We start from the raw sequence: 114,909 nt of genomic DNA, 5'->3' as shown, positions 1-114,909 counted from the left end.
CTCCCTCGCCGGCATGGCGGTCATGGCGATCGTCCCGCTGATCACCAAGGTGATCATCGACGACGTGATCGGCGACGGCAGCCGCGGCATGGGCGTCTGGGCGGGGCTGCTGATTGCCGCCGCGCTCGCCGTCTACGTCCTCACCTACATCCGCCGCTACTACGGCGGCCGTCTCGCCCTCGACGTCCAGCACGACCTGCGGACCGAGATGTTCGGGACGATCACCCGGCTCGACGGCCGGCGCCAGGACGAGCTGTCCACCGGGCAGGTCGTCGGCCGGGCCACCAGCGACCTCCAGCTCATCCAGGGCCTGCTCTTCATGCTCCCGATGACCATCGGGAACTTCGCCCTGTTCCTGATCTCCCTGGTCGTCATGGCCTGGCTGTCGCTGCCCCTGACGCTGATCGGCCTCGCGGTGGCCCCCGCCCTGTGGTGGATCGCACGGCGCAGCCGGGCCAAGCTGCACCCCTCCACCTGGTACGCCCAGGCCCAGGCCGCCGCCGTCGCGGGCGTGGTCGACGGGGCCGTCAGCGGCGTCCGCGTGGTGAAGGGCTTCGGGCAGGAGGACCAGGAGACCGGCAAGCTGCGCGAGGTCGGCCGGCGGCTCTTCGCGGGGCGGCTGCGCACCATCCGGTTCAACTCCAGGTACACCCCGGCGCTCCAGGCCGTCCCGGCCCTCGGCCAGGTCGCGATGCTCGCGCTCGGCGGCTGGCTGGCGGTGCGCGGGCACATCACCCTCGGCACGTTCGTCGCCTTCTCCACCTACCTCGCCCAGCTCGTCGGCCCGGTCCGGATGCTCGCCATGGTCCTCACGGTCGCCCAGCAGGCCCGCGCGGGCACCGAGCGGGTGCTCGAGCTGATCGACACCGAGCCGTCGATCAAGGACGGCACCAAGGCGCTGCCCGCCGACGCGCCGGCGACCGTCGAGTTCGACGACGTCTCGTTCGGTTACGAGGACGGCCGTCCCGTCCTCGACGGACTCAGCTTCGAGATCCGCCCCGGTGAGACCCTCGCGGTCGTGGGCTCCTCCGGCTCCGGCAAGTCCACGGTCTCCCTGCTGCTGCCGCGCTTCTACGACGTCACGCGCGGCGCGGTCCTCGTCGGCGGCCACGACGTGCGCGAGCTGACCACCGACTCGCTGCGGGCCGCGATCGGACTGGTGCCGGAGGACTCCTTCCTCTTCTCGGACACCGTCCGCAGCAACATCGCCTACGGCCGCCCCGACGCCACCGACGAGGAGATCGAGGCCGCCGCGCGTGCCGCCCAGGCGGACCGGTTCATCGCCGAGCTGCCCGAGGGCTACGACACCAAGGTCGGCGAGCACGGCCTGACCCTCTCCGGCGGCCAGCGCCAGCGCGTCGCGCTCGCCCGCGCGATCCTCACCGACCCCCGCCTCCTCGTCCTCGACGACGCGACCTCGGCGGTGGACGCCCGCGTGGAGCACGAGATCCATGAGGCGCTCAAGCACGTGATGGAGGGCCGCACGACCCTCCTCATCGCCCACCGTCGCTCCACCCTCGGCCTCGCCGACCGCATCGCGGTCCTGGACGCCGGCCGCCTCGCCGACATCGGCACCCACAGCGAACTCCAGGAGCGCTCCGCCCTCTACCGGCGGCTGCTCACGGACCCCGACGAGCTCGGCGGCGTCTCGCCCGGCCACGCCCAGCCCGCCTGCCCGCGCGAGGACACCTCCGTACGCGACGAACTGGACGCCGAGTTCGACGCCGAACGCGGGGTCACCCCGCGCCTGTGGACCGGGGACCGCGAGCCCAAGGACCTGGCCCTCACGGAGTCGCCGGCCTCGCCCGAGCTCCTCGCCCAGGTCGAGGCGCTGCCCCCGGCCACCGACATCCCCGACATCGACGAGGCGCGCGCGGTGCGCCCGGAGGAGTCCTACGGCCTCAAGCGGCTGCTGCGCGGCTTCGGGCGCCCCCTGCTGATCAGCCTCGGCCTGGTCGCCGTGGACGCCGGTATGGGGCTGCTGCTGCCCGTGCTGATCCGGCACGGCATCGACGACGGTGTCACGGCGGCGGCGCTCGGCGCGGTCTGGGCGGCGTCCCTGCTCGGCCTGCTCGCGGTGGCCGCGCAGTGGGCGGCACAGGTGGGCGAGACCCGGATGACCGGGCGCACCGGCGAACGGGTCCTGTACTCGCTGCGTCTGAAGATCTTCGCCCAGCTCCAGCGGCTCGGCCTCGACTACTACGAGCGCGAGCTGACCGGCCGGATCATGACCCGGATGACGACGGACGTCGACGCGCTGTCGACCTTCCTCCAGACGGGCCTGGTCACCGCGTTCGTCTCGGTCGTCACCTTCTTCGGCATCATGGGCGCCCTGCTGGTGATCGACCTCCAGCTCGCGCTCGTCGTCTTCGCGACGCTGCCGCCGCTGATCATCGCCACGTACTACTTCCGCCGGGCGAGCGTGAAGGCGTACGAACTCGCCCGTGAGCGGGTGTCGGTGGTCAACGCCGAACTCCAGGAGTCGGTGTCCGGGCTGCGGATCGTGCAGGCGTTCCGGCGCGAGAGGGACGGCGGCGCGCGGTTCGCCGAGCGCAGTGACAGCTACCGCCAGGCCCGTATCCGGGGCCAGTGGCTGATCTCGATCTACTTCCCCTTCGTGCAGTTCCTGTCGTCGGCCGCCGCGGCGGCGGTGCTGATCGTGGGCGGCGGGCGGATCGACGCCGCGACGCTGACGACCGGCGCGCTGGTGGCGTACCTGCTCTACATCGACCTGTTCTTCGCCCCCGTCCAGCAGCTCTCCCAGGTCTTCGACGGCTACCAGCAGGCCACGGTCTCGCTCGGCCGCATCCAGGAACTGCTGCGGGAACCGACGTCGACGAAGGCCGCCGCCGAGCCGCTGGAGGTGCTGTCGCTGCGCGGCGAGGTCGCCTTCGAGGACGTGCACTTCCGCTACGGCGACGAGGAGGAGGCGCTCAGCGGGATCGACATCCGCATCCCCGCCGGGCAGACGGTCGCCTTCGTCGGCGAGACCGGCGCGGGCAAGTCGACGCTGGTCAAGCTGGTGGCACGGTTCTACGACCCGACCGGCGGCCGGGTCACCGTCGACGGCACGGACCTGCGCTCCCTGGACATCACGTCCTACCGGCACCGTCTCGGGGTCGTCCCGCAGGAGGCGTACCTCTTCCAGGGCACCGTCCGCGACGCCATCGCCTACGGCCGCCCCGACGCCACCGACGCCGAGGTCGAGGCCGCGGCACGGGCGGTCGGCGCCCACGAGATGATCGCGACCCTGGAGGGCGGCTACCTCCACGAGGTCGCCGAGCGCGGCCGCAACCTCTCCGCCGGGCAGCGCCAGCTCATCGCGCTGGCCCGCGCCGAGCTGGTCGACCCGGACGTCCTGCTCCTCGACGAGGCGACGGCCGCGCTGGACCTCGCCACGGAGGCCCAGGTCAACCAGGCCACGGACCGACTCGCGGGCCGCCGTACGACCCTCGTGGTGGCCCACCGCCTGACCACGGCCGCACGGGCGGACCGGGTGGTCCTCATGGCCCACGGCCAGGTCGCCGAGGACGGCACCCACGAGGAGCTGCTGGCGCTGGGCGGGCGGTATGCCGAGCTGTGGCGGACCTTCCTCGGCCAGGCCGAGCCGGAGGAGCCGGTCGGGGTGGCCCGGTAAGGGTCGGCCGCGTGTCGTCGTGACGGTCGTGCAACCATCCGGCATACGTCGTGCGTCCGTACATCAGTACGCTCATCGCCGGTGTACGGGGAGGACAAGACGGTGGACAAAGGTGCGATACGCCGACGGCTGGCGGTCGGCCTGGCGTTGCTGACGGCGTCCGGCGTGCTCGCGGTCGCGGTCCCGGCGCAGGCCCATGCCGCGGCGCCCACGCGTTGTGAGGGACGCAAGGTGAAGACGTACCCGTTCTCGACCGGCACCCTCTACGTCTACAAGCGCGGCGGTCACGTCTGTGTCATCACGCTGCCCAAGGACCCCGGCCGCCAGCAGTGGATGAAGGCCAGCGTCCAGGCGTACCGGGCGAACCCGGTCGCCGACGAGGGCCGGCGCTCCCGCCGGGCCGGTCCCGTCACGGTCTACGCCGGCCAGCGCTGTGTGTGGGTGAAGGGCCGGGTGGGACGGGGCTCGGTCAGCAAGGGCTGGATCCTCTGCTGAGCGTCTTCCGGCGTCCCGGTTCGGCCATCTCCGCCGCGAATTCCTCATCTCCCCTGGTGCGGTTGGCAGTTGCTCGCTAGCTTGCGCTGCACATTTGCTTCCCAGGGGAGGGTGCATGCTGCGCAAGACCCTCAGATGGCTGCTGGCGCTCGCGCTGCTGACCGGCGCGCTCGGCACGGCCACGGCACAGGCGGCGACCGCCGCCGAGCCGGACATCGAGGAACGGCTGCTGTCCATACCGGGCATGAGCCTCATCGAGGAGAAGCCGTACCCCGGCTACCGCTTCTTCGTCCTGTCGTACACCCAGCCGGTCGACCACCGGAACCCGTCCGCGGGCACCTTCCAGCAGCGCCTGACCGTGCTGCACAGGGACGTCTCCCGCCCGACCGTCTTCTACACCAGCGGCTACGAGGTCTCCACGACGCCCAGCCGCCGTGAGCCGACGCGGATCGTCGACGGCAACCAGATCTCCATGGAGTACCGCTTCTTCACGCCGTCCAGGCCGCAGCCGGCCGACTGGACCAAGCTGGACATCTGGCAGGCGGCCAGCGACCAGCACCGCATCTTCAAGGCGCTGGAGCCGATCTACGACCGCAAGTGGCTGTCCACCGGCGTCTCCAAGGGCGGCATGACCGCCACGTACTACGAGCGCTTCTACCCCCGTGACATGGACGGCGTCGTCGCCTACGTGGCCCCCAACGACGTGGTCGACGACGAGGATTCGGCCTACGACCGCTTCTTCGCCCGCGTCGGCACCAAGGAGTGCCGGGACCGGGTGAACGCCGTGCAGCGGGAGGCGCTGGTGCGCCGGGAGCCGATGAAGGAACGGTTCGCGGCGCACGCGGCCGAGCACGGCTACACCTTCGGCACGATCGGCAGCCTGGACAAGGCGTACGAGGCGGTCGTCCTGGACTACGTCTGGGGCTTTTGGCAGTACAGCCTCCTCAAGGACTGCGACACGGTCCCGGCGGACGCCCCGCACGCCACCGACCAGGCGATCTGGGACGCCATCGACGCGAGCGGCGGCTTCGACTTCTACACGGACCAGGGCCTGGAGCCGTACACGCCGTACTACTACCAGGCGGCCACGCAGCTCGGCGCACCGATGATCGGGTTCCCGCACATCGAGCGCGGGCTCATCCGCTACGGCTACCTCCCGCCACGCGACTTCGTCCCGCGCGAGATCCCGACGAGGTTCCAGCCACGGGCCATGCGCGACGTGGATTCCTGGGTCCGCCACAACGCCCGGCACATGATCTTCGTCTACGGCCAGAACGACCCGTGGGGCGCGGAACGCTTCCGCGTCGGCAAGGGCGCACGCGACGCCTACGTCTTCGCCGCGCCGGGAGCCAACCACGGCGCCCTCGTCGCGGGCCTCGTGGACCGGGAGCGCACACTGGCCACGGCCCGCATCCTGGACTGGGCGGACGTCGCGTCCACCACGGCCGAACCGAGGCCGTTGGCGAAGTTCGACGCGAAGCTCGACGCGCGGGGTCCGGAACGGGAGTTCACGCTGCGGCCGTGAGGTCTCACACCGGCCGCGCGCAGCCCACCGGCTTCTCGCCGCCCAACTGGACGTAAAGGGCCGTCGACAGCGGACATTGGGTCCGCCGGTCGGCGGCCTTCGTCACCTTGTACTCCGGCTTCTGCTCGGCCTTGCCGTCGCAGGACGTCTCGCGGACCTGGCCGTCGCCGGAGTCGTAGACGCAGTCGCCGACGATCGTTCGGGGGCCGCCTCCGCCGCCGGGGTCGCCGGGATGGGGCGAGGCGAGATTGCGCATACAGGCGTAGCCCTGGGGGATCGCGCCGTCGCCGTCCTCGTCGGAGGTGCGGTTCTGTTGGCTGATGTGCAGCACGAAGTCCGTGGTCGCGGGGCACGGCGGGCCGTCGCCCACCCTGCCGTCGTGCCGGGCCACGACCCGCGCGGAGGCCCGCTCACTGGTGCAGGACACCTCGGTGAAGCTCGTCGTACCGAAGGAACTGCACTCGTCGACGCCGAGGAACACCTCGCCGTACCCGGCGGGCCGGGTCGGCGTCACCTGTCGCCCGCTCGCGCTCGTACCCCCGCTCTCCGCGAGCCGCCCGTCCTCCTCGGCCGCCCTCGACGGACTCTGGCACCCCGTCAGCAAGGCGACAAGCAGCACCGCGAACGCACAGGCCACTCCGACAGCACTTCTCCCAGCCATCGCACTCCCCCCGGTACCCCCGGTCCAGCGTGGCCCGTCGCGGCGGGCGCACGCCAGACGTGTGGGGGCCTTTGCGCCGGTTGGGGGTGAGAGTGCCCGTTGTGCGGCGTACGGGGTCTACGCCCAAAGTGCTACGGGTCGCTACCGATGCTCGTACGAGAGGCCGTGGCCGACCGGGTACAGGACCTTTCCCGGATCGTCCGCCCGCTGCACCGGCACCGGCAGCCGTCCGCGCGGTGCCACCCGGCCGGCGATCACCCGCGCCGCCGCCCGCAGTTCGACGTCGGTCCAGGAGTAGGACGCGAGGACGGCCCGGACGCCGGGCAACTGCGCCACGTCGTACGGGTTGCGGATCGCCACCGCCACCACCGGCCGCCCCGTCGCGAGGAGCTGCTCGACCAGCACCTTCTGCGCACTGGCCGCCGTGACGTTGTACGTCCCGACCACCACCGCGTCCGCCTCCCGCGCCGCCGCGACGGCCCGGGCGATGGTCGCGGCGGAGGGTGCCGTTCCGGTCGACAGGGCGGTCGCCGTGAACCCCAGTTCGGTGAGGGCGGTGGCGAGCACGCCGGTCGGGGGGCCCGTCGTACCGGACGGGGAGGCCGGATCGGCGCCCACCACCAGGACCCTGGGGTGGGTGCGGCGGGACAGCGGCAGCAGCGGCCCCTCGTTGACCAGCAGCGTCGTCGTGCGCTCGGCGATGCGGTCGGCGGCCTTGAGGTGCGAGGGGGTGCCGACGTTCCGGTCGACGCCGCCCTGGCTGACGTACGGCGCGTCGAACAGCCGCAGCTTCGCCTTCAGCCGCAGCACCCGCAGGATCGACTCGTCCAGCCGCGCCTCGGTCAGCTCGCCGTCCTGGACGGCCCTGAGGACCGCGTTCCACGCGATGTCGAGGGACGGCGGGTTGAGGAGCTGGTCCACGCCCGCCTTGAGCGCGAGGACGGGGACGCGGTCGTCGCCGTACTTCGTCCGTACGCCCTCCATGCCGAGGGAGTCCGTCACCACCAGCCCGTCGTAGCCCAGTTCCTCGCGCAGGATGCCGGTGAGGATCGGGCGGGAGAGGGTCGCCGGGTCGCCGGAGTCGTCGAGTGCCGGGACCATGATGTGCGCGGTCATGATCGAGTCGATGCCGGCGCGGACGGCGGCCCGGAAGGGCGCCGCGTCCAGGGTCTCCCACTGCTCACGGGTGTGGGTGATGACGGGGAAGCCGTAGTGGCTGTCGACGGCGGTGTCGCCGTGTCCCGGGAAGTGCTTGGCGGTCGAGGCGACCTGCCGGCCGTGCTGGTATCCGGCCACCTCGGCGGCGACCAGGCCGGCCACCGCGGCCGGGTCGGCGCCGAAGGAGCGCACGCCGATCACCGGGTTCGCCGGGTTGACGTTCACGTCGGCCACGGGGGAGTAGTTCTGCCGGATGCCGAGCGCCCTGAGCTCCTGTCCGGCGATCCGGCCGAGAGTGCGGGCGTCGGTGCGCGAGCCTCCCGCGCCGATGGCCATGGCTCCCGGGAACAGGGTGGCCGGCTCGCCGACGCGGCAGACGATGCCGTGCTCCTGGTCGGTGGAGATGAGCACGGGCAGGCCGCGGGGCTGGGTGAGGGACGCCCGCTGGATGCCGTTCGACAGGTCGGCCATCTGATGCGGGTCACGGGTGTTGTGCGCCCAGGTGAAGTAGATGATGCCGCCCACGCGGTATTTGGCGACCAGCTCGGCGGCCGTGCGGACGCCGATCTCCTTCAGGTTGGCGTCGATGTCGGCCTGGTCGGGGGTGGTCGCGGAGTGGCCGTAGACCCGCATCACGAAGAGCTGGCCGACCTTCTCCGGCAGGGTCATCCGGGCGATGAGGGCGCGCAGTTTCCGGTCGTCGGGGGCGGCGGCGTGGGCGGTGCCGCCCAGGGCCAGCGCGGTGGTGACGCCCGCGGTGGCCGCGAGGACCGTACGTCTCGATGGTGGTGCGGTGTTTCCCTTGCTTCCCGTGCTGGTGTCGGGCACGTGCGCTCCTTCCGGAGGTGGTGCGCTGAAGGAAACTTCCGAGAAGTCACCAATAACCGGGAAGTTTCTGCCAGTCAAGGGAATCGGCCGTAACCGGAAGGCGGGCGGCAGCCGGAAAGGGGCCGCCATCGGCGCAGTTGGAGGGGGGCGCGCCGATGACGGCGTGCTGCCGGCCGCGGCACGGCGGAGAGGGTTGGTCAGCGATCGCAGCCAGCAGCGAGGGCCGACACCGCACCACGGTGACTCTCCGGCAGCATGCGGGTTGGACGAGCGGGGGAGGGGCTGGGTTCCCCGCGATGGCCGGAATCGACGAAGTTGGTGAACGCGGGGCCGGCGTGACGGATGGGCAGACGGGAGGGCGACTGCCGGCGACCGGCGAGGGACGGGCACGGGTCCATCCCGTGGACGTCCGGGCACGCCGACAGGCGCCGGGGCGATCATGAGCGCATGCCCGAAGTCGCCATTCCCGGATCCAAGTCCATCACCGCCCGCGCCCTCTTCCTGGCGGCCGCGGCCGACGGTGTCACCACCCTGCTGCGGCCGCTGCGCTCGGACGACACCGAGGGCTTCGCCGAGGGGCTGACCCGGCTCGGCTACCGGGTCGGCCGGACCCCGGACGCCTGGCAGGTCGACGGCCGACCGCAGGGCCCCGCGGCCGCGGAGGGGGACGTCTACTGCCGCGACGGCGCGACCACGGCCCGGTTCCTGCCGACGCTCGCCGCCGCCGGCCACGGCACCTACCGCTTCGACGCCTCGCCCCAGATGCGCCGCCGCCCGCTGCTGCCGCTCACCCGTGCCCTGCGCGACCTGGGCGTGGACCTGCGGCACGAGGAGCAGGAGGGCCACCACCCGCTGACCGTACGGGCGGCCGGCGTCGAGGGCGGCGAGGTGACGCTGGACGCGGGGCAGTCGTCGCAGTACCTGACGGCGCTGCTGCTGCTCGGCCCGCTGACCCGCGAGGGCCTCAGGATCACCGTCACCGACCTGGTCTCGGTGCCGTACGTCGAGATCACGATCGCGATGATGCGTGCCTTCGGCGTGGAGGTGCGCCGGGAGGGCGACGCCTTCGTGGTCCCGCCAGGCGGCTACCGCGCCACGACCTACGCGGTCGAGCCGGACGCGTCGACCGCGAGCTACTTCTTCGCGGCGGCGGCCGTCACGGGCGGCGAGGTGACGGTGCCGGGCCTGGGCGAGGGCGCGCTCCAGGGCGACCTGGGCTTCGTCGAGGTGCTGCGGCGGATGGGCGCGCGGGTGACGGTCGGCCGGGACGCGACGACCGTCCGCGGCACCGGCGAACTGCGCGGCGTCACGGCAAACATGCGCGACATCTCCGACACCATGCCGACCCTCGCGGCCATCGCGCCCTTCGCGTCCGGCCCGGTGCGCATTGAGGACGTGGCGAACACCCGGGTCAAGGAGTGCGACCGCCTGGAGGCGTGTGCGGAGAACCTGCGCAGGCTGGGGGTGGAGACGACGACGGGCCCGGACTGGATCGAGATCCGGCCGGCCGCGCCGGTCACGGGCGGCACCGAGATCAAGTCGTACGGGGATCACCGCATGGTGATGTCCTTCGCGGTGACCGGCCTTCGGGTGCCGGGTGTCTCGTTCGACGACCCGGGGTGTGTACGGAAGACCTTCCCGGGCTTTCATGAGGAGTTCGCGGCGTTGCGGGCGCGGCTGTGAGGCGGGTGGGCGTGTCACCATCGGCGCCATGACCGCCTACCTCATCCTCCACGGCTGGCAGAACCACCGCCCCGAGGACCACTGGCAGCACTGGCTCGCCGACCGGCTCACCGAACTCGGCCATCAGGTCGTCTACCCGCCGCTTCCGGACGCCGACGATCCCGAACTGGAGGTCTGGCTGGCGGAGTTGGGGCGGCATCTGGCCGGGCTCGACGCGGGGGCGGAGCGGGTGGTGGTCGCGCACAGTCTCTCCGCCGTGCTGTGGCTGCACGCCGCCGCGCGCGGGATGCCGGGGCTCGACACCGTGGACCGGGTCCTGCTCGTCGCCCCGCCGTCCGGCAGTGTGCTGGCCGGGCACCCGGAGGTCGCCCGGTTCGCCCCGCAGTCCCTGGAGTTCACGCTCCCCGGCCCCACCCGCCTGGTCGCCGGCGACGACGACCCGTACTGCCCCGAAGGCGCCGACACCCTCTACGGCACGCCGCTCGCCATCCCCACGGACATCCTCCCGGGCGCCGCCCACCTGGATCTGGACGCGGGGTACGGGTCGTGGCCCGCGGTACTGGGCTGGTGTCTGGACCCGACGGTGCCGCTCGTGGTGCGTCCGGTGTGAATCGCCGGGTGCGGCGGCTTCGGGGGCGCCGTTCAGGTGGTTCTTGAGGGCGGATGTGGATCTCGTGGTGCGGGGTGCCGGGCCGGTGTCTCGAACGGGCGGGGCCGCTTGTGGTGCGTCGGGTGTGATCGTCCGGCCTCGTGGCTTCGGGGTGGCTCGCTCGTCCGGATGCCGGTGCGGGGTGTGGTCCGGTGTGCCGGCGCCGGTGTCTCGATCCGCCGGGGCCGGTCATGGCGCGTCCGGTGTGGCCGTCCCCTCCCGTAGCTCCGGCGTTGCCGTCCCGTCCCGCAGTTCCGGCGTTGCCGTCCCGTCCCGTAGCTCCGGCGTTGCCGTCCCGTCCCGCAGTTCCGGCGTTGCCGTCCCGTCCCGCAGTTCCGGCGTACCCGCACCCACGTAGGCCACCGCCAGCACGCACAGCAGCCCGCCCGTGACCAGGGCCGTCGCGCCCGAGGACCAGCCGGCGACCAGGCCGCCGCGCAGGTTGCCGAGATGCGGGCCCGCCTGGCCGACGATCTGTTCGGCGGCCGTGACCCGGCCGAGCAGGGCGTCCGGGGTGCGGGTCTGGACGATCGTGCTGCGCGACACGACCGACAGGGCGTCCGCGGCACCGGCCACCACCAGCAGCCCGAGCCCCACCCAGGGGTCGGTCATCAGGCCGAACAGGGCCAGCGCCGCGCCCCAGGTCCCCGCCCCGCACAGCATGACCAGGCCGGGCCGGCCCAGCCGTGTCACCGAGCCCGACAGGGCCGTCGCCGTGACGCCGCCGACCGCCACGGCGGACAGGAACAGGCCGAGGGTGCGCGGGTCGCCGCCGAAGCGTTCGGCGTTGACCAGCGGGAAGAGGCTGACCGGCATGGCGAGGACGGTGGCGGCGAGGTCGGTGACCAGCGCGCCGCGCACCACCCGGTGGCCGGCCAGGAAGCGCAGTCCGTCCAGGACGCCGTGCAGCCCGGCCCGTGAGGGCTCGCCCTCGGGCTGCAGCGCGGGCAGGCCGAAGGCGCCGTAGAAGGCGAGACCGAAGCTGAGGGCGTCCAGCACATAGCAGACGCCGATGCCGAACCAGCCGAGGAACAGCCCGCCCAGCGCCGGGCCGAGCAGCATCATCGCCTGGCCGGTGACCTGGTTGAGGGCCAACCCCGCCGCCACCTGCTCCTTCGGCAGCAGCCGCGGCACGAACACGCCCGCCGCCGGGCCACCGACCGCGCCGAAGCAGGCCCCGGCGGCCACCAGCGCGAGGATCCCGCCCACCGGTACGCCGCCGGTGAAGCCCTGCACCGCGAGCAGCAGCGCGCAGACCGCCTGCCCGACGGTCGCGATCAGGAAGATCCGCCGCCGGTCCCCGCGGTCCACCCACGCCCCGGCGAACAGGCCCACGCACACCATGGGCAGGGCCTGCGCCAGCCCGACCGCACCGCTCCAGACCGTGCTGTGCGTCAGGTCCCAGACCTGGTACATGACCGTCACCATGGTCATGAAGCTGCCGAGCACGGACACCGTCCGCCCGATCAGCAGCCGCCGGAAGACGGGCGAGGTCCGCAACGGCGCCACGTCGATCAACGTACGCGCGAGGCTCATGACGGCATGACGGGGCGGGGGGCGGTTTCGGGCACGAGGGGGGACGCTATACGCCCGCCGTCGCGGCGGGCCAGTGAATTACAGGGTGGGGCGGGGCAGGGGCCGCCGGCCTACGCCGACTCGTTCAGCAGCCGCGACAGGTGCTGCCGCCCCGCGCCGAGCAGCTCCGGCAGCGGAGCCGCCTCCTCGTACCAGCGCTTCTCGTACTCCCAGCACAGCCAGCCGTCCCAGTTGTGGCGGGAGAGGACCTCCACGCACTCGGCGAGCGGCAGCACACCCGCGCCGAGCGGCAGCGGCGTCGTGTCGTCGGCGGAGGCGATGTCCTTGACCTGGACGTAGCCGAGATACGGCGACAGGGCCGCGTAGCTCTCCGTGGGCTGCTCGCCGGCCAGCCAGGTGTGCATGACGTCCCACAGCGAGCCGACGTGCCGGTGGCCGACCAGACCGAGGACCCGCATCGAGTCGGCGGCGGCGCCGTGCGAGTCGTGGGTCTCAAGCAGGATCCGTACGCCCATGTCGGCGGCGTACTCCGCGGCCGTGCCCAGCCGCCGCGCGGCGATCGCGTCCGCCGACTGCCGGCTCTGCTCGGGATCGGCGCCCGGGAAGACACGGACGTAGGGCGCGCCGAGGTCGTGGGCGAGGTCGACGAGCCTGCGGACCTCCTCGATCACCGGCCCGTCGTCCCCCGGCGCGGCGACCCGGGCGTACCCGGCGAGGCCCACCGGCTCGACGCCGGCCGCCTTGAACTCGGCCGCCACATCGGCCCGTTCCCCGGGCCCGAGCCCCAGATGCACCGGCTCCTCCGGATGCGTACGCAACTCGACCCCGTGATATCCGTGCGCATTCGCGAGCCGCAGCACGTCGGGGATGGGGAGACCGGGGACGCCGAGGGTGGAGAACGCCAGTTTCATGCATCCACCTTGCCAGGGAAACGCAGTGACGCCCATCCGGCCGGGCGGTCGGAGGCCGGCGACGTCACTCCGCAGTGCCTTGCAGATCCAGACGCCAGTCCTGGCCGTTCAGGTCCTTGCCGAAGGAGCGGTGGGGCTTCTCGGCGGCCAGGACGAAGCCGTGGCGCTGGTAGATGTGGCGGGCGGCGGACAGGACGTCGTTGGTCCACAGCACCAGGTCGCGGTAGCCGACGCCGCGGGCGAAGTCGACGACGGCCGTGACGAGGCGGTCGCCGATGCCGAGGCCGCGGGCGTCGGGCTCGACCAGCAGCAGCCGCAGCCGGGCCGTGGCGGGGGCCTCGTCCCGGACGCACATCACGCAGCCCACCGGCCGGCCGTCCAGCTCGGCGATCCACACCCGCTCCAGGTGCGGGTCGTGGTCCTCGGCGAAGTCGGCGACGATCCTCGCCACCAGCCCCTCGTAGTCGGCGTTCCAGCCGTACTCGGCGGCGTACAGAGCGGCGTTGCGCTGCACGATCCAGCCGAGGTCGCCGGGGCCGGGTTCGCGCAGCAGAACGTCCTCGCGGCGCGGCGGGCGACCGTGGGACAGGATGGTGCGGACGGCCGTCATCGCGTCGGCGAGGCGGGGCCGTTCGGCGGACGGCACGGTGGACAGCAGCGAGCCGACCGATTCGTTCGCCCGTTCTTCCAGCAGCTTGCCGGTCGCCCGGCCGCGCGCGGTGAGCGTGACACGGCGGCGCCTCGGGTCCTGCTGCGAGGCGGTGCGCTCGATGAGGCCGTCCTGCTCGAACTTGTTCAGGATCCGGCTCAGATATCCCGCGTCCAGCGAGAGCTCGGTGCGCAGATCGGCCGCGTCGGTACGCGGGGAGTGCGCGAGTTCGTACAGGACGCGGGACTCGGTGAGGGTGTACGGCGCGTAGAGGTGGCGGCTGTAGTCGAGGGCGCCGATGACGTTCGTGTAGAAGCGGTTGAAGGCGCGGATGTCGTGGACGGTCATGATCGTCGACCCCGGTGGACTCTGCGGCGGTTCAGCCTGTCGATCTCTGACTCAGTCAGAGGTTCCGTCGGTTCGAGCGTAGGACGTCCGCGCCTTCGCGGCTACCCCTCGGCGGTCATTCCTGCGCGGCCGGCCGGTAGACGCACACCTGGGCGCCCGTCTTGGCGGTGGTGGTGGAGACGAGTTCCAGGGGGCGCTTGCCGCCGTCGGCCGGGAAGACCGACTTTCCGCCGCCGAGCAGCACCGGCATCACGATGAGCTGGAGCTCGTCGACCAGACCCTCCTGGATGAGGGTGCGTACGAGGGTGGGGCTGCCCATCATCGCCAGGTCGCCGCCCTCGGCCGCGCGCAGCTCCCGCACCCGGGCGACGGCGTCGGCGCCGGGGATGAGGGTGGTGTTGTTCCAGGTCAGGTCGGCGTCGGTGAGGGTGCTGGAGACGACGTACTTCTTGATCGAGTTCATCCGGTCGGCGAAGGGATCCCCGGCCCGCTCCGGCCACGCCCCCGCCATGGTCTGCCAGGTGCGCCGCCCGAAGAGCAGCGCCTCGGCCTTCTGCATCCCCGCGTCGAAGGCCTCGCCGAGGACCTCGGCGTCGAAGTACGGGTGCGACCAGCCGCCGTGCGCGAACCCGCCGTCGGTGTCCTCCTGCGGGCCGCCGGGTGCCTGTACGACGCCGTCGAGGCTGATGAACTCGGTGATCGCGATGCGCATGGGTCTCACTCCTGGGTATCGGGCGTGCGGTGTACCGCCGAGGTGGTTACGCCAGACAAGACCGGGGTGGGGCCCGGAAGTCATCGGCGGGTCGAGACATAATCCCGGAACGGCGGATTCGGCAGAGGGCGGACGCCCCGAACCACCACCCACGCACACACGCCCGGCGCCCGGCCGGAGCTGATCGGCGGACAGGTCGCCCGTCTCTTCGAGCGGGCCGACCCGGCGACGCCCTCACCCGCGCCGACATCGCAGGCGACCACCAACTGGCCGAGTCCGCCTGCCGGATGGTGTCGATCGCGTACTGACCGAACCCAGTCCGACCGAACCCAGTCCGACCGAACCCAGAAGACCCCTGCACCCGTGCCCCCCAAGCACCCCCTACTTCCGAGGCCCCCCAGAAGACCCCCGAACCATCAACTCCCCCCGAATCGTCGCGATCCCCCCGGGCGGCGGCTCCTCCCGGCCCATCGCGATCCGGCCGGCCCGTGCCCCCGCCTCCGACAGCGGCAGCCGCACAGTCGTGAGAGACGGCACCGCGTCGATGCTGAACGGCAGGTCGTCGAAGCCGGCCACCGAGACGTCCTCGGGGATGCGCAGACCGGAGTCCCGCAGGGCCGCGCACGCGCCCAGGGCGACCGAGTCGTTGGCGGCGACCACCGCGGTCAAGGACGGGTCCCGGCGCAGCAGTTCCAGCGTCGCCTCGTAGCCGGACTGGCGGTCGTAGCGACCGTGGACCGTCCAGCCCGCGTCCTCCTCGATGCCGTGTGCCGCCAGTGCGGCCCGGTGGCCCTCCAGGCGGTGCCGGGTCGTCGTGCGCTCTTCCGGGCCCGCGATGTAGCCCAGCCGCCGGTGGCCCAGGCCGATCAGGTGCTCGGTCAGCTCGCGCCCGCCGCCGCGGTTGTCGAAGGTCAGCGCGATGGCGCCGGTGTCCGGCGACGGCGGCCGCCCGCACAGCACCACCCGCGTACCGGCGTCCGCCAGCTTGCGCAGCTTCGCCGCGACCGCCGCCGCGTGCGGGGCGTTCTCCATGGCGCCGCCGGTCAGGACCACCGCCGCCGCCCGCTGGCGCTGAAGCAGGGTCAGGTAGGTCAGTTCGCGTTCCGGTGAACCCCCGGTGTTGCAGACGACCGCCAGCCGCTCGCCGCCCGCCCGGCCGCCCGGGCCCCCGATCTCCGACTGGATCGCGCTCGCCATGATCCCGAAGAAGGGGTCGGCGATGTCGTTGACCAGGATGCCGACCAGGTCGGAGGTGGCGGCGGCGAGCGCGCTCGCGGGACCGTTCAGCACGTAGTCCAGCTCGTCCACCGCGCGCAGCACTCGCTCGCGGGTGGTGGCCGCCACGGGGTAGTTCCCGTTCAGTACGCGCGACACCGTCGCGGGCGAGACCTGGGCGCGGGCCGCCACGTCCGCAAGGGTCACCGTCATCTCGTCGTCCTCCGGTCGCGCATCTTGTCGTACCACCTGTCGTACGTGCGTGCTCACCACGTGTTCACGGACAGGACCTGCCCCCTCGTAGACAGGCCATCCGCGGTCGCGGTTCCGTGTATGTCGAGCAGACCTTAAGGCCAAGAACCCCGGTTGTTCGTCCCCTCGAACAACTCAACCCCGTCACGGTCTTGTCTACACCGCTGCTCAGAGGCTAGCTTCTCATCAGATAGAAAGCGCTTGCTGTACCGCTTGGCAGGGTAAGGCGTACGCGGCGCGCACAACCGCGTACGAGACGCGCACGAACGTTGCGCACGACGCCTAGAAGGGAACGACGTGACACGCAAGACGGTGCGTATCGCCATGAACGGTGTGACCGGACGCATGGGCTACCGACAGCACCTGGTCCGCTCCATCCTGGCCATCCGCGAGCAGGGCGGCCTCGACCTGGGCGACGGCACCGTGCTGTGGCCGGAGCCGGTCCTGGTCGGCCGCCGCGAGTACGCCCTGAAGGCGCTCGCCGAGCAGCACGGCCTGGATCCGCAGAACATCTCCACCGACGTCGACGCGGTCCTCGCCGACCCCACCGTCGAGATCTACTTCGACGCCCAGGTCACCTCCGCCCGCGAGGAGGCCATCAAGAAGGCGATCGCCGCCGGCAAGCACATCTACACCGAGAAGCCCACGGCCACCGGTCTGGCGGGCGCCCTGGAGCTGGCCAGGCTCGCCGCCGGCGCCGGCATCAAGCACGGCGTCGTCCAGGACAAGCTGTTCCTGCCGGGCCTGCTCAAGCTCAAGCGCCTCATCGACGGCGGCTTCTTCGGCCGGATCCTGTCCGTGCGCGGCGAGTTCGGCTACTGGGTCTTCGAGGGCGACTGGCAGACCGCGCAGCGCCCGTCCTGGAACTACCGCGCCGAGGACGGCGGCGGCATCGTCGTCGACATGTTCCCGCACTGGGAGTACGTCCTCCACGAGCTCTTCGGGCGCGTGAAGTCCGTCCAGGCCATCGCCACCACCCACATCCCGCAGCGCTGGGACGAGAACGGCAAGCCCTACGACGCCACCGCCGACGACGCCGCCTACGGCATCTTCGAGCTCGACGGCGGCGCCATCGCGCAGATCAACTCGTCCTGGGCCGTGCGCGTCAACCGCGACGAACTCGTCGAGTTCCAGGTCGACGGCACCGAGGGCTCGGCCGTCGCGGGCCTGCGCAACTGCCGTGTCCAGCACCGCAGCATGACGCCCAAGCCCGTGTGGAACCCGGACATCCCGGCCACCTACTCCTTCCGCGACCAGTGGCAGGAGATCCCGGACAACGACGACTTCGACAACGGCTTCAAGGCGCAGTGGGAGCTCTTCCTGCGGCACGTCTACGCCGACGCCCCCTACCACTGGGACCTCCTCGCCGGAGCCCGCGGCGTCCAGCTCGCCGAGCTGGGCCTGAAGTCCTCGGCCGAGGGCCGCCGTATCGACGTACCGGAGATCCAGCCGTGACCATCCGACTGCCGGACTTCAAGGGCGGTCTGCGGGCGTACGAGCCGCGCGCCGAGCCCCTCGCGCTCACCCCGGGCGCGCCCCTCACCTCCCGTACGGTCTTCTCGGCGGCGCACGTCGTCGCCGACCCGTACGCGGACGTGTCGCCCGACGCGCCCGCCGCCGTCGACTGGGACGCCACACTCGCCTTCCGCCGCCATCTGTGGTCCCACGGGCTCGGCGTCGCCGAGGCCATGGACACCGCGCAGCGCGGGATGGGCCTGGACTGGGCGGGTGCGGCCGAGCTGATCCGGCGCAGTGCCGCCGAGGCGAAGGCGGTCGGCGGGCGGATCGCCTGCGGGGTGGGCACCGACCAGATCGCCGCCGGGTCTCTCGTGGAGGTCCGTGCGGCCTACGAGGAGCAGCTCGCCGTCGTCGAGGAGAGCGGGGCGCAGGCGATCCTGATGGCCTCGCGGGCGCTCACCGCCGCGGCGAAGGGCCCCGAGGACTACCTGGAGGTCTACGGCCATCTGCTGCGCCAGGCGGCCGAGCCGGTCATCCTGCACTGGCTGGGCCCGATGTTCGACCCGGCACTGGAAGGCTACTGGGGCTCGTCCGACCTGGACGCGGCCACGGACACCTTCCTGGAGGTCATCGCCGCCCACCCCGACAAGGTGGACGGCATCAAGGTGTCGCTGCTGGACGCCGGGCGGGAGATCGACATCCGCCGCCGGCTCCCGCAGGGCGTGCGCTGCTACACCGGCGACGACTTCAACTACCCGGAGCTGATCGCGGGCGACGACAAGGGCTTCAGCCACGCCCTGCTCGGCATCTTCGACCCGCTGGGCCCGCTCGCGGCCGAGGCCGTCCGGGTGCTCGACACGGGGGACGTCGCCGGGTTCCGGGGCCTGCTGGACCCGACGGTCGAGCTGTCCCGCCACCTCTTCCAGACGCCGACCCGCTTCTACAAGACGGGCGTGGTCTTCCTGGCCTGGCTGGCCGGCCACCAGAGCCACTTCACCATGGTCGGCGGCCTCCAGTCGGCCCGTTCCCTCCCGCACTTCGCCCGCGCCTACGAACTCGCCGACCATCTGGGCCTGTTCCCGGACCCGAAGCTGGCCGAGGAGCGGATGAAGAACCTGCTCGCCCTGTACGGAGTGGCCCAGTGAGCACCGGCGATCTCTCCCGCTTCTCCATCAACCAGATGACCGTCAAGCAGCTCTCGATGCCCGAACTGGCCGACGAGTGCGGGCGGCTGGGCATCGGCAGCGTCGGCCTGTGGCGCGAGCCCGTCCAGTCGTACGGCCTGGAGGCGACGGCCAAGCTGGTCCGGGACGCGGGCCTGGCGGTCACCACCCTGTGCCGCGGCGGCTTCTTCACGGCGATCGAACCGGACGAGCGGGCGAAGGCACTGGACGACAACCGCCGGGCCGTCGACGAGGCGGCCACGCTGGGCACGGACGTCCTGGTGCTGGTCTCCGGCGGCCTGCCCGCCGGGTCCAGGGACCTGCACGGCGCCCGGGAGCGGATCGCCGACGCGCTCGGCGAGCTGGGCCCGTACGCCGAGGAGCGGGGCGTGAAGCTGGCCATCGAGCCACTGCACCCGATGTACGCCGCCGACCGCTGCGTGGTGTCGACCCTGGCCCAGGCCCTCGACCTCGCGGAACGCTTCCCGGCCCACCAGGTCGGCGTCACCGTGGACACGTACCACATCTGGTGGGACGACACGGCCCCGGCGCAGATCGCCCGGGCGGGCGCGGGCGGCCGTATCCACACCTTCCAGCTCGCCGACTGGACGACCCCGCTGCCGCAGGGCGTGCTCACCGGGCGCGGGCAGATCGGGGACGGAGCGATCGACATGCGGGAGTGGAAGGGGTACGTGGAGGCGGCCGGGTACGACGGGGCCATCGAGGTCGAGCTCTTCAACGACGGGCTGTGGGCACGCGACGGCCGGGAGGTGCTGGCGGAGACGGCCCGGCGTTTCGTGGAGCACGTGATCCGCTGAAAAAAATCTGAGGCACCCGTACAACCCTCCCCCGACCTCGCGGGTCGTACTTGGCATCAGGACTCTTGGAGGGGGATCTGGGGGGATCGCGGGGGTTCTGATCGGAGGGGAAAACCCGAGGGGCTCGGTCGGCTGACCGGGCCCCTCGAAACGTTTCCGGCCCGCCGGGGACCGCGATGTCAGAAGAACACGCCGCAGCGCAGCAGCACATTCGCGTACGGCCGTGCCTCGCCGGTCCGTACGACCAGCCGCGCCCCGGCCGACAGCTCCTTGAGCCGCTCGTGCGTGACCAGCCGCAGCTCGGGGAACTCCCCGTCCAGCAGGGCGGACGCCGCGGGGTTCGCCTCGCGGATCTCCTGCGCCGCCGTCGCGCCCTCCACCACCAGCTCGGCCAGCAGACCGTCCAGCACTTCGGCGAACGACGGCACCCCGGCCCGGAACGCCAGGTCCACGACCCGGGGGCCGTCGGGTATCGGCATGCCCGCGTCGCACACCAGGACGCCGTCGCCGTGGCCGAGCTCGGCGAGGGCACCGGAGAGGTGGCGGTTCAGGATTCCGGCGCGCTTCACAGCACCTCATCTCGCGACGACGTACCGGCGGCGCTGTCCGACCCTCTGCCGGGGGTCCGGGGGGCGCCCCCCGGATCGGCACAGCACAGGGCGTCGGCCTCCGCCGCCGTCGGGAAGGACACCTGCGCGCCCTGCCGGGTCACGGCCACCGCGCCGACCCGGGCCGCGTACGCCGCCGCCTCGGCGAGGGACGCGCCCGCGCCGAGCCGCCAGGCCAGTGCGGCCGTGAACGCGTCGCCCGCGCCCGTCGTGTCCACCGCGTCCACCTTGACGGCCGCAATCCGGGCCGTGCCCTGTGCGGAAGCCACCAGCGCGCCCTCTGCGCCCAGGGTCACGACCACCGAACGGGGGCCCTTGGCCAGCAGGATCCGCGCCCAGTCCTCGGGGGTGTCGCCCACCGCGGCGTCGCCGAGGATCACCTTCGCCTCGTGCTCGTTCACGATCAGCGGGTCGCAGGCGGTCAGCACCTCGGTGGGCAGCGGGCGCGGCGGGGACGGGTTCAGCACGAACCGGCTGCCCTCCGCCAGGCTCCTGACCACCTCGACGACCGTCTCCAGCGGGATCTCCAACTGGGCCGACACCACCCGCGACGCCTGGAAGAGGCTCGCGGCGGCGCGGACGTCGCCCGGGGTGAGCCGGCCGTTCGCGCCCGGCGAGACCACGATGCTGTTGTCGCCGGACGGGTCGACCGTGATCAGCGCGACGCCGGTCGGCGTGCCGCCGACGAGGACGCCCACCGTGTCGACGCCGGACTCGCGCTGCGAGTCGAGCAGCAGCCGGCCGTGCGCGTCGTCGCCGACGCGGGCCAGCAGGGCAGTGCGGGCCCCGAGCCGGGCGGCCGCGACCGCCTGGTTGGCGCCTTTGCCGCCCGGGTGGACGGCCAGATCGGAGCCGAGCACGGTCTCGCCGGCACCCGGCCGACGCTCGACACCGATCACCAGGTCGGCGTTGGCCGACCCTACGACCAGAAGGTCGTAGTCGTACATGAGATCGCTCCCCTGATAGGTCCCCGTGGTGACGTGCGGCGGGCGGCCGCCAGGTCCATGCTCCTGCAACGACCGCCCACCCGTTCGCCGTTCGCCGATGCCGGCCCGACAAGGGCCGGCGTCGGCGGATGTCAGCCGCTGAAGCCCGCCACGTTCTCCTTCGTGACGACCTTCACCGGCACCTTCACCGTCTGCTGGACCTTCTCGCCCTTGAGCGCCTTCAGGGCGTTGTCCACGGCGATCCGGCCGAGCTGGGTCGGCTGCTGGGCGACGGACGCGTACAGCGAGCCGCCCTCGACCGCCTTCAGGCCGTCCGGCGTGCCGTCGAAGCCGACCACCGAGACCGACTTGCCGGCCTTGGAGCCCAGCGCCTTGATCGCGCCGAGCGCCATCTCGTCGTTCGCGGCGATGACGCCCTGCACGTCCGGGTGCGCCTGGAGCAGGTTCGACATCACGTCGAGGCCCTTGGTGCGGTCGAAGTCGGCGGGCTGCTGGGCGACGACCTGGATGCCGGGGAAGGCCTTGAGGCCGTTCGCGAAGCCCTGGGCGCGCTCACGGGCGGCGGAGGTGCCGGCCTGGCCCTGGAGGATCACGATCTTGCCCTTGCCGCCGAGCTTCTCGGCGATCGACTTGGCGGCGAGCTCTCCGCCGGCGACGTTGTCGGAGGCGACCAGGGCGGCCGTCGTGGCGTTGTTGACGCCTCGGTCGACGGCGATCACCGGGATGTCCGCCTTGCCGGCGGCCTTCACGGAGTTGCCGGCCGCGTCCGAGTCGACCGGGTTGACGATGATCGCGCCGACGCCGGAACTGGTGAAGTTCTGGAGCTGGTTGGCCTGCTGCGAGGCGTCGTTCTGAGCGTCCGTGACCGTCAGGTCCACGCCCAGCTTCTTCGCCTCGGCCTGGGCACCCGCCCGGATCTGCACGAAGAAGGGGTTGTTGAGGGTCGACAGCGACAGGCCCATCTTCCGGTCGGCCGACGAGGAGGAGCCGTTGTGCAGGAAGGAGGTCGCGCCGACGATCGCCACGGTGACGACCGCCGCGAGCGCGTACGTCCCCGCCTGCTTGCCCTTGCCGCCGCCCACCCCCGTGCCCGCGGCCACCGGGGTGGCGCCGGCCTTGCGGCGCAGCGTGTCGAAGAGCACCGCCAGCGCGATCACGACGCCGATGACGACCTGCTGCCAGAAGGCGGACACGTTCAGCAGGTTCAGGCCGTTGCGCAGTACCGCGAGGATCAGCGCGCCGATCAGCGTGCCGGACGCCTTGCCGGTGCCGCCCGCGAGCGAGGCGCCGCCGATGACGACCGCGGCGATCGCGTCGAGCTCGTAGCCGTCGGCGGCCTGGGGCTGCGCGGAGGACAGCCGCGAGGCCAGCACGATGCCGGCGACGGCGGCGAACACGCCGGACAGGGCGTAGATGGCGAGCTTCTGCTTCTTCACCCGCAGCCCGGAAAGGCGCGCGGCCTCCTCGTTGCCGCCGATCGCGTACATCGAGCGGCCGATGTAGGTCCGGCCGAGCACGAAGGCGGCGATCAGGCCCATCACGATCATCACGAGGACCGGCACCGGCAGCCAGCCGCCGAGTGTGTCGCCGAGGTGCGAGACGGAGTCGGGGAAGGGGATCGGGGAGCCCTCGGAGATCACCAGCGACAGGCCGCGGGCCACCGAGAGCATCGCGAGCGTCGCGATGAACGGCGGGAGCTTGCCGTACGCGATGAGGAAGCCGTTGACGAGTCCGGCCCCGATGCCGGTCGCGACGGCCAGCAGCACCGCTATGAAGACCGGTACGCCGTGCGAGGTCGCGGTCCAGGCCAGGACGGTGGCCGACAGGGCCGCCACCGAGCCGACGGACAGGTCGATGCCCGCCGAGACGATGACGAAGGTGACGCCGAAGGCGAGGACGGCGGTCACGGCCGCCTGGACGCCGACGTTGAGCAGGTTGTCGGTGGTCAGGAAGTCGCCGGACAGCGCCGACATGGCGATGACGAGGACGATCAGCGCGGTGAGCGCGCCGTTCTCCAGGAGCAGGCGGCGCAGTCCGCTGGTGGCGCCACCGGCGCCCGACGTGCTCTTGAGCGTGTCAGTGGCCACGAGCGGCCTCCTTGTCGGTCGTGGGTTCGGTCGTGGGGTTGCTGACGGCGAGTGCCATCACGGAGTCCTGGGTGGCCTCGCCGGCGGCGAGCTCGCCGGCGATCCGGCCCTGGGCCATCACCAGGACGCGGTCGCTCATACCGAGCACCTCCGGCAGATCGCTGGAGATCATCAGTACGGCCGCGCCGGCGGCGGTGAGTTCATTGATCAGTTCGTAGATCTCGACCTTGGCGCCGACGTCGATGCCGCGCGTCGGCTCGTCGAGGATGAGCACCTTGGTGTTCGCGAGCAGCCACTTGCCGATGACGACCTTCTGCTGGTTGCCGCCGGACAGGGTGCGCACATGCTGGCCGAGCCCGGCCATCCGCACGCCGAGGCGGTCCGCGATCCTCGCGGCGGCATCCCGCTGGCCCTTGAGGTCGACGAGCCCCGCGCGCGTGGCGGCCCGCATGGTCACCAGGCCGAGGTTCTCCTCGACCGACTGGTCGAGCACCAGGCCCTGGCCCTTGCGGTCCTCCGGGATCAGTCCGATGCCGGCCGCCATGGCGGCGCCCACGTCATGTCCCTTCAGGGCCGTACCGGCGACCTTCACGGCGCCCTTGTCGTACGGGTCCGCCCCGAACACCGCCCGCGCGACCTCGGTGCGTCCGGCGCCGACGAGCCCGGCGATGCCGACGACCTCACCGGCGTGCACCTCGAAGCCGACGTCGTGGAAGACACCGCCCCGGGTCAGCCCCTCGACCGTGAGCAACGCGGCGCCCTTGTCGGCCCGTTCGCGCGGATACTGCTGGTCGATGGAGCGGCCCACCATCAGCCGGACGAGCTCGTCCTCCGGCGTGGAGGCAGGGACCTGCCCGACGCTCTTTCCGTCCCGGAGGACCGTGACCCGGTCGCCCAGGGCGGCGATCTCCTCCAGGTGATGGGTGATGAAGACGATCCCCACGCCGTCCTCGCGCAGCTTGCGCACGATCGCGAAGAGCTTCTCCACCTCCTCGGAGGTGAGCACGGCCGTCGGCTCGTCCATGATCAGCACGCGCGCGTCCAGGCTGAGCGCCTTGGCGATCTCGACCATCTGCAGCCGTGCGATGCCGAGTTCACGCACACGCGCGCGTGGCGACACATGGACGCCGACCCGCTTCAGCAGGACCTCGGCGTCGGCCTCCATCCGCCCCCGGTCGATCATCCCGAAGCGGCGCGGCTGGCGGCCCAGGAAGATGTTCTCGGCGACCGTGAGCTCGGGTACGAGATTGAACTCCTGGTAGATGGTGGCGATCCCGAGGCGCTCGGAGTCCTGCGCATCGTGGATGCGCCGCTCCTCGCCGCCGACCAGGATCCGCCCGGCGTCGGGCGTATAGGCACCGGAGAGCATCTTGATGAGGGTGCTCTTGCCGGCGCCGTTCTCACCGAGGAGGACGTGCACCTCCCCGCGGCGCAGATCGAAGTCGACGCCGTCCAGCGCGACCACGCCGGGGAAGGTCTTCCGGATGCCCTCGATGCGCAGCAACTCGTCCGGGTTGCTCACGACGTGCTCCTTTGCACAGGTGTGGGGTTCTCGCCGCACGAGCGGCGTACGACGAGGCGGGCGGGGAGGGTGACGGACTCGCCGGGGCGTCCCTCGATGCGGTCCACCAGGGCCCGTACGGCGGCCCGGCCCAGCTCGCCCGTCGGCTGGGCGATGGCGGTGATCGGCGGATCGGTGTGCACGAACCAGCGGATGTCGTCGAACGCGGCCAGCGCGAGGTCGTCCGGCACGCGCAGCCCACGCGCGCGTACGGCGTCCAGCGCGCCGAGCGCCATCAGGTTGTCGGCCGCGAAGACCACCTCGGGCGGCTCGGGCAGGTCGAGGAAGCGCTCGGTGACCCGCCGGCCGCTCTCGGCCTGGAAGTCGCCCTGCCCTATGTAGACGTCGGGGAGTTCGAGCCCGTACGCGGCGAGCGCCTCCCGGAACGCCTCGACACGCTCCCGTCCGGTCGTGGTCGCCGCCGGTCCCGCGATGATCGCGAGCCGGCGGTGCCCGAGCCCGTGCAGATGCGCCACGAGGTCCCGTACGGCGGCCCGCCCGTCCGACCGCACGACCGGCACGTCCACGCCCGGGATCCACCGGTCCACGAACACCATCGGCGTCCCTGCGCGGGCCGCGTCCAGCATCAGCGGGGAGCCGCCGTCGGTGGGGGAGACGAGGAGGCCGTCGATACGGCGGTCCAGCAGGTTGCGCACATGGTGGTCCTGGAGGTCCGGCCGCTCGTCGGCGTTGCCGATGATGACGCTGTAGCCGAGCGCGCGGGCCTCCTCCTCGACGGAGCGGGCCAGTTCGGTGAAGTAGGGGTTCATCACGTCGCTGATGACCAGGCCGAGGGTGTGGGTCTGGTCGGTGCGCAGAGAGCGGGCGACGGCGTTCGGGCGGTAGCCCAGGCTCTGGACGGCGGCCAGCACGCGTGCGCGTGCCTCGGCGCTGACCGACGGATGGTCGTTCAGGACCCGCGACACCGTGGCGACGGAAACCCCCGCCTCGGCAGCGACGTCCTTGATGCTCGCCATCGCCGCTCCACCTCCTTGTGGATGCTCGTGGAATCGATTACATCGACGTGTACGAAGAGGATTGGAATCGATTACACGGAGGTTAATCAAGCCCTCAACCACATCCCGAGACCGGATCGTGATGTCGCGGCGCACCGCGGGGCGGTTCAGCCTGGAGGAGTGGGGGCGTCCCCGAGGGCCCTTCGTGGGCCGGAGCGGAGGAGCCATGACGGCAGCGACTCACGACGACGTACCCGTCACCCTTGGCGGCGACGGTGTGGAGGTGCGCACCAAGTCCATCGGCGGCGGCATGTCCGTCGGCTACATCAGCCTGCCCGAGGGCACGGACATGGGCCCCGCCCTCAAGGGCCTGGCGGACGACGCCTGTCCCTGCCCGCACTGGGGATACCTGCTGAAGGGCAGGCTGCGGATGCTCACGCCCGAGGGCGAGGAGTACTACGAGGCGGGCCAGGCGTACTACTGGGGCCCCGGCCATGTCCCCGTGGCCCTGGAGGACTGCGAGTTCGTGGAGTTCTCGCCCACCGCGGAGTTCCAGGCGGTCCTCGACCACGTGAAGTCGCAGCCGGCGTGAGGGCCGGTGGCCGCTTCGCCCGCGGGCTCCCCGCGTTGTCGGACCCGACCGGTAGCGTCGGACCATGTCCAATCAGGCGGGGGCCACCACAGGCGAGCGGCGCATGGCCGTGCTCGAAGGCGTCCTGGAGCGGATCACGTACGCCAACGAGGAGAACGGCTACACGGTCGCACGGGTGGACACCGGAAGAGGCGGCGGTGATCTGCTCACGGTCGTCGGTGCGCTGCTCGGCGCGCAGGTCGGCGAGTCCCTGCGGATGGAGGGACGTTGGGGGTCCCACCCGCAGTACGGCAAGCAGTTCACCGTCGAGAACTACACGACCGTCCTGCCGGCCACCGTCCAGGGCATCCGCCGCTACCTCGGCTCCGGGCTGGTCAAGGGCATCGGACCGGTCTTCGCCGACCGGATCACCCAGCACTTCGGGCTGGACACGCTGAAGATCATCGAGGAGGAGCCCAAGCGGCTCATCGAGGTCCCCGGCCTCGGCCCCAAGCGCACCAAGAAGATCGCCGACGCCTGGGAGGAGCAGAAGGCGATCAAGGAGGTCATGCTCTTCCTCCAGACCGTCGAGGTGTCCACCTCCATCGCCGTGCGGATCTACAAGAAGTACGGCGACGCCTCCATCTCCGTCGTGAAGAACCAGCCCTACCGGCTCGCCGCCGACGTCTGGGGCATCGGCTTCCTCACCGCCGACAAGATCGCCCAGTCCGTCGGCATCCCGCACGACAGCCCGGAGCGCGTCAAGGCGGGCCTCCAGTACGCCCTGTCGCAGGCCACCGACCAGGGCAACTGCTACCTCCCCGAGGAACAGCTCATCGCCGACGCGGTCAAGCTCCTCCAGGTCGACACCGGGCTCGTCATCGAATGCCTCGCCGAGCTCGCGCGGATCCCTGAGGACGGCTCCGACCCCGGGGTCGTACGGGAGAAGGTGCCCGGTCCCGACGGCCGCGCGGAGCCCGTGACGGCCGTCTATCTCGTCCCCTTCCACCGGGCCGAACTCTCCCTCTCCGCCCAGCTCTTGCGGCTGCTGCGCACCGAAGAGGACCGGATGCCGGGGTTCCATGATGTCGCCTGGGACAAGGCCCTGGGCTGGCTGAAGGGCCGTACGGGCGCGGACCTCGCCCCCGAGCAGGAGGCCGCCGTGAAGCTGGCCCTGACCGAGAAGGTCGCCGTGCTGACCGGGGGCCCCGGCTGCGGCAAGTCCTTCACCGTGCGCTCGATCGTGGAGCTGGCCCGCGCAAAGAAGGCGCGTGTCGTCCTCGCCGCCCCCACCGGCCGCGCCGCCAAGCGTCTGGCCGAGCTGACCGGCGCCGAGGCGTCCACCGTCCACCGCCTGCTGGAGCTCAGGCCCGGCGGCGACGCGGCCTACGACAAGGACCGCCCGCTCCAGGCCGACCTGGTGGTGGTCGACGAGGCGTCCATGCTGGACCTGCTGCTCGCCAACAAGCTGGTGAAGGCGGTGCCACCGGGTGCGCACCTGCTCTTCGTCGGGGACGTCGACCAGTTGCCGAGCGTCGGCGCGGGCGAGGTGCTCAGAGACCTCCTCGCGGACGGCGGCCCCATCCCCGCCGTACGCCTCACTCGGGTGTTCCGGCAGGCCCAGCAGTCCGGCGTGGTGACCAACGCGCACCGGATCAACGCCGGACAGCACCCCGTCACCGACGGCATCAAGGACTTCTTCCTCTTCGTCGAGGACGACACGGAGGAGGCCGGACGTCTCACCGTGGACGTGGCGGCCCGCCGGATTCCGGCAAAGTTCGGGCTCGACCCGCGCCGGGACATCCAGGTGCTGGCCCCCATGCACCGCGGCCCGGCCGGCGCGGGCACCCTGAACGGCCTGCTCCAGCAGGCCATCACGCCCGGACGCCCCGATCTGGCGGAGAAGCGGTTCGGCGGCCGGGTCTTCCGTGTCGGCGACAAGGTCACCCAGATTCGCAACAATTACGAGAAGGGGGAGAACGGTGTCTTCAACGGCACCGTGGGCGTGGTCACCTCACTCGACCCGGTCGACCAGCGCCTCACGGTGCTGACGGACGAGGACGAGGAGGTGCCGTACGAATTCGACGAACTGGACGAACTGGCGCACGCGTACGCGGTGACGATCCACCGTTCACAGGGAAGTGAATATCCCGCAGTGGTGATCCCCGTCACCACGGGAGCATGGATGATGCTCCAGCGGAATCTGCTGTACACGGCGGTCACCCGGGCCAAGCAGTTGGTCGTCCTCGTGGGGTCGCGCAAGGCCATCGGCCAGGCGGTGCGCACGGTGTCGGCCGGGCGCCGCTGCACGGCGCTCGACTTCCGGCTCGCGGGCTCCTGAATCCTGCTTTCCGGCTCCCCGCCGGACACGCTTCTGACCTGCCGATTCGTGAGGCATCGAAAAAAATGATCGATCAAACGAGTCGTGAAGGTCACAGACCACTTCCAGATGGGGAAAGCAGGGGGCAGGATGGCAGGTTGGCGGCACTCAGTGCCGCCAATAGGCCCAATGGTCGACCCCGAGTGCACTCTCCTGAGCCGAATGGGGGAGGGTAGAGACAGTCAGGGCAACCTCGAAGATGAGGCACAACGTCGGTGAGGGAAGACGTGAGCGACAACTCTGTAGTACTGCGGTACGGCGACGGCGAGTACACCTACCCGGTGATTGACAGCACCGTCGGCGACAAGGGCTTCGACATCGGCAAACTCCGCGCCCAGACCGGTCTGGTGACCCTGGACAGCGGCTACGGCAACACCGCCGCCTATAAATCCGCCATCACCTACCTCGACGGCGAGGCGGGCATCCTGCGGTACCGCGGCTACCCGATCGAGCAGTTGGCCGAACGCTCCACCTTCCTGGAGGTGGCCTACCTGCTGATCAACGGTGAGCTGCCGACCGTCGACGAGCTCTCGACCTTCAAGAACGACATCACGCAGCACACCCTGCTGCACGAGGACGTCAAGAACTTCTACAAGGGCTTCCCCCGCGACGCCCACCCGATGGCCATGCTGTCGTCGGTCGTCTCGGCGCTGTCCACCTTCTACCAGGACAGCCACAACCCGTTCGACGAGACGCAGCGCAACCTCTCGACGACCCGCCTGCTCGCGAAGCTCCCGACGATCGCGGCGTACGCGTACAAGAAGTCGATCGGCCACCCGTTCGTCTACCCGCGCAACGACCTCGGCTACGTCGAGAACTTCCTGCGGATGACGTTCTCCGTGCCGGCGCAGGAGTTCGAGCTCGACCCGGTCGTCGTCGCCGCGCTCGACAAGCTGCTGATCCTGCACGCGGACCACGAGCAGAACTGCTCGACGTCGACGGTCCGTCTGGTCGGCTCGTCGCAGGCGAACATGTTCGCGTCGATCTCGGCCGGCATCTCCGCGCTCTGGGGCCCGCTGCACGGCGGCGCCAACCAGTCCGTCCTGGAGATGCTCGAGGGCATCCAGGCCAACGGCGGCGATGTCGACTCCTTCATCCGCAAGGTGAAGAACAAGGAGGACGGCGTCCGCCTGATGGGCTTCGGCCACCGGGTGTACAAGTCCTTCGACCCGCGCGCGAAGATCATCAAGGCGGCGGCGCACGACGTCCTCTCCGCCCTCGGCAAGTCCGACGAGCTGCTGGACATCGCCCTGAAGCTGGAGGAGCACGCGCTCTCCGACGAGTACTTCGTCTCGCGCAACCTCTACCCGAACGTCGACTTCTACACGGGCCTGATCTACCGGGCCATGGGCTTCCCGACCGAGATGTTCACGGTCCTGTTCGCCCTCGGCCGCCTTCCGGGCTGGATCGCCCAGTGGCACGAGATGATCAAGGAGCCGGGTTCCCGCATCGGCCGCCCGCGCCAGATCTACACGGGCGTCGTCGAGCGCGACTTCGTGCCGGTCGAAGAGCGCTAGGCGCTCCGCTGGGGGGCGCGTGAGGGAGTTGTCGGCCGGCTGCGGGTTCGTCGTGGCCGGTCGCGCAGTTCCCCGCGCCCCTATAGGGGCCTGCGGCCCTATAGGGCTTGGTGTAGTGCAGCCAAAATTGGCGCAGTGCAGCCAAAATTGGCGCAGTGCAGGCAAAAAGAAGAAGGCGCCCTGGCGGCGGTCCCCCCACGGGCCGACGTCCAGGGCGCCTTCCCATGTCCCGGTGCGGATTCCCCCCACGGGATCCGGCCGGGCGTCTGAGAGAGCAGCGCCTGAATCGCTGTCTTTCGGTATTGCCGTTTGAGTAGAACGAGCAAAACTCGTCGTACTCATGGTTGTGCGGTCTGCCGGGACAGCGCACGGTCGGGAGGGCCGCTCAAAGCTTCCCGACGTACGTGCCCCGGCAACGCAACTCTGAGGAAGTCCCCCAAGACATCCTCAGATGCCAGTAAGCGCCCCCCAAGACGCTGCCTGACATCGTCAACTTAGACCTTCGAACCCCTTCGATGGTTACGTTCACATCACTGTGATCTGCGTCTCTTGCATATGTCCGTTAGATACGCAAGAGCCCCGATATGGCGATCGAGACCCAAGCGTAAGGATGATGCGCGAGCCTTGTGAAGAGCTTATGTGAGCCGGGCGTCGGACTCCAGAGGGTCCTGCTGGGGTTCTTACTACGAATTCACCGGAACGTCCGCAGCCGGAGGCTGTTCGACACCACGAACACCGACGAGAACGCCATCGCGGCGCCCGCGATCATCGGGTTCAGCAACCCCGCCGCGGCCAGCGGCAACGCGGCCACGTTGTAGCCGAAGGCCCACACGAGGTTGCCCTTGATCGTCGCCAGCGTCCGCCGGGACAGCCGGATGGCGTCCGCCGCCACCCGCAGATCACCGCGCACCAGCGTCAGATCGCTCGCCTCGATCGCCGCGTCCGTCCCCGTGCCCATCGCCAGACCCAGATCGGCGGTGGCGAGCGCGGCCGCGTCGTTGACGCCGTCGCCCACCATGGCCACACAGCGCCCCTCGCGCTGCAGCCGCCGGACGGCCTCGACCTTCTCCTCGGGCAGCACCTCCGCGATCACCTGATCGATGCCGACCGCGTCCGCCACCGCTTCGGCGACCGCCCGGTTGTCCCCGGTCAGCAGCACCGGCGTCAGCCCCAGCGCGCGCAGCTCGCGCACCGCCTCGGCGCTGGTCTCCTTCACCGCGTCCGCGACGGCGATCACGCCGCGCGCCGCTCCGTCCCACCCGACGACGACGGCCGTACGACCGTCCCTCTCGGCCTCTTCCCGGGCGCGGACCAGCTCGGTGGGCAGCGCGTCGAAAAGGCGCCCCACGGCCACGTCATGGCCCTCCACGCGGCCGCGCACGCCTCGCCCGGGGATGTTCTCGAACCCCTCGACCTCCGGAAGCCGTCCGCCCATTGCGGCGCCGGCGGCGACCGCGCGGGCCACGGGATGCTCAGAGGCGTGCTCCACGGCGCCCGCGAGCCGCAGCACCTGCTCCTCGTCGGCGCCGTCGGCGACGTACACCTTCTGGAGGGTCATGCGGCCGGTGGTGACCGTGCCGGTCTTGTCCAGGACGACCGTGTCGACCCGGCGCGTGGACTCCAGCACCTCCGGGCCCTTGATGAGGATGCCGAGCTGCGCCCCGCGTCCGGTGCCGACCATGAGGGCCGTGGGAGTGGCCAGGCCCAGGGCGCACGGGCAGGCGATGATCAGTACCGCGACCGCCGCGGTGAAGGCGGCGACGGAGTCGTCGGTGAGGCCGAGCCAGGCCCCGAAGGTGGCGACCGCGAGGACGATGACCGCAGGCACGAAGACCGCGGAGATCCGGTCGGCGAGCCGCTGCACCTCGGCCTTGCCGTTCTGCGCGTCCTCCACGAGCCGCGCCATCCGCGCGAGCTGGGTGTCCGCGCCGACCCGGGTCGCCTCGACGACCAGCCGCCCGCCCGCGTTGACCGTGGCGCCGGTGACCGCGTCCCCGACCGTGACGTCCACCGGCACCGACTCGCCGGTCAGCAGGGCGGCGTCCACCGCGCCGGCGCCCGCCACGACGGTGCCGTCGGTGGCGATCTTCTCGCCGGGCCGTACGACGAACCGGTCGCCGACCGCCAGCTTCTCGACCGGCACCCGCACCTCGCGCCCGTCGCGCAGTACGGCGACGTCCTTCGCGCCTAGCTGCATCAGGGCCCGCAGCGCCGCACCCGCGCGGCGCTTGGAGCGGGCCTCCAGATAGCGGCCGAGAAGGATGAAGGTGACGACGCCGGAGGCCACTTCGAGGTAGATCTGCGAGGCGCCGTCCACGCGCGCTGTGACATCAGCCGCTACCGCGGCGGGGGTGAACTCGAAGGTGTCGCGCATGCCGGGCATGCCCGCGTCGCCGAGGAACAGCGCCCACAGCGACCAGCCGAACGCCGCCAGCGTGCCCATCGAGATCAGCGTGTCCATGGTCGCCGCGCCGTGCCGGGCGCCTGTGACCGCGGCCCGGTGGAAGGGCAGCCCGCCCCAGACCACGACCGGCGAGGCGAGGGTGAGCGCGAGCCACTGCCAGTTGTCGAACTGGAGGGCCGGGATCATCGACAGGGCGATGACCGGGACGGCGAGCAGGGCGGAGACGGTGAGGCGCCGGCGGTAGGAGGCCAGCTCCGGGTCCTCCGGGGCCTGGGTCTGCTCCGGCGCGGGTTGCGGGGGAGCAGGCTCCTCGGCGGTGTACCCCGTCTTCTCCACTACGGCGATCAGGTCGGCGACCTCGATGCCCGCGGGATAGCTGACCTTGGCCTTCTCGGTCGCGTAGTTCACCGTGGCGGTCACGCCGTCCATGCGGTTGAGCTTCTTCTCGACGCGCGCCGCACAGGAGGCGCAGGTCATCCCACCGATGAGCAGCTCGACGTCCGAGGCCGCGGCGCGGTCGGCCGGGCCGGGCGCAGGCGTCGCCCCGGCCGTGTCGGTCGCGCCGGCCGGCCCGGCTATCGGCGGTTCGTCGGTGGTGCGGGTCATGGCCGGACTCAGACCCTGCCGGTCAGTTCAAAGCCGGCCTCGTCGACGGCCGCGCGCACGGCCTCCTCGTCCAGTGCTGCGGTCGAGACGACGGTGACCTCGCCGGTGGAGGCGACGGCCTTCACCGAGCTGACGCCGGGGAGTTCGGAGATCTCGCCGGAGACGGCCCCCTCGCAGTGTCCGCAGCTCATGCCGCTCACCTTGTAGACGGCGGTGACGGAGCCGGGGCTGTCGGTCTGGGCGGTCATGTGGTTCTCCTCGTCGAGGCATGTGGGGCTGAGGGGACCCGCGGGGTCCCTTCCCCTCAACGGTATACCCCTACGGGGTACTGCTCAAAGAGGGGTGCCCCCTGTCGGCACAGCACGGGCGTTCGGTGTGTACCGCGTCCTCGCTCCGGGATGCGGGTGCGCCCGGGGCGGGAGACAGTGGGTCGCGGGGTCCCCCCCGATCCGGGAGCTGATCCATGCACACCTATCGGTACCGGCCCGTCACGTCCCGGTGCGTGCCGCCTCGGCCTGGCCGAGCCTGTCGCCCACCAGCGGGTCGAGGTAGCGGGTCAGGGCGTTCTTCAGCTCCTGGACGTAGGCGTCGCGTTCGGCGCCCTCGTGGGCGAGCACCAACTCCAGCCCGGCCTTGTACAGGCCCAGGCACATGTGGGAGGTCCGGGCGAGTTCGGCCGGGGCGGCGTCGGGCAGGAACGAGAAGAGCAGGCCCTCGATCCGGGACAGCAGGGTCGCGTGCAGGGCGTCGTGCTCCTCGGCCATGCGGCCGGGGATGTCGGGGCCGTGCATCAGCGCGAAGAACGCCGGATGGGCGCAGTTGAAGGCGATGAACCGGTCGACGGCCGCGCCGACGGCCTCCTCCAGCGGAGTGGCGGGATCGACCGGGGCGAGCGCCTCGCCGTACATCTCGCGCAACTCGTGCATCAGCCGGTCGCCGAGCTCTATGGCGATCGCTTCCTTGTTCGGGAAGAACTGGTACAGCGTGCCGGGTGAGACGCCGGCCTCGCGGGCGATGGCGTTGGTGCTGGCGGCCGTGTAACCGGTGGTGGTGAAGACGGTGGCCGCGGCCTCCAGCAGTTGGGCGATACGGCGCTCGCCGCGGGCCTGACGGCGGCGCGGCTGCTCCTTCTCCTGGTGGACCTGATCGTCCTTGTCCCGGTTGGCGGACACGAGTTATCCCCAGCTCTCCGAACGCGATTGACAAACGCGAGTGGTCGCTCGCATTCTGGAGAAACGCGAGCGATCTCTCGTGTTTGCCAGTCTATGGCAGTGACAGCTCCACGCTGCCTGCCGTGCACAGCATGGATCTGGGTGAAGGGGACACCGCACCATGACCGAAGTCAACAGGCCACCCCGAGTCGGAGGCTGGACCCGCTTCGTGACGGCACGCCCCCGGTTGTCGCTGCTCGTAGCCCTGGTGATCACCGCGCTCGCCGTACTGGCCGGCAGCGGTGTCGCGGACCGGCTGGGCAGCGGCGGCTGGGAGGATCCGGACGCCGAGTCGACCTACGCGACCAAGGCGCTGGAGCGTGAGTTCCCCGCCTCCCAGCCCAACCTCCTGCTCCTCGTGGACGCGGGCGACGCCTCCGTGGACGACCCCGCGGTCGCCGCGGAGGCACAGCGCCTCGTGTCCCGTCTGAGCGGCGAGAAGGGCGTCGTGGGCGTCGGCTCCTACTGGCAGACCAAGGCCCCCGCCCTGCGCGCCGAGGACGGCCACGAGGCGCTGATCGCCGCCCGGATCACCGGCGAAGAGAAGCAGATGGGGGAGACCCTGGACCGCATCGCACCCGAGTTCCGGGGCGCGCACGGCCCGCTGGAGGTGAGCGTCGGCGGCCCGGTCGCGGTGCGGCACGAGATGCAGACGACCATCCAGGAGGACCTGCTGCGCGCCGAGGTGATCGCCCTGCCGATCACCCTGGTGCTCCTCGTGATGGTCTTCGGCAGCGCGGTCGCCGCCCTGCTGCCGCTCGGCATCGGCATCGTCGCCATCCTCGGCACGAACGCGGTGCTGCGCGGCCTGACCGAGTTCACCGATGTGTCGGTGTTCGCGATGAACCTCACCACGGCCCTCGGCCTCGGCCTAGCCGTCGACTACGCCCTGTTCATCGTCCGCCGCTTCCGCGAGGAACTCGCCACCGGCGCCGAACCACTGGCGGCGGTCGGCACCACCCTGCGCACCGCCGGACGCACGGTCCTCTTCTCGGCCCTCACGGTCGCGGTGTCCCTGGCGGCGATGCTTCTCTTCCCGCAGTACTTCCTGCGGTCCTTCGCCTACGCCGGCATCGCGGTGGTGCTGCTCGCCGCCGCGGCCGCCCTGATCCTGCTCCCGGCGGCACTGGTCCTGCTCGGCCACCGGGTCAACGCCCTGGACCTGCGCAAGCTGCTGCGGCGCGGCCGGGCGAAGGAATCCGATGAGGCAGCCGGTGCGACGGAGGGCAAGGGCTGGGCCCGTACGGCGAACCTCGTCATGCGCCGCGCCCCCTTCTTCGCCCTCGGTACCACTGCCGTCCTGGTCCTGCTCGGACTGCCCTTCCTGGGTGTGAAGTTCGGCACCGCGGACGACCGCCAGTTGCCGTCGAGCGCCGAGTCCCATGTCGTGCAGCAGCACATCCGCGACGGCTTCCCGGGCAGCCCCGGCGGCGGCCTGGAGGTGCTCGCCGAGGGCCGGGCCACCCAGGCGCAGTACGCCGACTACAAGGAGCGCATCGCCGCGCTCCCGGAGGTGCTGCGGGTCGACGGACCGCTCGTGAAGGGCGAGTCGGCGTACTTCACGGTGCTACCGAAGGGCGAGGCGGTGGACGGCCCGGCCCAGCGCCTGGTCGACGACCTGCGCGCCACCGAGGCGCCGTTCGACACCAAGGTGACCGGCGCGGCGGCGGTCCTGGTCGACTCCAAGGACGCGATAGCTGAACGCCTGCCGCTCGCGGCCGCCTTCATCGCGATCGTCACCCTGCTGCTGGTGTTCCTGCTGACCGGCAGCGTGCTGATCCCGATCCAGGCGGTGGTGCTCAACGCGCTCAGCCTGACGGCGATGTTCGGCGCGGTGGTCTGGGTCTTCCAGGACGGCCATCTGTCCGGCCTGCTCGGCTTCACCAGCCCCGGCTCGATCGAGACGACCCTCCCGGTGCTGATGTTCTGCGTCGCCTTCGGACTGTCGATGGACTACGGCGTGTTCCTGCTCTCCCGCATCAAGGAGGAGTACGACACGACGGGCGACCACGAACAGGCGGTGCGGCACGGCCTTCAGCGCACGGGCGGCCTGATCACCGCGGCGGCCGTGATCCTCGCGGTGGTGATGGTCGCGATCGGCACCTCCCGGGTGACCAACACCAAGATGCTCGGCCTCGGCATCGCGCTGGCCGTGCTCATGGACGCGATGATCGTCCGCAGCCTGCTGGTCCCGGCGGTCATGCGTCTGACGGGGCGGGCCACCTGGTGGGCGCCGGGACCGCTCAGGCGGCTCCATGACCGGTTCGGGCTGAGCGAGTCGGGCGGGGAGCCCGAGCGGGCCGGCACCGAGGAGCGGGACAAGGTGGCGGTGCCCGGCTAGCGTTCCGCCGGACGGGGTGATCTCCGTGCCGGGCCGTTCGAGGAGTTGCTCCCAGGCGGTGCGGGGATCACCGGGCAGGGACGGAAGGCGAGGTGGGGCGGATGCGTGCCGTCGTGTTCGAGCGGTTCGGGGAGCCGGCCGAGGTGCGGGAAGTGGCCGATCCGGAGCCGAAGGACCACGGGGTCGTGGTCCGGGTCGAGGCGACGGGGCTGTGCCGCAGCGACTGGCACGGCTGGCAGGGGCACGACCCGGACATCACGCCGCCGCATGTGCCCGGCCATGAACTCGCCGGTGTCGTCGAGGCGGTGGGCGCCCGGGTGACCGGCTGGCGGCCCGGCGACCGGGTCACCGTGCCCTTCGTCTGCGCCTGCGGGAGCTGCGCGGCGTGTGCGGCGGGCGATCAGCAGGTGTGCGAGCGCCAGACCCAGCCCGGCTTCACCCACTGGGGATCCTTCGCCCAGTACGTCGCGCTGGACCACGCCGACGTCAATCTCGTCGCCGTGCCGGAGGGAATGTCCTTCACGACGGCGGCCTCGCTGGGCTGCCGGTTCGCCACCGCGTTCCGGGCGGTCGTGCAGCAGGGCCGGGTGGCCGCGGGGGAGTGGGTCGCGGTGCACGGCTGCGGCGGGGTGGGGCTGTCGGCGGTGATGATCGCGGCGGCCTCGGGCGCACGGGTCGTAGCCGTGGACGTCTCGCCGCGGGCCCTGGAGCTGGCGCTCAAGTTCGGGGCGGCCGAGTGCGTGGACGCGTCGAAGGTGCCCGACACGGCGGCGGCGATCCACGCCGTGACCGGGGGCGGCGCCCATCTCTCCCTGGACGCCCTCGGCTCGCCCGCCACCTGCGCCGCCTCCGTCAACGGCCTGCGCCGCCGGGGCCGGCACATCCAGGTCGGCCTGCTGCCCTCGGAGTCCGGCACGACCCCGGTCCCCATGGCCCGCGCCATCGCCCTGGAGCTCGAACTCCTCGGCAGCCACGGCATGGCGGCGCACACCTACCCGCCGATGCTGGAGCTCGTCAGGGCGGGGGTACTGCGGCCGGATCTGCTGGTGACGTCGACGATCTCGCTGGACGCGGTGCCGGCGGCGCTGGAGGCGATGGGGTCGGCGCCCGGGTCGGGGGTGACGGTCATCGAGCCTTGGAGCTGAGGGTGCTGACGCCGGTGAGGTCGGGGTGGCCGCGGTGGGACGCCCACTCGTGCTCGAGGACGCCCATCATCACCCAGTCGACCCACCGGCCGTCCCTGAGGTCGGCCTCCCGCCGCACCCCCTCCACCACGAAACCGGCCTTCTCATAGACCCGCAGGGCACGGTGGTTGTGGCCGTAGGCCTCCAACTGGATCCGGTGCAGCCCGAGTTGCTCGAAACCATGCCCGACGATCAGCCGAGTGGCCTCGGTGCCGAACCCTCGACCGCGGCCCCGGGGGCCGATGAGCGTGCGGAAGACGCAGCTACGGGCCTTGGGGTCCCACTCGAACAGGACGACCTCACCGACGAGTTCGCCGGTGGACCGGTCGGTGACGGCGAGGTCGAGGCGGTCGGGCTGCGCGGAGCGGGAGCCGTACCAGGAGCGCAGCCGCTCCAGCGGGAACTCCTCGGAGGTCTCGTCGGTGAAGCGGATGACCTCGGGGTCCTCGATGATCTCTGACATGACAGCGGCGTCGGCCTCGGTGAAGGGCCGCAGCACGGTCAGGTCGCCGGTGAGCACGGGCTTGACGGAGAAGTCGCTCATGGCGGGACTGTGCCCCACGCATCGGGTGGGGCACAGCTCATTTTCCGGGAGGTCAGTCCGCTCTTCGGCCGCGGTTGCCGGGCCGGGAGGCCACCCAGAGCCGCACGGTGTCCGCGTACCAGAAGGGCTTGCCGCCCTCCACATGGTCCGGCGGCGGCAGCAGCCCGTGCTTGCGGTAGGACCGCACGGTGTCCGGCTGCACCTTGATGTGCGCGGCGATCTCCTTGTAGGACCAGAGCCTTCGGTCGGTCATCAGTTGCACCTCCCCGCGCGCGCCGCGGCGGCGACCGGGGGCTGGTCGTCGGGGGTACCGTGCGCTGCGCTGGCGATCACAAAGCCTGTGTCCGGTCAACGACGTTGAGTGAGGAGCGGACAGGGTCTGTGCGCCGGGTGTGACGCAGGGTTCGCGTACACGGGACATGTGTGACAGGAAAGGGGCCTTTGTGACACAGGTGACGCAAAGGCGCACGTGGGCGCAGGGGCGCGGCGCGTTGACAACCGTCGCCTCGGCAGTGGCCGCAGAGCCGCGAAAGCGGCGGTGGGCCGGACCCTTCTGCGAGGGGACACCCCTGCGGCCGGGTCCGGCCCACCGGCTCCCCCGCCTCCCGGTGGCTCGGTCGCCGAGGATCACAGCCTGCATTCAGCCAAGCTCACGGGTCTTGGAAAAAAGCGCACTGCGGCCGGACGCGATGACGAGACTCGTCGCCTCCCCGGCCAGCCGGTCCGCGGCCGGCGTGCCGTGCGGCGCCGCGAGAGCGTGCCGCCGTGCCGCCGTGAACTCGCGGGGTGTGCATCCCGTCATCGCCCTGAACTCGCCGCTCAGATGCGCCTGGTCGTAGAACCCGCAGGCCGCGGCCGTCTCGGCCTGCCCGCGCCCGGCCGCGAGGAGCCGGCGTGCGCGTTGCAGCCGCAGCACCCGGGCCGCCGCCTTCGGCCCCAGCCCGATCTGCTCCCTAAAGCGGTTCTCCAGGTGCCGGACGCTCCACCCCACCTCCTCGGCGAGCCGCCGCACCGGCACCGAGCCGCCCGTGCGCACCAGCTCCGCCCAGGCCCGCACCACCCGGTCCGAGCAGGGCGTACCGGCGTCCGACCAGCGCGCCAGCACATCGTCGAGCAGCCCGAACCGCTCCTGCCAGGTCGGCAACGCGGCCAGCGCGGCGGCGAGTTCACCGACGCCGGAGCGCCGGTCGCCGGCCCGGCGCGAGCGCAGAGCGTGCGGGAGCTCGTCGGGGTCGACGGTGCGGTCGGCCAGCTCGTACTGCGGCGTCCCGAACAGTGTGAACGCCGCCCACGGCATCAACAGCACCTCGATGCCCGACATCCGCCCGCCGTGCTCGCCCACGGCAGGGGTTGTCGTGGGTCCGCAGTACACCGAGACGAGCGTGTCCGCCTCCCGCCCCGCCCGGGAGATCCGCACCGGCTCCGCGAACCCCAGCATCAGGGTCGCGGCCCCGATCGGCGCCTCCAGCCTCCGCCGGGGCCGCTCCAGCGCCAGCCGTATCCCGCGGTAGCTGATCACCCCGGGTCGCAGTTGGGGATGGGGCGGCGCGAGGGCGACTTCCCAGGACCCACCGGGCCCGTGTCCGGACCGGGTCGCCACGCCAGTCGCCATCGACCCCTCCTCACACCCGCAACGCCCCGAGCCTGTCAGCGATGGGGCCGTGGCAACACCCTCAGGGGCGCGGGGAACCGCGCGGTCGGCCCCCACGAGCCGCACCCGCCCTCGACCGGAACCCGGCAGACGTCAGGGCGCCCGGACCGCCCCGTAAGGGTATGGTTCGAATGTCTGGACAAAACATTGACAGGCCTCCCCGACCAGGGCTACAAAACCGGAGAGACCCGACGCGCCGCGAGCACCCGCGTCGGCGTCGGCACGAGTGCCGCGACACAGGGAGACCGAGGGAAGCCGATGGCGTACGACCTGATCACCATGGGGCGGATCGGGGTGGACCTCTACCCCCTGCAGACCGGCGTCCCGCTGTCGCAGGTCACCTCCTTCGGCAAGTTCCTCGGCGGCTCGGCGACGAACGTCGCGGTCGCCGCCGCCCGTCTGGGACGGCGGACCGCGGTGATCACCCGCACCGGCGACGACCCCTTCGGCACCTACCTCCACGAGGCCCTGAAGGGCTTCGGCGTCGACGACCGCTGGGTCACCCCGGTCCCCGGCCTGCCCACCCCGGTCACCTTCTGCGAGGTCTTCCCGCCGGACGACTTCCCGCTGTACTTCTACCGCCGCCCCAAGGCCCCCGACCTGGAGATCGACGCCCACGAGCTCGACCTCGACGCCATCCGCGACGCCCGGATCTTCTGGGTCACCGGCACCGGCCTGAGCGAGGAGCCCAGCCGTACGGCGACGCTCGCGGCCCTCGCCCACCGCGCCAAGGGCGGCATCACGGTCTTCGACCTCGACTGGCGCCCCATGTTCTGGAACGACCCGGACGCGGCCCGCCCCTTCTACAAGGAGGCCCTGCGTCACACCACCGTCGCGGTCGGCAACCTCGACGAGGTGGAGGTCGCCACGGGAGTGCGCGAACCGCAGGCCGCCGCCCAGGCGTTGCTGGACGCGGGTGTGGAGCTCGCGGTCGTGAAGCAGGGCCCCAAGGGCGTCCTCGCCGTCAACAGCAAGGGCGAGTCCGCCGAGGTCCCGCCCCTCCCGGTGACCGTCCTCAACGGCCTCGGCGCCGGCGACGCCTTCGGCGGCTCCCTCTGCCACGGCCTGCTGGAGGGCCGGGACCTGGAGACGATCATGCGGCACGCCAACGCGGCGGGCGCGATCGTCGCCTCCCGACTGGAGTGCTCCTCCGCCATGCCGACGACCGATGAGATCGAAGCGGCGATCGAGGCCGGAGCGGTCCTGTGAGCACGCGCAAGCGCCGCAAGGGCACGGACGAGACGGATGACACCGGCTGCTTCGGCATGACGACGGTCCCGAGGGCCGAAGCCCAGCCGGCGCCCGAGGCCCCGTCCGCGCCGGTCACGCCCGTCACGCCCGTCACGCCCGTCACGCCCCCGAGCGTCGACGTCTGCGAACTCGTTCGCCTGCGCGCCCACCACCCCGAGGCCGTGGCGGAGGCCGCCGCCCGCCGCACCCGCAGACCGCTGCTCGGCGACTCGGGCCGGCTGATGATCGTCGCCGCCGACCACCCGGCCCGCGGCGCCCTCGGCGTCGGCAACCGCAAGCTCGCCATGGCCAACCGCGCCGACCTGCTCGAACGCCTCTGCCTGGCGCTCAGCCGCCCCGGCGTGGACGGCGTCCTCGCGACCGCCGACATCCTCGACGACCTGCTGCTGCTCGGCGCCCTCGACGGCAAGGTCGTCATGGGCTCGATGAACCGCGGCGGCCTCCAGGGCGCGAGCTTCGAGCTCGACGACCGCTTCACCGGCCACCGAGCCGAGGACATCGAGCGCCTGCGCTTCGACGCGGGCAAGCTGCTGCTGCGTGTCGACTACGACGACCCGGGCTCCCTCACCACGCTGGAGTCCACCGCCCGCGCCATCGACGCGATGGCCGCCCGCAGGCTGCCGGTGTTCGTCGAGCCGTTCCTCAGCCGCCGCACCCCCGAGGGCAGGGTCGTCAACGACCTGTCCGCCGAGGCCGTCACCAAGTCCATCGCCATCGCCTCCGGACTCGGCGGCACCTCGGCCTACACCTGGCTGAAGCTCCCGGTCACCGAGAACCCCGACGACATGGCCGAGGTCATGCAGACCTCGACCCTGCCGGCCGTCCTCCTCGGCGGGGAGGTCGGCGACGACCAGGACGGGGCATACGAGAAGTGGCGGGGCGCTCTGCAACTGCCCACCGTGCGGGGCCTGGTGGTGGGACGGTCGTTGCTCTACCCAGCGGACGGGGATGTGGCCGCCGCCGTCGACACCGCCGTAGGACTCCTGTGAGGGCCTGATGACGAACCGCGAGCCGCGCACCGGGACGGGCAACGCACTGCACGTCCCGAAGGGCACCACCGCCGATGTCAACTATGTGCTCGACATCGACCCCAAGCGGGCCGGGTGGACCCACAGCAGCCTGCGGATCGTGGAACTGAAGCCCGGTGGCACGCACATGTTCACCACCGGCGACAGTGAATGGATCGTGCTTCCGCTGAACGGCGGATGCACCGTGGACATCGAGAACGAGAAGTACCAACTCCTGGGCAGGGACAGCGTATTCAGTGGAGTCACCGACTTCGCCTACGCGCCCCGTGACGCCCGGGCACAGATCGCCTCCGGCGCGGGAGGCCGCTTTGCTTTGGCAGGAGCGAAGTGCGAGCGAAGACTCCCCGCCCGCTACGGCCCCGCGCCGGAGGTCCCCGTCGAGGAACGCGGCAGCGGCACCTGCCTGCGACAGGTCCGCAACTTCGCCTCCGCCGACGCCTTCGACTGCGACCGGCTGATCGCCGTGGAGGTGATCACTCCTGGCGGCAACCGGTCGGCCACCTGTCCTTCGGACCCGCAGCACCAGCACGACGAGGCGCGGCCCGGCGACGGGTCCGGGCTGGAGCAGATCTACTACTTCGAGATCGACGGCCCGAACGGTTTCGGCCATCAGCGCGTATTCCCCTCGCGTGAGGGCGGATCCGACGTCCTCGCGGAGGTCCGCTCCGGCGATGCCGTACTCGTTCCCGACGGATGGCACGGCCCGCCCATCGCCCAGCCCGGCCACGACATGTACCACCTCGATGTCATGGCCGGTCCGGGCGAGACGCGGGAGCGGCGGATCTGCTTCCATCCCGCCTACACGGAGGGTTACCGATGACCTCAACGACGAGGCTCACGGTCGCACAGGCGCTCGTCCGCTTCCTGTCCGCCCAGTGCACCGAGCGTGACGGTGTACGGCAGCGCCTGATCGGCGCCACCTGGGGCATCTTCGGCCACGGCAACGTCGCCGGGATCGGCCAGGCGCTCATCGAGTACGGCGACGAGATGCCGTACCACCAGGGCCGCAACGAACAGGCGATGGTGCACGCGGCGGTCGGCTACGCCCGTCAGTCGAACCGCCTGTCCACCCACGCCGTCACCACCTCCATCGGCCCCGGCGCGACCAACCTCGTCACCGGCGCCGCGCTCGCGACCATCAACCACCTCCCGGTCCTGCTCCTGCCCGGCGACGTCTTCGCCGCCCGCCCCGCAGACCCGGTCCTCCAGCAGCTCGAAGTGCCGTACGCGGGCGATGTGTCGGTCAACGACTGTCTGCGCCCGGTGTCGAAGTACTTCGACCGGATCACCCGCCCCGAGGCCCTGATCCCGTCCGCGCTGAACGCGATGCGCGTGCTGACCGACCCCGTGGAGACCGGCGCCGTGACGCTGGCGCTCCCGCAGGACGTGCAGGCCGAGGCGTACGACTGGCCCGACGAGTTCTTCGCCGAGCGCACCTGGGTGGTGCGCCGGCCGGGCGCCGACCCGACCGAACTCGCCGAGGCCGTGCGGGCGATCCGCGCCGCGCGCAGGCCCCTGGTGGTGGCGGGCGGCGGTGTCCACCACAGCCGCGCCGAGGGGGCCCTCGCCGAGTTCGCGGAAGTCACCCGCATCCCGGTCGCCTCCACCCAGGCCGGCAAGGGCTCCCTGCGCTTCGACCACCCCCAGGACGTCGGCGGCGTCGGCCACACCGGCACCGCCACCGCCGACGAACTCGCCCGCACCGCCGACCTGGTGATCGGGGTGGGCACGAGGTACACCGACTTCACCACCGCCTCCGGCACCCTCTTCAACGGCGAGGGCGTGCGCTTCCTCAACCTCAACATCGCGTCCTACGACGGCCACAAGCTCGCCGGCATGCCGCTGATCGCGGACGCCCGCACCGGGCTGGAGGAGCTGACCGAGCGGCTGGAGATGCACGACCACCGGGTCGCCGACTCCTACGTCACCGAGTACACCGAGGACAAAGAACGCTGGGAGCAGCGCGTCGACGCCTGCTACGAGGCCGACGAGCCCGACGTACGGCCGACGCAGCCGCAGGTGCTCGGCGCCCTGGACGCGATCGTCGACGAGTCGGACGTGATCATCAACGCGGCCGGCTCCCTCCCCGGCGACCTGCACAAGCTGTGGCGGGCGCGCTCGCGGGACCAGTACCACCTGGAGTACGGCTACTCCTGCATGGGCTACGAGATCCCGGCCGCGATCGGCGTGAAGCTGGCCGCGCCCGAGCGCAACGTCTGGGCGCTGGTCGGCGACGGCACCTATCTGATGATGCCGACGGAGATCGTGACCGCCGTGCAGGAGGGCGTCGCGATCAAGGTGTTGCTCCTGCAGAACCATGGGTACGCGTCCATCGGCGGGCTGTCGGAGGAGACGGGCGCCGAGCGCTTCGGCACCGCGTACCGGTATCGCGCGGAGGGCGGCGCGTTCACGGGTCCCCCGCTCCCCGTCGACCTGGCCGCCAACGCGGCGAGCCTGGGCATGCGGGTGCTGCGGGCGAAGACCGTCAGCGATCTTCGTGAGGCGCTCGCCGAGGCCCGCGGCGCCGACACTCCCACATGTGTCTACGTCGAGACCCAAACGGCAGACACAGTGTCGGGCCCGCCGCCCGCACAGGCCTGGTGGGATGTTCCCGTGGCCGAGACCGCGACCAGGCCGTCGGCGGTCAAGGCACGCGAGCTGTACGAACGGCACGTCTCGACCCGACGCCGCCATCTGTGAAGGAGTTACCGGTCATGACGAAGATCGTCAACCACTGGATCGGCGGCAAGCCCGCCGAAGGCGCGTCGGGCACGTACGGGCCGGTCACCGACCCGGCCACCGGCGCGGTCACCACGAAGGTCGCCTTCGCCTCGGTCGACGAGGTGGACACGGCGGTCGCCGCCGCCAAGGAGGCGTACCTGACCTGGGGCCAGTCCTCGCTGGCCCAGCGCACCTCGATCCTGTTCAAGTTCCGCGCCCTGCTGGACGCCCACCGCGACGAGATCGCCGAGCTGATCACCGCCGAGCACGGCAAGGTGCACTCCGACGCCCTCGGCGAGGTCGCGCGCGGCCTGGAGATCGTGGACCTCGCGTGCGGCATCAGCGTGCAGCTCAAGGGCGAGCTGTCGACGCAGGTCGCGAGCCGTGTCGACGTGTCGTCGATCCGGCAGCCGCTGGGTGTCGTCGCGGGCATCACGCCGTTCAACTTCCCGGCGATGGTGCCGATGTGGATGTTCCCGATCGCCATCGCGTGCGGCAACACCTTCGTGCTCAAGCCGAGCGAGAAGGACCCCTCGGCGTCGATCAGGATCGCCGAGCTGCTCGCCGAGGCCGGCCTGCCGGACGGCGTCTTCAACGTCGTGCACGGCGACAAGGTGGCCGTCGACCGCCTCCTGGAGCACCCCGACGTCAAGGCGGTGTCGTTCGTCGGCTCGACGCCGATCGCCCGCTACATCCACACCACCGCCTCCGCCAACCACAAGCGCGTACAGGCGCTCGGCGGCGCCAAGAACCACATGCTGGTCCTCCCGGACGCCGACCTGGACGCGGCCGCCGACGCCGCCGTGTCCGCCGCCTACGGCTCCGCGGGCGAGCGCTGCATGGCCATCTCCGCGGTCGTCGCGGTCGGCTCCATCGGCGACGAGCTCGTGGAGAAGATCCGCGAGCGCGCCGAGAAGATCAAGATCGGTCCCGGCAACGACCCGACCTCCGAGATGGGCCCGCTGATCACGGCCGTGCACCGCGACAAGGTGGCGTCCTACGTCGCGGGCGCCGCGGCCGAGGGCTGCGAGGTCGTCCTCGACGGCACCGGCTACACGGTCGACGGCTTCGAGGACGGCCACTGGATCGGCATCTCGCTGCTCGACAAGGTGCCGACCAGCGCGAAGGCGTACCAGGACGAGATCTTCGGCCCGGTCCTGTGCGTGCTGCGCGCCGAGACGTACGAGGACGGCGTCGCCCTCATCAACGCCTCGCCGTTCGGCAACGGCACCGCGATCTTCACCCGGGACGGCGGCGCCGCCCGTCGCTTCCAGTTGGAGATCGAGGCCGGCATGGTCGGCGTCAACGTCCCGATCCCGGTCCCCGTCGGCTACCACAGCTTCGGCGGCTGGAAGGACTCCCTCTTCGGCGACCACCACATCTACGGCAACGACGGCACGCACTTCTACACCCGCGGCAAGGTCGTCACCACCCGCTGGCCCGACCCGGCCGACGCCCCCACCGGCGTCGACCTGGGCTTCCCGCGCAACCACTGACACCCGGTGTCTGGGGCCGTCCGCATCGCGGACGGCCCCATTTTTTTGTGCGCCCGCGCTGCGGTTCCCGCACCCGTGAAAGCCGCCCTGTATGCGGCCTTGACGCGACGTTAACGCGCGAAACAGGGCTCCCAGGCCACGGATTCCGTAGGTGAACACCCATTGACGCGATGGTTTCCGTCGATGTTGCATCCCCCTCGTGACCGACACCCTCACCCCCGTCGAGGGCGCCGCAGTCGAGGCGTCGGACGGCCCCCAGAAGCTCAAGCGCTCCATCGGCGTGGTCGGCGGCACCCTGCTCACGCTCTCCTGCGTGACCCCCGCCTCCACCCTCTTCGTGGTCGTCCCCGACCTGTTCGGCTCGCTCGGTACCGCCACCGCCCTCACCATCGCCATCGGCTCGCTGCTGTGCGTCGCCGTGGCGTTCTGCTACTCGGAGCTGGGCACCCTCATCCCCAGCGCGGGCGGCGAGTACGCGATGGTCTCCACGCTGGCCGGACGGCTCGCGGGCTGGCTCGTGTTCGTGCTCTCGCTGCTGGTCGTCATGGTCGTCCCGCCGGTGATCGCGATGGGCACCGCCGACTACCTCGCCCCGGTCGTCCACCTCGACCCCGCCATGACCGGCGCCGCCGTCATGCTGCTGGCCACCCTCGCCGGCCTGCTGGACCTGCGCGCGAACGCCTGGATCACCGGCGTCTTCCTGGTCCTGGAGGTCATCGCCGCGGCCGTCGTGGCGGTGCTGGGCTTCGCCCACGCCGAGCGCGGCCCCGCGAGCCTGGTCTCGATGGAGGTGGCCGGCGCCGACGGCCGTGCCGACACCGTGACGGGCCTGCTGGTCGTCTCCGGGCTCGCCATCGCCCTCTTCGTCACCCAGGGCTTCTCCACCGCCGTCTACCTCTCCGAGGAGCTGGAGAACCCGCGCCGCAACGTCGCCCGCACGGTGCTGGCCACCCTCGGCATCTCCGCCGTGATCATCCTGGTCCCGGTCGTCGCCATCACCCTCGGCGCCTCCGACCTCCAGGAGCTGACCGGCGGCGACCTCTCCGCCATGGTCACCGCCTGGTCCAACTCGGCGGTCGGCACCTTCGTCAGCCTCTGCGTGGCCCTCGCGATCATCAACGCGGGCATCGTCATGGTCATCCAGAACTCGCGCGTGCTGTTCGCCTCGGCCCGCGACAAGGCCTGGCCCGAGCCGGTGAACAACGTCCTCGCCAAGCTCGGCCGCTTCGGCTCCCCGTGGGTCGCCACCCTCGCGGTCGGCGTGCCCGGCGCGGCCCTGTGCTTCGTCGACCTCGACACCCTGTACGGCGTGACGGGCGTCTCGGTGACCGGCATGTACCTGCTCGTCGCGGTCGCCGCCCTGCTCGCCCGGCGCGGCTCGCACCGGCACACCCGCGCCTGGCGGATGCCGCTGTGGCCCGCGATGCCGGTCCTGCTGATCGCGGTCCTCGGCTACATCCTCACCCAGCAGGAGACCGCGCATCTGCTGTGGACCGGCGGCATCACGGCCGTCGCCACCCTCTACTGGGCCCTGTACCTGCGCCCGCGCCGCCAGACCCGCTGGCTGGTGACCCTCCCGGAGGACGCCCGCGACTGACCGCCGGCGGACCTCAGCCGAAGTCCCACGTCACCACCGAGCACGACCCGTCGTCCTTGCCACCCGCACTGCGGTACGTGGCGAGGGCGACGTCGTTGTCGGAGTCGACCAGCACCCACATCCCGTAGCACCCGAGCCCCCGGCCCAGCGCGTCGAGCCGCAGCACCAGCGCCCGCCCGATGCCCCGCCGCCGGTAGGGCCCGGCCACCCCCAGCTCGTACAGGAACATCTCGGCGCCCTTGTCGGGGTGCACGGTCTCGACCCCGCTGACGAAACCCACCGGCTCGCCGTCGACGTAGGCCACGAGGAGGTGGTGACCGCCGGTCCCGAGGAAGCGCTCGGCCCACTCGGGGCGCACCGGATGATCGAAAAGGTGCTCTGCGGCGGCGACTTCGGCAGGGGTCGTGGCCCGGCGGATGTCCATGTGCCTTCGTACCACGGCTGGTGTACGCGGGAGGGGCCTCGTACTTCCGTGGGAGGGGCCGCGGTTCGGCCTTCGGTAGATAACTTGCCGACAGGTTCGCCCCGTACCGTTGAACCATGGATCTTCGATTGCCCGGGCTCCGCGCACTACGGGGGCCGCGGCGGCTGCTGGCCGCCGCGGCCGCTGTCGTCGTCATAGCCGGCGCCGGTACGTGGACCGTCGCGTCCGCCGACGACGACGCGCCCGCGGTGCGCCGCGCCGACCGGGTCATGGACATGGGCGACGGGGTGCGCATCGACACCTCGTACTTCACCGGCGCCGAAAGCGGCCGGCGCCCCGCCGTCCTCCTCGCGCACGGCTTCGGCGGCAGCAAGGACGACGTACGGCAGCAGGCCGAGGACCTCGCCCGCGACGGGTACGCGGTGCTGACCTGGTCGGCCCGCGGCTTCGGGAAGTCCACCGGCAAGGTCGGGCTGAACGACCCCGAGGGCGAGGTCGCCGACGTCTCCGGGCTGCTCGACTGGCTGGCGAAGCAGCCCCAGGTCGAACTCGACAAGAAGGGCGACCCGCGCGTCGGCATGGCGGGTGGGTCCTACGGCGGCGCGATCTCCCTGCTGGCCGCCGGCCACGACGACCGCGTGGACGCCATCGCCCCGGCGATCACCTACTGGAACCTCGCGGACGCCCTGTTCCCGAACGGTGTCTTCAAGAAGCTCTGGGCGGGCATCTTCGTCAACTCGGCGGGTGGCTGCGAGAAGTTCGAGAAGCAGATCTGCGAGATGTACGACCGGGTCGCCGAGTCCGGCATCCCGGACGCGCAGGCCCGCAGCATGCTGGAAGAGCGCTCGCCGTCGGCCGTCGGCGACCGCATCAAGGTGCCGACCCTGCTGATGCAGGGCCAGTCCGACTCCCTGTTCACGCTCGGCCAGGCCGACCGGGCGGCGAAGGCGATCAAGGCCAACGGCGCCCCCGTCGACGTCGACTGGATCTCCGGTGGCCACGACGGCGGGGACATGGAGACGGGCCGCATCCAGGCCCGCGTCCGGTCCTGGTTCGACCACTACCTCAAGGACGACAAGAACGCCGACACCGGTCCGGCATTCCGCGTCACCCGCACCGGAGGCGTCGACTCCACCGACGGCCAGGCCCTGCTGCGGGGCGCGAGCTCCGACACCTACCCCGGCCTGGAGAGCGGCACCGAGCCCTTGCGCCTCACCGGCGGCGAGCAGAGCTTCGCCAACCCGGCCGGCGCCAGCCCGCCCGCCGTCTCCGCCCTGCCCGGCCTCGGCGGCTCCGGCGGACTCGCCCAGCTCTCCTCACTCGGCGTCGGGGTGTCCCTGGACTTCCCGGGCCAGTTCGCCGCCTTCGAGTCGGCGCCGGTCACCGGCGACCTGCGCATCACCGGCTCCCCGAAGGCGACCGTGCACGTGAAGTCGACCAGCGAGGACGCGGTCGTCTTCGCCAAGGTCTACGACGTCGGCCCGGACGGCAGGCAGCAGGTGCTGCCGTCCCAGCTCGTCACGCCCCTGCGCGTCGAGGGCGCCAAGGCCGGCAAGGACGTGACGATCACGCTCCCGGCCGTCGACCACGGCATCGAGAGCGGCCACCGGCTGCGCCTGGTCGTCTCCTCCACGGACCTCGGCTACGCCTCGCCCCTCGCCCCGGCGACGTACACCGTCTCCCTGAAGAGCGTTCTGACGGTCCCGACGGCGCCCGGCGTCGGCACCGCCGCCGCCCCGCTCCCGTCCTGGGTGTGGTGGCTGCCGCTCGCGGGCGCGGGCGTCGCCCTGGCCCTGCTGCTGACGGCCCGCCGCCGCACCGCCACGCCGCCGCCCGCCCCCGAGCTGGCCGAGGTCCCGCTCCAGATCACCGACCTGAGCAAGCGGTACGCGGGTTCGCAGGACCGGTACGCGGTACGGGACCTGTCCTTCCGCGTGGAGAAGGGCCAGGTTCTCGGACTGCTCGGCCCGAACGGCGCGGGCAAGACGACGACCCTGCGCATGCTGATGGGCCTGATCAAGCCGGACGCCGGCGAGGTCCGGGTCTTCGGCCACGCGATCCGCCCCGGCGCACCCGTCCTCTCCCGCGTCGGCGCCTTCGTCGAGGGCGCGGGCTTCCTGCCGCACCTGTCGGGCCGGGAGAACCTGGAGCTGTACTGGCAGGCCACCGGCCGCCCGGCCGAGGACGCCCACCTGGACGAGGCCCTGGAGATCGCCGGCCTCGGCGACGCGCTGGCCCGCGCGGTGCGCACGTACTCCCAGGGCATGCGCCAGCGCCTGGCCATCGCCCAGGCCATGCTGGGCCTGCCGGACCTGCTGATCCTGGACGAGCCGACCAACGGCCTCGACCCGCCACAGATCCGCGAGATGCGCCAGGTGATGATCCGCTACGCGGCGGCCGGCCGTACGGTCATCGTCTCCAGCCATCTCCTGGCGGAGGTCGAGCAGTCCTGCACCCACCTCGTGGTGATGGACCGCGGCCGCCTCGTGCAGGCCGGCCCGGTCGGCGAGATCATCGGCTCCGGCGACACGCTGCTCGTCGGCACGCCCGCGGCCGTGGAGGAGCCGATCGTCGAGAAGGTCGCCGCCCTGCCGGGCGTGGCCTCGGCCGTGCGCACCGACGACGGACTCCTCGTCCGCCTCGACGCCGACGGCAGCGCGACGCGCCTGGTCGCCGAACTCGTCCGCCTCGAAGTGCCCGTCCAGTCGGTCGGCCCGCACCGCCGCCTGGAAGACGCCTTCCTCACCCTGATCGGAGGCTCCGCATGAGCACGCTCACCGAGCGCACCGAGGTCGCCTCCGGCTACCGGGCGGGCCGCACGCTGCCGCTGCGGGTCGAGCTGATCCGCCAGTTGAAGCGACGCCGCACGCTGGTCATGTTCGGCATCCTGGCCGTGCTGCCGTTCGTGCTGGTCGCCGCGTTCGCGATCGGTGGCGAACCGGACGGCGGCGGCAACCGGATCACCCTGATGGACACGGCCACCGCGTCCGGCACAAACTTCGCCGCCGTGAACCTGTTCGTCTCCGCGGGCTTCCTGCTGGTCATCCCCGTCGCGCTGTTCTGCGGGGACACGGTGGCCTCGGAGGCGAGCTGGTCCTCCCTGCGCTATCTGCTCGCGGCGCCCGTGCCCCGGGCCCGGCTGCTGTGGTCCAAGCTCGTGGTGGGCCTCGGGCTCAGCCTTGCGGCGATGATCCTGCTGCCCGTGGTCGCGCTGGCGGTCGGCACGGCTGCCTATGGCTGGGGTCCCCTCCAGATCCCCACCGGCGGCTCGATCGACACGGGCACGGCCGCGCAGCGCCTGGTGGTGATCGTGGCGTTCATCTTCGTGTCGCAACTGGTCACCGCGGGGCTGGCGTTCTGGCTGTCCACCAAGACGGACGCCCCGCTCGGCGCGGTCGGCGGCGCGGTCGGCCTGACCATCGTGGGCAACGTCCTGGACGCGGTGACCGCGCTCGGCGACTGGCGGCACTTCCTGCCCGCGCACTGGCAGTTCGCCTGGGCCGACGCGGTACAGCCCACTCCCGAGTGGTCCGGCATGATCCAGGGCACCGCGATTTCCATAACGTACGCCCTGGTCCTGTTCGCGCTGGCCTTCCGCGGTTTCGCCCGCAAGGACGTCGTGTCCTAGGTCAACGGAAGATCACCCACCGGTCTCGACGACCGGCCTCCGTGGCCTCTTCGAGACTCATCCGCAACGCTCCGTAGCGCACGTTCCGGCCCCCTGGCCCGTCACAGTCACAGAAAGTCGACGTCAACGGACCCAGGGGGCACGGAAGATGGAGCGACACCGGATACGAAGCCTGCGGGGCACCCTCCTCGCGCTGACCGCGGCGGCCGGTCTGCTGCTCACCGGCTGCGGCGCGGGCGAGGGCGACAACTCCTCCGCGGACAACAGCACCTACCCCACCGGCCGCCCGGCCCCCGCCCCCGGCTACGCCGACGGCGGCACCGGCGAGCAGAAGAACGGCGACGACTCCGAGTCCCGGGAGTTCGCGCCGGCCCCCGACTACCTCTCCACGTTCGCCCTGGACGTGGACACCGCCTCCTACGGCTACGCCCGCCGCACCCTCGCCGACGGCCGCCTGCCCGACCCCTCGACGGTGCGCCCCGAGGAGTTCGTCAACAGCTTCCGCCAGGACTACGACCGTCCCGACGGCAACGGCTTCTCGGTCACCGTCGACGGCGCCCGCACCGAACGCGAGGACTGGTCCCTGGTCCGCGTGGGGCTCGCCACCCGGCCCGCCGCCGACACCGGCGAACGCCCGCCCGCCGCCCTGACCTTCGTCATCGACATCTCCGGCTCCATGGCCGAGCCCGGCCGCCTCGACCTCGCCAAGGAGTCCCTCGGCGTCATGACGGACCGGCTGCGCGACGACGACTCGGTCGCGATCGTCACCTTCAGCGACGAGGCCGAGCGGGTGCTGCCGATGACCCGTCTGGGCAGTGGCCGGGGCGAGGTCCACGACGCGATCGACAGCCTGGAGCCCACCGACTCGACCAACCTTGGCGCGGGCGTGAAGACCGGTTACGAGACGGCCGTGGAAGGGCTGCGGCAGGGCGCCACGAACCGCGTGGTCCTGGTCTCCGACGCCCTGGCCAACACCGGCGACACCGACCCGGACACCATCCTCGAACGCATCGGCTCCGAACGCCGCGAGCACGGCATCACCCTGTTCGGCGTGGGCGTCGGCAGCGACTACGGCGACGCCCTGATGGAGCGCCTCGCCGACAAGGGCGACGGGCACACGGCATACGTCTCCTCCTCCGACGACGCCCGCGAGGTCTTCTGCGAGGACCTCCCGCGCAACATCGACCTGACCGCCCGTGACGCCAAGGCCCAGATCGCCTTCGACCCGGCGACGGTCTCCGAGTTCCGCCTCATCGGCTACGACAACCGGCAGGTCGCCGACGAGGACTTCCGCGACGACAGTGTCGACGGCGGCGAGATCGGTCCCGGTCACACGGTGACGGCGCTGTACGCCGTGCGCACCAAGCCCGGGACCGAGGGGCACCTCGCCACGGCGAGCGTCCGCTGGCTCGACCCGGGGACGCGCGCTCCGCACGAGGAGTCCGGGCGGCTGGAGAGCGGGTCCCTGGGGGACTCCGTCTGGAGCGCGAGCCCCCGCTTCCAGGTCACGGCGACGGCCGCGTACTTCGCCGACGCGCTGCGGCTCGGGGACGAGCGCTGGAGCGCGCTGCCCGGCTCCGCACACCTCGGCGAACTGGCCGAGCGAGCGGACGGGTTGGCGAACAGGACGGAGGACAAGGACGTACGCAGCCTGGCCGACGCCATCCACCGGGCAAGCAACCTCACGGGTCAGGACTGAGTCCCGGGCCGGTGCCGAGCGGTGTCGTAGGCATTGACCTTCGGCTACGCGTGAGTAAGTTGACCCCCCGGTAAGTCCGACTGGCACCGGGAGCCGACATGGGCGTACGCAAGGATCTGAAGCGGGCCAAGCGGCGGAGTGACCTGATGGCGCGGGCCGCGGTCGAGGTCGTCAAGGACGAGCAGGGGGTCGTCCGCGAGGCGCGTACGCCGCCGCTCGCCCCGCCGTCGGCCTCCGGTACCACCGCCGATCTCCCGTATGTCAATGCCGCCGAGGAGCCCGACGCCGTCGTCCTGCGGCGCAGGCAGGGCGGTGACCCGACCTGGCATCCGGTCACCGCCGCGGCCTTCGCCCGTGAAGTCACCGCTGTGGCCAAGGGGTTGATCGCCGCAGGGCTCGAACCCGGCGGCCGGGTGGCCGTGATGTCGCGCACCCGCTATGAGTGGACGGTCCTGGACTTCGCCATCTGGGCCGCCGGCGGCCAGACCGTCCCCATCTACGCCACCTCCTCCGCCGACCAGGTCGAGTGGATCGTCCGCGACTCGGGCGTACGCCATGTCGTCACGGAGACGACGGAGAACACCGAGACGGTCGCGGCGGGCACGGCGGGGCATGAACAGCGGGCCAGGGTATGGCAGTTGGATGGCGACGACGCCCTCGGCGCGCTCACCGCCCTCGGCCGGCACCTGCCCGACGAGGAGGTCACCAAGCGCCGTACCGCCCTCACCCCGGACACCATCGCGACCGTCTGCTACACCTCCGGCACCACCGGCAGGCCCAAGGGCTGCGTCCTCACCCACGCCAACCTCCACGCCGAGGCCGCCAACACGGTCGAGCTGCTGCACCCGATCTTCAAGGAGGTCACCCGCCAGACCGCCTCGACGCTCCTCTTCCTCCCCCTCGCCCACATCCTCGGCCGCAGCCTCCAGATCGCCTGCCTGATGGCCCGCATCGAGATCGGCCACTGCCCGAGCATCAAGCCCGACGAACTCCGCCCGGCGCTCAGGGAGTTCCGCCCCACCTTCCTCGTCGGTGTGCCGTACCTCTTCGAGAAGATCCACGACACCGGCCGCGCGACCGCCGAGAAGATGGGACGCGCCGCCTCCTTCGACCGCGCCGACCGCATCGCCGTCCGCTTCGGCGAGGCCTACCTGCACAAGTTCCTCGGCACGGGCAAGGGCCCCGGCCCCGGCCTCTACGCCGCCTGGGCCCTGTACGACCTGCTGGTCTACCGCCGCGTCCGCAAGGAGCTCGGCGGCCGCATGAGCTACGCCATCAGCGGCGGCTCCCCGCTGGACCGCGACCTCAACCTGTTCTTCTACGCCGCCGGCATCCTCGTCTACGAGGGCTACGGACTGACCGAGACGACGGCCGCCGCCACCATCGTCCCGCCGCTGAAGCCCCGCCCCGGCACCGTCGGCCGGCCCGTCCCCGGCACGGCGGTCCGCATCGCCGACGACGGCGAGGTCCTCATCAAGGGCGGCATCGTCTTCGGCTCGTACTGGAACAACCCGGCCGCCACCGACGCCGTGCTCCGGGACGACTGGTTCGCCACCGGCGACCTCGGCTCCCTCGACGAGGACGGCTACCTCACCATCACCGGCCGCAAGAAGGACATCCTCGTCACCTCCGGCGGCAAGAACGTCTCCCCGGCCGTCCTGGAGGACCGCCTGCGCAGCCGCTCGCCGATCGGGCAGTGCCTCGTCGTCGGCGACAACCGGCCCTTCATCGGCGCCCTGATCACCCTCGACCCGGACGCGGTGGCCCACTGGCTCGCCGTACGCAAGATGCCCGCCGACACCCCGCTGTCCGAGGTGATCCAGGACCCGCGGATGCGCGCCGACGTCCAAAGGGCCGTCGACTACGCCAACGAGGCCGTCTCGCGGGCCGAGTCCATCCGCGCGTTCGTCCTGGTCGAGGGCGAGTTCAGCGAGGACAACGGCATGCTCACCCCGTCCCTGAAGGTCAAACGGCACGCGGTGACGAAGACGTACGCCGACGAGATCGAGACGCTGTACGGCGGCTGACGGCCCGTTCGGCCGCACTCGGATGGTGCGACCGACCTGGATATGACTACCTATCACTAAGTGAGAGGAGCGCACCGGAGCGCACCGAAGCGCCCGAGGAGGACGCATGGCCCCTGACCGTCGCAGGTCCGCCCCCAGAGGGCTGGCGTTCCTCACCGCCTCCGTGGTCGCCTCGGCGGCCCTCGCGCCCGGCACGGCCCTCGCGGCCGACACCGCGTCCCGGCCCGACCCGCGACGACCCGCGCCCACCGCGTCCCCGACACCCCCCGGCGGTGCGCACTCACCCCAGGGCGTGCCCGCGCGCGGCCCCGCGTTCGGCGCGTACCTGCACTACGGCCCCACCGGGGTGAAGCGCATGCAGGAGCTCAGCCGCTGGCTGGGCGGCCAGGAGCCGCGCGTGGGGCACACGTATCTGCCGGGGGACGTCTGGGACAACATCGAGGGCGCGCACGGCTTCCTCGACAGTTGGGCCGAGTGGCGGCGCGCCAAGGCCGACCGGATGCTCGTGCTGAACGTGCCGATGATGGAACGCAACGAGCAGAACCTCCCGGACAGGGCCGTGCGCAGGCTGCTGCGGCGCGCCGCGGCCGGCGCCTTCGACGAGCACTTCGAGGTGCTGGCGGAGCGGCTGGTCGACCTGGGTGTGCCGGACACGGTCATCGTGCTCGGCTGGGAGATGAACGGCATCACCTACACCCACCGATGCGGCCCCGACCCGGAGAGCTGGAAGCGGTACTGGCGGCGCATCGTCAAGGTCATGCGCTCGGTCGAGGGACAGAAGTTCCGCTTCGACTTCGCCCCGAGCCGCGGCATGGACGCGATTCCCTGGCCCGAGTGCTACCCCGGCGACGACGCCGTAGACATCATCGGCATGGACGCCTACGACCAGCCGCACGGGCTCGGCTTCGACGAGCAGGTCTCCGAGCCCTACGGCCTGCGCCACCACGTGGACTTCGCGCGCAGGCACGGCAAGCCGATCTCGTATCCCGAGTGGGGCCTGTTCCGCAACGGCGACAACATCACGTACATGCTGCGCATGCTCGCCTGGATGGACGAGCACAAGCCGCTGTACAACACCATCACCGACTACTGCCCGCACGGCGTGTGGCTGTGCGCCGACAACCCGCGTGCCGCCGCCCTGTACCGCGTCCTGCTGTCCACCCCCTATCTGCCGCGGCCCAAGCCGGGCCCGTCGGTCCCCGCGCCGACCGCCCCGACCGCGCCCTCCGCTCCCGCCGGGCGGGACACGGACCCGAAGCCGGCACCGGCCCGGAAACCGGACGCTGCGAGGCCGGGGACCCCGACCGCCATGCCCTCCAAGCTGCCGCAGTGCACGCCGGTGGACCTGCAGAAGTGGCTGGAGCACCGCAGCGGCGGCAATCTCACCGTGTGTCTTCAGTGGGCGAAGCGCCATCGGTGACCGCTGCGGCCGGGTCCCCGCGCAGCAGCTTCTTGGCCCGGCGCCGGGCGGCGTCCTCGGCGGCGGCCGCCGCCAGCAGCGGCAGGGTGCGGCGCCGGGCCAGCAGGAAGCGCTGGTTGACGACCGTCTCGGGGCACCAGCGGTACTTGTAGGGCTCGTCGCCGCGCAGCAGACTCAGCGACCGGCGCCCGCCGGTGGCCGCGTGGTCGGCGGACGCGTGCAGCAGCATCGTCGCCACGTCCACCCTGCGCTCCCGAAGCTGCGGATGGAAGCCGTACATGTACATGCCCGCCAACGCCCCGGACAGCAGGGTGATGTTGACCGCCACCACCGAGCCGTCGAGCCGGTACTCCGTCGTCGCGGCCTCGCCGGTCCGCGTCAACGGAGCCGCCGCCCGCATCAGATGCTCCAGGAACCGCGGCCGCAGATGCTCGGCCGACACCTGCCGGCCCTCCCACTGGAGCCGGTGCAGTTCGAGGAGCCGGCTCACCGCGGCCCCGGTCTCGTCGTGCTCCACGAAACGCCACTCGACGCCGATCCGGCCGAGCTGGTTGATCTTGCTGCGGATCCGCCGGGCCCGCCCCGTCGGCAACCGCCCGACCAGCTCGGCCATGGGCACCGCGGGCAAATCCAGGCACACGGAGTCACGCACCCGGTGCCGCGGGCCGCGCCAGCACAGGTAGACCCGTTCCATGGCGCCGCCCGGCCGCACCTCACGGAAGTCGACCAGGGCCGAACGGGCCAGCTCGCCCAGCGCGTCCGCGAGCGCCCCGGCGGCCGGCGCGGCCACCGCCTCGTCGATGAGCACGTCGCACAGGTCGGTGATGGCGCCGCCGATCGGCACCAGCGCCGGCAGCGGATGGTGCACCCGCATCATCGGGGCCGCCGCCACCAACTCCTCGCCCCTGCGCACCAGGACCAGCCGCAGTCGGCCCGGTGTGCCGTACGACAGCCACCACGAGTGCAGCCAGGCGTGGCTCTGGAACGGTGTCGCCGACGGGCACGCCCGGTACAGGCGCTCCCACTGTCCGGCCAGCTCCGCGAACGCGCGCTCCTCGGTGCACACCTCCACCGAGAGCGCGCGTACGGGGGCCGTCACCCGAGCGTTCCGTGGGCGTCGGCGGCGTTGGCCGGGCCCGGGACCGACGCCCGGCCCGTGTCGTCGTCGTCCTCCGTCCGCCGCGGCCGGGCCAGCAGGGACAGGCCGCCCAACAGACCGCCGGCGCTCGCGCCGACGAGCGCGGTCAGCGCCGGGGACGCGGACGACGGCTCGGTGGGCCGCGCGGCACGGGACAGGCGCTCCAGCTTGATGCCGGTGTCGTCCTTGGTGTTGTCCGCGTGCGTCAGCAGGGCGCGGGACACGGCGTTGGCCATGTCCACCGCCTGACCGGGGTCCGTCGAGGTCGCCGAGACCGCGACCATCGGCGCGTCCGGGGAGGTCGCGACGTCGACGCTCTCGCGCATCGTGGAGGCCGGCACACCCGCCCACACCTGGGCGTCGCCGAGCACCGCGAGCTGCTTGGCCACCCGGCCGTACGCCTGCGCGAAACCCAGCGCGTCGGTGCAGTCGGCGTCGGTCCTGCCGTTGGGCACCGCGACGACGGAACTCGTCGCCGTGTACTGCGGCGGGCGCAACTGGCCGTAGGCACCACCGGCCACCACTCCGATCAGCGCGCCGGCCGGCAGCCACCACCATGACGGCAGCCGCCTCATCCGAGCGTTGTCGAAAAGCTGGTCACGCCCAGCGGGGTTGTCCGTCATGAGGAACTCACTTCCAGGTTCGAGCCGGACAGAGCGGCCGTGTACAGATCCATGAGCTGCCGTGCGGTGGCCGCGATGTCGTAGCGGCGTACGGCGTCCGGGGCGCTGCGCTCACCCGGACCCGCCGCCCGCAGCCGCAGCAGCTCGCGCGCGTACGCTCCGGCGCCGCCCGTGACCCGCCGGGCCCCGGGTGCCGCGCCCGGCGGCAGGTCGTCGACGGCCGGGCAGCTCGCGTACAGCACGGGGAGCCCGGCCGCCAGCGCCTCCACCACGGCCAGCCCGAAGGACTCCTCCGGCGAGGGCGAGGCGAGCACGTCCATCGCGGACAGCAGGTCGACCAGGCCGGGCGCGTCGTCCCCGGGGTCGGGCAGGCAGGGCCGCTCGCCCGTCATCAGCACCCGGTTCGAGACGCCCAGGTCCCGCGCGGTGCGCCGCAGGACGTCCTCCTCGGGCCCGCCGCCGACCAGCAGCAGCCATACGTCGCCGGGCAGCAGCGCCAGTGCCCGCAACAGCAGGTCGAAGCGCTTGCCGGGCGCCATACGCCCCACCCCGCCGACGACGAACGCGCTCTCGGGCAGCCCGAGGAACGTCCGGGCCTCGTCGCGGCGCGCCGCGTCGTAGCGGAAGCGGGGCGCTTCGATGCCGTTCGGGATGACGCGGATGCGCTGCTCGGGCACGCCCCAGCGCCGCAGTCGTTCGGCCACCGTCGGGGAGACGGCCACCGTGGCATGGCCGAGGCGCTCGCCGGCCAGATACAGCCCGCGCACGCCCGCGGTGCGCGACCGGCCCTCCAGTTGGGTCGCGCCGATGGAGTGCTCGGTGGCGACGACGGCCGGGACCTTCGCGAGCCGCGCCGCGAGCCGGCCGTAGAGGCAGGCCCGGTACAGATGGGTGTGCACCAGGTCGTAGCCGCCGTCGCGGATCAGCCGGGTCAGGCGGGGGAGGGCGGCCACGTCGCGGTTGCCGCTCATGCCGAGGTGGGTGACGCGCACCCCGTCGGCGGTCAGGCCCGCGGCGACCGGGCCGGGGTTGGTCAGCGTCACCACGTCGCACTGCGCGGGCAGATGCCGCAGCAACAGGCGCAGTTGCTGCTCGGCGCCGCCCACGCCGAGGCCGGTGATGACATGGAGGGCCTTCACACGGCCTCCAGTGCGCGGCCGAAGACCCGGGCCAGACGGCGCTTCAGCTCCAGCCGCACCGAGGAGTCCGCCTCGCCGATGTGGATGCGCGGCAGCGCGAAGTCGCCGGAGCCGGCCGGGCCGCGGGAGATCGCGCAGCCGTAGCGGTACCCGGCGCGGCGCACGGCGTCCGTGGCCCGCTCGTCGAGATAGCCGTACGGGTAGCAGAAGCCCTCGACGTCCTCGCCGGTGATCCGGGTGAGCAGGTACCGGCTCTCGGCGACCTCGGCGTGCAGTTCCTCGTCGTCGGCCTTGGTCAGGTCGATGTGGGTCAGCCCGTGCGAGGCGATCTCCATGCCCGCGTCCGCGGCGAAGCGGATGCCCTCCTCGTCCAGCAGGGCCTTGCGCGGGCCAGTCAGCTCCCAGGAGTTCTCGCCGCCGAGCAGCCGGGGCAGCACGAACACGGTCGCCGTGAAGCCCCAGCGGTGCAGCACGGGCAGGGCGGTGGTGACGAAGTCGGTGTACCCGTCGTCGAAGGTCAGCCCCACCAGACCGCGCTCCAGGCCGTCGGCGCGCGCGTCGAGCAGCTCGCGCACGCTCACCCCGCGCAGGCCGCGGGCGGCCATCCAGGCGAACTGCCGCTCCAGGCGTCCGGGGGTGACGGTGATGTCGTACGGGTCGTCCGGGCAGTTCGAGACGGAGTGGTACATGGCGATCCAGGCGGCGGGCGGCCGCTTCGGGCGTCCCTCCGTGACCGGGTCGGGGAGGGGTTCGGCCGCGGGTGGGGCGGCGGTGATGTCAGCGACCATGGCGGAGCCTTCGTGAGACGGAGCTACGGACGGATTGCGTGACAGGAAGCAGGAGGGAGCGGGCGCGGGCCGCGTCGAGGACCCAGGCCAGCAGCAGGAAGACGGCGGTCACGCACAGACAGCAGGCGGCGACGGAGGCCGCGGGGGAGTCGAAGTGCCGCGCGCACAGCAGCCCGGCGCCGGTGGCGCAGACGGCCGCGCGCACCGGGCGGGACAGTTCGGCGACGACCCGGTGGACGCCCACGGGCACGGCGCGCGGCCCCAGCCCGAGCAGCAGGAGCAGCGCGGTGAGGGTGATGCCGGCCGCGTTGGCCGCGGCGATGCCGCGCGCGCCCCAGGGGTCCACGGCCCACAGGCCGATGCCGGCGGTCGCGAGCGCGCCCGCCCCCATCGCGCCCAGCGGGTACCAGGTGGTGCGGCCCGTGGAGAAGTACGACCGCACGAGCGCGCCCACCAGCGTCTGCCCGAGCAGTCCGAGCGCGTACACCCGCATGACGGCCGCGGTCGCGGCGGTGTCCTGCGCGGTGAACGCACCGCGCTGGAACAGCAGTTGGACGATCTGCGGCGCCCCGGCGACGACTACGGCGGCGCCGAGCAGCACCAGGCAGGCCATCAGCGCCAGATCCCGCTCGACCCGCTCGGTCGCCCGCCGTGTGTCGCCCTCGGCGATGGCCCGCGCCACCACCGGGAAGGTGACGACGCACACCATCATCGACAGCGACATCGGCAACTGGGCGACCTTTTGGGCGTAGTTGAGATGCGAGATCGACCCGGCGGGCAGCCCGGAGGCGAAGTACCGCTCGATGAGCACCTGCGACTGCCGGCACAGGGCGAACAGCAGCACCGCGCAGACCAGCCCGAACGCCACGGTCCGGCCGTCGTCCCCCTCGCGCGGGGGCGCCTGGGCGTGCGCCGGGTCCGCCCCGCCCGGCCGCCGTGCGACGCGCCGCCACAGCGGCGGTGCCTGTACGGCGGCCATGAGGCACCCGCCGAGCGCTACACCGAGCGCGGCGGCCTGTACGCCCCAGCGCGCGCCGAGGGCGAACATCGCGGTGATGATCGTGATGTTGTACGCGATGTAGATGGCGCCCGGCGCGAGATAGCTGCGGTGGGCGCGAAGGGCCGCGCTGAAGTAGCCGGCCAGCCCGAAGCTCAGCACGCAGGTCGCGGTGAGCCGGGTGCAGGACACGGCCGGCGACGGGTCGGAGAGGCCGGGCGCGAGGAGGGAGACCAGCAGCGGCGCCCCGGCCGCGAGCAGGGCCGCCGTACCGGCGAGGGCCAGGCACAGCCGCGGCAGCGAGGCGGCGACCAGGGCCCGCACGGGGTCGGGGGAGTCGGGCCCGTGAGCCGCCCGGCGCGCCAGCGCCAGGCTGAACGCCGGCACCAGCACGAACGCCATGCCGTCCTCGATCAGCAGCGTCGACGCCATCTCCGGCACCGTCCAGGCCACCAGGAACGCGTCGCTCTCCGCCCCCGCACCGAAGAGATGCGCGAGCACCTGATCCCGCCCGAGCCCGAGCAGGGCCCCGGCCATCGACAACGCGGCGGACAACAGCGTCGCCCGAGCGAGAAAACGCCGGGTGGGCGCGCTGGGGCGGCGGGCATTGGAGGCCGGCTGGTAGGTCGCCGGGACGGGTTGGCCGTCCCACGGGTGGGAGACCTCGGTGTCGGCCCGGTGGTCGGGGGCGGCTCCGAGTGGGGGGCGGTGGGGTGCGGTGGTTGTGAGGCCGGGGAGGGGCTCGACCTGACGCGGGCTGTGTACCCGGGCCCTGGCGTCCGTCTGGTGCCGGGTGTTCACGCCGGCGTCGTCGGTCGCGGTGAGGGCGTCGGCGGGCGTCGCCGGGCCGGGGCTCGGCGGGCTGTGTACCCGGGCCCTGGCGTCCGTCTGGTGCCGGGTGTTCACGCCGGCGTCGTCGGTCGCGGTGAGGGCGTCGGCGGGCGTCGCCGGGCCGGGGCTCATCGTGCTTCCGATTCCGGGGCCGGGGCGCTCGGCTCGTTTCGCGCCAGCCCCCACCACGCGGCCAGTCCGAAGCAGATGGCCGTGAGGACCGTGGAGGGGCCGCCGATGTCGGCGTACAGGAAGTTGACGAGCTGCCACAGCAGCAGACCGCAGACCGGCAGCGCGCAGTCCCCGGCGCGCCCGCCGCCGAATCGCAGCTTGCGCAGCGCGCACACCAGCAGCGCCAGCCAGCTACCCGCGACCGTGACCAGGCCCAGCACGCCCTGCTCGCTCAGGAGCAGCAGATACATGTTGTGCGGGGAGAGCAGCGGCTGGCGCCGGTAGGCCTGGCCCGCCCCCTCCGTGTCGCTGCCCGACGACAGCGCGAGCGAGGCATGGCCGTCCCGGTACGCCGGAAACGCCTTCAGCCCCACGCCGGTCACCGGGTGCTCGCTCCACATGTCGGCCGCCGCCGCCCACATGGTGTAGCGGTCGACCACCGACTGGTCGGGCGCGTCGGTGACCTGGGTGATGCTGGTCAGCCGCTCCTGCAACATCGCCGCGCCCACGCCGAGCCCGCCGACCAGCACGATCGACGCCGCGACGGCCGCCGCGAACACCTTCGCCGCCCGCCGCATCCCGGCCATCAGGAGCTGCGCTCCGCAAGCCAGCGCCGTGGCGATCCACGCACCCCGGCTGAAGGACAGCGCCAGCGGCACCAGCAGGACCAGCGCGCACCCGGTCGCCAGGAGCCGCTGGCGCCGCTCCCGCGCCGCCAGGGCGAGCCCGGTCGCGGCCACCGTCCCGAGCGCGACGACGATGGCCATGCCCATCACGTCGGACGGCCCGAACGTGCCCACCGCCCGGATGAAGGCCCCTTGATACGACGCCCCGGTCCCGGTGAGGTACTGCTTGACGCCGATCGCCCCCTGCCACAGGGCGAGGCCGACCAGGGACCACAGCACCAGCCGGGCCCCTCGCCGGTCGCGCACCAGCAGCATCACCGCGACCGGGATGAGCACGAACACCTGGAGATACCGGGCCAGTCCGGTGATCGCGTCGGCGGCCGTCACCGCACCCGCTGCGGCGACCGCGATGCCCACCACCGGCAGCCCGAACACGACCGCCGCGGTCCTGGTCAGCGGTCGCCGTGCCCGCAGCGCGGTGTCGACGACGGCCCACAGCACGGCGAGTGCGGAGGCGGCGTCGGCGGGAGTCGCGGAGCTGTCCGGCACGACCGGCAGCCCCAGCAGGACGACGACCGCGACGATGGGCAGTACGGACAGGACGGGCCGCACGGAGCGGACCCGGCGCCGAGCCGACGGCGGCGGCGCGAGCGCGGTCCGGGGCGGGGTCGCGGTAGGAGTGCTCACCGGTGCTCAGCTCCCCGTCGGCCGTACGAACTGGGCCGCCGTGCGCAGCAGGATGCAGATGTCCTGCCACAGCGACCAGTTGTCGATGTAGGCGTTGTCGTAGCGGCACCGGTCCTCGATCGAGGTGTCGCCGCGCAGCCCGTTGATCTGGGCCAGCCCGGTGATCCCCGTCCGCATCCGGTGCCGCGCCGGATAGCCGGGGTGGGCCTGGCTGAACTCGGCCACGAAATACGGCCGTTCGGGCCGCGGGCCGACCAGGCTCATGTCGCCGCGGAAGACGTTCCAGAGCTGGAGCAGCTCGTCCAGCGAGGTGCGGCGCAGGAAGTGACAGAAGCGGCTCATGTCCTGCTCGTTCGCCACACTCCAGCGGGTCGCCGCCTCGTGCGCGCTGGCGGGCCGGTGGGTGCGCAGCTTCAGCATCGTGAACGGCCGCCCGTCCTTGCCGATCCGCTCCTGCCGGAACACCACGCCCGGCCCGTCCATGACCCGCAGCACGAGCGCACAGGTCAGCAGGACCGGCGCGGCCAGCACCAGCAGCGCGCCGGAGAGCAGCATGTCGAGCGCCCGCTTGCCCGCGCTGCCGTGCCGCCGCACACCCCGCGGCCGCAGCAACCTGCGTGAGAACCCGGCCAGATGACCGGCCCCCGGCCGGTGCCCGCTCATGCCGTACGACGGCGGGTCCGCGTCCAGCTCCCACAGCGCGCAGCCGTGCGCGGCCAGCGCCCGCAGGACGGCCGCCTCCTCCACCCGGGTCGCGGCCCCCACCACCAGAACCGTGCGCACCCCGTCCCGGATGAGCGCCCGCCGCGCCTCGAGCGCGGTGGTCAGCACCGGCAGCCCGAGCTCGTCGTCGGTCTCGCCGAGGACCTCCGGGTTGTCGGCGACGAGGCCCACCGGCCGTACCCCGCAGGCCGGTTGGCGCAGCAGCGCGGCCGCCACCCGCCGGGTCGCCGCGAGCGGGCCGACCACCAGGGCCGGACTGGGCCGGCGCCGCAGCGCCCGGCGCCGCAGCCCGTGCACCACCGCGCGGCCCGCACAGGCCGCCACGCAGTGCACGGCGAGCGCGGCGGCCAGCACGGCCACCGGGACCGACCGCAGCGGGGAGAGCGCCACGGCGGCGGCCCAGCCGACGGCGATCCGGCCGCAGACCGCGGGCAGTTCGTCGAGTACGCCGGTCGCGGCCGAGGTGTCGTACAGGCAGGCCCGCCGGTTCAGCCACAGCACACCGAGCGCCAACAGGGCGACGACCAGTGGGTATCGGTGCGGCGTCGGCAGTAGCAGGGCGCCCAGCACGGCCGCGCCGCCGTCGACGAGCCACAGCGACGTCCGGAAGCTCCGGGCGGCCGGGCGCGGACGGCGCGCTCCCCGCCCGGCGCCGCTCCGGCGTCCGGCGGCCTGGCCGCGCGGGGCGAGGACGGAGACGGCGCCCCGGGGGGCCTGCGGCCCCGCGGGCGAGGCGACAGTACTTTCCGCGGTCATGTGGTGCTGCACTTTCTGCCCTCGTCGGATCCGGAGATCTGCGCGGTGGTGAGGCCGAGCAGCTCGCGGTACACGTCGGTCACCGCGTCCGCCGTCCGCCGCAGATCGTGCGCGTGCAGCACATGCGAGCGGCCCTGCGCGCCCAGCGCCGAGCGCAGCGGCTCGTCCCGCAGCAGTGCCGTGAGCGCCCGTGCCAGCGCTCCGGGGTCCTCCGCCGGCACCAGGCAGTCCGGCCGATGGGCGGGCGGCAGGCTCTCGGCGGCCCCGTCCACGTCCGTGACGACGACCGGCCGGCCGCACGCCATGGCCTCCAGCGGGGCGAGCGCCATGCCCTCCCAGCGGGACGGCAGGACCACGACATCGGCGGCCCGGTACCAGCCGGCGACGTCCGGCGTCCCGCCGGCGAACTGCACCGACGCGGGCGCGGAAGCGCGCAGCCGCCCGGCGTCCGGGCCGTCACCGACGAGCACAAGCCGTGCCCCGGCCACCTGCCGCTCCACCTCGGGCCAGGCCCGAAGGAGCACGTCCTGACCCTTTTGGCGGCACAGCCGACCCACACACACGACGAGCGGACCCGCCCCGGACCGCGCGCTGTCCCCCTCAGGCCGGAACCGGTCGGTGTCGACGCCGTTGGGGACCACATGCCAGCGGGCGGTGATGCCGGCCCGGTACCCGGTACGCCGCTCGGCCTCGCTCACGCACAGCACCCGCTTCGCCCAGCGCGCGCCGAACCGCTCCCAGGCCAGCGCCAGTCGGGCGACGGATGCGTCGGCGGCCTCGAACGACCAGGCGTGCGGCTGGAAGACGGTGGGAAGGGCGCCGCGCACCGCGAGCCGGGCCGCGAGTCCGGCCTTCGCACTGTGCGCGTGCACCAGGTCCGGCCGCACGTCGCGCACCAGCCGCGACAGCCGCCGTACCTCGCCCGGGAGCCGGTGCCCCGGTGAGCGGGTCGCGTCCCAGCGCACGACCCGGCAGCCCAGCGCCCGCACGTCGTAGGCGAGCGTGCCGCCTCTCGGACAGGCCACGGTCACCCGCAGCCCCGCGGCGAGTTGCGCCGCGGCCAGGTCCGTCACGACTCGCGCGACACCTCCCTCGACGGGTTGGGCGACATGCAGGATGTGCGGCGCGATGCGCATGACTGAAGCTGCCCTTCCGAAGAAATGAGTCCGAACCAGTAACACGATGTGTGGCTCGCGTTCCCGATATAAGATCCCGCGCCTGTTCGAGAGGGTCTGCGCTTCAACCGGCTTCGTGGGTTCAGCAGATAAGCAGTACCAGCCACTTATCCATATTTATCTTCTATCCGGTCAACAGTGTTGGAGCGGCGGCGTTTCCCGGGTTGATTCTCACGAGGGACCACCCATTCGGAGTCGTCGTCCGGTGTGGTTTTCAGAATGGTCTGTTCGGAGTGGTGAGCGGTTGCGGGCGCGCCGTGCCGGTTTAACGGTGATCGCACGATCCGAAAACCCGCTTCGAGGGGAAACTCCATGCCTTCAACGACCACCCGGCACCTCGCCGCCTCCGCCCTGTGCACGGCACTCCTGCTGGGCACGGCGGCCGCCCCCGCGCTCGCCGCCCCGCCGGACTCCGGGCGCACGGCCGCACGAAGTCAGACCCCGGCCCTGGCCGGTCTCGGCACCGCACTGACCCCGGTGACGCACCTGCTGAACACCGCGGTCTACGCCGACGACGACCCGCTCACCGAGGCGGAGGCGAAGGAACTCGCGGACGCCGTCGCCGAGGCCCGGAAGGAGATCGACGCGGCCCTGAAGGAGGCCGAGCAGGCACGCAAGGAGGCCGAAAAGGCCAGGAAGGACGCCCTCGCCGAGGCCCAGAAGGAGATCGACGCGGCCTTGAAGGAGGTCGAGGCGGCCAAGAAGGAGGCGCTCGCCGAGGCGGCCGCGGCAACCGCTGAGGCCACGGCCGAAGCCACGACCGAGACGGCGACGGGGACGTCGACCACTCAGACCACTGAGGCGGCCTCCCAGACGACGAACTTCACCTCGGACGCTCTCGGCGCGCTCGGCAAGACGCTCAGTGACCTGCTGAGCGCGCTCACCTCCCTCGGCACCCAGGAGGAGGTGGACACCACCGCCGACGACGTACTCAAGTCCCTCGTGAACGTCTCGGTCGCCACGCAGCTCGACCGCGAACTCCCCGCCGCCTGAACCTCCCGACCCGTTGTGCCGGCCGTTGTCGGCGCAACGGGTCTTTTCGTATGAGTTCCTGGAACTTGACGGCCTCAGGGTTTCCGAGAGGTCCCCCTCTCGTTAGCCCAGGAGAACGAGGACCGGTTTTACCTGGAAAGGAACACGATGAAGAACCTGAAGGCTGCTGCCGTTGTCGCCGGCTCCATTGCCATTGCCGGCGCCGCTGTCCCCGCCTCCGCGGTGGACATGTCGGGGCACGGCCTCGTCGACAACGGTAAGACGGTCGCCCGTAGCCTCCCCACCGCTGCCAAGCTGCCCACCGGCTACGTGGGCAACAACGTGAAGCGCACGGCGGACAAGGTGAAGACCGGCGTGAAGGAGTCGGGCGTGGTGAAGACCCCCGTCTTCGGTGGCACGCTGCCCAACCCCGTCGACGGCCAGCTCCTCGGCGGACTCCCGCTCAACAGGTGAGTTCGCAGGACATCGGCTCGATGCTCGGGGCCGGCTCCGTAGTCCTCGGAGCCGGCCCTTCGGCATGTCCGGAGCCAGGGATATTACGGAGTGTGATTTTCGACGGCCGTATTGAGCCGAATGGACGACTCAGGGTGACCGCGGGCGGGGTTGTCGCGTTGGTCCATATGAATGGGCGCTCTTTCCTCCTTGCCGGCGCTCTCGAAATGACTGTGGGCCCTGTCCGCTCTTCGAAGCGGACAGGGCCCACGGCATTGCCGGGACATGTGATGCGTAGAACGCCGATGGCGGTCCACCGGGATTCCGGGGACCGCCATCGAGTGAAGGACTGCTCAGAACAGGAGGCCGCCGATGTACGGGGACTTCTGCGCCTGGTCGATCTTGGCCGTGTTGCAGGCGGCGTAGTGCGAGTTGGGCGCCACGACGCCACCGAGGACGGCGCCGTTCGACCACGGGGCGATGCAGCGGCCGTCGACCAGAGCACCGTTGACGATGGCAATGCCCTGCTGCGGGTCGTTCACGACGACCGGGGACGTCGAGAAGCCGCTACCGCCCTTGACGGTGGTGGTCTCGGTGTCGGCCGCGGCGGCGCCACCGGTCGCGAGGACGATGCCTGCGGCAATGGCGGAAACAGCCATAACCTTATTGCGCATGAGTTGAGCCTTTCCGGGCTGCGATGGGGGTTTACCTGCTCCGAATTACTCGAAGCAGGAGTCAGAACAGCAGACCGCCCTTGTAGGCGGCCTTCTGCTGCTGGTCGACCGTCGCCGTGTTGCAGGCCGCGTAGTGCGAGTTCGGCGCCGGGACGCCGGCCAGCACGGCTCCGTTGGACCACGGGGCGACACAGCGAAGGTCGGCCACGGTGCCATTGACGATCACAAGGCCCTGCTGCGGGGCGTTCACGACGACCGGGGACGTCGAGAAGCCGCTGCCACCTTCGACCCGGGTGACGTTGGTGTCGGCCGCGGCGGTGCCGCCGGCCGCGAGGGCGATGCCCGCCGCGAGGGCGGAAATGGCCGTAACCTTGTTACGCATGGGTTGCGCCTTTCGGTGCTGCTTTGAGGGATTCACCTGCTGCTAATTGCTCGGCGCGGTGCTCAGAACAGGAGGCCGCCGATGTACGGGGACTTCTGCTGCTGGTCGACCTTCTCCGTGTTGCAGGCGGCGTAGTGCGAGTTCGGTGCCGCGACGCCACCGAGGACGGCTCCGTTGGACCACGGGGCGATGCAACGGCCGTCGACGACGGTGCCGTTGACGACGAGGACACCTTGCTGGGGCTCGTTCACGACGACCGGGGAGGTCGAGAAGCCACTGCCGCCCTTGACCGTCGTCGTGGTGCCGTTGGTGCTGGTGCCGTTGCCGCCATTGCCGTAGCCCCCCGCGGAGGCGATGCCGGCGGTGCTGACGACGGTGCTGAGGGCGAGGGCCGTGATGACCGCGAACTTCTTGGACAACTCGGTTCCTTCCTGAATTCACGGTTGCGCACGCTTACGAAAAGGAAACCCGTATATGCACGCCTAAGTCACGGTGGGAACATTCAAACATGGGCAGATTCCATCGGATGGCGCAACGCGGTGTGCCATGCGGTGGACCCGGCTTTCGGCTCATTCCTGAGCGGGCCTCGGAAATGCGCGGCCGGCGCCGCCGAATAGATTCCGGGCGGCCCGGCCGCCGACATACGTCCGGCCCACCGGTGAGGGGAGGGCCGGTGGGCCGGACGATGGTTCACGGGTGCCGGTGGGCCGGGGGGCCCGGCGCGTGCGGAGCTGGAACTGCGGGTCCGGATCCAGCGTCCGGGTCTGCCGACGGTTTCCGGCCGCCGAGAACCGGATCAGAGATGTGGAATTCCGGGCCCGGCATTCGCCGGTACGGCCGACTCGTAAGGATGCCGGGCCGTCACTTGCTGGGGAGCAGGGTGCCGAGTCCGGCGGCGGTCGGCGCCTTGAGGGGGCGGACCTGGACGGAGCCGCTGCCGGCCGGGTTCTTCACCGGAATCGTGGGCTTCTTGGCGGCGTCCGGGTCCATGCCGTCCAGGTAGACGCCGGACATCGGGGCCGTGCTGCTCTTGTCGAACGCGCTGCCCTTGGCGACCCCGCCGTCACGGGCCAGCCGCGTCACGACGTCGGCGGCCGGCACGACCGCAGGCGTCACCTTGGTCGGGGACATGAGCCCCAGCGGGCTGGTGGTGATCCCCGAACCGCCGATGGCGGCCGACGCCGTGACAGCGGAACCGCCCACAAGACCCGCACCGATCGCCAACGCCGCAGTGGTGAAAACTGCCTTCTTCATGATTCACCTCGCTTGAAAGTACCTCTGATCCGACGGTTGGAGAACATAGCAGTCCATCAGCACTGCAAAAGCGACGCGCTACTCCATACGCATGAAAGTCGCAGGGGTGAAGAATGCAATGCACAGAGGCATTCGGAGGGATTGACATCTGGTCCGCGAAATAATTCATCCTATGGTGCTTCCGGATCGGCGGGACCACCTGCATGATCGGAAATATGAAATTCAGTGCTCTCCTCGACCTGTTCACCGGCGGTGACAAATTCTCGCCGCCCCGGACCCCGGCCGGATCGCTGATCTGGGCGGAGGAGTTCGACGCGCCCATCGCCTGGGGCGCCCGATGGGTCGGCGACCGGACCAGTGCGTTCCGCTACTGCGACCACAACCCGGACGACAACAAGCTCGACTGGCTCGACCCCGGCTGTGTGACCGTCTCCGACGGGGTGGCCACCTTCACCGCCACCCCGGACGGCCGCACCCTCGAGAACGGTCGGCCGGCCTGGCGCACCGGGCTGCTCACCACCGAGTACTCCGACGAGGATTTCCGGGTGCGCACCGGCGACCTCGTCGAGACCCGCGTGCGGCTGCCCTCGGGAATGGGGGCCTGGCCGGCGCTGTGGACCTGGAAGGACGGCGAGAACGAGGTCGACAGCTTCGAGTACCACCCGGACAACCCGCACCTGCTGGAGCTGTCCAACCACGTCAACTGCGCGGCGTCGTACTTCACCGACGCGGACGCGGTCGCCCCGGGCCGCTGGGTGACCATCGGCACCCGCTACGGCGCACGTTGTGTCGAGTGGTTCGTCAACGGCGAGCACGTCTTCGCCGACGGCACCGGCGTCGGCGAGGACTGGTCGGCGTATCTGATCCTGAACCTGTCGCTGAGCGCCGGCGAGCATCACCCGGCGCCCTGCGGTCCGGACCCGATCACCTTCGACGTCGAGTATCTGCGGGTCTACCGCTGACCGCGCCGCCGGGATCCCCCGTTCGGGCGGCGGGCCCGCGGGCTGTCGGCAGGTCGGGTGAGAGCGTGCCGGAACGTGCCTCGGGCCGCCGATAGGGTCGCGCGGTGGTCCCTAACTCACGTGCCGGCGGCAGCAGGGCGTTCGCCCTGCTGGTGGTGATCTGCGGGGCGGCCGGACTGGTGGCCTCCTGGGTCATCACCCTCGACAAGTTCAAGCTCCTCGAGGACCCCGACTTCACCCCGGGCTGCAGTCTGAACCCGGTGGTGTCCTGCGGCAGCGTGATGGAGAGCGACCAGGCCGAGGCCTTCGGGTTCCCCAACCCGATGCTCGGCCTGGTGGCCTACGGCATCGTGATCTGCGTCGGTGTGAGCCTGCTGGCCGGGGTCGCCTTCCCGCGCTGGTACTGGCTGACGTTCGCGGCCGGCTGCCTGTTCGGGGTCGGATTCGTCTCCTGGCTCCAGTTCGAGTCCCTGTACCGGATCAACGCCCTGTGCCTGTGGTGCTGTCTGGCCTGGCTCGGGACGATCCCGCTGTTCTGGTACGTGACGTCCCTCGTCGTGCGCGTCGGCTTCCTGCCGGCGCCGCGTCCGGTGCGGGCGTTCCTCGACGAGTTCACCTGGGTGCTTCCGGTGCTGCACATCGGCATCGTCGGCATGCTGATCCTGACCCGCTGGTGGGACTTCTGGACAAGCTGACCATTGCTGCACTCGGGGCGACACGGCCGTATGGATGCCCGGGTGCGGACGGCTCGGCGCCTTGAACTGCTACTCGTACGAACACCGAACCGTACGAGGAGTGAGCGATGTCCGTCAGCGCAAGTGGGGTTTCGGTGGGCGGGGTCCCGGGCTCGGACGCCCCCGCGGGCAGCAGGTCCCGGACGTGGACGCGACGGGAGGCGGCGCGGGCCCTGCTGGCCTCCTCCGCCCTGGCGCTCGCCCCCGTCATCACCGCTTCCCGGCCCTCGCGGTCCGCCGACCGGCCGCCCGGCGAAGGCGCGGGCGGTCCCTTCGACGAGACCTATCGGGGCCGCCATATCCAGGGCAGTCCCGTGTCCCACGGCGGCCTCAGCGCCCTCGACGTCGCCTGGCAGGTCACCGTGGACGGCCGGCCGCTGCACCTGATGCGCAGGGCCGACGGCACCTGGCTGAGCATGGTCGACCACTACAGCATGTACGGGACCCCGCTGGAGGCGACCCGTGCGGCCGTAGACGAACTGGGGCCTCGCGAGCGGCTGCGCCCGCTGGCTCCCGGGCCGTTCGACGGCGGGCACGCGCACAGGGAGGCACAGCATGGTGTACGTGCGTAAGAACGTGAGCAAGCTGACGCGCACCGAGCGGCGGCGGTTCATCGAGGCGCTGCTGATGATCAAACGGCGGGGCGAGTACGACGAGTTCGTACGGCTGCACATCGCGCACTTCGTCGGGGACGGCGACCGGGGCCTGCGCGCCGCGCACATGACGCCCTCCTTCCTGCCCTGGCACCGCATGTTCCTGCTGGACCTGGAGGACGCCCTGCGCCGCGTCGACGACTCGGTGACCGTGCCGTACTGGGACTGGACCAAGGACCGCAAGACCACTGCGCTGCCGTGGACCGACGATCTACTCGGCGGCAACGGGCGGCCCGGCGACCGGCGGGTGATGACCGGGCCGTTCGCCCGGGCGACGGGCAACTGGACCATCAGGGCGGGCGTCACCGCGGGCGACTTCCTCACCCGCGACCTGGGCCGCTCCCGCAGCCCGATCGGCCTGCCCACCAAGGCCGATCTGAAGCAGGCGCTGGACGACCCCGTGTACGACGTCGAGCCCTGGAACTCGACGGTCGGCAGAGGCTTCCGCAACAGGTTGGAGGGGTGGGGCCGCGGCCCGGAGTCCTGGCGCAACCACAACCGGGTGCACCGCTGGGTCGGGGGCGCCATGCTCGGCGGCGCCTCCGTCAACGATCCCGTGTTCTGGCTGCACCATGCCTTCCTGGACATGCAGTGGACCCGCTGGCAGCAGCGCCATCGCAACCACCGCTACCTGCCGGCCAGGCCGCCGGGGCGCAGCAGCGACCAGTACCGGCGGATCGTCGCCCGGCACGAGCGGCTGCCGCCGTGGGACGTGACGCCCGACGATCTGGAGGACGTGTCCCAGATCTACCGGTACGCGTAGGAAAAAATCGCTCCGCGACGGCCACCGGTGTCGACTAGCCTCCGCGCATGGCAACCGATCCCACGGAACAACTGGTCCGACTGTTCGCCGAGGAGAGCCGGGTGCGGGCCTTCGCCGCGGTGGCACTGGGCGCGGGGAGCGCCGAGGAGGTCGCGCGGACGGCCGGGCTGTCCCCGAAGGAGACGGCGGCGGCGCTGCTGCGGCTGCGGCAGCAGAGCGTGGTGAGCGCGGGGGAGGACGGGCAACTGGGCGTCGCCTACGGCCTGTTCAAGCAGTACGCGCGGGCCGCGGCACAGCGCGAGACCGACTCCCGCGCCGTGGGCGACCCGGACTCGGGTGACGCGCGAACCGACATCGTGCTGCGGACCTTCGTCCGGGACGGGCGGCTGGTCCGGCTCCCGGCACAGTGGACCCGCAAGAAGCTGGTCCTGCGGTACATCGCCGAGCAGACCTTCGAGCCGGGCGTCGAGTACCCGGAGCGCACGGTCGACGAGAGGCTGCGCGGCTGGTGCGAGGACAGCGACGACATCGACCATGTGACGCTCCGGCGCTACCTGGTGGACCTGCACCATCTGCACCGGAGCGAGGGCGTCTACCGCCGGACGGCCGAGTCGGCGCGGGCCGAGAGCGCCTGAGCCGGGCCGTCAGGGCAGCCGGCGTACCGGTGAACCCGCCAGGTACGCCTGGATGTCCTCCACCGCCTGGCCGTAGTACGTCGCGTAGTTGGCCTGCGAGACATAACCCAGGTGCGGGGTGGCCAGCAGGCGCGGGGCCGTGCGCATGGGGTGGCCGGCGGGTAGCGGCTCGACGTCGAAGACGTCCACGCCCGCGCCCGCGATACGGCCTTCGTGCAGGGCCGCCAGCAGTGCGTCCTGGTCGACGATCGCCGCGCGAGAGGTGTTGATCAGATACGCCGTCGGCTTGAGCAGGGCCAGTTCGGGTGCGCCGAGCAGGCCGCGGGTGCGCTCGCTCAGGGCGAGGTGGACGGAGACGAAGTCGCTTTCGCCGAGCAACTCCTCCTTGGAGGCGGCCAGATGGACGCCCACCTCGTCGGCGTACTCCTTGGTGAGGTTCTGGCTCCAGGCGCTGACGTGCATGCCGAACGCGAGGCCGACGTGGGCGACCCGGCTGCCGATCTTGCCCAGGCCGAGCAGGCCGAGGCGGCGGCCGTGCAGGTCGGCGCCGACCGTGCTCTGCCAGGGGCCGCCGGAGCGCAGCGCGTTGCTCTCCTGGACGAGGCCGCGGGCGAGGCCCAGCAGCAGGGCCCAGGTGAGTTCGACGGGCGGCGTGGAGGAACTGGCCGTGCCGCAGACGGTGACGCCGTGCGCCTCGGCGGCGGCGTAGTCGATGACCGTGTTGCGCATGCCCGAGGCGACGATCAGCCGCAACCGGGGGAGCCGGGCGATCAGCGAGGCGGGGAAGGGGACGCGTTCGCGCAGCGTGACCACGATGTCGAAGCCGGCGAGGGCGGTGGCCAGCGCGTCCTCGTCGGGGAAGTGGGTGGTGAAGGGGACGACCTCCACGTCGTCCGCGAGCGGTGACCAGTCGGCGACCCGCGTCGCCGCGTTCTGGAAGTCGTCGAGCACAGCACAGCGCAGCCGCACGGTGGTTCCTTTCCATGGTCGGGTCGGACGACCGAACTGGAACGACTGTACGGAAGCGGGGCGGGTGGGGCCGATTCCGGCCGGTGAGTCGCGTGGGAGAAGGGGTGTATCAACCAGACCGATCGGTTTGGTTACCGGCGGGTGGCCGCTAACCCTGCGTCACGGGCGCGGCGGGCGCCGGGGAGTTCGCCTCGTACTCCTCGTAGACGCGCTCGCCCCGGTCCGGCGAGAGGTCGAGGGCGGCCAGCAGCGCCGGCGTGGAGATGCTCGGCAGGACGTGGCGCAGCAGGACGGAGACGCGGCGGCCGAGGTCGGTGCGGTTGCAGCTCGCCTGGCTCATCGCCTGGACGCCGGCGAAGGCGCCGGTGAGGAACTCGGCGGTGTCGGTCACGTCGATGTGCGGCAGGAGTTCGCCCTGGGACCGGGCCTCGGTGAGGATCTGCTCCAACTGTTCGGTCCAGGCGCGGAAGGCGGCGTCGCGGTCCAGTTCGCGTGCGCCCTGGTCAAGGGCGAGGGAGACGCCGGCCTGCACCAGCGGATCGTGCTGCAGCCGGTGGGCCATGACCATGCCGTGGTCGACGAGCTTCTGGAGCTTGCTGGATCTCTCGGGGAGCCGGTCGAGGGGCAGTTGGGCCTCCAGCACGCCCAGGGCGACCTCCTCCTTGGAGGAGAAGTGGAAGTACAGGGCGCCCCTGGTGACACCGGCGCGGTTGAGGATCTCCTCCACGGTGGCCGAGGCGTAACCGCGCTCGCCGAACACCCTCGCGGCCGCTTCGAGGATCGAACGCCGGGTCCTGATCGCGCGGTCCTGCTGGGCCATGGGTCCCTCCACCGTGTGCATGCAGCACATTACGTCGTGTATTGAAAAGAAAACCGGATCACACGTATGTTACTCGGCGGGCGGGGGCGCCTCGCTCTGGCGAATGACTCGGGGGGAGCCATGGACCGGGTGCGATCTCTTGACGGAACCGCACGGGACGAGCAAACCACACAGGCTGTGGGGCCCGTCTCCACAACGGCCTTATGGCACACGGAGATAAGCGGCGAGCAGGTGCACCGGCAGGACCCGCGGGACGCCTTCCCCGTGGCCTGGCGCAAGCTGGACGACACACACTTCCAGGTCAGGGCCCGCTGGCCGCGAGGCCACCGGTTCTTCACCGAGGTGGCCGGGCGCTTCCAGGACCCGCTGCTGATACCGGAGACACTGCGACAGGGCTCGATGCTGCTGGCCCACGCCGCGTTCGCGGTGCCCGTCGACGACCGGTTCGTGATGCAGCGCATCACCTACTCGACCTCGCCGGCGAGGTTGCTGCTCGACCACTCCTGCGAGGACGTCATCGCCGACATCACCTGCAGTGACGTACGGCGTCGGGGCCGTCGGCTGGCGGGCATGCGGTGCGCCATGGTGCTGCGCCGGCGGGGCCGGGTCGTCGCCACCGCCGACGGGCGGCTCGACTGCGTCTCGGAGCGGGCCTATCGCCGACTGCGCGGTGAGCGGCTGTCCCTGACCGGCCGTCCGGTGCCGCTGCTGCCGGGGCTGCCGCCCCAGGCGGTCGGAAGGAGGGACGCCGCGGGCGTCGTCCTCGCTCCCTCCGCGCGCCCCGGAGCCTGGCAGCTCCGCGTCAACACCGCGCATCCCACGCTGTTCCGGCGGCCGAACGACCATGTGCCGGGCTTCGTCCTGCTGGAGGCGGCCCGGCAGGCCGCGACGGCCTTCTCGCTCTTCCCCGGCCTGATGGTCGTCACCGGCATGGACATGGTCTTCTCCCGGTACGCCGAACTCGACAGCCCCTGCTGGATCGAGGCCGACGCCCTGACGAAGGGCGACCCCGACCCGAGGACGGTCCGGGTGCGCGGCCTCCAGGACGACGCCGAGGTCTTCCGCTGTACGGTGACGCTCGCGGGGGCGGAGCCCGCCGCAGCGCCCCTCCACCTCTACGGCCCCCGCAGCGGGCCCGTCACCGAGCGCTGACCGTGGCGCGCGGATCGTCGGCCGAGAGGGAGGACCCGATCTTGTCAGCACGCATCCTCGTCACCGGGGGAAGCGGCTTCATCGGCGGGCATGTGCTCGCCGCCCTGCGGGAGTCGAGGCGTGTCACGCCGTCCCGGGTGCGGCTGCTGCTGCGCGATCCCGCGCGCCTGCCGGCGGGTGCCGCTCCCGCGGCGGACGTCGTGCGGGCGGACCTCACCGACCCGCAGTCGCTGCGCGGGGTCTGCGACGGCGTCGACGTCGTCCTGCACTGTGCCTCCCACATCGGCGACGAAGAGCGGCGCACCGAGAGCGTCAACGACCACGGCACCCGGGCCCTGGTCGAGGAGGCGACGCGCGCCGGTGCGGGCCGGGTCGTGCACGTGAGCACGGCCTCCGTGTACGGCCGGGGGCCCTTCGCCGGTGCGCTGCCCGGGGAGTTGCCGCTCGCGCCGGCCTCGCCGACCAGCCGTTCCCGTGCCGCCGCCGAGCGGCATGTGCTGGACGCCGGCGGGATCGTGCTGCGCCCGCACCTCGTGCTGGGGGCGGGCGACCGCTGGGTGGTGCCCGGGCTCGCCGCCCTGCTGGGCGTGCTGTCGGCGGGACTCAAGGCGTGCGCGGCCCGGCATTCCGTGGTCGACGTACGGGCGCTCGGGCGCGCGGTGGTCGCCGCCGGGCTGTCGGAGCGGGATCTCGCGGGCGTGCATCACGTCAACCACCCGGATCCGGTGGACTGTTCGGAACTGCTCGACACGGTGGCCGGCCGGCTCGGCCTGCAGTTGCCGGGTGCCGCCTTGGAGATCGACGAGGCTCGGGCCCGGCTCGCCGGACAGCCGCGCGCACTGCACCACCTCGGCATGCTCGCGGTGGACCACTGGTTCGCGGACGACGGTTTCTGGGCCGGGGTCGGCGTCGATCCGGGAGCGGGGTTCGCGCAGAGCCTGGCCGAACACGCTCCGTGGTACCGGGGGTTCCTGGCCGGCTGACCCACGGGCTCTCACCCCTCTCCCTTTCTTGAACCCTCGTTCCGAATTTCTTCCCGCTTTCCTCGACACACAAGGGCTTCGTGAACACCAAACGCACACTGACGGACAAGATCGCACTGGTCACCGGAGCGGGCCGGGGGATCGGCAGAGGCATCGCCGAGCGGCTCGCCGCCGACGGGGCGCTGGTCGGCGTCCACTACGGCCGCAGTGAGGCCGCCGCGCTGGACGTCGTCGCGGGCATACGCGACAGAGGCGGCCGGGCTTTCCCGGTCGGGGCGGAGCTGGGGGTGCCCGGCGACGTGGACGCCGTCTTCGCGGCCTTCGACGCCGGGGTGCGGGAGCAGACGCGGGCGGCGGGCGACGCCGAGGGGACGCTCGACATCCTCGTGAACAACGCGGGCGTGAGCGGTTCGGGGCCGATCGGACAGGCGGACCCGGAGGTCTTCGACCGCATGATCGCCGTGAACGCCAAGGCGCCCCTCTTCCTCGTACAGGGGGCTCTCACGCGGATGCGGGACGGCGGGCGGGTCGTCAACATCTCCTCGCTCGCCTCTCGGCGCGCCTTCCCGGAGTCGATCGCGTACGCCATGTCCAAGGGGGCGCTGGACACGATGACCCTGTGTCTGGCGAAGGAACTCGCCGGCCGCGGCATCACCGTCAACACCGTCGGGCCCGGGTTCATCGAGACGGACATGAACGCCAGGCGCCGGGCGAGCGCCGAGGGGCGGGCCGCCCTGGCCGCGCGCTCCGTCTTCGACCGGATGGGCAGCCCCTCCGATGTGGCGGACGTGGTCGCGTTCCTCGCCTCCGACGACTCCCGGTGGCTCACCGGTCAGTACCTGGACGTGAGCGGGGGCACCGATCTGTGACGGGGCCCCGGATCTCAGGGGGCGGGCGGGCCGACGGGAGCCGGATCGCAGCCCGTGCGCAGGGCCATGGCCGAGGCCCGGTGCGCCGCGTCCGTGCCCGCCGGGTTCAGATGCGGCAGGGCCGGGGCCGCCGCGAGTGTGGGCAGCAGCAGTTCCCAGAACGCGGTGAGGGTGAAGCAGGACAGCCACTCCGGGTTGGACCTGCTCAGCACCTCGTACCCGACGGTCGAGGCCACCAGCGCGCCCGCCATGTGCTCTTGGGCCACCCCGTGGGCGAGTGTGCGCTCGTCGTCGGCCTCGGCCAGGAGCTGCTGGACACAGCACTGCCACTCCTGACGCAGATTGAGTCCCGTGCCGTGCTCGGTCTCGCAACTGAGTACGAAACCGGCGCGTACGACGATGCTGCGGCGGAGCAGATCGGCCAGCGCGTGCGAGACGTCGACCAGGGCCTGGAGCGCGCTGGTGCGCCGGCTGTGGACGAGGCGGGCGGCCCGGCGCAGGGAGTGCGAGGCCTCACCGCGCAGGGCCTCGGCCAGGGCTGCCTTGTTCTCGAAGTGGAAGTGCAGCGCGCCGGAACTGACCCCCGCTTCCGCGCTGATGACGGACAGTTTCGCCTTGTCGTAGCCGTGCCGGCGGAACTCCCGCGCCGCCGCGAGCAGCAGCGCGTCACGGGTGCGGGCGGCTCGTTCCTGCTTGGTCATCGTGGGCCTCTCACCCGCACCGCGATTTCCCTGATGTTCACTTTCCGGCTCCTCCTGCTCCTGTCCCGGTGAGGAAGGGCGATGGATCATAACAAACCGTTTTGACTGTTTGTCAGGCTCTGGCTGTCGGCCACGAAAGTGCCCGCGGCCTGCGAAGTCACGTAAAAACGACGTCATTTCCCTGTAGTTTCGCTGAAGTATGCGGTGCTGGGCTTGATTTGACGTCCCGCTGAACGACATTTGTGCGAGGCGTCAACGGGCCTGGGGATCATTGACATACCGGAGGATCGGTTTGTAGGTTTCCATTGAGCGTTCCTAAAGTGAACGATTCGGACAAAGCTGGACTAGCTAGGGGGACTAATGAGCCAGCGTTCAACCAATCTGGTGGAGCCTCACATACCGGCTCCCCGGCGTGGGGAGGTCACGTCCTGGCGGGTTCTCGTCGTGGAGAACAACGCGGCCGAGGCGGAAGCCCTGGTGCGCGCGCTGAAGCGGCACGGACACGAAGTGGACAGCGTCACCTCGGGAGGCGCCGCACTCCAGTCGTACGCGGACGCCGACCTCGTACTGATCGACCTCGAACTCCCCGATCTGGACGGGCTGGAGGTCTGCCGCGGCATCCGGTCCACCTGTGACGTCCCGGTGATCGCGGTCACGGCCCGCGGATCCGAACTCGACCGGGTGCTCGGCCTCCAGGCCGGCGCCGACGACTACCTCGTAAAGCCGTACGGCTTCCGGGAGTTGATGGCTCGGATGGAGGCCGTCATGCGCCGGGTGCGCACGCCGGAGCCCGCCGAGCGGGTCGTCAGCCACGGCCCGCTGCGCATCGACGCCGGCTCCCGCGAGGTCACGCTGCGCGGACGCGCCGTCGACGTCACCCGCAAGGAGTTCGACCTGCTGTACATGCTGGCCTCCAACCCGGACACGGTCATTCCCCGCAAGCGCCTCATCCATCAGATCTGGGGCGACTCCTGGTCCCGGCGGACCGTCGACACGCACGTCAGCAGCCTCCGCAACAAACTGGGCGGCAGTGGCTGGATCGTCACCGTGCGGGGCGTCGGATTCCGATTCGGCGGGGAAGGCGGCTGAACGCGCGGTGACCGGCTGAGCGGCAAACGTTCACGGTCGCTCCGGCAGGAGATCGAAGATGGGGTGCCCCCGGATGCGGGGGCACCCCTTTTCGTATACGTCCACCTGGGGGATTTGGCATTCCGCTGCGATTTCCCTACGTTCCTCTGAAGTTGCTCGGACACAGTCGTACAGGGCCTGCGGAATCTGACCTGTTCCTGAATGGAACGCCCTTGAACCGTCGGTCGCGCACGCGCGAGGCTTTGACTCACGGTCCGGTGACGAATGAGGAGAACGCGTCGTGCGCAAGGTGCTCATCGCCAACCGTGGCGAAATCGCTGTCCGCGTGGCCCGGGCCTGCCGGGATGCCGGGATCGCGAGCGTGGCCGTCTACGCGGATCCGGACCGCGACGCTCTGCATGTCCGCGCCGCGGATGAGGCGTTCGCTCTGGGCGGTGACACCCCGGCCACCAGTTACCTGGACATCGACAAGGTCCTGACGGCCGCACGCGAGTCCGGCGCGGACGCGATCCACCCCGGCTACGGCTTCCTGTCGGAGAACGCCGACTTCGCCCAGGCCGTCCTGGACGCGGGCCTGATCTGGATCGGCCCGCCCCCGCAGGCCATCCGCGACCTCGGCGACAAGGTCGCCGCCCGGCACATCGCCCAGCGCGCCGGCGCCCCGCTGGTCGCCGGCACCCCCGACCCGGTCTCCGGGGCGGAGGAAGTCGTCGCGTTCGCCCAGACCCACGGCCTGCCGATCGCGATCAAGGCCGCGTTCGGCGGCGGCGGCCGCGGCCTGAAGGTCGCCCGCACCCTCGAAGAGGTGCCGGAGCTGTATGAGTCCGCGGTGCGCGAGGCGGTCGCCGCGTTCGGCCGGGGCGAGTGCTTCGTGGAGCGTTACCTCGACAAGCCCCGCCACGTGGAGACGCAGTGCCTGGCCGACCGGCACGGCAACGTCGTGGTGGTCTCCACCCGGGACTGCTCGCTGCAGCGCCGCCACCAGAAGCTGGTGGAGGAGGCCCCGGCACCGTTCCTGTCCGACGCGCAGGTCGCGGAGCTGTACTCCTCCTCGAAGGCGATCCTGAAGGAGGCCGGCTACGTCGGCGCCGGCACGGTGGAGTTCCTCGTCGGCGCGGACGGCACGATCTCCTTCCTGGAGGTCAACACGCGTCTGCAGGTCGAGCACCCGGTCACCGAGGAAGTCGCCGGCATCGACCTGGTCCGCGAGATGTTCCGCATCGCCGACGGCGAGGCCCTGGGCTACGACGACCCGGAGCTGCGCGGGCACTCCTTCGAGTTCCGCATCAACGGCGAGGACCCGGGCCGCAACTTCCTGCCCGCCCCCGGCACCGTCACCGCCTTCGCCCCACCCTCCGGTCCGGGTGTCCGCCTGGACGCGGGCGTGGAATCGGGCAGTGTGATCGGCCCGGCGTGGGACTCGCTGCTGGCGAAGCTGATCGTCACCGGCGCCACCCGCGAACAGGCACTCCAGCGCGCGTCGCGGGCCCTGGAAGAGTTCCAGGTCGAGGGCATGGCCACCGCCATCCCCTTCCACCGCGCCGTGGTCGTCGATCCCGCCTTCACCGGCGATCCGTTCACGGTCCACACCCGGTGGATCGAGACCGAGTTCGTCAACGAGATCAAGCCCTTCGCCGCCCCCGCCGACACCGACGCGGAAGAGGACACCGGCCGCGAGACCGTCGTCGTCGAGGTCGGCGGCAAGCGCCTGGAGGTCTCCCTGCCGGCCTCCCTCGGCATGACCCTGGCCCGCACCGGCCTCGCCGCCGGCGCCAAGCCCAAGCGCCGCGCCGCGAAGAAGTCCGGCCCCGTCGCCTCCGGCGACACCCTCGCCTCCCCGATGCAGGGCACCATCGTCAAGGTCGCCGTCGAAGAGGGGCAGCAGGTCGCCGAGGGCGAACTCGTCGTCGTGCTCGAAGCGATGAAGATGGAACAGCCGCTCAACGCGCACAGGTCGGGCATCGTCAAAGGGCTGTCCGCCGAGGTCGGCGCGTCCCTCACTGCCGGTGCCGTCATCTGCGAAATCAAGGACTGATTTCTGACCGGGTTTGACATTCGTCTGACCTGAACCGCCTTGAAAGCGGCCGGAAAAACCAAGAACCTGGTGTCAGATTCATCAGGTTCCCTTTCTCGCGCTTCTCGGGACTCTGCCGAGAGCCATGCGATGTGAATTCATCCGGTCACCGCGCGTGGAATTACCGGGAAACTCTGTCGTGGAGGAGAGAGACGCATGCACAGCACTCTGATCGTGGCTCGGATGGATCCCGACTCCAGCATCGACGTGGCAAAACTGTTCGCGGAGTTCGACGCCGGCGACATGCCGCACCGCATGGGCACCCGGCGCCGTCAATTGTTCTCGTACCGCGGCCTTTACTTCCATCTTCAGGACTTCGACTCGGACAACGGCGGCGAACTCATCGAGCAGGCGAAGGCCGACCCGCGGTTCATCCGGATCAGCGACGACCTCAAGCCGTTCATCGAGGCATACGACCCGGCGACCTGGCGTTCGCCGGCCGACGCGATGGCGACCCGCTTCTACAACTGGGAGGCGTCCGCGTGACGTCGCGACGAGTCGTCATCACGGGGATGGAGGTCCTCGCCCCCGGCGGCATCGGCACCAAGAGCTTCTGGAGCCTGCTGAGCGAGGGGCGGACCGCGACCCGCGGGATCACCTTCTTCGACCCCTCCCCGTTCCGGTCCCGGGTGGCCGCGGAGATCGACTTCGATCCCGAGGAGCACGGGCTGAGCCCGCAGGAGGTCCGCCGGATGGACCGCGCCGCGCAGTTCGCGGTGGTCGCGGCGCGCGGTGCGGTCGCCGACAGCGGGATCGAGGTGGCGGACTACGACCCGTACCGGGTGGGGGTCACCATCGGCAGCGCCGTCGGCGCCACCATGGGGCTCGACGAGGAGTACCGGATCGTCAGTGACGGCGGCCGCCTCGATCTCGTCGATCACGCCTACGCCGTACCGCATCTCTACAACTACCTGGTACCGAGTTCCTTCGCCGCGGAGGTGGCCTGGGCGGTCGGCGCGCAGGGACCCTCCACCGTGGTCTCCACCGGCTGCACCTCGGGCATCGACTCCGTCGGCCACGCTCTGGAACTCATCCGGGAGGGCTCTGCGGACGTGGTGATCGCGGGCTCCTCGGACGCGCCGATCTCCCCGATCACGATGGCCTGCTTCGACGCGATCAAGGCGACGACGCCCCGCCACGACGAGCCGGAGCGCGCCTCCCGCCCCTTCGACGGCACCCGCAACGGCTTCGTCCTGGGCGAGGGCGCGGCGGTGTTCGTCCTGGAGGAGCTGGGCAGCGCCCGGCGCCGCGGCGCCCACATCTACGCGGAGATCGCCGGATACGCCACGCGCAGCAACGCGTACCACATGACCGGACTGCGCCCGGACGGCGCGGAGATGGCCGAGGCGATCCGGGTCGCGCTGGACGAGGCGCGGATGAATCCCGAGGAGATCGACTACGTCAACGCCCACGGCTCGGGCACCAAGCAGAACGACCGGCACGAGACCGCGGCCTTCAAGCGCAGCCTCGGGGAGCACGCCTACCGGACCCCGGTCAGCTCCATCAAGTCGATGGTCGGGCACTCACTGGGCGCGATCGGCTCCATCGAGATCGCCGCATCCGCCCTGGCGATGGAGCACAACGTGGTGCCGCCCACCGCCAATCTGCACACCCCCGACCCCGAGTGCGACCTCGACTACGTGCCGCTGACCGCCCGCGACCAGATCACCGACGCGGTGCTCTCGGTCGGCAGCGGGTTCGGCGGTTTCCAGAGCGCCATGGTGCTCGCCCGGCCCGAGAGGAATGCGGCATGAGTACGGCCACGAGTACGGCCGTGGTGGTGACCGGCCTCGGTGTGGTGTCCCCCAACGGGCTCGGCGCCAAGGACTTCTGGGCCGCGACCAAGGGCGGCAAGAGCGGCATCGGGCGCATCACGCGGTTCGATCCGTCCCGGTACCCGGCGCGGCTGGCCGGGGAGATACCGGGCTTCGTCGCCGAGGACCATCTGCCGAACCGGCTGCTGCCGCAGACCGACCGGATGACCAGGCTCGCGCTGGTGGCGGCCGACTGGGCGCTCGCCGACGCGGGGGTGACGCCCGCGGAGCTGCCCGGTTTCGACATGGGCGTGGTGACCGCGAGTCACTCCGGCGGGTTCGAGTTCGGGCAGAACGAGCTGCGCAAGCTGTGGAGTCTGGGCAGCCAGCACGTCAGCGCGTATCAGTCGTTCGCCTGGTTCTACGCCGTCAACAGCGGCCAGATCTCCATCCGCAACGGGATGAAGGGGCCGAGCGGGGTCGTCGTCAGCGACCAGGCCGGCGGGCTGGACGCGGTCGCGCAGGCGCGGCGGCAGATCCGCAAGGGGACCGCGCTGATCGTCTCCGGGGCGGTGGACGCGTCCATCTGCCCGTGGGGGTGGGTGGCGCAGTTGGCCGGCGACCGGCTGAGCACGAGCGACGAACCGACGCGCGCGTATCTGCCCTTCGACGCCGAGGCGCGCGGTCATGTGCCCGGTGAGGGCGGGGCGATCCTCATCCTGGAGGCCGCCGAGGCGGCGCGGGAGCGGGGCGCCAAGGTCTACGGGGAGATCGCCGGGTACGGCGCGACCATCGATCCCCGGCCGGGCAGCGGCGGTGAGTCCGGGCTGCGGCGGGCGCTGGAGATCGCTCTCGCGGACGCGGGCGTGGCGGTCGGGGACGTCGACGTCGTCTTCGCGGACGCGGCGGCCCTGCCGGAGCTGGACCGGGCCGAGGCCGAGGCGATCAACGCGGTGTTCGGGGTGGGCGGTGTGCCGGTCACCGCGCCCAAGACGATGACCGGGCGGCTGTATTCCGGTGCTGCGCCGCTGGATCTGGCGGCGGCGTTCCTCGCCATGGCGGACGGGTTGATTCCGCCGACGGTCAACAGTGAGCCGGTGGCGGAGTACGGGCTTGACCTGGTCGCCGGGCAGGCGCGGGCCGCCGATGTGCGTACGGCGGTCGTGCTGGCTCGGGGGCAGGGCGGGTTCAACTCGGCGGTGGTTGTGCGGGCCGCGGAGTAGGGCGCCCCGATCTTTCTCGCCCCGCCGCCCCTACCCTCCCCCACTCTCGGCTTCGCTCGAGCGGGGGGACCCCCATCGTCCCTGGGGGCTGCCGCCCCCGGACCCCCGCATCGGCCCTGAACGGGCCTCGTCCTCAAACGCCGGACGGGCTGAAATGCCTGGACCGGTGCTGAAAGCCAACCCCCACAACTCACCAGAACACGAAAGGACCAACCCCACGTGAGCACCACGGAATTCACCCTGGACGACCTCAAGCGGATCCTGCGCGAAGGCGCCGGTGCCGACGAGGGCGTCGATCTCGACGGCGACATTCTCGACACCGGGTTCGAAGAGCTCGGGTACGAGTCGCTCGCGCTGCTGGAGACCGGTGGGCGCATCGAGCGGGAGTTCGGGATCACGCTCGACGACGACGTCCTGACCGACGCCCGCACGCCGCGTGCGCTGATCGCGGCCGTCAACACCCTGCTCGGAGTCGGCGCCGCCGCCTGACGCGCGCCCCTTTCACCGCGGGGCGGGACCCGAGACCCGCCCCGCCCGGCCCCGCCCCGAAACAGCCAACGCACCCCCACGGGAGAGAAACATGGCGCAGCAGCACCAGCGCGTAGCCCTCGTCACCGGAGCCACCAGCGGCATCGGTCTCGCCGTCGCCCGGCTCCTCGCCGAGCAGGGGCATCGGGTCTTCCTCGGCGCCCGTACCCCCGAGAACGTGGCGTCCACCGTCAAGGAGCTCCGTGAGGAGGGGCTGGACGTCGACGGCGCCGCCCTGGACGTGCGGTCCGCCGACGGCGTCAAGGCCTTCGTGCAGGCGGCCGTCGACCGCTTCGGCAGCGTGGACGTCCTGGTCAACAATGCCGGCCGCAGCGGTGGCGGCGTCACCGCCGACATCGCCGACGAGCTGTGGGAAGACGTCATCGACACCAACCTCAACAGCGTCTTCCGGATGACGCGCGAGGTGCTCAACACCGGCGGGATGCGCCAGAAGGACCGCGGCCGCATCATCAACGTCGCCTCCACCGCCGGCAAGCAGGGCGTCGTCCTCGGCGCCCCCTACTCCGCCTCCAAGCACGGCGTCGTCGGCTTCACCAAGGCCCTCGGCAACGAGCTCGCGCCGACCGGCATCACCGTCAACGCGGTCTGCCCCGGCTATGTCGAGACGCCGATGGCCCAGCGGGTGCGCGCCGGATACGCGGCCGCCTACGAGACCACCGAGGACGCCATCCTCACGAAGTTCCAGGCCAAGATCCCGCTCGGCCGCTACTCCACCCCGGAGGAGGTCGCGGGTCTCGTCGGCTACCTCGCCTCCGACACCGCCGCCTCCATCACCTCGCAGGCGCTGAACGTCTGCGGCGGGCTGGGCAACTTCTGACACGCTGAGGAGAACGCGCCATGACGACACGTCAGGTCGAGCACGAGATCACCGTCGACGCCCCCGCCCCCGCCGTCTACCGGCTCATCGCCGAGGTGGAGAACTGGCCGCGGATCTTCCCGCCCACCATCTACGTCGACCACCTGGAGCGCGGCGAGGGCGAGGAGCGCATACGCATCTGGGCCACCGCCAACGGCGAGGCCAAGAACTGGACCTCCCGCCGCACCCTGGACCCGGACGCCCTGCGGATCACCTTCCGCCAGGAGGTCTCCACCCCGCCGGTCGCCGCGATGGGCGGCGCCTGGATCATCGAGCCGCTGTCCGGCACGTCGTCCAGGATCCGGCTGCTGCACGACTACCGGGCGATCGACGACGACCCCGAGGGGCTGAAGTGGATCGACGAGGCCGTCGACCGCAACTCCCGCTCGGAGCTGGCCGCGCTCAAGACCAACGTCGAACTCGCCCACGCCTCCGAGGAGATCACCTTCTCCTTCGAGGACACCGTGCAGATCGACGGCTCCGCCAAGGACGCCTACGACTTCGTCAACGAGGCCGGGCTGTGGGTGGAGCGGCTGCCGCACGTGGCGTCCGTCAGGTTCAGCGAGGACACCCCGGGCCTGCAGACCCTGGAGATGGACACCCGCGCCAAGGACGGCTCCACGCACACCACGAAGTCGTACCGGGTGACCTTCCCGCACCACAGGATCGCCTACAAGCAGGTCACCCTGCCCGCGCTGATGACCCTGCACACCGGCTACTGGACCTTCGTCGAGAACGCGTCCGGGGTCGCCGCCTCCTCGCAGCACACCGTCGTCCTCAACACGGCCAACATCGCGAAGATCCTCGGCGCCGACGCCACCGTCGCGGATGCGCGCGCCTATGTGCAGAACGCGCTCAGCACCAACAGCCGCGCCACCCTCGGCCACGCCAAGGACCACGCCGAGAACAGGCGCTGACCGTGGCCACACGCGCACTGGAGACCGACGTCCTGGTCGTCGGCGCGGGGCCCGTCGGGCTGATGCTCGCCGGGGAGCTGCGCCTCGGCGGCGCGACGACGGTCGTACTGGAGCGGCGGGACGACCCGACCGCCGAGTCGCGGGCCTCCACGCTGCACGCCCGCACCATGGAACTCCTCGACAGCCGGGGGCTGCTGGACGCCCTGGGCACCCCGCCCGACGAGCCGCGCGGCCACTTCGGCGGCGTACCGCTCGACCTGACCCTGCCCAGCCCCTGGCCCGGGCAGTGGAAGGTGCCGCAGACCCGCACCGAGGAGCTCCTCCAGGACTGGGCGCTCGGGCTCGGCGCGGATCTGCGGCGGGGGTACGAGCTGCGGGCCGTGCGGGTCGGCGACGCGGGCGCGGGCGGGGCCGATGGCGAGAGCGCGGACGGCATCGAGGCGGTGGCCGCCGGACCCGCTGGGCGGGCGCTGCGGATCCGGGCGCGGTTCGTGGTCGGCTGCGACGGCGAGGACAGCACCCTGCGCCGGCTGACCGGGGCCGACTTCCCCGGACAGGACGCGGGCCGGGAGCTGCTGCGCGCGGACGTGGCCGGGATCGACGTACCCGACCGGCGTTTCCATCGGCTGGAGAAGGGACTCGCTATCGCCGCCCGGCGCGGCGACGGGGTCACCCGCGTCATGGTGCACGAGTTCGGTGCCGAACCGCGGGGCGGCGAGCCGGAGTTCGGCGAGGTCGCCCAGGTGTGGAAGCGGGTCACCGGGGAGGACATCAGCTCGGGCACCCCGCTGTGGGTGAACTCCTTCGGCGACGCCAACCGACAGCTCCTCGCCTACCGGCACGGGCCCGTCCTGTTCGCCGGTGACGCCGCCCACCAGCAGATGCCCAGCGGCGGCCAGGCGCTCAACCTCGGGCTCCAGGACGCCGTCAACCTCGGCTGGAAACTCGCCGCCGAGGTGCGCGGACGGGCCCCCGCCGGACTGCTGGACACCTATCACGCCGAGCGGCACGCGGTCGGCCGGCGCGTGCTCGCGAACATCCGGGCCCAGGCGCTGCTGCTGCTCGGCGGGCCCGAGGTGGAGCCGGTGCGTGCCCTGCTCGCCGAACTCATCACCCAACGGCCAGAAGTGCGCGAGCACTTGGCCGGGATGATCTCAGGGCTCGACATCCGCTACGGCACGGACGCCGGCTCCGCGGATCCCCTGCTCGGCGTCCGACTGCCGTATGTGCGACTCACCGGCCCCGACGGCCCGTTGGGCACGGCGGATCTGCTGCGTACCGCCGGCCGCGGTCTGTTGCTCGACCTCGCCGGTGACGCACGGCTGCGCACCGCCGTGCGGCCCTGGGCCGACCGGATCGTCACGGTGACCGCCCGCCCGGCGCCGGACTCCGCGCTCGGCGCGGCCCGTGCCGTGCTCGTGCGGCCCGACGGATACATCGCGTGGACCGGCTCGGAAGGCGTGCCCGGTGAGCCGGAAATCGCGCTGAAGAACTGGTTCGGCATTTCTGACAGAAATTGACGTCGCTCTGACCTGGCGGCCCTTGAATCGGGCCGCAGGTCCGAGAAAGCTGGTCACCGGCTCCCCCGACCACGAACCGGCAGACAATGCCTGGAGGCATGGACAGTGAAAGGGATCATCCTGGCCGGAGGCCACGGGACGCGGCTTCAGCCGATCACCCTGGGAATGTCGAAGCAATTGCTCCCGGTGTACGACAAGCCAATGATTTACTACCCACTGTCGGTGCTGATGCTGGCCGGCATCACCGATATCCAGATCATTTCCGCACCCCGTGATCTGGGCGGTTTCCAGCGGCTGCTGGGAGACGGCTCGGACTACGGGCTGAACCTCACCTACGCGGAGCAGGACGAACCGCGCGGCCTCGCCGACGCGTTCGTCATCGGCGCCGACCACATCGGCGACGACTCCGTGGCCCTGGTCCTCGGCGACAACATCTTCCACGGCCCCGGCTTCAGCGGCATCCTCCAGGACGCGGTCGTGGACGTCGACGGCTGTGTCCTGTTCGGCTATCCCGTGCGCGACCCCGAGCGGTACGGCGTCGGTGAGCTGGACGCCGACGGCAACCTCGTCGCGCTGGAGGAGAAGCCCGCCCGGCCCCGCTCCAACCTGGCCATCACCGGCCTCTACTTCTACGACAACGACGTGGTCGACATCGCCAAGAACCTGCGCCCCTCCGCGCGGGGCGAGCTGGAGATCACCGACGTCAACCGGGTCTATCTGGAGCGGGGCAGGGCGCGGCTGATCTCCCTCGGGCGCGGCTTCGCCTGGCTGGACACGGGCACCCACGACGCCCTCACCGAGGCCGGCCAGTACGTGCAGATCCTGGAGCACCGCCAGGGCGTGCGGATCGCCTGCATCGAGGAGATCGCCTGGCGCATGGGATTCATCGACCGCGAGACCTGCCACCGGCTCGGCACGAAGCTCGCGAAGTCCTCGTACGGCCGTTACGTCATGGAAATCGCCGCGGCCGGCTGAGAGTTCACCACCCTTACTTTTCGAACCGTGGAGAGTCATGCCTTTCATCTCGCCCGACGACGGCTACATGACCCTGTTCAACCTCTTCGACACCGAGGACCGGGAAAAGCAGGACCTGGTGCTGGAGGCCATGCGGAACATCGTCGACAACGCCGACTACCCCGGCTGGATATCCTCCACCGTGCACGCCGGTCAGGACACCCCCGGCACCGCCAACTACATTCAGTGGCGCAGCGCCGAGGACCTCAAGGCGCGGTACCAGGGTGAGAAGTTCAAGACGAAGACGGTGCCGGAGTTCCACCGGCTCGCCACCACCGTGCAGCTCATCCAGACCGAGTCGGTCTTCGCCCAGCGGCACCCCTCGCTCGGGGACGCCACGGAGATCTCCACGCAGCGCGACGACTACACCGTGATCTTCGTGCTGCGCTGCGAGCCGGAGAACCAGAAGGCCCTGCTCGACGCCATCGCCAAGCCCGACGAGTGGCTGCAGACGGTTCCGGGCTACCGCTCCCACGCCTACTTCCGCTCCCTCGACGGCACCGCCGTCGTCAACTACGCGCAGTGGGCCGACAAGCAGAGCTACGACGCCTTCCACACGCTGCCCGACGAGCAGCGGCCGCTGGACGTCCAGAAGGGCCGGGTGCGCGCCCGCTCCCTGGCCACCTCGCGCTGGGCGAACACCTTCCGCGTGTGGCACTCGCGTTCCGCCGCGAGCTGACCTCCCCCCTGACCACGACCGGAAGACCAGGACCGGAAGACCAGGACCGGAGAAGCCTCAGCCATGCGCTACCTGTTCACCACCATCCCGGGGGCCTCGCACATGCTGCCCCTGGTCCCGCTGGCCCACGCCGCCCTCGCCGCCGGCCACGACGTGCTCGTCGCCGCGAACGGCTCGGCGCGGACCACGGCGGCCTCGGCCGGGCTGCACACCGTCGCCACCGACGACGGCCGGTCCGTACGGCCGTACGACGATCTCGTCCGCCGGTTCACCGAGACCGACGTGAGCTGGAACCTCACCCCCGGCGAGGTGATCGAGCACGTCGCCGGGGTCTTCGCCGAGGTCGCCGGCGGTATGGCCGACGGCCTGGTCGACATCGCGCGGACCTGGAAGGCCGACGCCGTCGTCTACTGCCCGCCCGCCGTGGCCGGACTGCTCGCCGCCCGCGCCGCCGGCATCCCCGCCGTCCTGCACGGCATCGGCACCCGCCGGCCGACCTTCCGCCCCGCCCTGAACCGCCTCGCCCCGGTCGCCGAGCGCCTCGGCGCGCCCGCCCTGGACGAGGCCGAGGTGGAGATCGACCTCAGCCCGCCCTCCCTGGAGACCATCCACCAGGACGCCCCGCACCAGGGCGGCGCCGGCCACACCCTGCCGATGCGCTACGCCCCCTACACCGGCGGCGCCGAACTGCCCGACTGGGCGCTCAGGCGCGGCGACAAACCCCGGATCGCCGTCACGCTCGGCTCCCTGCGCGTCTTCTACAGCGACGGCGCCCATCTGCGCGACATCCTCAAGGGCACCGAGGAACTCGACGTCGAGGTCGTCCTCACCACCAGCGGCGCCGAACTGACCGCGCTGCCCTCGCCGTTGCCCGGCCATGTGCGCACGGTGGACTGGATGCCGCTGCGCGCGCTCCTCGCCACCTGCGACGCGATCGTGCACCACGGCGGCATGGGCACCATGTACGCCGCCTTCGACGCCGGCGTGCCCCAGCTCGGCGTGCCCATGGCCCACGACGACGGCTGGGCCAACGCCCAGGTGCCGGTGGCCCGAGGCGCCGGTCTGATGCTGGAGGGCCGTAAGGCCACGGGCGGCGACATCGCCGCCGCCCTGCGCGACCTGCTCGGCGAGCCCGGCTACCGCAAGGCGAGCGAGGAAGTCGCCGCCGAGATGCGCACCATGCCGACGCCCGCCGATGTCATGCGGCAGCTTCCCGGACTGCTGGGGGCGAGCTCATGAGGATGCTGGTGACCGGGGGCGCCGGGTTCATCGGCTCCCACTACGTGCGCTCGCTGCTCGCGGGCGCGTACGACGAGGGGCGGGGCACCGCCGTCACCGTCCTCGACAAGCTGACCTACGCCGGCAACCGGGCCAACCTGCCCGCCGACGACCCGCGGCTGACGTTCGTCCGCGGCGACATCTGCGACCGGGAACTGCTCCTCGATCTGCTGCCGGGGCACGACGCGATCGTCCACTTCGCCGCCGAGTCCCATGTCGACCGGTCCGTCACCGGGGCCGCCGAGTTCGTCCGCACGAACGCGCTCGGCACCCAGACCGTGCTGGACGCGGCCCTCGAGACCGGTGTGGAGCGGGTCGTGCACGTCTCCACCGACGAGGTGTACGGCTCCATCGACCAGGGCTCCTGGACCGAGGAGTGGCCGCTGCTGCCCAACTCCCCATACGCGGCGTCCAAGGCGAGCTCCGACCTCGTCGCCCGCTCGTACTGGCGCACCCACGGCCTCGACGTCTCGGTGACCCGCTGCTCCAACAACTACGGGCCCTACCAGCACCCCGAGAAGCTGATCCCGCTCTTCGTCACCAACCTGCTGCAGGGCATCGAGGTCCCGGTCTACGGCGACGGGCAGAACCGGCGCGAGTGGCTGCACGTCGACGACCACTGCCGGGCCATCCACCTGGTCCTGCTGCGGGGCGGGGCCGGCGAGATCTACAACGTGGGCAGCGGCAACGAGCTGACCAACCTGGCCCTGACCGAGCGGATCCTGACGCTTTGCGGCGCCGACCGATCGATGATCCGGCACGTCACCGACCGCAAGGGACACGACCTGCGGTACTCCCTCGACGACTCCAAGATCCGCGAGGAGCTCGGCTGGGCACCCCGGACCTCCTTCGAGGACGGGCTGGCCGCGACGGTCGCCTGGTACCGCGACAACCCGCAGTGGTGGCGGCCCGTCCGGGACGCCGCCCGCTCGGCTGCCGCCGCCTGACGACCGGGCACCCCGCAGGCACTTCACACCACCACAGACAGGAGGGACCGTTCGTGGACGCGGACGTGATCATCGTCGGTGCCGGGCCGACCGGGCTGATGCTGGCCGGTGAGCTCCGCCTCGGCGGGGCGCGGGTCGTCGTGGCGGAGCTGCTCGACGAGCCCACCGGGCAGTCGCGCGGCCTGGGCTTCACCGCCCGCGCCATGGAGGCCTTCGACCAGCGCGGCCTGCTGCCGAGGTTCGGCGGCCTTGAGACCAGCCCGCTCGGCCACTTCGGCGGCGTGCAGTTCGACTACACCGTGCTGGAGGACGCCCACTTCGGCGCCCGCGGCATACCCCAGTCGCAGACGGAGGCCGTCCTGGAGCAGTGGGCCGGCGAGCTGGGTGCGGACATCCGGCGGGGCCGGGCGCTCACGGCCCTGACCGACCACGGCGACCATGTCGAGGTCACCCTCGCCGGCCCGCAGGGCGAGCAGCGGCTCACCGCCGGGTGGCTGGTGGGCTGCGACGGCGGGCACAGCGTCGTCCGCAAGGCCGCCGGGTTCGACTTCCCCGGCACCCCGGCCACCCGCGAGATGTATCTGGCCGACGTCGTCGGCTGCGGCCTCAAGCCCCGCTTCCTCGGCGAGAAACTGCCGAACGGCATGGTGATGGCCGCCCCGCTCGCCGAGGGCGTGGACCGCATCATCGTCTGCCCGCACGGCACCCCGCCCCGCGACCGCACCGACCGGACCCTCTCCTTCGCCGAGGTCGCCGACGCCTGGAAGACCATCACCGGCGAGGACATCTCGCACGGCGGCGCCGAATGGGTCAGCTCCTTCACCGACGCCACCCGCCAGGCCACCGAGTACCGGCGCGGCCGGGTGCTGCTCGCCGGCGACGCCGCGCACATCCACCTCCCGGCCGGCGGACAGGGCCTGAGCACGGGTGTGCAGGACGCGGTCAACCTGGGCTGGAAGCTGGCCGCCGAGGTGGCCGGCCGGGCCCCCGAGGGCCTGCTCGACACCTACCACGCCGAACGCCACCCGGTCGGCGAGCGCCTGCTGAGCAACACCCGCGCCCAGGGCATGGTCTTCCTCGGCGGCGAGGAGGCCGACCCGCTGCGCGAACTGCTCACCGAACTCATGGCGTACGACGACGTCAAGCGTCATCTGGCGGGCTCGGTCAGCCACCTCGACCTCCGCTACGACCTCGGCACCGGCAGCCACCCCCTGCTGGGCCGCCGGCTGCCGCCCCGCGCGCTGCGCACCGCCGCCGGCGCGACGACCACCACGCCCGAACTGCTGCACGAGGCACAGGGCGTGCTGCTCGACCTCGCCGACGACGCCGAGGTCCGCGCCGCGGCCGAGGGCTGGAAGGACCGCGTGGTCACGGTGACCGCGACCCTCGACGCCGCCGAGACCCGCACCGACCCGTTCGCCGGCGCCGCCGCGGTCCTCGTGCGGCCCGACGGCTACGTCGCCTGGACCTCCGCCGACGGCGAGCGGGCGACGGACGCGCTGGAGCGCTGGTTCGGCCCGGCGGTCACGCGCTGAGCCCCGGCCCTTCCCACCCACCGAAGGAAGTCCCCATGGCTGTCCGCCTGTTCACCTCGGAGTCCGTCACCGAGGGCCACCCCGACAAGATCGCCGACCAGATCAGCGACACCGTCCTCGACGCGCTGTTGCGCCAGGACCCGACCTCCCGCGTCGCCGTCGAGACCCTCATCACCACCGGGCTCGTGCACATCGCGGGCGAGGTGACGACCAAGGCGTACGTGCCCATCGCCCAACTGGTCCGCGACAAGGTCCTCGAAATCGGCTACGACTCCTCGCAGAAGGGCTTCGACGGCGCCTCCTGCGGTGTGTCCGTCTCGATCGGCGCCCAGTCCCCGGACATCGCCCAGGGCGTCGACACGGGCGGCGCGGGCGACCAGGGCCTGATGTTCGGCTACGCGACGGACGAGACGCCGACCCTGATGCCGCTGCCGATCTTCCTGGCGCACGGCCTGTCCAGGCGCCTGTCCGAGGTCCGCAGGAACGGCACCATCCCCTACCTGCGCCCGGACGGCAAGACGCAGGTCACCATCGAGTACGACGGTGACAAGGCGGTCCGTCTGGACACGGTGGTCGTCTCCTCCCAGCACGCGAGCGACATCGACCTCGACTCGCTCCTCGCGCCCGACATCCGGGAGTTCGTGGTCGAGCCCGAGCTGAAGGCGCTGCTGGACGACGGCATCAAGCTCGACACCGAGAACTACCGCCTCCTGGTCAACCCCACCGGCCGCTTCGAGATCGGCGGCCCGATGGGTGACGCGGGTCTGACCGGCCGGAAGATCATCATCGACACGTACGGCGGCATGGCCCGCCACGGCGGCGGCGCCTTCTCCGGCAAGGACCCGTCCAAGGTGGACCGTTCGGCGGCGTACGCGATGCGCTGGGTCGCCAAGAACGTCGTCGCCGCGGGCCTCGCCTCGCGCTGCGAGGTGCAGGTGGCGTACGCGATCGGCAAGGCCGAGCCGGTGGGCCTGTTCGTGGAGACCTTCGGCACGGAGAAGGTCGGCGTGGCGCGGATCCAGGCCGCCATCACCGAGGTCTTCGACCTGCGCCCGGCCGCGATCATCCGCGACCTCGACCTGCTGCGCCCGATCTACGCCAAGACCGCCGCCTACGGCCACTTCGGCCGTGAGCTGCCGGAGTTCACCTGGGAGCGGACCGACCGCGTCGAGGCGCTGCGGAAGGCGGCCGGGGCCTGATGCGCATCGCCGTCACGGGCTCCATCGCCACCGACCATCTGCTGTCCTTCCCCGGCCGGTTCACCGAGCAGTTCGTCGCCGACCGGCTGGACCGGGTCTCCCTGTCCTTCCTCGCGGACAGCCTGGACGTGCGCCGCGGGGGAGTGGCCGCCAACATCGCGCTGGGCCTGGCCCGGCTCGGGCTCGATCCGGTGCTGGTGGGCGCCGCCGGCACGGACTTCGCGGAGTACGCGGCCTGGCTGCGCGCGAACGGCGTCGCCACCGACGCCGTACTGGTCAGCGAGACCCTGCACACCGCCCGCTTCGTGTGCACCACCGACCTCGACCACAACCAGATCGCCACGTTCTACGCTGGCGCCATGGCGGAGGCGTCCCGCATCGGCCTCGCCGACGTCGCCGAGCGCACCGGCCGCCCCGACCTGGTGGTCGTCGGCCCCAACGATCCCGCGGCCATGCTCCGGCACACCGACGAGTGCCGCCGGCTCGGCATCCCGTTCGCCGCCGACCCCTCCCAGCAACTGGCCCGGCTCACCGGCGAGCAGGTACGCCAACTCGTCGACGGGGCAGGGCTGCTGTTCACCAACGAGTACGAGGCCGCCCTCCTCCTGGAGCGCACCGGCTGGAGTGAGGACGAGGTGCTGGAGCGCACCGGCGCCTGGCTCGTCACCCGTGGCGCCGACGGCGTCGACATCGCCCGCGCCGGCCGGGAGCGGCTGCACGTCGACGCCGTAGCGACCGACCGGGCCGTCGACCCCACCGGCGTCGGCGACGCGTTCCGCGCCGGGTTCCTCGCCGGGACCGCCCGCGGTCTGCCGCCCGAGCGGGCCGCCCGCCTGGGCTGCGCGCTGGCCACCGTCGTGCTGGAGACGGTCGGCACCCAGGAGTACGTGCTGACCGGGGCCGATCTGCTCCGCCGTATCGAAGCCGCCTACGGCCCGGCCGCCGCCCGGGAGACCGGGCCCGGCCTCGGCCCCGACCGAACCCCGAGCAACTTCAAGCAGGAGGCGATCGCGTGACCACCCGAGTCTGGGACTATCTGCCGGAGTACGCAGTCGAGAAGGACGACATCCTGGACGCCGTACAGAAGGTGTTCGGGTCCGGTCAGCTAGTGCTCGGCGAGAGCGTCAAGGGCTTCGAGGCCGAGTTCGCCGCTTACCACGGGCTGCCGTACGCCACCGGCGTCGACAACGGCACCAACGCCCTCAAGCTCGCCCTGGAGGCGCTGGGCGTAGGACCCGGCGACGAGGTCATCACGGTGTCCAACACGGCCGCCCCGACCGTCGTCGCCATCGTCGGCGCCGGGGCCACGCCGGTGTTCGTGGACGTCCGCGAGGACGACTTCCTCATCGACACCGAGCAGGTCGAGGCCGCCATCACGCCCCGCACCAAGGTGCTGCTGCCGGTCCATCTGTACGGCCAGAGCGTCGACATGGAACCGCTGAAGCGCATCGCCGAGAAGCACGGGCTGAAGATCCTGGAGGACTGCGCCCAGTCGCACGGCGCCCGCCACCACGGCCGGCTCACCGGCACCATGGGCGACGCGGCGGCCTTCTCCTTCTACCCCACCAAGGTCCTCGGCGCCTACGGCGACGGCGGCGCGGTCGTCACCGCCGACGAGACGACCGACAAGGCCATGAAGGAACTGCGCTACTACGGCATGGACAAGGTCTACTACGTGGTGCGCACGCCGGGCCACAACTCCCGCCTGGACGAGGTGCAGGCGGAGATCCTGCGCCGCAAGCTCACCCGCCTCGACGCCTACGTCGCCGGCCGTAACGCCGTCGCCCGCCGCTACGAGGAGCAGCTCGCCGACGTCACCGGCCCGGGCGGACTGCTGCTGCCCGCCACCAACCCGGGCAACACGCACGTCTACTACGTGTACGTCGTCCGCCACCCGAAGCGCGACGCGATCATCGAGGCGCTCAAGGCGTACGACATCCACCTCAACATCAGCTATCCGTGGCCGGTGCACACCATGTCCGGCTACGAGCACCTCGGCTGGGCCGAGGGCTCCCTGCCGGTCACCGAGAAGCTGGCCGGCGAGATCTTCTCGCTGCCGATGTACCCGTCCCTGTCCGAGGGCCTCCAGGACAAGGTCATCGGCGCGCTGCGGGAGGTGCTCGCGCGTGTCTGAGACAGCAGGGCCCACGGGCATCTACGACGCCGGCGACATCTACGACGCGATCTACAACGGCCGGGGCAAGGACTACCGCGCCGAGTCCGCCGTCGTCGCCAAGCACATCCGCTCCCGCTTCCCCTCCGCCGCCTCGCTGCTGGACGTCGGCTGCGGCACCGGCGGCCATCTCACGCACTTCGCCGAGGAGTTCGGCGACGTACGCGGCATCGACCTGGCCGACGGCATGCTGGACGTCGCCCGCCGCAACCACCCCGGCATCCCCGTCGAGCGCGGCGACATGCGCACGTTCCGGCTTCAGCGCCGGTTCGACGCCCTCGCCTGCCTCTTCGCTGCCGTCGGCAACCTCACCGGCGAGGACGAACTGCGCGCCGCCCTGCGCTCGTTCGCGCACCACCTCGCCCCGGGCGGCGTCGCCGTCCTCGAACCCTGGTGGTTCCCGGAGAACTTCACGCCGGACCACGTCGGCGGCAGCGTCGTCACGCACGGCGGCATGACCGTCGCCCGTGTCTCCCACACCGTCCTGCACGACACGGGCGACGCCAGCCGCATGGACGTGCACTACCTCGTCGCCAAGCCGGGCCAGGACGTCCGGCACTTCTCCGACACCCATGTGATGGCCCTCTACAGCAGGGCCCAGTACGAGGCCGCCTTCACCGAGGCCGGGTTCTCGGTCGAGTACGTCACCGGTGAGTACCCCGGCAACGGCCTCTTCGTCGGCGTCAAGCCCGTCAACCAGGAAGGCGAGTGAGCGCCGTGCAGGTGCACAAGCTCGGCATCGAGGGTGCCTTCGAGTTCACGCCCCCGGTCTACAAGGACGACCGCGGCCTGTTCTCCTCCCCGTACCAGCAGGCCGCGTTCACCGAGGCGACCGGCCGCCCGCTGTTCCCCGTCAAGGACATCAGCCACAACCTGTCCGCCCGCGGCGTGCTGCGCGGCATCCACTACACCGCCACCCCGCCCGGCCGCGCCAAGTACGTCTACTGCCCCTACGGCCGCGTCCAGGACTTCCTGATCGACCTCCGGGTCGGCTCGCCCACCTTCGGCCAGTGGGAGGCCACCGAGATCGGCGGCGACGACTGCCGCGCCCTGTACATCCCGGTCGGCGTCGGCCACGCCTTCCTGTCCCTGGCCGACGACTCGATGGTCGTCTACGTGATGTCCGAGGGCTACGTCCCCGAGAACGAGCGCGCCGTGAGCCCCTTCGACACCGAACTCGGTCTGCCGCTCCCGGCCGAGCTGAAGGCCGCCCAGTCGCAGCGCGACCTGAGCGCGCCGACCGTCGCCGAGGCCCGGGAGCGGGGCCTGCTGCCCACGTACGAGGCCTGCCGAGAGGTGGAGGCACAGCTATGGCCGTGAACCCGCCGCTCGTGGTCCTGCTCGGCGCCACCGGATTCGTCGGCTCCGCCGTGCTGCGCGAACTCGCCGGCCGCCCGCTGCGGATCCGGGCCGTCTCCCGCCGCCCCGCACCCGTCCCCGCCGACGCCCGCGCCGAGATCGAGGTCCGCGCCGCCGACCTCACCGTGCCCGGCGCCGTCGCCGAGGCGGTCGCCGACGCCGACGTGGTGATCCACACCGTGCTGTACAGCGCCGGCGCCACCACCTGGCGCGTCGAGGACGGCGACACCGCCGCCGAACGCGTCAACGTCGGCCTGGTCCGCGACCTCGTCGAGGCCCTGCGCGACCGGCGCCGCGCCGACGGCTCCCCGGTCACCGTGCTGTGGGCGGGCGCCGCCTCGCAGGCCGGCCCGCTGGACAAGGAGGTCCTCGACGGCACCGAGACCGACCGGCCCAAGGGCGAGTACGACCGGCAGAAGCTCGCCGCCGAAAAGCTGCTGCTGGCCGCCGACGCCGAGGGCGTGCTGCGCGGCGCCGCGATCCGGCTGCCCACCGTCTTCGGCTACGGCCCCGAGTCCACCGCCCGCGACAAGGGCGTCGTCACCTTCATGACACGCCGTGCCCTGTCCGGGGAGTCCATCACCATGTGGCACGACGGCACCGTCCGCCGCGACCTGCTCTACGTCGAGGACGTGGCCCGCGCCTTCGCCGCCGCCGTCGACCACCCGGGCGCGCTCGCCGGCCGGCACTGGCTGCTGGGCACCGGCCGCGGCGAACCGCTCGGCGAGGTCTTCCGGACGGTCGCCGCACTGGTCGCCGAGCAGACCGGCAAGCCCGCCGTGCCGGTGGTCTCCGTGCCGCCGCCCGCGCACGCCGAGGCCGGCGACTTCCGCAGCGTCACCGTCGACGCCTCCGCGTTCCGTACCGCCACCGACTGGAGTCCCGTGACGCCGCTGGACGAGGCGCTGCGCCGCACGGTCGCGTTCGTCGTCTCGGGTGGCGAGGAGGCCCTGTCGTGACCGCACCCGTCGCCACCGCGCTGCGCTCCCGCGCCGCCGAGGACCTGGCCGCCCGCCTGGCCCGGTCGGCCGCCGCCACCGGCGCCGGGCACGCCCTGCGCACCGCCGACGTCGACGAGTGGCTCGCCGGGCGGGCCCGCGCCCACCGCTTCCGGGTGGAGCGCCGCCCGCTCGGCGCACTGGACGGCTGGTCCTTCGCCGAGGGCACCGGCAACCTGGTGCACCACACGGGGAAGTTCTTCAGCGTCGAAGGGCTGCACGTCACCCTGAGCGAGGGCTCGGTGCGCTCCTGGCAGCAGCCCATCATCCGGCAGCCCGAGGTCGGCATCCTCGGCATCCTCGCCAAGGAGTTCGACGGCGTCCTGCACTTCCTGATGCAGGCCAAGATGGAGCCCGGCAACCGCAACATCCTGCAGCTCTCGCCGACCGTGCAGGCCACCCGGAGCAACTACTCCACCGTGCACCGCGGTTCGAAGGTGAAGTACCTGGAGTACTTCGCCGGAGCGGGCCGGGCCCTCGTCCACGCGGACGTCCTCCAGTCCGAGCACGGCTCGTGGTTCTACCGCAAGGCCAACCGGAACATGCTCGTCGAGGCCGGCCCGGACACCGACGTCCCTCTCGACGACGACTTCTGCTGGCTCACCCTGGGACAGCTCGGCGAACTGCTGCGCCGCGACAACCTCGTCAACATGGACGCCCGTACCGTCATCGCCTGCTTCCCGCCGGTGCACACCTCCGAGGGCGCCCTGCTCAGCGACGCCGAACTCCAGTCCTGGTTCACCGTCGAGCGCTCCCGGCACGACGTGGACATGCGGCGGATCCCGCTGAACGAGGTCGAGGGCTGGCGCCGCGGCGACGACGTGGTCGAGCGGCCCGACGGCCGCTACTTCCGGGTCGTCGGCGTCCGCGTCGAGGCCGGCAACCGCGAGGTCACCGGCTGGGACCAGCCGCTGTTCGAGCCGACCGGCACCGGGGTCACCGCGTTCCTGTACCGGCGCATCGGCGGCGTGCCGCACCTGCTGGTCAACGCCAAGGTGGAGGCCGGGTTCCTGGACACCGTGGAACTCGCGCCGACCGTGCAGGCCAACCCCGGCAACTGGGAGCACCTGCCGCCCGCCGACCGCCCGCCCTACCTGGACCTGGCCCTCGACGCGCCCGCCGACCGCGTCCGGTACGCGGCGATCCACTCCGAGGAGGGCGGCAGGTTCCTCAACGCCGAGAGCCGCTACCTCTTCATCGAGACCGACGACTCCCAGACCCCGCTGGAGGCGCCCGCCGGCTACCAGTGGGCGACCCCGGCCCAACTGGGCGCGCTCACCGCCCACGGGCACTACGTCAACGTCCAGGCCCGCACCCTGCTGTCCTGCATCGACGCCGGCGCGGTGGAGCTGTGACGCCGCTCAGGGTTGACACCACTCAGGCCACAGCCCCCGGCATCCGCCGGATCACTCTCGACGCCGCCGGGCTCACCCTGTCCGCGCTGCTCGCCGAGCCCGCGCACGGCACCCCGCGCGCCACCGTCGTCGCCCTGCACGGCGGCGGCATGAGCGCCGGCTACTTCGACGGCCGCTCGCACCCGGGCCAGTCCCTGCTCCGCCTCGGCGCCCGGCTCGGCTACACCGTCCTCGCCGTCGACCGGCCCGGCTACGGCGCCTCCGCGGGCGCCCTGCCGGACGGCCAGCGCCTGGCGGAGCAGGCGGACGCCCTGCACGCCGCCCTCGACGACCTCGCCCTGCGCCACGACACCGGCGCCGGGCTGTTCCTCCTCGCCCACTCCTACGGCGGCAAACTCGCCCTCACCGCGGCCGCCGGGGAGCGCGGCGACGGACTGCTCGGCCTCGACGTCTCCGGCCTCGGGCACCGCTACGCCGTCCAGCAGCGCGAACTGCCCGACGAACGCGGCCACGGGCAGTTCAGCCGCAACTGGGGCAAGCTGCGCCTGTATCCGCCGGGCACCTTCCGCGACAGCGACACACTGGTCGCCCCCATGCCCGTGCGGGAACGGGAGGAGGCGTCGCGCTGGCCGCAGACGTTCGCGTCACTGGCCGGGCGGATCCGGGTCCCGGTGCGGCTGACCTTCGCCGAGTACGAGGCGTGGTGGCGGCACGACGACGACACCCTCGCGGCGCTGCGGGCGGAGTTCGCCGGGGCGCCGCGCGTGGTGGTCGACCGGCTGCCCGGCGCCGGGCACAACATCAGTCTTGGCTGGGCCGCCCGCTCCTACCATCTGCGTGCCCTCGGCTTCCTGGAGGAGTGTCTCGCCCAGCGCGAGTGCGCCCCGACCGGACGCTGACCCGCGGTGCCCACCATGTTCGGCATGACTCTGCCCAGCGGCCTCCGCTCCCTGTCCGTGCGCAACTTCCGCCTGTTCGCGGCCGGCCAGCTCGTCTCCGTGGCGGGCACCTGGATGATGGTCGTGGCGCAGGACTGGCTGGTGCTGTCCCTGACCGGCGACTCCGCCTCGGCGCTCGCCACCGTGACGGCACTTCAGTTCACGCCTCTGATGCTGTTCACCCTGTACGGCGGCCGGCTCGCCGACCGGCACGACAAGCGGCGGCTGCTGGTGTGGGCCAATACCGTCTCCGGCGCCCTGGCCCTGACCCTGGCGCTGCTCGACCTGAGCGGCGCCGCCCGCCTGTGGCACGTGTACCTCTTCGCGCTCGCCCTCGGCACCGTCAACGCCGTCGAGGTGCCCGCCCGGATGTCCTTCGTCAGCGAACTCGTCGGCGCGGAGCTGCTGCCGAACGCCTCCGCGCTGAGCGCCGCGTACTTCAACGTCGCCCGGGTCGCCGGACCCGCCCTGGCGGGGCTGCTGATCGGGGCGTCCGGCACCGGCTGGGTGATGCTGCTGAACGCGGCGAGCTATGCGGGGACCGTGGTGGGGCTGCGCCTGATGCGGACGTCCGAGCTGCGCCGGTCGGGGCGGGCGGCCGTCAAGGGCGGGGTGGCCGACGGGCTGCGGTACGTCACGACGCGTCCGGACCTGCTGCTGCCCGTCGCGCTGATCGCGGTCGTCGGACTGTTCGGCCTCAACTTCCAATTGCTGCTGCCGTTGCTCGCCAAGACCGTGTTCCACGCCGACGCCGCCTCCTTCGGACTGCTCACCACGGCGTTCGCGGCCGGCTCCCTGCTCGCCGCGCTGGTCGGTACGGGCCGCCGCTCCCGCCCGCCGGCCCACACCGTCGTGCTCTCCGCGCTCGCCTTCGGGGCCCTGGAGACGACGGCCGCGTGGGCGCCCGGCTTCACCTCGGCGCTGTTCCTGCTCGCCCTGACCGGCTTCGCCTCCCTGTACTTCGCCCAGGCCGCCAACCACCGCATCCAGCTCGGCAGCGACCCCGACTACCGGGGCCGGGTGATGGCCCTCTACACCCTGATCCTCCAGGGCTCGACCCCGCTGGGCGCCCTCCTCATCGGCTGGCTCGCCCAGCAACTGGGGGCACGCGCGGGGCTGCTGGCCGGCGGGCTGGTGTCGGTGACGGCGGCGGTGGTGGCGCTGGTCGTGGAGCGGCGGGGGAGCGGCGGCGACGTCCACCCCGCGGCGCGGGAGCTGCCGTCCCGCGAACCCAGGCACTCCACGAAAGGCGGTACGACATGACACCCCGACCTGCCGGTACGGCCCCGCGTCGCCCCCGGTACCTGCCCGCCACCGCCGCCCTGCGAGCCATGCCCGCCGACACCCGCGTGCGCACCCTGGAGACCTCTCTGCGCCGGGAGCTGGAGCTGCGCCTGCGCGTCCCGCCCGCCCACCGCCTCAGCACCGAACGCCCCCTGCACCGGCAGGGCGTCCACCCCCTGCTGGCCCTCCAGCTCAAGCGGACCCTGAAGCGCGAACTCGACGTCGAGGTACCGGCCGACCTGCTGTGCGAGGGCACGCTCGGCGAGGTCGCGGCACTCGTGGCGGCGGGGCTCGGCGGGAGCGGCAGCCCATGAGCCCCGCACAATCCGCCCCACGCCTGGCCCTCGCCCCCGGCGAACTCCACCTGTGGGCCCTGCGCCCCTGCACCGACGCCGGGGAGCCGCGGGCCGTCGCCGAGCTCGACGAACAGGAGCGCCGCCGGGCCGCCGGTTTCCTCAGGCCCGGCGCACGGCTGGCCTACCTGCACGCGCACATCGCGCTGCGCCGGCTGCTGTCGGCGTACACCGGCATCGCCCCCGCACTGCTCCGGCTGCGCAGAGCCCCGTGCCCCTACTGCGGCGGCCCGCACGGCCGTCCCGTACTTCCGGGTCCGCTGCACTTCTCCCTGTCCCACAGCCACGGCCTCGTCCTGTTCGGCGTGGCGGTGAGCCCCGTCGGAGTGGACGTGCAACGGGTGCCGGACGCGCCGACGGTGGAGCTGTGCCTGCCCCGGCTGCACCCGGCGGAACGCGACGAGGTGCTGCGGGCGCCCGAGGCACGGCGGCCGAGGGTCTTCGCCGAGCTGTGGAGCCGCAAGGAGGCATACCTGAAAGGTCTCGGCACCGGGCTGGGCCACGGCGTCGGCGACGACTACCTCGGGGTCCACGCGAGCGCCGGAGGCCACCGCGCACCGCACGGCTGGCTCGTGGCCGGCCTGCACGGCTGCCCCGACCACGTGTCCGCGCTCGCGGTCGAGGCGACGACCGCTCACCGGGCCGTACTCCACGAACTCCCGGACAAGATCGCCGAGTTGCCGCGGCCACGGGCCGCCGAGGTGATCGCCGCCACCGAGCCGGTCCTGTCCATGGCCCTGCCCGCGCCGCCCATATCGACAGCGACACCGACACACGAGGAGTGAGTGACATGGGGGAGACCACCACGCCCGGCCGCGTCGAGGAACTCGGCCAGATCAAGGAACGGGCCCGCCAGGGCCCCGATCCGAAGGCCACCGAACGCCAGCACGCCAAGGGCAAGCTGACCGCCCGCGAACGCATCGGGCTCCTGCTGGACAAGGGCAGTTTCACCGAGGTCGAGCCACTGCGCCGGCATCGCGCCGTCGGCTTCGGGCTGGAGGCCAAGCGGCCGTACACGGACGGGGTGGTGACCGGCTGGGGCACAGTCGACGGCCGTACCGTCTTCGTCTACGCCCATGACTTCCGCATCTTCGGCGGAGCGCTCGGCGAGGCCCACGCGCAGAAGATCCACAAGCTGATGGACATGGCACTGGCCGCCGGAGCGCCGCTGGTGTCCCTCAACGACGGCGCCGGCGCCCGGATCCAGGAGGGCGTGTCCGCGCTCGCCGGCTACGGCGGCATCTTCCGCCGCAACACCAAGGCCTCCGGCGTCATCCCGCAGATCTCCGTCATGCTCGGCCCCTGCGCGGGCGGCGCCGCCTACTCGCCCGCGCTGACCGACTTCGTCTTCGCCGTACGGGACATCTCCCAGATGTTCATCACCGGCCCCGACGTCGTCCAGGCCGTCACCGGCGAGCAGGTCACGCAGAACGAACTCGGCGGCGCCGACGTGCACGGCGGTGTCTCCGGCGTGGCGCACTTCGTCTACGACGACGAGGAGACCTGCCTCGCCGAGGTGCGCTACCTGCTGTCCCTGCTGCCCGCCAACAACCGCGAGCTGCCGCCCGCGGTGCGCGGCGCCGACCCGGCCGACCGTGCCGGGGACAACCTGCCCGACCTGGTCCCCGCGGACGGCAACCGGTCCTACGACATCCGCGCGGTGATCGAGGAACTCGTCGACGACGGCGAGTACATGGAGGTCCACGCCGCCTGGGCGGCCAACCTCGTGTGCGCGCTGGCCCGCCTCGACGGCCATGTCGTCGGCATCGTCGCCAACCAGCCCGCCTCGATGGCCGGCGTGCTGGACATCAGGGCCAGCGAGAAGGGCGCGCGGTTCGTGCAGTTCTGCGACTCCTTCAACATCCCGCTGGTCACGCTGGTCGACGTACCGGGCTTCCTGCCGGGCGTCGACCAGGAGCACGACGGCATCATCCGGCGCGGCGCCAAGCTGCTGTACGCCTACTGCAACGCCACCGTCCCACGCGTCTCGGTGGTGCTGCGCAAGGCGTACGGCGGCGCCTACATCGTCATGGACTCCCGGTCCATCGGCGCGGACATCGCGTTGGCCTGGCCCACCAACGAGATCGCGGTGATGGGTGCCGAGGGCGCCGCGGGCGTCGTCTTCCGCCGGGAGATCGCCGCGGCCGAGGACCCCGAGGCGATGCGCCGGCAGAAGATCGAGGAGTACCGCACCGAGCTGGTCCACCCGTACTACGCCGCCGAACGCGGCCTGGTCGACGACGTGATCGACCCGCGCGAGACCCGCTCGGTGCTCTGCCGGGCCATCGCCATGCTGGCCGGCAAGGACGCCGACCTGCCCCGCCGCAAGCACGGAAACCCGCCGCAGTGACAGGGGACGAGGCCATGAGCACGACCACCGCTCCCACCCGACTCTTCCGCGTCGAGAAGGGCAGCCCCGACCCCGAGGAGCTGGCCGCGCTCACCGCGGTCCTGCTCTCCCGCACGGCCGCCGTGGGCGCCGAGCCCGACGACCTGTCCCGCCGCCACCGCGCCGTCGCCCGCTGGCAGCGCCTGGAACGCGATGGGGGCTTCACCGGCCCGCGCGGCTGGCGCGGCGCCGGCCACTGAACCGCAGATCACCCGAGAGAAGGAGCAGCCATGACCACGCCTGACGAGCTGGCGCAGCTCAGCGCCCAGGTCCGTACCCTCGCCGACCGCGCCGCGATCACCGAGGTGTGCGACCGCTACGTCCACCACCTGGACGCCAACCGGCACAACGACACCTGGTTCGACTCGGTGTTCACCCCTGACGTCCACCTCACCTTCCCCTTCGGCGAGTTCAAGGGCTTCGAGGGGCTCGCGGGCTTCCAGCAGATGGCCCGTACGACCTTCGAGCGCACGCACCATCTCGCCGGGAACTACGCGATCGATCTGCACCCCGGGGGTGACGAGGACGCCGCGCGGGTGCGCGCCCATCTGATGGCCGTCCATGTACGCCGGCCCGAGGAGCCCGCCGCGCACTTCGACATCGGCGGGCACTACGAGGCCGAGTTGACGCGTACCGCGGCCGGCTGGCGCATCCGGCGGTTCACCTTCGACCTGGTGTGGAACGCAGGGCAGGGGCCGAACCCCGGGCACTGAGCTGTCAGCCACCGTCCCGGGGCAGATAGCCGTAGAGGAAGGCGTGGACGCCGGCCGCCGCGATGTCGTGTGTCTCGGCGTCGGTCAGCGCGTCCACGCCCGCCCGGTCCCGGCCCCAGGTGTTGGTGACGAGCAGGACGAAGTGCTGGGCGGCGAGTTCGGAGTCCTGCACCTGCAGCAGGCCGCGCTCGGCGAGCCGCGCCATCCGGGCGGCGAGCGTGCGCTGCACGCGCAGCGGGCCCGCCTTCTGCCAGGCGTCGTGCAGGTCGCCGGGGAAGTTCTCGCCCTCGGCGTTGATACGGGCGACGATCGCGAAGTGGTCGGTGAACTCCGGGCGCGGCCGCACCCAGTCCATGGCGAGGGCGACCAGGTCGGCCTCCAGACCGGCCGCCGAGCTCGACGTGGCGCCGAGACATCGCTCGATCATCGCCTCGTGGGCGGCCGCCACCTGCTCCGAGCTCTCGATGAGCACGGTGGAGAACAGCTCTTCCTTGTTCTCGAAGTGGTTGTAGATCGTGCGCGTCGACACCGACGCCTCGGTGGCGATCATGTCGATGCTCGCGCCCTGGTAGCCGACCCGGCCGAACACCTTCCGGGAGGCGTCCAGGATGGCCCGCCGCTTCTCCGGGAACCCCTTGCGCGGCCTGTTCTGCCCGCTGTCTGCACTGGCCATCGTGGCACCTCCTGGTCGATTACAACGACCACTTTACACAGTGCAATGCACGTTGTACTTTACCTTCATGAGCGCATCACAGAAGCTCGACCGGGCAGGGGTGCCGTCCGGCGCCGGGTCCCCGGAGTCCGGGGGCCGGATCGGGGCCGCGCTGACCCTGGGGTCCGTGCTGCTCGGCTATCTGATCGTTCCGATGGCGATGTCCGGCACGAGCGTCGCGCTCCCGCGCATCGCCGCCGACCTGGGCGGCAGCGGCGGCGCCCTCCAGTGGGTGGTCACCGGGTACTTCCTCGCGGCCTCCTGCCTGATGCTCGTCGCGGGCTCGCTCGGCGACCTCTTCGGGCGCCGGCGGATCTTCGCCGTCGGGGCCGTGCTCTACGTCGCCAGCACCGCGGCCGCCGCGTTCGCCCCGCACATCCTGGTGCTGGACGCCGCCCGGACCCTGTCCGGCGTGGGCGCGGCCGGCGTGATGGCCGGCGGCGGCGCGATCCTCGGCAGCAGCTTCGAGGGGCCCGCCCGCACCCGTGCCTTCGCCATGGTCGGCACCACGGTCGGCGTCGGCCTCGCCTTCGGCCCGACCTTCGCGGGCTGGCTGGTCAGCGCCCTCGGCTGGCGCGCGATGTTCGGCGCCTTCGCCGGCGTCGGCCTCCTGCTGGTGGCCGGCACGCTGTTCCTGAAGGAGTCCGCCGCCGAGCACCGCCCCAAGTTCGATCTGCCGGGCACCATCGCCTTCGTCCTCGGCATCATCGGCCTGATGTACGGCACCAACCAGGTGGCGTCGGCGGGCTGGACCAGCCCCAGGGTGCTCGGCTTCCTGGGCGCCGGACTGCTGATGCTCGTGGTCTTCGTCGCCCTGGAGCGGCGCACCGAACACCCGGTCCTGGACCTGGCGTTGCTGCGCGGCGGCCCCTTCACCGGCTGGCTGCTGGCCGCCCTGACCACGGCCGTCGGCACCGTCGGCGTACTGGTCTACCTGCCGACCTACCTCCAGGGCGCGGGCGACTTCTCCGCCGGGGACGCGGGCACCCTGATGCTGGCGATGACCCTGCCGGTGCTGGCGGTGCCCCCGCTGGCCGGAAAGCTGGTGAACCAGGGCGTGCCCGCCCGGCTCCTGATCACGCTGGCCATCGCCCTGATCGCCGGCGGCAACGCCTGGATGACCGTGCTCGCCCCGGGTTCGGGCGCCCTGCAGCTCATCGGCCCGCTGCTGCTGATCGGCCTCGGCAACGGCCTGGCCGCCGCGCTGATCGACGCCCAGGCCATGGAGCACGTCGCCCCCGACCGCATCGGCATGGCCTCCGGCCTGCTCAACACCGCCCGCGGCGGCGCCAACGCGCTCGTCCTCGCGGTCTTCGGCGCCGCCCTGATCAGCCTGATGCAGTCCGAGGTCGGCGGCCGGGCACAGGCCGGCCGGGTGGCCGCGGGCGACCTCGACGGCGAGTCCCACGCCTTCCTGGCGCAGCAGTACACCGACGCCTGGCACGTCGTGCTGTGGACGGTGGCGGCCCTGTGCGCACTGTCCGGCCTGGTGGTCAACCGCCTCGTCGCCGGCACCGACCGCCAGGCTGCCGCCCTCGTGACGGACAAGGGGTGACCGGGATGCGTACGACACTCCCGACCACGCCGATGGGCACCACGGGTCTCGTCGTCCCCGTCCAGGGACTCGGCTGCATGCGCATGACCGAACCGGCCACGTCGACCGGCCAGTCCGAGGCCGCCGCCGTCATCAACCACGCGCTCGACCTGGGCGCCACGATGATCGACACCTCCGACATGTACGGCCGCGGCCGCAACGAGGAGATGGTCGGCCGGGCGGTGCGCCACCGGCGCGACGAGGTCGTGCTGTGCACCCGCTTCGGCGTGGTCTTCGGCCCCGGCGACAGTTGGTCGATGCGCGGCGACGCCCCCTTCGTACGGGCGTCCTGCGAGGCCAGCCTGAAGCGGCTCGGCACCGACGTCATCGACCTGTACTACCTCGCCCGTCCGCATGTGAACGTGCCCCTGGAGGAGACCATCGGCGCCATGGCCGACCTGGTCGCCGAGGGCAAGGTGCGCCACATCGGGCTCAGCGAGGTCAGCGGCGGGGAACTGCGCCGCGCCCACGCCGTGCACCCCGTCTCCGCCGTGCAGTCGGAGTGGTCGCTGGGCGCCCGGCGGATCGAGGCGATGGTGCCGGACTGCGTCGAACTCGGCGTCGGCGTGGTGCCGTTCTCGCCGAACGGACGCGGGCTGCTCAGCGCCCGGGACGACCGCTCGGCACAGATCGCCCGCACCTTCCCGGGCCGGGAGGACCTGCCGGGCGTACTGCGCGACATCGCCGCCGGGCACGGAGCGCGCCCCGGTCAGATCGCGCTGGCCTGGGTGCACCACCGGGCCCGGGTCTGGGGGATCCCCGTCACCCCGATTCCCGGCACCCGGCGCGTGGACCACCTTCAGGAGAACGTCGCCGCCGCGGGCATCGCCCTCGCCGACGCCGAACTGGCCCGGCTCGACGCGGCATCCCTGGCGGGGGTGTGAGCCACCGCCACCACCCATCTACACCCTCTCATCCCTTATGTGAAGTATTTGATGAAGGAGCACCGCAGCATGTCCACGAACACCCTGAAGCTCGCCGTCGTACTCGGCTCCGTCCGTGAGGGCCGGTTCGGTGAGGTCGTGACGAACTGGTTCGCCGGTCTGGCCAAGGAGCACAGCGCCTTCGACGTCGAGGTCATCGACCTCTCCGAGACCGAGCTGCCGCTCTCCCTGCCGGCGACGCCGCCCGCCATGGCGACCGAGGAGGTGCGCCCGGCCGAGATGCTCCCGCTCTCCGCGAAGCTCGCGGCGGCCGACGCGTTCGTCGTGGTCACCCCCGAGTACAACCACAGCTTCCCGGCCTCCCTGAAGGCGCTCATCGACTGGCACTTCACCGAGTGGCAGGCCAAGCCGGTCGGCTTCGTCTCCTACGGCGCCCAGAGCGGCGGCCTGCGCGCCGTCGAGCAGTTGCGTCAGGTCTTCGCCGAGATGCACGCCGTCACCATCCGCGACGGGCTGGCCTTCCCGTTCTACTGGGAGGCGTTCGGCGAGGACGGCGCGCCGCGTGACGCCGAGGGCACCAACGGCGCCCTCAAGGTGATGCTCGACGAGCTCGCCTGGTGGGGCAACGCGCTGCACGAGGCCCGCGCCAAGTCCCCCTACAACCCCGAGGCCTGACGCGACGAGGGCCGGGGGCCGGCCGGCCCCCGGCCCTCCTCTCCCTCGCCCCTGCCGTCCCCCTTCCGCTCCGCTCACCACTCCAACTCCCCGGAGAAGTCATGTACATCGCATACATCGTGCTCGCCGTGCTGGTGTCGTTCCTGCTGGTGTTCTCCGGCCGCAGCATGCTGGTCAAGGACAAGGACATCGTGGAGACGCTGACCCGGCTCGGCGTGCCCAGTAGCTGGTACACCATGCTCGCGCTGCTGAAGTTCGCCGGTGCCGCGGGCCTGCTGATCGGCATCTTCTACCGGCCGCTGGGCATCGCCGCCGCCGTCGGCGTGGTCCTCTTCTTCATCGGCGCGGTCATCTCGCACCTGCGTGTGAAGGACGTCAAGGGCGTACCGGTGCCCGCCGTCCTGGTGCTGGTGTCGGCCGCCCCGCTGGTGCTTGGCCTCGCCTCGCTGTGACGGCGCGCGTCGGATGCGCGCCCGCCCCATCGGCCCGTACGGAAGCCCCGTACGGGCCGATCGCCCTTGCCCCGCCCTGTTCCCGCCCAGCGTCCTCCAGGGAGAAGCATGACGACGACTCTGCGCGAGGTCCTCGCCCGAGACCTCGCGGCCGGCACGCCCACGTTCTCCTTCGAGTTCTTCGCCCCGAAGACCGAGTCCGGCACCCGCAACCTGTGGGACGCCGTACGCCGGATCGAGCCGCTGTCACCCACCTTCGTGTCGGTCACCTACGGGGCGGGAGGCTCCTCGAAGGACCGCACGGTCGAGGTGACGCGGCGGATCGCGACCCAGACCACGCTGCGGCCGGTCGCCCATCTGACGGCCGTGGACCACAGCGTGGCCGAGCTGCGCCACATCATCGGCCAGTACGCGGACGCCGGGGTCCGGGACGTCCTCGTCCTGCGCGGCGACCCGCCCGGCGACCCTAACGGCCCCTGGATCCCGCACCCCGAGGGCTTCACCCACGCCCATGAACTCGTCGCCCTGGTGCGGGACATCAGCGACTTCAGCATCGGTGTCGCGGCGTTCCCCGAACGGCACCCGCGCTCACCCGACTGGGAGAGCGACATCCGGCACTTCGTCGCCAAGTGCCGGGCCGGCGCGGACTTCGCCATCACGCAGATGTTCTTCGACGCCGAGGACTATCTGCGCCTGCGTGACCGAGTGGCGGCGGCGGGCTGTACGACCCCGATCATCCCGGAGATCATGCCGGCCACCGACGTCCGCCAGATCCGCCGCTTCGCCCAGCTCAGCAACGCGTCCTTCCCCGAGGACCTGGCCCACCGCCTGGACGCCGCCCGCGACGACCCGGCCGAGGGCCACCGCATCGGCGTTGCCCACGCCACGGAAATGTCCGCCCGCCTGCTGACCGAGGGCGCCCCGGGCCTGCACTACATCACCCTGAACCGCTCCCCGGCGACGTACGAGATCCACCGGAACTTGGGGCTGACCGGGAGGTCTATGCCGGTGGCGGCGTAGGCGGACAGGAGGCGGGGCGGCGGCTGGAATCTGGGGCTGACCGGGAGGCCTGTGCCGCAGGCGGCTAAGGCGGCTTAGGCGGCTTAGGCGAAGGGCGGACGGGAGGCGGGGCGGCCGGCCGGAACTTGGGGCTGACCCGGAGGTCTATGCCGTGGGCGGCGTGGGCGTGGGCGTGGGCGTGGGCGAAGGGCTGAGGGCGGGAGGCGGGGGCGGCGGTGTCGGCCCCTGCGGGCCGGATGGCGCGTCGTCCTCCAGTTCGCCGCGCAGGGCCGCGATCACGAAGGCCGTCATGCAGGCGAGGAGGACCAGCGCGATCGGGCCCCAGATCGCCGGTATCGCCCAGATCGGCCAGTCGTTCCCCGACTGCGCCCAGAGCGTCAGCAGGGCGGCGCCGCCGATGGCGACGCCGTGCCACCGCACCACGGTCGCCGCCGCCGCGTGACGCCGGTCGCCCCGCGCGAGAAGGGCCCACAGCCCGCCCGCGAGGGCCGTGAGTCCGATCGGGATGCAGGCGAGCGCGCCGCCCAGCCGGTCCGCGGGCCACCCCACCGGGCCGACGGAGGTCTGCTGCACTCGCCCGTCGGCGTCCCGTACCTCGACGATCCGCCCGTGCCAGATCACCCCGACGACCTTGTCGTCCGGCTCCATCTCGGAGAGCACCGGACCGGTCTGCCGGAACGTCACATCCCAGGGCTCGCCTGCGGGCGGCACCAGCACGGCCTCCGGGGACCTGTGTCTGTCCCGGCGGTGGGTGTCGGCGCTCCGGACGGTGAATTGCTGTTCCCACAGGCATCCGGATGCCTTCACGGGGACGGACGCGCACGCCGGCGCCGCGCGGAACTCCCGCTCCCGCTCCAGCGCCCCGCCGACCTGAAAGCTCATGGCCACCCCGGCGACGAGGGCCACGACCCCGATCAGCAGCCACACCGAGATCCGCACGACCCTGTGGCCCGAGGTCCCCGCCACCCTCACTCCTTCTCCGGCCCGGCATGCTCGCTCGTGTCTGCGCCCACCCTGAACAGCAAAAACGCCCTCCCGAAGGAGGGCGGAGACTGGGCGCCCCCGGCAGGACTCGAACCTGCGGCCAAGCGCTTAGACGTCATTTCAATTGGTGTGATCTTGCGGCAGTCTGGGGCGATGACTGCTGCGCTTGTCGAGCGGATGGCGCCGGAGGACCTGTGGGAACTGT

The 114,909-nt window shown here is 71.7% G+C and carries 104 protein-coding genes (1 of these 104 only partly in view); 68 read left to right on the top strand and 36 right to left on the bottom strand.

Annotated elements, in window-relative coordinates; all coding sequences use genetic code 11:
• The 3 genes from ACZ69Q_RS25405 to ACZ69Q_RS25395 form a co-directional block, all read left to right on the top strand.
• Positions 1-3,637: the 3' portion of an ABC transporter ATP-binding protein gene (locus ACZ69Q_RS25405; protein WP_471045836.1), read on the top strand. 83 nt of this gene lie to the left of the window's left edge; 3,637 of the gene's 3,720 nt are visible here — the last part of the coding sequence; its start codon lies off the left edge, out of view; it ends in the stop codon at positions 3,635-3,637.
• Between the two features lie 102 nt (positions 3,638-3,739).
• Positions 3,740-4,132: a hypothetical protein gene (locus ACZ69Q_RS25400; protein ID WP_471046334.1), complete on the top strand. Its 393-nt coding sequence runs from the start codon at positions 3,740-3,742 to the stop codon at positions 4,130-4,132.
• Positions 4,133-4,250: 118 nt separating this feature from the next.
• Entirely contained in the window at positions 4,251-5,657 is a 1,407-nt protein-coding gene (locus ACZ69Q_RS25395; RefSeq protein ID WP_471046333.1) for an aminopeptidase, read from the top strand.
• Between the two features lie 4 nt (positions 5,658-5,661).
• Here ACZ69Q_RS25395 and ACZ69Q_RS25390 read toward each other — a convergent pair whose 3' ends face one another.
• Both ACZ69Q_RS25390 and ACZ69Q_RS25385 read right to left on the bottom strand, forming a co-directional pair.
• A complete protein-coding gene (locus ACZ69Q_RS25390; RefSeq protein WP_471045833.1) occupies positions 5,662-6,318 on the bottom strand; it encodes a hypothetical protein in 657 nt (218 codons plus the stop codon).
• Positions 6,319-6,459: 141 nt separating this feature from the next.
• The gene (locus tag ACZ69Q_RS25385) at positions 6,460-8,304 is read right to left on the bottom strand and encodes a glycoside hydrolase family 3 protein (RefSeq protein WP_471045831.1); all 1,845 of its coding nucleotides are present in this window, start codon (positions 8,302-8,304) and stop codon (positions 6,460-6,462) included.
• Between the two features lie 447 nt (positions 8,305-8,751).
• Here ACZ69Q_RS25385 and aroA point away from each other — a divergent pair, with 447 nt between their 5' ends.
• Entirely contained in the window at positions 8,752-9,987 is a 1,236-nt protein-coding gene (gene aroA, locus ACZ69Q_RS25380; RefSeq protein WP_471045828.1) for a 3-phosphoshikimate 1-carboxyvinyltransferase, read from the top strand.
• 28 nt (positions 9,988-10,015) lie between these two features.
• Entirely contained in the window at positions 10,016-10,597 is a 582-nt protein-coding gene (locus ACZ69Q_RS25375; protein ID WP_471045825.1) for an RBBP9/YdeN family alpha/beta hydrolase, read from the top strand.
• 228 nt (positions 10,598-10,825) lie between these two features.
• Here ACZ69Q_RS25375 and ACZ69Q_RS25370 read toward each other — a convergent pair whose 3' ends face one another.
• From ACZ69Q_RS25370 to ACZ69Q_RS25350, 5 genes are all read right to left on the bottom strand, one after another.
• A complete protein-coding gene (locus tag ACZ69Q_RS25370) occupies positions 10,826-12,172 on the bottom strand; it encodes an MFS transporter (RefSeq protein ID WP_471045822.1) in 1,347 nt (448 codons plus the stop codon).
• Positions 12,173-12,282: 110 nt separating this feature from the next.
• Entirely contained in the window at positions 12,283-13,083 is an 801-nt protein-coding gene (locus ACZ69Q_RS25365; protein ID WP_471045819.1) for a sugar phosphate isomerase/epimerase family protein, read from the bottom strand.
• A 64-nt stretch (positions 13,084-13,147) separates the two neighbouring features.
• Entirely contained in the window at positions 13,148-14,080 is a 933-nt protein-coding gene (locus ACZ69Q_RS25360; RefSeq protein ID WP_471045816.1) for a bifunctional helix-turn-helix transcriptional regulator/GNAT family N-acetyltransferase, read from the bottom strand.
• Positions 14,081-14,195: 115 nt separating this feature from the next.
• Entirely contained in the window at positions 14,196-14,792 is a 597-nt protein-coding gene (locus ACZ69Q_RS25355) for a dihydrofolate reductase family protein (RefSeq protein WP_471045813.1), read from the bottom strand.
• A 381-nt stretch (positions 14,793-15,173) separates the two neighbouring features.
• Positions 15,174-16,220 (bottom strand): LacI family DNA-binding transcriptional regulator, encoded by a 1,047-nt coding sequence (locus ACZ69Q_RS25350; protein ID WP_471045810.1) that lies wholly within the window; start codon positions 16,218-16,220, stop codon positions 15,174-15,176.
• Between the two features lie 336 nt (positions 16,221-16,556).
• On the opposite strand from ACZ69Q_RS25350, the gene ACZ69Q_RS25345 reads away from it, so the two are divergent.
• The 3 genes from ACZ69Q_RS25345 to ACZ69Q_RS25335 are packed head-to-tail and all read left to right on the top strand — an operon-like array spanning position 16,557 to position 19,698.
• Positions 16,557-17,714 carry a Gfo/Idh/MocA family protein gene (locus ACZ69Q_RS25345; RefSeq protein WP_471045808.1) on the top strand — a complete coding sequence of 386 codons (1,158 nt, stop codon included), beginning with the start codon at positions 16,557-16,559 and terminating at the stop codon, positions 17,712-17,714.
• On the top strand, positions 17,711-18,862 hold the full coding sequence (locus ACZ69Q_RS25340; RefSeq protein WP_471045806.1) for a dihydrodipicolinate synthase family protein: 1,152 nt from the start codon (positions 17,711-17,713) through the stop codon (positions 18,860-18,862). Before ACZ69Q_RS25345 ends, ACZ69Q_RS25340 begins: the two co-directional genes overlap by 4 nt.
• Positions 18,859-19,698, top strand: a complete 840-nt coding sequence (locus ACZ69Q_RS25335) for a sugar phosphate isomerase/epimerase family protein (RefSeq protein WP_471045803.1) — start codon at positions 18,859-18,861, stop codon at positions 19,696-19,698. The genes ACZ69Q_RS25340 and ACZ69Q_RS25335 overlap by 4 nt, the downstream gene beginning before the upstream one ends.
• Before the next feature lie 179 nt (positions 19,699-19,877).
• On the opposite strand, the gene rbsD is transcribed toward ACZ69Q_RS25335, so the two are convergent.
• From rbsD to ACZ69Q_RS25310, 5 genes are all read right to left on the bottom strand, one after another.
• Entirely contained in the window at positions 19,878-20,267 is a 390-nt protein-coding gene (gene rbsD, locus ACZ69Q_RS25330; protein ID WP_471045800.1) for a D-ribose pyranase, read from the bottom strand.
• The gene (locus tag ACZ69Q_RS25325; protein ID WP_471045797.1) at positions 20,264-21,253 is read right to left on the bottom strand and encodes a ribokinase; all 990 of its coding nucleotides are present in this window, start codon (positions 21,251-21,253) and stop codon (positions 20,264-20,266) included. Before ACZ69Q_RS25325 ends, rbsD begins: the two co-directional genes overlap by 4 nt.
• Before the next feature lie 131 nt (positions 21,254-21,384).
• Positions 21,385-23,340, bottom strand: coding sequence for an ABC transporter permease/substrate-binding protein (locus ACZ69Q_RS25320; protein ID WP_471045795.1), 1,956 nt, complete (start codon positions 23,338-23,340; stop codon positions 21,385-21,387).
• Complete coding sequence (locus ACZ69Q_RS25315) at positions 23,330-24,862, bottom strand: sugar ABC transporter ATP-binding protein (protein ID WP_471045792.1); 1,533 nt, start codon at positions 24,860-24,862, stop codon at positions 23,330-23,332. Before ACZ69Q_RS25315 ends, ACZ69Q_RS25320 begins: the two co-directional genes overlap by 11 nt.
• On the bottom strand, positions 24,859-25,878 hold the full coding sequence (locus tag ACZ69Q_RS25310) for a LacI family DNA-binding transcriptional regulator (protein WP_471045789.1): 1,020 nt from the start codon (positions 25,876-25,878) through the stop codon (positions 24,859-24,861). The genes ACZ69Q_RS25315 and ACZ69Q_RS25310 overlap by 4 nt, the downstream gene beginning before the upstream one ends.
• Positions 25,879-26,083: 205 nt before the next feature.
• Between ACZ69Q_RS25310 and ACZ69Q_RS25305 the strand changes: the two genes are divergently transcribed.
• The 3 genes from ACZ69Q_RS25305 to ACZ69Q_RS25295 all read left to right on the top strand — a co-directional run bounded on the left by ACZ69Q_RS25305 (position 26,084) and on the right by ACZ69Q_RS25295 (position 30,325).
• Entirely contained in the window at positions 26,084-26,449 is a 366-nt protein-coding gene (locus ACZ69Q_RS25305) for a cupin domain-containing protein (RefSeq protein ID WP_471045787.1), read from the top strand.
• A 64-nt stretch (positions 26,450-26,513) separates the two neighbouring features.
• A complete protein-coding gene (recD2, locus tag ACZ69Q_RS25300; RefSeq protein WP_471045785.1) occupies positions 26,514-28,769 on the top strand; it encodes an SF1B family DNA helicase RecD2 in 2,256 nt (751 codons plus the stop codon).
• A gap of 266 nt (positions 28,770-29,035) precedes the next feature.
• Positions 29,036-30,325 (top strand): citrate synthase, encoded by a 1,290-nt coding sequence (locus tag ACZ69Q_RS25295; RefSeq protein WP_471045782.1) that lies wholly within the window; start codon positions 29,036-29,038, stop codon positions 30,323-30,325.
• A 691-nt stretch (positions 30,326-31,016) separates the two neighbouring features.
• Here the strand turns inward: ACZ69Q_RS25295 and ACZ69Q_RS25290 are convergent.
• The 3 genes from ACZ69Q_RS25290 to ACZ69Q_RS25280 form a co-directional block, all read right to left on the bottom strand.
• Positions 31,017-33,335 (bottom strand): heavy metal translocating P-type ATPase, encoded by a 2,319-nt coding sequence (locus ACZ69Q_RS25290; RefSeq protein WP_471045779.1) that lies wholly within the window; start codon positions 33,333-33,335, stop codon positions 31,017-31,019.
• Between the two features lie 8 nt (positions 33,336-33,343).
• The gene (locus tag ACZ69Q_RS25285) at positions 33,344-33,583 is read right to left on the bottom strand and encodes a heavy-metal-associated domain-containing protein (RefSeq protein WP_471045777.1); all 240 of its coding nucleotides are present in this window, start codon (positions 33,581-33,583) and stop codon (positions 33,344-33,346) included.
• A 240-nt stretch (positions 33,584-33,823) separates the two neighbouring features.
• Positions 33,824-34,507 (bottom strand): TetR/AcrR family transcriptional regulator, encoded by a 684-nt coding sequence (locus ACZ69Q_RS25280; RefSeq protein ID WP_471045774.1) that lies wholly within the window; start codon positions 34,505-34,507, stop codon positions 33,824-33,826.
• A gap of 160 nt (positions 34,508-34,667) precedes the next feature.
• On the opposite strand from ACZ69Q_RS25280, the gene ACZ69Q_RS25275 reads away from it, so the two are divergent.
• Both ACZ69Q_RS25275 and ACZ69Q_RS25270 read left to right on the top strand, forming a co-directional pair.
• Positions 34,668-36,887, top strand: coding sequence for an MMPL family transporter (locus ACZ69Q_RS25275; protein WP_471045772.1), 2,220 nt, complete (start codon positions 34,668-34,670; stop codon positions 36,885-36,887).
• A 101-nt stretch (positions 36,888-36,988) separates the two neighbouring features.
• Positions 36,989-38,032 carry a zinc-dependent alcohol dehydrogenase family protein gene (locus ACZ69Q_RS25270; RefSeq protein WP_471045770.1) on the top strand — a complete coding sequence of 348 codons (1,044 nt, stop codon included), beginning with the start codon at positions 36,989-36,991 and terminating at the stop codon, positions 38,030-38,032.
• On the opposite strand, the gene ACZ69Q_RS25265 is transcribed toward ACZ69Q_RS25270, so the two are convergent.
• From ACZ69Q_RS25265 to ACZ69Q_RS25255, 3 genes are all read right to left on the bottom strand, one after another.
• Positions 38,013-38,615, bottom strand: coding sequence for a GNAT family N-acetyltransferase (locus ACZ69Q_RS25265; protein WP_471045767.1), 603 nt, complete (start codon positions 38,613-38,615; stop codon positions 38,013-38,015). The genes ACZ69Q_RS25270 and ACZ69Q_RS25265 overlap by 20 nt on opposite strands.
• Positions 38,616-38,667: 52 nt before the next feature.
• Positions 38,668-38,868, bottom strand: a complete 201-nt coding sequence (locus ACZ69Q_RS25260; RefSeq protein WP_471045766.1) for a helix-turn-helix transcriptional regulator — start codon at positions 38,866-38,868, stop codon at positions 38,668-38,670.
• Between the two features lie 387 nt (positions 38,869-39,255).
• Positions 39,256-40,227, bottom strand: coding sequence for a helix-turn-helix domain-containing protein (locus ACZ69Q_RS25255; RefSeq protein WP_471045765.1), 972 nt, complete (start codon positions 40,225-40,227; stop codon positions 39,256-39,258).
• A 297-nt stretch (positions 40,228-40,524) separates the two neighbouring features.
• On the opposite strand from ACZ69Q_RS25255, the gene iolC reads away from it, so the two are divergent.
• The 6 genes from iolC to ACZ69Q_RS25225 all read left to right on the top strand — a co-directional run bounded on the left by iolC (position 40,525) and on the right by ACZ69Q_RS25225 (position 48,359).
• Positions 40,525-41,475 carry a 5-dehydro-2-deoxygluconokinase gene (iolC, locus tag ACZ69Q_RS25250; protein WP_471045763.1) on the top strand — a complete coding sequence of 317 codons (951 nt, stop codon included), beginning with the start codon at positions 40,525-40,527 and terminating at the stop codon, positions 41,473-41,475.
• Complete coding sequence (locus ACZ69Q_RS25245; RefSeq protein ID WP_471045762.1) at positions 41,472-42,506, top strand: Cgl0159 family (beta/alpha)8-fold protein; 1,035 nt, start codon at positions 41,472-41,474, stop codon at positions 42,504-42,506. The genes iolC and ACZ69Q_RS25245 overlap by 4 nt, the downstream gene beginning before the upstream one ends.
• 7 nt (positions 42,507-42,513) lie before the next feature.
• Complete coding sequence (iolB, locus tag ACZ69Q_RS25240) at positions 42,514-43,365, top strand: 5-deoxy-glucuronate isomerase (RefSeq protein WP_471045760.1); 852 nt, start codon at positions 42,514-42,516, stop codon at positions 43,363-43,365.
• Positions 43,362-45,245: a 3D-(3,5/4)-trihydroxycyclohexane-1,2-dione acylhydrolase (decyclizing) gene (iolD, locus tag ACZ69Q_RS25235; RefSeq protein WP_471045758.1), complete on the top strand. Its 1,884-nt coding sequence runs from the start codon at positions 43,362-43,364 to the stop codon at positions 45,243-45,245. The genes iolB and iolD overlap by 4 nt, the downstream gene beginning before the upstream one ends.
• Before the next feature lie 14 nt (positions 45,246-45,259).
• Positions 45,260-46,762: a CoA-acylating methylmalonate-semialdehyde dehydrogenase gene (mmsA, locus tag ACZ69Q_RS25230; protein ID WP_471045756.1), complete on the top strand. Its 1,503-nt coding sequence runs from the start codon at positions 45,260-45,262 to the stop codon at positions 46,760-46,762.
• A gap of 199 nt (positions 46,763-46,961) precedes the next feature.
• Positions 46,962-48,359, top strand: coding sequence for an APC family permease (locus tag ACZ69Q_RS25225; RefSeq protein WP_471045753.1), 1,398 nt, complete (start codon positions 46,962-46,964; stop codon positions 48,357-48,359).
• Between the two features lie 13 nt (positions 48,360-48,372).
• Here ACZ69Q_RS25225 and ACZ69Q_RS25220 read toward each other — a convergent pair whose 3' ends face one another.
• The gene (locus tag ACZ69Q_RS25220; RefSeq protein ID WP_471045751.1) at positions 48,373-48,783 is read right to left on the bottom strand and encodes a GNAT family N-acetyltransferase; all 411 of its coding nucleotides are present in this window, start codon (positions 48,781-48,783) and stop codon (positions 48,373-48,375) included.
• Between the two features lie 116 nt (positions 48,784-48,899).
• Here ACZ69Q_RS25220 and ACZ69Q_RS25215 point away from each other — a divergent pair, with 116 nt between their 5' ends.
• From ACZ69Q_RS25215 to ACZ69Q_RS25195, 5 genes are all read left to right on the top strand, one after another.
• Positions 48,900-51,551 carry a CocE/NonD family hydrolase gene (locus ACZ69Q_RS25215; RefSeq protein WP_471045750.1) on the top strand — a complete coding sequence of 884 codons (2,652 nt, stop codon included), beginning with the start codon at positions 48,900-48,902 and terminating at the stop codon, positions 51,549-51,551.
• Positions 51,548-52,411, top strand: a complete 864-nt coding sequence (locus ACZ69Q_RS25210; RefSeq protein WP_471045748.1) for an ABC transporter permease — start codon at positions 51,548-51,550, stop codon at positions 52,409-52,411. Before ACZ69Q_RS25215 ends, ACZ69Q_RS25210 begins: the two co-directional genes overlap by 4 nt.
• 148 nt (positions 52,412-52,559) lie before the next feature.
• Positions 52,560-54,110 carry a vWA domain-containing protein gene (locus ACZ69Q_RS25205; protein ID WP_471045747.1) on the top strand — a complete coding sequence of 517 codons (1,551 nt, stop codon included), beginning with the start codon at positions 52,560-52,562 and terminating at the stop codon, positions 54,108-54,110.
• A gap of 98 nt (positions 54,111-54,208) precedes the next feature.
• On the top strand, positions 54,209-56,137 hold the full coding sequence (locus ACZ69Q_RS25200; RefSeq protein ID WP_471045745.1) for an AMP-dependent synthetase/ligase: 1,929 nt from the start codon (positions 54,209-54,211) through the stop codon (positions 56,135-56,137).
• 106 nt (positions 56,138-56,243) lie between these two features.
• Positions 56,244-57,557, top strand: a complete 1,314-nt coding sequence (locus ACZ69Q_RS25195) for a glycoside hydrolase family 26 protein (protein WP_471045743.1) — start codon at positions 56,244-56,246, stop codon at positions 57,555-57,557.
• Here ACZ69Q_RS25195 and ACZ69Q_RS25190 read toward each other — a convergent pair.
• Genes ACZ69Q_RS25190 through ACZ69Q_RS25155 form a run of 8 tightly spaced genes read right to left on the bottom strand, consistent with a single transcriptional unit; the run spans position 57,520 to position 67,172 of the window.
• A complete protein-coding gene (locus ACZ69Q_RS25190) occupies positions 57,520-58,656 on the bottom strand; it encodes a GNAT family N-acetyltransferase (RefSeq protein ID WP_471045741.1) in 1,137 nt (378 codons plus the stop codon). The two genes, ACZ69Q_RS25195 and ACZ69Q_RS25190, sit on opposite strands and share 38 nt — an antisense overlap.
• Positions 58,653-59,318, bottom strand: coding sequence for a YveK family protein (locus ACZ69Q_RS25185; protein ID WP_471045740.1), 666 nt, complete (start codon positions 59,316-59,318; stop codon positions 58,653-58,655). Before ACZ69Q_RS25185 ends, ACZ69Q_RS25190 begins: the two co-directional genes overlap by 4 nt.
• Positions 59,315-60,457, bottom strand: a complete 1,143-nt coding sequence (locus tag ACZ69Q_RS25180) for a glycosyltransferase (RefSeq protein WP_471045739.1) — start codon at positions 60,455-60,457, stop codon at positions 59,315-59,317. The genes ACZ69Q_RS25185 and ACZ69Q_RS25180 overlap by 4 nt, the downstream gene beginning before the upstream one ends.
• Complete coding sequence (locus ACZ69Q_RS25175) at positions 60,454-61,245, bottom strand: polysaccharide deacetylase family protein (protein ID WP_471045738.1); 792 nt, start codon at positions 61,243-61,245, stop codon at positions 60,454-60,456. The genes ACZ69Q_RS25180 and ACZ69Q_RS25175 overlap by 4 nt, the downstream gene beginning before the upstream one ends.
• Positions 61,235-63,205, bottom strand: a complete 1,971-nt coding sequence (gene murJ, locus ACZ69Q_RS25170; RefSeq protein WP_471045736.1) for a murein biosynthesis integral membrane protein MurJ — start codon at positions 63,203-63,205, stop codon at positions 61,235-61,237. Before murJ ends, ACZ69Q_RS25175 begins: the two co-directional genes overlap by 11 nt.
• A complete protein-coding gene (locus ACZ69Q_RS25165) occupies positions 63,202-64,557 on the bottom strand; it encodes an O-antigen ligase family protein (protein WP_471045734.1) in 1,356 nt (451 codons plus the stop codon). The genes murJ and ACZ69Q_RS25165 overlap by 4 nt, the downstream gene beginning before the upstream one ends.
• A 6-nt stretch (positions 64,558-64,563) precedes the next feature.
• Positions 64,564-66,036, bottom strand: coding sequence for an exopolysaccharide biosynthesis polyprenyl glycosylphosphotransferase (locus ACZ69Q_RS25160; RefSeq protein WP_471045732.1), 1,473 nt, complete (start codon positions 66,034-66,036; stop codon positions 64,564-64,566).
• Positions 66,033-67,172 (bottom strand): glycosyltransferase, encoded by a 1,140-nt coding sequence (locus ACZ69Q_RS25155; protein ID WP_471045729.1) that lies wholly within the window; start codon positions 67,170-67,172, stop codon positions 66,033-66,035. Before ACZ69Q_RS25155 ends, ACZ69Q_RS25160 begins: the two co-directional genes overlap by 4 nt.
• Before the next feature lie 351 nt (positions 67,173-67,523).
• Here ACZ69Q_RS25155 and ACZ69Q_RS25150 point away from each other — a divergent pair, with 351 nt between their 5' ends.
• Both ACZ69Q_RS25150 and ACZ69Q_RS25145 read left to right on the top strand, forming a co-directional pair.
• A complete protein-coding gene (locus tag ACZ69Q_RS25150; protein ID WP_471045727.1) occupies positions 67,524-68,204 on the top strand; it encodes a hypothetical protein in 681 nt (226 codons plus the stop codon).
• 147 nt (positions 68,205-68,351) lie between these two features.
• Positions 68,352-68,657, top strand: coding sequence for a hypothetical protein (locus ACZ69Q_RS25145; protein ID WP_471045725.1), 306 nt, complete (start codon positions 68,352-68,354; stop codon positions 68,655-68,657).
• Positions 68,658-68,989: 332 nt separating this feature from the next.
• Here the strand turns inward: ACZ69Q_RS25145 and ACZ69Q_RS25140 are convergent, their stop codons facing one another.
• The 4 genes from ACZ69Q_RS25140 to ACZ69Q_RS25125 all read right to left on the bottom strand — a co-directional run bounded on the left by ACZ69Q_RS25140 (position 68,990) and on the right by ACZ69Q_RS25125 (position 70,946).
• The gene (locus ACZ69Q_RS25140) at positions 68,990-69,310 is read right to left on the bottom strand and encodes a hypothetical protein (protein WP_471045722.1); all 321 of its coding nucleotides are present in this window, start codon (positions 69,308-69,310) and stop codon (positions 68,990-68,992) included.
• A gap of 61 nt (positions 69,311-69,371) precedes the next feature.
• On the bottom strand, positions 69,372-69,692 hold the full coding sequence (locus ACZ69Q_RS25135) for a hypothetical protein (protein ID WP_471045720.1): 321 nt from the start codon (positions 69,690-69,692) through the stop codon (positions 69,372-69,374).
• A gap of 62 nt (positions 69,693-69,754) precedes the next feature.
• Entirely contained in the window at positions 69,755-70,111 is a 357-nt protein-coding gene (locus tag ACZ69Q_RS25130) for a hypothetical protein (protein ID WP_471045718.1), read from the bottom strand.
• A gap of 442 nt (positions 70,112-70,553) precedes the next feature.
• A complete protein-coding gene (locus tag ACZ69Q_RS25125; RefSeq protein WP_471045715.1) occupies positions 70,554-70,946 on the bottom strand; it encodes a hypothetical protein in 393 nt (130 codons plus the stop codon).
• 215 nt (positions 70,947-71,161) lie between these two features.
• On the opposite strand from ACZ69Q_RS25125, the gene ACZ69Q_RS25120 reads away from it, so the two are divergent.
• The 5 genes from ACZ69Q_RS25120 to ACZ69Q_RS25100 all read left to right on the top strand — a co-directional run bounded on the left by ACZ69Q_RS25120 (position 71,162) and on the right by ACZ69Q_RS25100 (position 74,693).
• Positions 71,162-71,908, top strand: coding sequence for a glycoside hydrolase family 16 protein (locus tag ACZ69Q_RS25120; protein ID WP_471045712.1), 747 nt, complete (start codon positions 71,162-71,164; stop codon positions 71,906-71,908).
• 104 nt (positions 71,909-72,012) lie between these two features.
• Positions 72,013-72,603: a vitamin K epoxide reductase family protein gene (locus ACZ69Q_RS25115; protein ID WP_471045709.1), complete on the top strand. Its 591-nt coding sequence runs from the start codon at positions 72,013-72,015 to the stop codon at positions 72,601-72,603.
• Between the two features lie 107 nt (positions 72,604-72,710).
• Entirely contained in the window at positions 72,711-73,214 is a 504-nt protein-coding gene (locus ACZ69Q_RS25110; protein ID WP_471045706.1) for a tyrosinase family oxidase copper chaperone, read from the top strand.
• Positions 73,198-74,058 (top strand): tyrosinase family protein, encoded by an 861-nt coding sequence (locus ACZ69Q_RS25105; protein ID WP_471045703.1) that lies wholly within the window; start codon positions 73,198-73,200, stop codon positions 74,056-74,058. The genes ACZ69Q_RS25110 and ACZ69Q_RS25105 overlap by 17 nt, the downstream gene beginning before the upstream one ends.
• 47 nt (positions 74,059-74,105) lie before the next feature.
• On the top strand, positions 74,106-74,693 hold the full coding sequence (locus ACZ69Q_RS25100) for a DUF2087 domain-containing protein (RefSeq protein ID WP_471045700.1): 588 nt from the start codon (positions 74,106-74,108) through the stop codon (positions 74,691-74,693).
• A gap of 9 nt (positions 74,694-74,702) precedes the next feature.
• Here the strand turns inward: ACZ69Q_RS25100 and ACZ69Q_RS25095 are convergent, their stop codons facing one another.
• Together ACZ69Q_RS25095 and ACZ69Q_RS25090 are read right to left on the bottom strand one after the other, a co-directional pair.
• Complete coding sequence (locus ACZ69Q_RS25095) at positions 74,703-75,662, bottom strand: D-2-hydroxyacid dehydrogenase family protein (protein WP_471045698.1); 960 nt, start codon at positions 75,660-75,662, stop codon at positions 74,703-74,705.
• 148 nt (positions 75,663-75,810) lie between these two features.
• Positions 75,811-76,482: a ScbR family autoregulator-binding transcription factor gene (locus tag ACZ69Q_RS25090; RefSeq protein ID WP_471045695.1), complete on the bottom strand. Its 672-nt coding sequence runs from the start codon at positions 76,480-76,482 to the stop codon at positions 75,811-75,813.
• 177 nt (positions 76,483-76,659) lie between these two features.
• Here ACZ69Q_RS25090 and ACZ69Q_RS25085 point away from each other — a divergent pair, with 177 nt between their 5' ends.
• The 3 genes from ACZ69Q_RS25085 to ACZ69Q_RS25075 all read left to right on the top strand — a co-directional run bounded on the left by ACZ69Q_RS25085 (position 76,660) and on the right by ACZ69Q_RS25075 (position 79,486).
• A complete protein-coding gene (locus ACZ69Q_RS25085; protein ID WP_471045692.1) occupies positions 76,660-77,634 on the top strand; it encodes a ScbA/BarX family gamma-butyrolactone biosynthesis protein in 975 nt (324 codons plus the stop codon).
• Positions 77,635-77,675: 41 nt separating this feature from the next.
• Positions 77,676-78,617: an NAD-dependent epimerase/dehydratase family protein gene (locus ACZ69Q_RS25080; RefSeq protein ID WP_471045689.1), complete on the top strand. Its 942-nt coding sequence runs from the start codon at positions 77,676-77,678 to the stop codon at positions 78,615-78,617.
• Between the two features lie 80 nt (positions 78,618-78,697).
• Complete coding sequence (locus ACZ69Q_RS25075; protein ID WP_471045686.1) at positions 78,698-79,486, top strand: SDR family NAD(P)-dependent oxidoreductase; 789 nt, start codon at positions 78,698-78,700, stop codon at positions 79,484-79,486.
• Positions 79,487-79,500: 14 nt separating this feature from the next.
• Here the strand turns inward: ACZ69Q_RS25075 and ACZ69Q_RS25070 are convergent, their stop codons facing one another.
• Positions 79,501-80,187 (bottom strand): ScbR family autoregulator-binding transcription factor, encoded by a 687-nt coding sequence (locus tag ACZ69Q_RS25070; protein WP_471045683.1) that lies wholly within the window; start codon positions 80,185-80,187, stop codon positions 79,501-79,503.
• 360 nt (positions 80,188-80,547) lie between these two features.
• Between ACZ69Q_RS25070 and ACZ69Q_RS25065 the strand changes: the two genes are divergently transcribed.
• The 28 genes from ACZ69Q_RS25065 to ACZ69Q_RS24930 all read left to right on the top strand — a co-directional run bounded on the left by ACZ69Q_RS25065 (position 80,548) and on the right by ACZ69Q_RS24930 (position 108,383).
• Positions 80,548-81,276 (top strand): response regulator transcription factor, encoded by a 729-nt coding sequence (locus ACZ69Q_RS25065; protein WP_471045680.1) that lies wholly within the window; start codon positions 80,548-80,550, stop codon positions 81,274-81,276.
• 280 nt (positions 81,277-81,556) lie between these two features.
• Positions 81,557-83,311 (top strand): acetyl/propionyl/methylcrotonyl-CoA carboxylase subunit alpha, encoded by a 1,755-nt coding sequence (locus tag ACZ69Q_RS25060; RefSeq protein WP_471045677.1) that lies wholly within the window; start codon positions 81,557-81,559, stop codon positions 83,309-83,311.
• Between the two features lie 195 nt (positions 83,312-83,506).
• Positions 83,507-83,836 (top strand): TcmI family type II polyketide cyclase, encoded by a 330-nt coding sequence (locus ACZ69Q_RS25055; protein ID WP_107905485.1) that lies wholly within the window; start codon positions 83,507-83,509, stop codon positions 83,834-83,836.
• Positions 83,833-85,104, top strand: coding sequence for a beta-ketoacyl-[acyl-carrier-protein] synthase family protein (locus ACZ69Q_RS25050; RefSeq protein ID WP_471045674.1), 1,272 nt, complete (start codon positions 83,833-83,835; stop codon positions 85,102-85,104). The genes ACZ69Q_RS25055 and ACZ69Q_RS25050 overlap by 4 nt, the downstream gene beginning before the upstream one ends.
• Positions 85,101-86,327 (top strand): ketosynthase chain-length factor, encoded by a 1,227-nt coding sequence (locus tag ACZ69Q_RS25045; protein WP_471045671.1) that lies wholly within the window; start codon positions 85,101-85,103, stop codon positions 86,325-86,327. Before ACZ69Q_RS25050 ends, ACZ69Q_RS25045 begins: the two co-directional genes overlap by 4 nt.
• A 219-nt stretch (positions 86,328-86,546) precedes the next feature.
• Positions 86,547-86,816, top strand: coding sequence for an acyl carrier protein (locus tag ACZ69Q_RS25040; RefSeq protein WP_471045668.1), 270 nt, complete (start codon positions 86,547-86,549; stop codon positions 86,814-86,816).
• Positions 86,817-86,907: 91 nt separating this feature from the next.
• Positions 86,908-87,693 carry a 3-oxoacyl-ACP reductase FabG gene (gene fabG, locus ACZ69Q_RS25035; RefSeq protein WP_471045667.1) on the top strand — a complete coding sequence of 262 codons (786 nt, stop codon included), beginning with the start codon at positions 86,908-86,910 and terminating at the stop codon, positions 87,691-87,693.
• A 20-nt stretch (positions 87,694-87,713) separates the two neighbouring features.
• On the top strand, positions 87,714-88,649 hold the full coding sequence (locus ACZ69Q_RS25030; protein ID WP_471045664.1) for an aromatase/cyclase: 936 nt from the start codon (positions 87,714-87,716) through the stop codon (positions 88,647-88,649).
• A 2-nt stretch (positions 88,650-88,651) separates the two neighbouring features.
• The gene (locus ACZ69Q_RS25025; RefSeq protein WP_471045662.1) at positions 88,652-90,169 is read left to right on the top strand and encodes an FAD-dependent monooxygenase; all 1,518 of its coding nucleotides are present in this window, start codon (positions 88,652-88,654) and stop codon (positions 90,167-90,169) included.
• A gap of 105 nt (positions 90,170-90,274) precedes the next feature.
• On the top strand, positions 90,275-91,144 hold the full coding sequence (rfbA, locus tag ACZ69Q_RS25020) for a glucose-1-phosphate thymidylyltransferase RfbA (protein ID WP_471045659.1): 870 nt from the start codon (positions 90,275-90,277) through the stop codon (positions 91,142-91,144).
• Positions 91,145-91,181: 37 nt separating this feature from the next.
• On the top strand, positions 91,182-91,862 hold the full coding sequence (locus ACZ69Q_RS25015) for an antibiotic biosynthesis monooxygenase family protein (protein WP_471045657.1): 681 nt from the start codon (positions 91,182-91,184) through the stop codon (positions 91,860-91,862).
• 63 nt (positions 91,863-91,925) lie between these two features.
• Positions 91,926-93,101 (top strand): nucleotide disphospho-sugar-binding domain-containing protein, encoded by a 1,176-nt coding sequence (locus ACZ69Q_RS25010; RefSeq protein ID WP_471045655.1) that lies wholly within the window; start codon positions 91,926-91,928, stop codon positions 93,099-93,101.
• Positions 93,098-94,087 carry a dTDP-glucose 4,6-dehydratase gene (rfbB, locus tag ACZ69Q_RS25005; RefSeq protein WP_471045652.1) on the top strand — a complete coding sequence of 330 codons (990 nt, stop codon included), beginning with the start codon at positions 93,098-93,100 and terminating at the stop codon, positions 94,085-94,087. The genes ACZ69Q_RS25010 and rfbB overlap by 4 nt, the downstream gene beginning before the upstream one ends.
• A gap of 53 nt (positions 94,088-94,140) precedes the next feature.
• Complete coding sequence (locus ACZ69Q_RS25000) at positions 94,141-95,622, top strand: FAD-dependent monooxygenase (RefSeq protein ID WP_471045650.1); 1,482 nt, start codon at positions 94,141-94,143, stop codon at positions 95,620-95,622.
• Between the two features lie 35 nt (positions 95,623-95,657).
• The gene (gene metK / locus ACZ69Q_RS24995; protein WP_471045648.1) at positions 95,658-96,821 is read left to right on the top strand and encodes a methionine adenosyltransferase; all 1,164 of its coding nucleotides are present in this window, start codon (positions 95,658-95,660) and stop codon (positions 96,819-96,821) included.
• Positions 96,821-97,837 (top strand): carbohydrate kinase family protein, encoded by a 1,017-nt coding sequence (locus tag ACZ69Q_RS24990; protein WP_471045645.1) that lies wholly within the window; start codon positions 96,821-96,823, stop codon positions 97,835-97,837. The genes metK and ACZ69Q_RS24990 overlap by 1 nt, the downstream gene beginning before the upstream one ends.
• Positions 97,834-98,955 carry a DegT/DnrJ/EryC1/StrS family aminotransferase gene (locus tag ACZ69Q_RS24985; protein WP_471045643.1) on the top strand — a complete coding sequence of 374 codons (1,122 nt, stop codon included), beginning with the start codon at positions 97,834-97,836 and terminating at the stop codon, positions 98,953-98,955. The genes ACZ69Q_RS24990 and ACZ69Q_RS24985 overlap by 4 nt, the downstream gene beginning before the upstream one ends.
• Entirely contained in the window at positions 98,948-99,706 is a 759-nt protein-coding gene (locus ACZ69Q_RS24980; RefSeq protein WP_471045641.1) for a class I SAM-dependent methyltransferase, read from the top strand. The genes ACZ69Q_RS24985 and ACZ69Q_RS24980 overlap by 8 nt, the downstream gene beginning before the upstream one ends.
• A complete protein-coding gene (locus ACZ69Q_RS24975) occupies positions 99,703-100,314 on the top strand; it encodes a dTDP-4-dehydrorhamnose 3,5-epimerase family protein (protein WP_471045639.1) in 612 nt (203 codons plus the stop codon). Before ACZ69Q_RS24980 ends, ACZ69Q_RS24975 begins: the two co-directional genes overlap by 4 nt.
• The gene (locus tag ACZ69Q_RS24970; protein WP_471045637.1) at positions 100,305-101,312 is read left to right on the top strand and encodes an NAD-dependent epimerase/dehydratase family protein; all 1,008 of its coding nucleotides are present in this window, start codon (positions 100,305-100,307) and stop codon (positions 101,310-101,312) included. Before ACZ69Q_RS24975 ends, ACZ69Q_RS24970 begins: the two co-directional genes overlap by 10 nt.
• The gene (locus ACZ69Q_RS24965) at positions 101,309-102,706 is read left to right on the top strand and encodes an NDP-hexose 2,3-dehydratase family protein (RefSeq protein ID WP_471045636.1); all 1,398 of its coding nucleotides are present in this window, start codon (positions 101,309-101,311) and stop codon (positions 102,704-102,706) included. Before ACZ69Q_RS24970 ends, ACZ69Q_RS24965 begins: the two co-directional genes overlap by 4 nt.
• A 41-nt stretch (positions 102,707-102,747) precedes the next feature.
• Entirely contained in the window at positions 102,748-103,605 is an 858-nt protein-coding gene (locus ACZ69Q_RS24960) for an alpha/beta fold hydrolase (RefSeq protein WP_471046331.1), read from the top strand.
• 15 nt (positions 103,606-103,620) lie between these two features.
• On the top strand, positions 103,621-104,907 hold the full coding sequence (locus ACZ69Q_RS24955) for an MFS transporter (RefSeq protein ID WP_471045634.1): 1,287 nt from the start codon (positions 103,621-103,623) through the stop codon (positions 104,905-104,907).
• On the top strand, positions 104,904-105,242 hold the full coding sequence (locus ACZ69Q_RS24950) for an acyl carrier protein (protein WP_471045633.1): 339 nt from the start codon (positions 104,904-104,906) through the stop codon (positions 105,240-105,242). The genes ACZ69Q_RS24955 and ACZ69Q_RS24950 overlap by 4 nt, the downstream gene beginning before the upstream one ends.
• Positions 105,239-106,066 (top strand): 4'-phosphopantetheinyl transferase family protein, encoded by an 828-nt coding sequence (locus ACZ69Q_RS24945; protein ID WP_471045630.1) that lies wholly within the window; start codon positions 105,239-105,241, stop codon positions 106,064-106,066. Before ACZ69Q_RS24950 ends, ACZ69Q_RS24945 begins: the two co-directional genes overlap by 4 nt.
• A gap of 5 nt (positions 106,067-106,071) precedes the next feature.
• A complete protein-coding gene (locus ACZ69Q_RS24940) occupies positions 106,072-107,631 on the top strand; it encodes an acyl-CoA carboxylase subunit beta (protein ID WP_471045628.1) in 1,560 nt (519 codons plus the stop codon).
• Positions 107,632-107,645: 14 nt separating this feature from the next.
• Positions 107,646-107,870, top strand: coding sequence for an acyl-CoA carboxylase subunit epsilon (locus ACZ69Q_RS24935; protein WP_471045626.1), 225 nt, complete (start codon positions 107,646-107,648; stop codon positions 107,868-107,870).
• A 30-nt stretch (positions 107,871-107,900) separates the two neighbouring features.
• Positions 107,901-108,383 carry a nuclear transport factor 2 family protein gene (locus ACZ69Q_RS24930; protein WP_471045624.1) on the top strand — a complete coding sequence of 161 codons (483 nt, stop codon included), beginning with the start codon at positions 107,901-107,903 and terminating at the stop codon, positions 108,381-108,383.
• Between the two features lie 4 nt (positions 108,384-108,387).
• Here ACZ69Q_RS24930 and ACZ69Q_RS24925 read toward each other — a convergent pair whose 3' ends face one another.
• Entirely contained in the window at positions 108,388-109,056 is a 669-nt protein-coding gene (locus ACZ69Q_RS24925) for a TetR/AcrR family transcriptional regulator (protein WP_471045622.1), read from the bottom strand.
• 67 nt (positions 109,057-109,123) lie between these two features.
• Here ACZ69Q_RS24925 and ACZ69Q_RS24920 point away from each other — a divergent pair, with 67 nt between their 5' ends.
• From ACZ69Q_RS24920 to metF, 5 genes are all read left to right on the top strand, one after another.
• Positions 109,124-110,650, top strand: coding sequence for an MFS transporter (locus tag ACZ69Q_RS24920; protein ID WP_471045620.1), 1,527 nt, complete (start codon positions 109,124-109,126; stop codon positions 110,648-110,650).
• Positions 110,651-110,655: 5 nt separating this feature from the next.
• Positions 110,656-111,573, top strand: a complete 918-nt coding sequence (locus ACZ69Q_RS24915) for an aldo/keto reductase (RefSeq protein WP_471045618.1) — start codon at positions 110,656-110,658, stop codon at positions 111,571-111,573.
• 69 nt (positions 111,574-111,642) lie between these two features.
• Entirely contained in the window at positions 111,643-112,248 is a 606-nt protein-coding gene (locus ACZ69Q_RS24910; protein WP_471045616.1) for an NADPH-dependent FMN reductase, read from the top strand.
• A 101-nt stretch (positions 112,249-112,349) separates the two neighbouring features.
• Complete coding sequence (locus ACZ69Q_RS24905) at positions 112,350-112,700, top strand: DoxX family protein (RefSeq protein WP_471045614.1); 351 nt, start codon at positions 112,350-112,352, stop codon at positions 112,698-112,700.
• A gap of 108 nt (positions 112,701-112,808) precedes the next feature.
• Entirely contained in the window at positions 112,809-113,720 is a 912-nt protein-coding gene (gene metF / locus ACZ69Q_RS24900; protein ID WP_471045612.1) for a methylenetetrahydrofolate reductase [NAD(P)H], read from the top strand.
• A 144-nt stretch (positions 113,721-113,864) separates the two neighbouring features.
• Here metF and ACZ69Q_RS24895 read toward each other — a convergent pair whose 3' ends face one another.
• Complete coding sequence (locus ACZ69Q_RS24895) at positions 113,865-114,686, bottom strand: hypothetical protein (protein WP_471045610.1); 822 nt, start codon at positions 114,684-114,686, stop codon at positions 113,865-113,867.
• A gap of 33 nt (positions 114,687-114,719) precedes the next feature.
• Here ACZ69Q_RS24895 and ACZ69Q_RS24890 point away from each other — a divergent pair.
• Positions 114,720-114,909, top strand: a 190-nt coding sequence (locus ACZ69Q_RS24890) for a hypothetical protein (protein WP_471045608.1), incomplete at its 3' end; no start/stop codon positions are given.

This window comes from Streptomyces sp. NPDC036764 (assembly GCF_055609385.1).
Note: the sequence above shows the minus strand (reverse complement) of the source record. Positions and strands in the feature narration are given on the sequence as shown.

Coding starts and splice junctions, on each gene's coding strand:
- ACZ69Q_RS25135 (WP_471045720.1), bottom strand. CDS start 69,692: ATGCGTAACAAGGTTACGGCCATTTCCGCCCTCGCGGCGGGCATCGCC.
- metK (WP_471045648.1), top strand. CDS start 95,658: ATGGCTGTCCGCCTGTTCACCTCGGAGTCCGTCACCGAGGGCCACCCC.
- ACZ69Q_RS25155 (WP_471045729.1), bottom strand. CDS start 67,172: ATGCGCATCGCGCCGCACATCCTGCATGTCGCCCAACCCGTCGAGGGA.
- ACZ69Q_RS25140 (WP_471045722.1), bottom strand. CDS start 69,310: ATGCGCAATAAGGTTATGGCTGTTTCCGCCATTGCCGCAGGCATCGTC.
- ACZ69Q_RS24930 (WP_471045624.1), top strand. CDS start 107,901: ATGACCACGCCTGACGAGCTGGCGCAGCTCAGCGCCCAGGTCCGTACC.
- iolC (WP_471045763.1), top strand. CDS start 40,525: ATGGCGTACGACCTGATCACCATGGGGCGGATCGGGGTGGACCTCTAC.
- ACZ69Q_RS24905 (WP_471045614.1), top strand. CDS start 112,350: ATGTACATCGCATACATCGTGCTCGCCGTGCTGGTGTCGTTCCTGCTG.
- ACZ69Q_RS25390 (WP_471045833.1), bottom strand. CDS start 6,318: ATGGCTGGGAGAAGTGCTGTCGGAGTGGCCTGTGCGTTCGCGGTGCTG.
- ACZ69Q_RS25370 (WP_471045822.1), bottom strand. CDS start 12,172: ATGAGCCTCGCGCGTACGTTGATCGACGTGGCGCCGTTGCGGACCTCG.
- ACZ69Q_RS25055 (WP_107905485.1), top strand. CDS start 83,507: ATGCACAGCACTCTGATCGTGGCTCGGATGGATCCCGACTCCAGCATC.
- iolB (WP_471045760.1), top strand. CDS start 42,514: ATGACGAACCGCGAGCCGCGCACCGGGACGGGCAACGCACTGCACGTC.
- ACZ69Q_RS25325 (WP_471045797.1), bottom strand. CDS start 21,253: ATGTACGACTACGACCTTCTGGTCGTAGGGTCGGCCAACGCCGACCTG.
- ACZ69Q_RS25120 (WP_471045712.1), top strand. CDS start 71,162: ATGAAATTCAGTGCTCTCCTCGACCTGTTCACCGGCGGTGACAAATTC.
- ACZ69Q_RS25355 (WP_471045813.1), bottom strand. CDS start 14,792: ATGCGCATCGCGATCACCGAGTTCATCAGCCTCGACGGCGTCGTACAG.
- ACZ69Q_RS24920 (WP_471045620.1), top strand. CDS start 109,124: ATGAGCGCATCACAGAAGCTCGACCGGGCAGGGGTGCCGTCCGGCGCC.
- ACZ69Q_RS25270 (WP_471045770.1), top strand. CDS start 36,989: ATGCGTGCCGTCGTGTTCGAGCGGTTCGGGGAGCCGGCCGAGGTGCGG.
- ACZ69Q_RS25290 (WP_471045779.1), bottom strand. CDS start 33,335: ATGACCCGCACCACCGACGAACCGCCGATAGCCGGGCCGGCCGGCGCG.
- ACZ69Q_RS24950 (WP_471045633.1), top strand. CDS start 104,904: ATGACACCCCGACCTGCCGGTACGGCCCCGCGTCGCCCCCGGTACCTG.
- ACZ69Q_RS25350 (WP_471045810.1), bottom strand. CDS start 16,220: ATGACGGTGACCCTTGCGGACGTGGCGGCCCGCGCCCAGGTCTCGCCC.
- ACZ69Q_RS25110 (WP_471045706.1), top strand. CDS start 72,711: ATGTCCGTCAGCGCAAGTGGGGTTTCGGTGGGCGGGGTCCCGGGCTCG.
- ACZ69Q_RS25205 (WP_471045747.1), top strand. CDS start 52,560: ATGGAGCGACACCGGATACGAAGCCTGCGGGGCACCCTCCTCGCGCTG.
- ACZ69Q_RS25360 (WP_471045816.1), bottom strand. CDS start 14,080: ATGACCGTCCACGACATCCGCGCCTTCAACCGCTTCTACACGAACGTC.
- ACZ69Q_RS25125 (WP_471045715.1), bottom strand. CDS start 70,946: ATGAAGAAGGCAGTTTTCACCACTGCGGCGTTGGCGATCGGTGCGGGT.
- aroA (WP_471045828.1), top strand. CDS start 8,752: ATGCCCGAAGTCGCCATTCCCGGATCCAAGTCCATCACCGCCCGCGCC.
- ACZ69Q_RS25185 (WP_471045740.1), bottom strand. CDS start 59,318: ATGACGGACAACCCCGCTGGGCGTGACCAGCTTTTCGACAACGCTCGG.
- ACZ69Q_RS25175 (WP_471045738.1), bottom strand. CDS start 61,245: ATGGTCGCTGACATCACCGCCGCCCCACCCGCGGCCGAACCCCTCCCC.
- ACZ69Q_RS25030 (WP_471045664.1), top strand. CDS start 87,714: ATGACGACACGTCAGGTCGAGCACGAGATCACCGTCGACGCCCCCGCC.
- ACZ69Q_RS24945 (WP_471045630.1), top strand. CDS start 105,239: ATGAGCCCCGCACAATCCGCCCCACGCCTGGCCCTCGCCCCCGGCGAA.
- murJ (WP_471045736.1), bottom strand. CDS start 63,205: ATGAGCCCCGGCCCGGCGACGCCCGCCGACGCCCTCACCGCGACCGAC.
- ACZ69Q_RS25105 (WP_471045703.1), top strand. CDS start 73,198: ATGGTGTACGTGCGTAAGAACGTGAGCAAGCTGACGCGCACCGAGCGG.
- ACZ69Q_RS25015 (WP_471045657.1), top strand. CDS start 91,182: ATGCCTTTCATCTCGCCCGACGACGGCTACATGACCCTGTTCAACCTC.
- mmsA (WP_471045756.1), top strand. CDS start 45,260: ATGACGAAGATCGTCAACCACTGGATCGGCGGCAAGCCCGCCGAAGGC.
- ACZ69Q_RS25260 (WP_471045766.1), bottom strand. CDS start 38,868: ATGACCGACCGAAGGCTCTGGTCCTACAAGGAGATCGCCGCGCACATC.
- ACZ69Q_RS25200 (WP_471045745.1), top strand. CDS start 54,209: ATGGGCGTACGCAAGGATCTGAAGCGGGCCAAGCGGCGGAGTGACCTG.
- ACZ69Q_RS25150 (WP_471045727.1), top strand. CDS start 67,524: ATGCCTTCAACGACCACCCGGCACCTCGCCGCCTCCGCCCTGTGCACG.
- ACZ69Q_RS25145 (WP_471045725.1), top strand. CDS start 68,352: ATGAAGAACCTGAAGGCTGCTGCCGTTGTCGCCGGCTCCATTGCCATT.
- ACZ69Q_RS24935 (WP_471045626.1), top strand. CDS start 107,646: ATGAGCACGACCACCGCTCCCACCCGACTCTTCCGCGTCGAGAAGGGC.
- ACZ69Q_RS25210 (WP_471045748.1), top strand. CDS start 51,548: ATGAGCACGCTCACCGAGCGCACCGAGGTCGCCTCCGGCTACCGGGCG.
- ACZ69Q_RS25045 (WP_471045671.1), top strand. CDS start 85,101: ATGAGTACGGCCACGAGTACGGCCGTGGTGGTGACCGGCCTCGGTGTG.
- ACZ69Q_RS25065 (WP_471045680.1), top strand. CDS start 80,548: ATGAGCCAGCGTTCAACCAATCTGGTGGAGCCTCACATACCGGCTCCC.
- ACZ69Q_RS25220 (WP_471045751.1), bottom strand. CDS start 48,783: ATGGACATCCGCCGGGCCACGACCCCTGCCGAAGTCGCCGCCGCAGAG.
- ACZ69Q_RS25255 (WP_471045765.1), bottom strand. CDS start 40,227: ATGGCGACTGGCGTGGCGACCCGGTCCGGACACGGGCCCGGTGGGTCC.
- ACZ69Q_RS24910 (WP_471045616.1), top strand. CDS start 111,643: ATGTCCACGAACACCCTGAAGCTCGCCGTCGTACTCGGCTCCGTCCGT.
- ACZ69Q_RS25265 (WP_471045767.1), bottom strand. CDS start 38,615: ATGAGCGACTTCTCCGTCAAGCCCGTGCTCACCGGCGACCTGACCGTG.
- ACZ69Q_RS24970 (WP_471045637.1), top strand. CDS start 100,305: ATGGCCGTGAACCCGCCGCTCGTGGTCCTGCTCGGCGCCACCGGATTC.
- ACZ69Q_RS25365 (WP_471045819.1), bottom strand. CDS start 13,083: ATGAAACTGGCGTTCTCCACCCTCGGCGTCCCCGGTCTCCCCATCCCC.
- rfbB (WP_471045652.1), top strand. CDS start 93,098: ATGAGGATGCTGGTGACCGGGGGCGCCGGGTTCATCGGCTCCCACTAC.
- ACZ69Q_RS24925 (WP_471045622.1), bottom strand. CDS start 109,056: ATGGCCAGTGCAGACAGCGGGCAGAACAGGCCGCGCAAGGGGTTCCCG.
- ACZ69Q_RS24915 (WP_471045618.1), top strand. CDS start 110,656: ATGCGTACGACACTCCCGACCACGCCGATGGGCACCACGGGTCTCGTC.
- ACZ69Q_RS25310 (WP_471045789.1), bottom strand. CDS start 25,878: ATGGCGAGCATCAAGGACGTCGCTGCCGAGGCGGGGGTTTCCGTCGCC.
- iolD (WP_471045758.1), top strand. CDS start 43,362: ATGACCTCAACGACGAGGCTCACGGTCGCACAGGCGCTCGTCCGCTTC.
- ACZ69Q_RS25195 (WP_471045743.1), top strand. CDS start 56,244: ATGGCCCCTGACCGTCGCAGGTCCGCCCCCAGAGGGCTGGCGTTCCTC.
- ACZ69Q_RS25285 (WP_471045777.1), bottom strand. CDS start 33,583: ATGACCGCCCAGACCGACAGCCCCGGCTCCGTCACCGCCGTCTACAAG.
- ACZ69Q_RS24940 (WP_471045628.1), top strand. CDS start 106,072: ATGGGGGAGACCACCACGCCCGGCCGCGTCGAGGAACTCGGCCAGATC.
- fabG (WP_471045667.1), top strand. CDS start 86,908: ATGGCGCAGCAGCACCAGCGCGTAGCCCTCGTCACCGGAGCCACCAGC.
- ACZ69Q_RS25010 (WP_471045655.1), top strand. CDS start 91,926: ATGCGCTACCTGTTCACCACCATCCCGGGGGCCTCGCACATGCTGCCC.
- ACZ69Q_RS24955 (WP_471045634.1), top strand. CDS start 103,621: ATGTTCGGCATGACTCTGCCCAGCGGCCTCCGCTCCCTGTCCGTGCGC.
- ACZ69Q_RS25160 (WP_471045732.1), bottom strand. CDS start 66,036: ATGACCGCGGAAAGTACTGTCGCCTCGCCCGCGGGGCCGCAGGCCCCC.
- ACZ69Q_RS24990 (WP_471045645.1), top strand. CDS start 96,821: ATGCGCATCGCCGTCACGGGCTCCATCGCCACCGACCATCTGCTGTCC.
- ACZ69Q_RS25275 (WP_471045772.1), top strand. CDS start 34,668: ATGACCGAAGTCAACAGGCCACCCCGAGTCGGAGGCTGGACCCGCTTC.
- recD2 (WP_471045785.1), top strand. CDS start 26,514: ATGTCCAATCAGGCGGGGGCCACCACAGGCGAGCGGCGCATGGCCGTG.
- metF (WP_471045612.1), top strand. CDS start 112,809: ATGACGACGACTCTGCGCGAGGTCCTCGCCCGAGACCTCGCGGCCGGC.
- ACZ69Q_RS25090 (WP_471045695.1), bottom strand. CDS start 76,482: ATGGCCCAGCAGGACCGCGCGATCAGGACCCGGCGTTCGATCCTCGAA.
- ACZ69Q_RS25375 (WP_471045825.1), top strand. CDS start 10,016: ATGACCGCCTACCTCATCCTCCACGGCTGGCAGAACCACCGCCCCGAG.
- ACZ69Q_RS25100 (WP_471045700.1), top strand. CDS start 74,106: ATGGCAACCGATCCCACGGAACAACTGGTCCGACTGTTCGCCGAGGAG.
- ACZ69Q_RS25305 (WP_471045787.1), top strand. CDS start 26,084: ATGACGGCAGCGACTCACGACGACGTACCCGTCACCCTTGGCGGCGAC.
- ACZ69Q_RS25215 (WP_471045750.1), top strand. CDS start 48,900: ATGGATCTTCGATTGCCCGGGCTCCGCGCACTACGGGGGCCGCGGCGG.
- ACZ69Q_RS25070 (WP_471045683.1), bottom strand. CDS start 80,187: ATGACCAAGCAGGAACGAGCCGCCCGCACCCGTGACGCGCTGCTGCTC.